We start from the raw sequence: 115343 nt of genomic DNA on the forward strand, positions 1-115343 counted from the left end.
GCATAGTCGATAGTTTCTTCAATCAAATCGTCAATTTTATCGGCAGTATCCCAGCTTTCATTAAGCCTTAATCCTTCTAATATACATTGTATTCTAAGATGATCCTCTTCATTGACCATTATACTCACTGTATTGTCATCTTTTATAAGAGCATAACCACTCTTTGTATTCTGTGAAAGGTCAGGGCTTATAAGGTGCTTTTCTACAAGTGATTGCCTGTCAATAGGAGTCAATTTCTTCATATCATATTCTACAAATTGGGTAGATAAAATAGTATTACTACCTAATATAGCCTTTCTAACCAAATCTATAACCTTTCGTCCCTGCTCTTCTGTCATAATAGTAGGGAAAGGAATATCTTTTATATTCCGAGCAAGTCTAATTCTACTGGACAATACCACATCTTTATCGTACTGTAGCATTTCGGTCACCTACTTTCCTAATTCTTTCTCCAATTCTCTGATTTTATCCCTTAATTCTGCTGCTTTTTCATAAGCTTCTTCTTTAATAGCTTTTTCCAATTGATATTTCAACTCCTCAATTTCTCTTTTTACTCTCATTTTACCGCCAGCTTTTTTAGGAATTTTCCCTCTGTGTTCTGTACTGCCGTGTATTCTCCTCATAAGAGGATTTAATTCTTCAGCAAAAGCATCATAGCAGAAACTACAACCTAATCTTCCAATTTTTTTGAAATCTTCGTAAGTCATACCACAGTGACTGCATTTCAAAGTTTTTTTGTAAAGTCATCTACGCCAGGCAAAAAGTCCATTAAACCTGACAATAAATTTTGAACTGAAAAAGGTGTAAAAGTTGAAAAAACTTCTGTATTTAAAATTCCCTCTTCTGCTGCGCACTGGTCACACAAATGCATTTCAGTTTTTACTCCGTTTACTATTTTAGTGTAATGAACTGTAGCAGGCCTTATTTTGCATTTATCACACATCATAAAAATTACCTCCTTTACTTGTTGCGAGCAATTTCCATAAGCATTGCCTTAAGTAGTAATGCTCGCAACATATTCTTATCTTCCTGAGAAAAAGGAAGAATTTTATCATTAACTACAGCTTTCATCAAAGCTGCTTCCCTGGACGTTATAATATTGTGGTCTAAAAGAGCATCAATGTAGTATCTAGCTTTACTCTCAGAAATATTATCCCCTATGTTTTCTATTATTTTATTTATCCAATTGTTTGATATAGAAGTTTTATAAATTTTTATATAACCTCCGCCGCCTCTTTTACTTTCTATGATGTATCCTCTGTCAATAGTAAAACGCGTCTCTAACACATAGTTTATTTGAGATGGCGCACAATTAAAAACATTTGCTAATTCATTTCTTTGAATTTCTACATAATGCTTACCAGCCTCTTCCATTAGCTCTTTTATAAAATTTTCAATCAAATCACTAAGCCTTGCCATCGCCATCACCACGTCTCTTACTTTTACTTTGACTTTCTTTGACCTTCGAATATATTTTTGCATTTTTTTGTCCTCTCGTCAATAGCTTTTTCACGCTAAAGCAAGTGATTTTTTCTAATATTTTCATCAAATAATAAAAATATCTCTCATATTCTAAAATTTTCACCATTTTTCATTCATTTTCATAGTTTTCTTCCTCTTCATCTGCCAACTCTTGACGGTCTTCTTGATTTATAAGAGATGAAAAATTGCTTTTTCCCTTTAAATTCTTTCTATCCGTATTTTCGTAAGTCTCTTCTTCAAAAAAATTCCCTCTTACAGATTTATATAGCTTTCCTTTGAAAAATTTTTGACTTTTATTCATATCCTCCACCTCTTGCTCACTTTATTATTTATTAAAGCTATTTTCAAACTCTTTTAAATCTAAATTGACTCTCGCTACCCCAGTCTCTATTGCTGCTTTCGCAACTGCTATTGCTACATTTTTAAGAACTCTTTTATCAAAAGGCTTTGGAATTATATATTCCGGAGTAAGTTCATTTTCTGAAATAGTCTGGGCAATAGAATACGCAGCACTAATTTTCATCTCTTCATTAATTGTAGTAGCCCTAACTTCTAATGCCCCTCTAAATATACCCGGAAAAGCTAACACATTATTTATTTGGTTTGGAAAATCAGATCTGCCAGTACCTACTACATAAGCTCCTGCCTCTTTTGCTTCATCAGGATATATCTCAGGCACTGGATTAGCTAATGCGAAAACTATTGGTTTTTTTGCCATTGTTTTTATCATTTCTTTATTTAATACATTAGGTGCTGATACTCCTATAAACACATCTGCTCCTTTTAAAGCATCTTTTAAAAGCCCTTTTAATCTTCCTTTATTTGATATTTTTGCAATCTCTTTTTTAGAGAAGTCTTCATCTTCTCTTCCCTCATATATGATACCACTTCTATCGCAAACTATTACATCTTTTATACCCGCTTTTATTAAAAATTTAGCAATAGCAATCCCTGCCGCTCCAGCTCCATTTACAACGGCAGTAACTTCTTTTAATTCCTTTTCTACAATTTTTAAAGCATTTATTAAAGCAGCCAAAGTTACAACTGCCGTTCCATGCTGGTCATCATGAAATACAGGTATATCCAAAATTTCGTCCAACTTTCTTTCTATTTCAAAACAGCGAGGAGCAGAAATATCTTCAAGATTTATACCTCCAAAAGCAGGTGAAATATTCACCACAGTTTTTATAATTTCTTCAACATCTTGAGTAGCAAGACATATAGGTACTGCATCAACGCCTCCAAATTCTTTAAATAAAACTGCTTTTCCTTCCATAACAGGTAGTGCTGCGTAGGGCCCTATGTTTCCTAAACCTAAAACAGCTGAACCATCTGTCACAACCGCAATCATGTGGCTCTTTGTAGTATATTCATATACTAAATCACTATTTTTATGTATCTCCTTACAAGGCTCTGCAACACCTGGGGTATAGGCTAAAGCTAAATCTTTGTCATTTTTCGCTTCTACTTTGCTTATAATTTCAAGTTTGCCTCTATTTTCTTTGTGAAGTTTTAAAGTTTCTTCTCTTATATTCATTTCATAAAGTCCTCCTCTAATACCCGTGTTTTCTTATATTATAACTTAAATATTTTTTAGAAAAAAGTTATTAACTGCAATAAAAATAAGGCCTGCAAAAGCAGGCTTATTCTTCTTTTTCTTTTAATTTCTTCCTTTCTTCTATTATTTTTTGTGCCACATTAGGTGGAGCTTCTTCATATCTTGCAAAAGTCATTTTGAAGTCTCCTCTTGCTTGTGTCAAAGACCTTAAATCTGTCGCATATCTATTCATTTCAGCCAAAGGCACTTCTGCTGTGATTACTTCTAAATTGTCTTTTGACTCCATGCCTAAAATTCTTCCTCTTCTCTTATTCAAATCCCCAATGATATCTCCCATGTATTCTTCAGGTACCACCACTTCTACTCTCATAATGGGTTCTAAAAGAACTGGATTTGCTTGTTCCATTCCCTTTTTAAAAGCAAGAGATGCAGCAATTTTGAAAGCCATTTCAGAAGAATCAACAGGATGGTAGGAACCATCTACCAAAGTAGCTTTAATGTTTACAACAGGATAACGAGCAAGCACACCTTCTTTCATACTTTCTCTCAAGCCTTTTTCTACTGCTGGAATATATTGTTTGGGAACAGCTCCACCAAAGATTTTATCTTCAAACTCAAATTCACTGTTGGGATTTGGCTCAAATTCAATCCACACATGACCATATTGTCCATGTCCACCTGTCTGCTTTTTATGCTTTCCTTCTACTTTGACTTTACCCTTTATCGTCTCTCTATAGGGTACAATTGGGTCTGTCAAGGTGCATTCTACTCCAAACTTGTTCATCAACTTTTTAGAAATTACTTCTATATGCTGCTCTCCCATTCCATAAACTATCATTTGACCTGTCTCTAAATTCTTTTCTACTTTAAAAGTCGGATCTTCTTCCTGTAGCCTTTGAAGCCCATTGCTGATTTTCTCTTCGTCTCCTTTGGATTTAGGTTCAATTGCAAGAGCAAGTGTAGGCTGAGGAAACTCGATTGCTGACAACGTAACAGGATTAGAAGTGTCACATAAGGTATCTCCTGTCATTGTATATTGAAGCTTTGCAACTGCTCCTATATCTCCAGCTACTAACTTAGATACAGGCATCTGCTTTTTCCCTCTTAAAATGTAAAGCTGGCTTATTTTTTCTTGCATCTGCTTATTTGAATTAAGTAGTGTAGAATCAGAAGTTAGAGTACCTGATACAACCTTGAAAATAGATAGTCTGCCCACATAAGGATCTGCTATAGTTTTAAATACAAATGCGGCTACTGGTCCATTTTCACTAGCTTTTTCTCTTTCTATATCCAGAGGTGATGGCAAAAATTCCACAATAGCATCTAATAATTTATCTGTTCCAATATTTTTAAGGCTTGAACCGCATAAAACAGGCATTAACTCTCCAATTCTTATGCTGTTTTTGATTCCTTCTTTCATTTCTTCTTGTGTAAATTCTTCTCCTCCAAAGTACTTTTCCATTAAAGTTTCATCGTTTTCAGCAATGTTCTCAATCAATTCCTCTTTGGCTGATAAAACTTTATCCATCAAATCTGCCGGTACTTCTGTCTCCTTTACCCCTTTTTCATCGTAAACGTATGCTTTTTGAGTAAGAACATCTACATAACCTTTAAAACTTTGTTCGCTTCCAATAGGAAATGTCAAAGGAATAACCTTATTACCAAATTTGTCCATCAATTGATTTAATGTCTTAAAATAATCTGCATTTTCTCTATCCATTTTGTTAATAAAAAATATAATAGGCAACTTATTCTTTTTAGCCATATTAAACACTTTTTCAGTTCCAACTTCTACACCAGAAGCAGCACACACAGGTATTATAACACTGTCTACAACCCGCAAGCCACTTACAACTTCTCCAAAGAAATCAAAATACCCTGGCATATCTAATATATTAATTTTACACTCTCTCCACTCCACTGGAATTACTGATGTGGAAATAGATATCTGCCTGGCAATTTCCTCTGGGTCATAGTCAGATACAGTAGTGCCATTTTCTACGTGCCCCATTCTATCAATGACTTTTGTGTTGAAAAGGAATGCCTCAGTTAATGTAGTTTTACCGGCTCCACCGTGGGAAACCAATCCTACATTTCTTATTTGATTAGTTTTGTAATCCTTCATACATATCCCCCTATCTTATCGCAAATAATCTTTAATATTATTATTCTATACATTTTGAAATTTTCCTTTATTTTTTTTGATATTTTTTTAATAAAAAATCTCTGGCAAAAGCCAGAGATTTACTCAATGTCTTTAATTATGTCCTCCATCATTTTTTGTATCTTTTCTGCCTCAGCAATATTTAGCACCCTTTCCGCTATTTCTTTTGCTCTTTCATATTCCACATTTCTGATGATATTTTTAACTGTAGGTATAGAAGTTGCACTCATAGAAAATTCGTCTAAGCCAAGTCCTAACAATATAACTGTAGCTAAAGGATCTCCCGCCATTTCACCGCACATAGCCGCAAATTTGCCTTCTTTATGGGCTGCATCAATAACCAGTTTTATAAGTCTTAAAATAGCAGGATTAAAAGGTTGATAATAATCTTTTACGTGTTCATTCATTCTGTCAACAGCAAGAGTATACTGCGTCAGGTCATTAGTTCCTATGCTAAAGAAGTCCACTTCTTTAGCCAATATGTCTGCAGTTATTGCAGCAGAAGGTATTTCCACCATTATACCTACTTTTATGTTTTTGTCATATTTTATGCCTTCTTTATCAAGCTCAGCTTTTACTTCGTTTAAAACGGTATTTGCTTTTCTTACATCTTCTACAGAAGATATCATAGGATACATTATGTGAATATTTCCATAAGCACTTGCTCTTAAAATTGCTCTTAATTGAGTCTTAAATATGTCTGTCCTATCCAAGCAAAGCCTTATAGCCCTATATCCCAAAAAAGGATTCATCTCTTTAGGCATATCAAGATAAGGAAGTTCCTTATCTCCTCCTATATCCAGTGTTCTTATAGTAACAGGCCGGCCTTCCATTTTTTCTGCAACTTCTTTGTAGGCTTCAAATTGCTCTTCTTCTGTAGGAAGAGTAGTTCTATCCATGTATAAGAATTCAGTTCTAAAAAGTCCAACCCCTTCTGCTCCATTGGCCAGCGCACTTTTTACATCTTTTGGAGTTCCTATATTTGCCGCTAACATGACTTTTTTGCCATCGGGAGTTATTGCAGGCAAATCTTTTAATTTCTTTAATTTCTCCACCTTTTTATCATAATTCTCTTTTTTAGCCTTATATTCGTTTATTGTATTTTCGTCAGGATTTACAATGACAACCCCTTCCAACCCATCTACTATTATGGTATCTCCATTATTAACTTGAGAGGTAACATTACCCAATCCTACTACAGCAGGAATTTCTAAGGAACGTGCCATTATAGCTGTATGAGAAGTTCTTCCGCCTACATCTGTAGCAAATCCTAAAACCATTTCTTTTTTCATGGTAGCTGTATCTGAAGGGGTTAAGTCTTTGGCTATAACTACCACTTGTTCATCAAGTTCAGAAAGATTCACGCTTTTTACTCCTAAAAGATTATTTATTATACGGCTTCCTACATCCCTTAAATCTACAGCTCTTTCTTTTAAATATTCATCATTTAAACTTTCCATTACAGAAGCATTTTGTTCAATTACTTTATTTACCGCATTATCAGCAGTTATAAGTTCAGTCTTTATCATGTTTTCTACCCCTTCAATAAGTTCGGGGTCACTTGCTAGCATTAAATGTGCCTCAAAAATTTCTGCCTTATCCTTCCCAAATTCTTTCAATGCATCTTCTTTAATTTTTTGTATTTGCTCCTTCGTCACTTCTAAAGCTTTCTTAAACCTTTCAATTTCGTACTCTACTTTTGATTCATCTATGTTTTTCATGTTGATTTCTGCTTTTTCTTTAGTATATAAGAAAACCTTCCCAATCGCTATCCCTGGAGATGCCGCAACTCCTTTTAGCATTTGTTAACCCTCCTTAAAATTAATTCTAACGTCTATTATAACATAGTTTTCGTCCCAGTGTGAAACTTTTGCACAATAATAAAATAAAAAAATAAAGCAAATTTGACAAATCATTTTTTAGATAGCCGCAAAAGCAAAATCAGGAAAGGCAATCCCTTTCCTGACTCAACAATCAGTTCTTTATTTATTAACCAATTTTAATGCTTCTTCAATAACAGCTTTAGCGTTTTTTATAGCTTTTTGAGCTTCAACTTTATAGATGGGCTTATCTTTAAATCGAGATTCTTCTTTAACTGCTACATCTGCTGCGAAAATAACAAGATCTGCTTCATCAACTTCCTTCTGAGTTATTTTATTCTCTATGCCAATTGAACCTTGCGTTTCAACTTTAATTTTGTGCCCAAGTTTTTTTGCTGCATTCTCTAATGCTTCAGCCGCCATATAGGTATGAGCAATACCTGTAGGACAAGCTGTAACTGCAACTATTTTCATATTCCATCCCTCTTTCTATAAAATTTTGTAAATTATTTACATAATCTTGAAACTATTTTTAGTTTTACTCAGCAACTTCACTCTCATCTTCAACTTCTTCAATAACAGGTTTTTTTAATGCATTTACCATTAATGCAGTAACCGCAATACCTATTAGTACAGCTACTATAAACATGATTTTATTATCTACAACCGGCAACACAATAGGTCCACCATGTGGTGCATGGTCTCCAACCTTCCCTATTGCTGCTATCGCAGCACCTATAGATGAGCCTACCATTATAGATGGTATTACTCTTAATGGATCGGCTGCAGCAAAAGGTATAGCACCTTCTGTGATACCAATCATCCCCATTGCAAGTGCACCATACCCTGCTTCCTTTTCTGCTTTAGTGTACTTGTTGGGTGCTAACAATGTAGCAACACCCATCCCAAGCGGGGGAATGCATATTGCTACTGCTACTGGTCCCATAATTGTATATACGCCTTCTCCTATCATTGCTGCAGCAAATAAGAATGCAACTTTGTTTACAGGCCCCCCATATCAAAAGCTATCATCGCACCCATTATCATTGCTAAAATCACAGCATTTCCTGTACTCATGGATTTTAACCAATTTGTCATAGCTGTCATTGCACTGCTTATAGGATTACCGAGTACATATATCATAAGAAAACCTACAATAAGTGCTGATAACAACGGGATTACAAAAATTGGCATTATAGGTCTTAAATTCTTAGGAACTCTCCAACTCTTTATCCACCTTGCAACATATCCTGCGATAAAACCTGCAATAATTCCACCTAAAAAACCTGCCTTCAACTGGTTTGCAAGCACTCCACCAACAAGTCCAGGAGCAAGTCCAGGTCTATCAGCTATTCCAAAAGCTATAAATCCTGCAAGAACTGGCACCATCATTGAAAAAGAAGCTGTACCAATATCCATCATACTTTTTAACACTGGATTTGTAACAACTGCACCTTTACCAGCCTGCACACCACTTAATGCAATTGAAAAAGCTATTAAAACACCACCTATGACAACTATAGGTATCATGTAAGATACGCCTGTCATTAAATATTCTCTAATCCTTTTTAATTCTTCCTTCATCGTATTTTTATCCTCCTTATCGATTTTATTTTTGTTTATTTTTAACTTACTTGGATATCACTTAAAGCATTTAAAATTTCCTCGACAGTTACTGCTTTTTTTAGCATTTCAATAAAACTATCATTCATTAATTTTCGTGATAACTGTGACAATATCTTAAGATGAACATTATCCACATTTTCTTCAGGCACCCCTAAGAGAAAAATTAAATTGACAGGTTTGCCATCTAATGAATCCCATTCTATTCCATCAGTTGTTTTACCAAATACTATCATCGCCTCCTTTACAGCTTTTGATTTTCCATGTGGTATCGCGATTCCATTCCCCACCCCCGTTGTATATGCTTTTTCTCTATCAAGCACACTTCTCGCATACTCCTCTACAGAAGTTATTTTCCCTTCTTTTTGCGCCAATTCCGCCAATTTTATAATTGCCTCTTCTTTGTTTTTTGCCTCAAGATTTAGTGTAACAAGATTTTTATTTATCAGCATCGTAAATTACCTCCAATAACTTTATAATTTCTTCTCTGTTTTTTGCTTTTTTTATATTTTCTACAAATTCCGGTGATTCAAGTTTATTATATAATTTTCTAAATATATACCTGGATTTTGCTATATCACTTTGAGTTAAAGATATCATAAATAACATATCTACCTTTTCTTCATCCCAAGCTATAGGATTTTTTAGTCTTACCACTGTAAATACTGATTTATTAACATGTTCTGGTAAACCATGTGGAATTGCAATACCATTTCCTATAGCAGTAGAAGCTATTTTTTCTCTGGTTATAACATCTTGAATATATTCCTCCTTTACATATCCTTTTTTATGCAACTCCATACATACCTTACTTAATAAATCTTCTTTTTTAGGTAAATACCGTCAACATCAAGTAACTGCGTATCGATTAAATTAGATCTTTTATTTAGAGCCTGTATAAATTCATCAAGCCGCTTTATATCATTTTGAGTTAATAAAGGACTTATATTTATAAAAGGTTTATTTATCTCAATAGGTACAGTAGAGATAACTATATCTATGTCATTTAAGATGCTCTCATGTAGCGAAACAGAAGAAACTATGTCTTTTATTTCTATCTGTTTAAAAGATTTCTCAAGCCTTGCCGCAAGAAGTTGTGCTGTTCCAATGCCAGTTGTACAAACAACCAGGGCTTTAAGTGGTTTTTTAGCTCGTTCAACTGCAGCACCTAAATGTAGTGCAATATAACCTATTTCCTCTTCTGCAACTTTTTTACCTAAATACTTCTCAAACACAACACTTGTCATCCATGCAACCCCATATATTTCAGGATAATTCTCTTTAATATCGTTTAATAGTGGATTTCTTAGTGTTAAACCATACTTGAGCCTATTTATAGTTGGTCTTAAATGTAGTATCAAACCATTTAACAATTGCTTATCATTGCTTAAATCAAGAGATAATGCCCTTTCAGCAATATTTATAATTTCTTTTGACATAATAACCGCTAGCTCAATACTTTCTTCATCTTCCAACTCTAAATTCACATCTTCAATTTTATTTTGCTGCATTTTAGTACCAATGATATGCAATACAATATATCCTATTTCTGATTCAGGAAGAACTACATTAAATTTCGCTTCTATCTCTTTCGCCATCTGTTGAGCTATTACATATTCATCTTTTTGCTTTAGATTATTTAAGACCGCCTTTGATAATTTAACATCTTTTTTATGCTTTAGTCTTTCGATAGAAATAGCTACATGTATAACCAAACTTATAAAAGCCTCATCCGAAAATCTAAATTTGAGTTTTGATTCAGCATTACTAACTATTTTTTCAAGTTGCTTGTAATCAATATCAAAAAGTTCCCTTAATTGCATTAATGTTCTATAATCTATCCTACCAGTGTAATCATTATATAAAAATTCTTTTAATTCTTTTTGTTCTTTAGTTGAAACAATTAAGCTTGCCACTGCATTTCGCCAATTCTCTTCATCGCCTACCACTTCAATGCCATAGTTAGGTTTTTTTAGAAGTTTTAGATTAAATTTGTTAAGCCATTTTTCAACACTTTGTAAGTCTTTGTGTATTGTAACCCTACTTACATAAAGTTCCTCCGCTAGTTCTTTTGTAGTTACACTTCCTTTACTCATAAACAATCGCTTTAAAATGTAGTTTTTTCTTGCTTCAGGCGAAAAAGGTTCTTCAAAGTCTAAACTCTTTTTAATCTCATCAGCAAGCTCAAGCTTTTTATTTCTAGGCCCCTCTAGTACAATACCTACTCTTGGTTTTTTGATAATTTTTACGCCTTTTTGTTGTACAAATTCTTCAGCTTTTTTAAATCATTCCTTATTGTTTTATTCGATACTTTCAGTGTATTTGCGATATAATCAACCGTAAGTGGCTGTTCGCTATTTAAAAGCATATTTATAATCTCAAGTATCCTATCCATAATTAATCACCCTTTTACCACATTTAATGTGGTAACTATATTAACAAATTTATTTCAGCTTTCGATTAATATTATACCTAAAAAACGTTTATTTTCAAGGAATTTAAGTGTAACTTTTTATGCCTTATTAATGTGGTAAAACTTTATTAATTATTCAAATCAAGAGATAAAACAAAAAAGACCAGGAAAATATTCCCCCAGTCTTTTCTTTAAGCCTTTTTCACACTTCATATATGGCAATTTTGTTTCTTCCTTTACTTTTGCCACCTGCATATAAAGCTCTATCTGCATGGCTTATAAGTTTTTCTGCAGAATCAGCCTTTTCCGGATAATCTGCTACTCCACCCGTTATGGTTACATATATATCTCCTTTATCTGTCCTAATTGGCCTTGATGATACTTCATTTCTTATCCTCTCTGCAATCATATAGGCTTGTTCTGCAGTAAGTTTCGGCAAAATCACTGCAAATTCTTCTCCACCAAATCGCGCTACAATATCATCACTTCTCACATTGTTTTTTATCCGTTTTGCCACTTCCTTAAGTACTTCATCTCCAACTAAATGGCCATAAGTATCATTTATCAGTTTAAAATTATCCAAATCAAACATTATAAGGCTCACAGGCTCACTAGTCTCATCTGCCCTCATAATATTTTCCATTAATGCATCATTAAAATATCTTCTATTATAAGTCTTTGTTAAAGGATCAGTAATAGATTTTTTGGTGACTTCATAATATCGTTTAGCATTGGTTATCGCAACAGAAGCTTGATCTACGATTATCTCTATGATTTTAACAGAATCCTCATCAAACACATTTGTCTCTACATGCAACACCATAAGACATCCAATGACAGATCCCGAAAACCTTAAAGGAGCTACTACTACACTGCCATAGTTATTTAAAAATTGTTCTTTTAAAAATCTTTTATCCTGCTTTAAATCCTTAATTGCTATTGTTTTGTTAGAAGATATGCACTTTCCTATTATTCCCTCATCTTTGAAGTAATTTTCTTTAAAGCCTTCCTCTCCCTCTCTATTACCTATCGATTTTACTAAAGCAGCTACCCCATTAGAATCTGTCAAATATATTGCTGCTGCAGATACTGAAACAACTTGAGAAATAACTTCTATAATAGTATCTAATATTTGCTCCAACTCTAACTTCGAATTTATCATTTTAACCATCTCATATATGGCGTTAAGCCTTTTATTTGCCTTAATCAAATCTCTAATCATCCTAAAAGCATATGCTATGAATATAAGTGGAGTTAAAGATAACACAAAAAACAGAAGGCTATGTTTAAAATAAATATATGCAAGAAGTAATGAAACAGGAATCATAACTATATAAGTACCCAACTCTAATAATACACTCTCATTCCAATACTCTTTAAACAAAATCTTCCCCTGTACTTTTAAAGCATAGTACAGTATAAAATTATTCAAAAGGAAACTTATTATGACGTAACTTAAAATATATTTAACTTGCGAAAAAGAAACTATGCCAATTTTTCCACCTATGAATTCATAAAACCATCCTGCCACTAAATACGCAATAGAAAACATTCCTCCATTTAAAAGCCCATTTTTTATCTTTTTTCTTACTACAATAGTATCAAACATAACAGAGGATACCATGAGAGTAGCCGCTCCAACCGTCCCAAAAATCAAAAAAGTAGTTATTCCTATTGTAGGGCTTAAAGATAATTTTATATCTGTATACATTATGCCAAGATTATCCAAAATTATTGCGAAAGCTAATAAAATCAAAAAGACTCTCCAATCAATTCCAATACCACAGCGGTAAAGTGCCCACACAAATAATATACTTCCTATTGTAATTAAGGTTATATTAAAAACCAGTTCCCTGTACTTCCCCATACTAATCCCCTCGTTTTTCCGAATCATATTAGTATTCTACATTTATTTCAAAAATCCTTCTTGGGCTGATAAGGTTTATAAAATTGATCACATTTATTTATCAGAGCCAATTGTACCACAAATCCCCATCATAATATGTCGAATCTTGTACTTCCCTTTAAATATTTATAAAAAACCTTCTGTAGCAATTGCTACAGAAGGTTTTTTATAAATATCAACCGCATTTAGAATAGCCACAGTTTTTACACACCACACATCCGCCTTCATGCTCTATTGGGCTGCCACACTCAGGGCAAAACTTTTCTTCGTCTAATAAGTCAGCTTCACTCAATGCAACTTCTTCTTTAGGGTCATCTTCATCGCCATTATGATTATTTTCATATATAGGTACATCGATAGGTGCAAATTGCTGCTCCTCTTCCACCCGGATTTTCATCACTTTCTCAATAACCTTGCCAATAGCATCAGGGCAAGATAACACTTTTATTTCTTTGTTTGTAGCCATTTGCCTTAAAGTAGAATGACATCTTATACCTTTTAATTGCTCTACAATTGTCTTAGCATCAATGCCTGAGCGCAATGCTATAGATATAAGCCTACTTGTAGCTTCTGACTGTGAAGGGCATCCACCTGCTCTTCCAAGATTTGTAAATACCTCACATATGCCTTGGTCATCATAATTAACTGTTATATAAAGATTTCCACAACCTATTCTCACTTTTTCAGTTATTCCTCTTGTCACAGGAGGTCTTGGCCTTGGTCTTAAAGGTTCATTTTTAGTTTGCTCTTCTTTAGGTTTTGTTTCTTCTTTTTTCTCTTTTATGCCCAAATTCAATACTTGCGATTCACGACTTCCATCTCTGTATATAGTAACCCCTTTGCAACCAAGTTCATAGGCAAGAAGATAAGTTCTTCTAACATCCTCTACTGTAGCTTCATTTCTAAAGTTCACCGTTTTAGAAACTGCATTGTCAACATGTTTTTGAAAAGCTGCTTGCATTTTAACATGCCACTCAGGGTCAATATCATGAGCTATCACAAAGACTCTTTTAACATCTTCTGGTATACCCTTTATGTCTTTTAGACTTCCCCTTCGAGCAATTTCTCGCATCAGTTCTTCTGAATAAAATCCTCTTTCAATGGCAACCTCTTTAAATACAGGGTTTACTTCCACCAGTTCTGTATTATCCATAACATTTCGCGTCATAGCTATTGCAAACACCGGTTCTATGCCACTAGAAGTACCTGCAATGATAGATATGGTGCCAGTCGGGGCAATAGTAGTAGTTGTAGCGTTTCGAATTTTTATACCCATTTTTTTGTAAATACTCTTATCATAGAAACCAAAGGTACCTCTTTGTTCTGCTAATTTAATCGATGCTTCTTTGGAAGTTTCATCAATAAACCCCATCAATTCTTCGCCTAACTCTACAGCCTCTTCAGAATCATAGGGAATGCCTAATCTCAAAAGCATGTTAGCAAATCCCATTACGCCAAGACCTATTTTTCTTGTCCCTTTTGTCATCTCCTCAATTTGTGGAAGAGGATATTTATTGGCATCTATTACATTATCCAAAAAATGTACTGCATCATAGACCGTTTCTCTAAGTTTGTCATAATCTATTGCGTATCTACCTTCTACCTTTTTTAACATATTTTCAAGATTAATTGAACCTAAGTTACAAGATTCATATGGTAAAAGTGGCTGTTCACCACAGGGATTGGTAGACTCAATCTCTCCAACTTCAGGGGTAGGATTTTTCTCATTTATTCTGTCTAAAAATACAATACCCGGTTCCCCATTTCTCCAAGCCATTTCTACAATCAGGTCAAAGACTTCTCTTGCTCTTAATCTATTTACAACCTTACCCGTATGAGGATCTATTAGATCGTATTCCCTATCTTCCTCAACAGCCTTCATAAATTCTTCTGTAATAGCCACGCTTATATTAAAATTTGTTATTTCATTGTTATCTTTTTTACACTGTATAAACTCCAATATATCAGGGTGGTCAACACGCAGAATGCCCATATTTGCTCCTCTACGAGTACCACCTTGTTTCACCGCTTCTGTCGCTGCATTAAAAACTTTCATAAAACTAACAGGTCCTGATGCAACGCCTCCAGTGGATCTGACTGTAGCTCCCTTGGGTCGTAAGCGAGAAAAGCTAAATCCCGTACCCCCACCACTTTTGTGAATAATTGCCGCGTACTTTACCGCGTCGAAAATCTCTTCCATAGAATCTCCCACAGGAAGAACAAAACAGGCAGAAAGCTGACCTAATGGCCTACCGGCATTCATTAACGTAGGAGAATTAGGTAAAAAATCCAGAGCTACCATCATATCATAAAATCTCTTCTTTACTGCTTCTACATCAGCATTTTTGTCATAGATTAAATCCACTTCAGCGATAGTCTTTGCAACCCTTTCAAACATTTCCTCAACTGTCTCAATAGGCTTGCCATTTTCATCTTTAGCTAAATACCTTCTCTCCAGAATCTTCCTCGCATTCTCAGTAATTTTCACAGGAAATTCCTCCTCTTATGTAAAACCACAATATTTTGTATGTTACTTATTAAATTATACATTTTATTGTGGATTCTGCAACCTCCAAAACTATCCGATTAACTTTATTATCTCCCTTTACTATTAATTTTCGTTTAAAAGCTTAATAAATTAAACGAATTTAAAAAACCCGGCACAATTACCGGGACAAAATATTAACAATTTCCTCAATTATGTTTTTATCATATTTCCCTTTAAGATAATCTCTTTTCCACTCTCCTTCTCCACTTTTTGCAAGTTCTTTTACTATTTCAGGCCTTTCAATCCAATGACCAATTTCTTTAAAATCTTTATTCATAAATACAAAAGTGGGTATTTTAGCTTTACCATCTATATAATAAGGTTTCATGTGCTCTTCGTTACCTTCTCTTTTTAAAATTCTCAGTTTAAAATTTTTATTATAACTTGCGATTTTTGCAACTATAGGCACATTAACTTGAGAATCAGGACACCAACTCTCAGCAAATGCCAAAATATTTATCTCATCTTTAAATTTTATTTTCTCTATCAAGTCTTCATCTAAGACTGTCTTTTCATATCTCTCTTTTATTCTTTTAGCAATGTTCTCCTCCGATTCTTTTACAAATTCCTCAAAAGTTATTCCTTTTTTAAACAATTCTCTCAAAGTTAATTCACCTCTTTCAATTTACTGCCTTTTAAATAACGATCCTAAAACAGTTTTTGCTCCCGAGACAGTAATCCCTAAGAAGCTACTATTTCTTGTGAGAATTTCATCTAAAGCATCTACAACTTTGTCAATTTGTTCTTTTGTCACAATTAAAGGTGGCTCTAATCTTATTACATTTGGGTTATTCAAAGTGTAAGCCGTTATAATTCTGTGTTTATTTTGAAGCTCTCCAGCAATTAAAGAGCCGAGGTATTCACTTGAAAGCTTTGAAATAGCTCCTCCAGAAATTTTGTCAAGAAGTCCACCTTCTGGTTGATTAAACTCTATTCCTATTAAAAGCCCCTTTCCTCTAACATCTTTTATAAGTTTTGGATGTTTTTCTTTTAATTCTTTCAGTCGACCTAAAAAGTATTCACCTTTTTCTTTTGCAGCATCAGGAAGCTTTTTCTCTATAATAGCTTGTATTGAAGCAATCGCAGCTGCACAAGCATAGGTATTACCGCCAAAAGTAGAAGTATGTAAAAGAGCTTTTTCCATAGTCCCATAAGCTTTTTGCCATATCTCCTCTGTGGTTATATAGGCACCGATAGGCATAACTCCTCCACCTAAAGACTTCGCAAGGCACATTATGTCTGGAACTACTCCTTCGTGCTCACATGCAAACATTTTTCCTGTTCTTCCAAACCCAGTTTGCACCTCATCTAAAATCAAATAAGCATCATACTTAGTACAGAGCTCTCTTACCTTTTTCAAATATCCCTCAGGAGGAACGATAACTCCGCCTTCCCCTTGGATAGGCTCTACTATAAAAGCAGCAACATCTCTACCTTTCAAAGCTTCCTCCAAAGCTTTTTCATCTCCAAATGGAATAGGAACTGTCTCCGGCACAAGTGGTTTAAAATACTTTTGATATTTTTCTCGTCCCGTCACTGAAAGGGCACCCATGGATTTGCCGTGAAAAGAGTTTTGGCAGTAAACTATTTTTTGTTTCCCTGAAGCAATTTTAGCAAGTTTTAAAGCTCCTTCTACTGCTTCAGCTCCGCTGTTACAGAAAAAGCTCCTTTTAAGATTCCCTGGTGTCACTTTTGCAAGATTATGAGCAAGAACTCCTGGCAAATTTCCAATAGCCGCTTGCAATATATTAGGCATATATTTTACTTTTTCTACAGCTTCAATGACTTCATCAGGGTTATGCCCCAAATTTAAAGCACCATATCCTCCTAAAAAATCATAATACTCATTTCCTTCATTGTCCCATACTGAAACTCCCTTAGCTCTTACAAAAAGTTTATCAAACTGAAGCATTGAAAGCATAGAGACAAACACTGAATTTATGTATTCTTTGTAATTTTCTCTGACTTGATTTTTGTTCAAAGTAAGTGCCTCTTCTAAAGTGATATATTCTGGAATGTCGTCTTTCACTTTCCCCTTTGTTCCTTCATACATTTTTCATCTCTCCTTTATCTTTAATGTCTGTGGTGGTGATGATGGTGATTATGGTCATGTCCACAATGGTTGCAACTATTTTCAGCATATTTAATACTATCCAACTCTCTTTTAACCCTTTCCCGTATTTCCTTAACATATTCTTGCCTTAACCTCTTCTGCTCTTCCTTCTCTTCTTCAGTCAGTCCTTCTGTTTGTGATTTGTGATAAAGGAAATTTATTCTATCTATCATCTCTTTTGTTATCATTGCTTCACCTCGTCGAATAAATTTTGACAAATATATTATATTCCTTTTTCCCAAAAAACAAAAGAATTTTTATAAAGTAATGGATATGACCATCACTTTTATGATATTATAACAATATAGTAGCAAATATTTAAGGAGGTTTTTGTAATGCCTTTAATTTGGATACTTTCCCTAATATTGTTGTTTCCTTTTTTGATATTTACATTTTTTGTGCAGGCAACAACTTTTTCTTTTGCAAAATTGGGATTATCTCCCCAAATGGCAGTTTTTGTTTTTAGTTTATCTTTAATAGGAAGTGTGATCAACATTCCTATATCTCGAAAAAAAATTATTGTCCATGAAGAAGAGCGGTATTTTTCCCCATTCCTTTTTTACTATCCCCCACGAGTGCAAGAGCAAGTAATTGCAGTAAACGTAGGGGGAGCTGTAGTTCCCGTCATTCTCAGTTTGTACCTTTTGCCGAGGGCACCACTACTCCCAACTATAATAGCTACTATAATAGTTACAATTGTAGCAAAAGCACTAGCTAAACCTGTACAAGGAGTAGGCATTACCCTCCCTGCCTTTATACCGCCTCTTGTGGCAGCTGCCTCTGCAATTTTATTATCTCCCCACAATGCAGCACCTGTTGCATATATCTCGGGAGTTTTAGGCACATTAATTGGAGCAGACCTTTTAAATTTGCCTCACTTTAAAGATTTAACCTCTCATGCCATAAGTATAGGAGGCGCAGGTATATTTGATGGAATCTTTTTAGTAGGTGTAGTAGCCGCTTTATTAGCTTAAAAAACGCCCTACTGTGAAAGTAGGGTGTTTTTATTTTACTTTAAATACTTATTAAACCACTCTGTTATCTCTTTAAGCCTTCTTATTCTGTGTTTAGGCTTGCCACTTCTTGAAAGTTCATGATTTTCACCGTGGAAAAGCACCAGTTTTGATTCCACGCCAAAATATTTAAGAGCGCTAAACATTTGCAGGGCTTCTGCCATCCAACATCTATAGTCTTCATCTGAATGCAAAAACAAAGTAGGAGTTTTTACTCTATCAGCGTATTTTAAAGGCGAATGTTCCCAATACTTTTCAAAATTATCCCAAGGTGTTCCTCCTATTTGGTCAGGGACAAAATAATAACCTATATCTGTAGTCCCAAATTCTGTTGTCCAATTAGATATACTTCTTTGAGAAACGGCTGCTTTGAATCTATCTGTATGACTTATAATCCAATTTGTCATAAATCCTCCATAAGAGCCCCCTGTCACTCCTACTCTTGAAGGGTCAATGTCTTTGTAATTTTCCAATACATAATCTGTGAATTTCATTATATCCTCATAATCTATTGTACCGTATTTACCTCTTATATCAGCAAACTCATTGCCCCTTCCATCGCTTCCTTTTGGATTGCAGAAAAATACAAAGTATCCTTCTGCCGCCCAGTACTGCATTTCGTGAAAATAAATTTCGCCATATACAGTTTTTGGTCCTCCATGGATATCCAATATAGCAGGATATTTTTTGCCTTCTTCATAGTCTATAGGTCTCATAATCCATCCATCTATAACATGACCAGCTCTTGTCTCTACTTCCACTCTCTCAGGTTTGGAAAGCTTCCTCTCTTTTTGAACCCATTCATTAAAATCTGTTAATTGCTTTTCCTCTCCATTTTTATACTCATAAAGCTCTAAAAGCTTTAAACCTCTAAAACCGATAAAGAGAATATTTTCCCCTTTTACATCAAACATGTCAACAGACCCATCTAATGCTATCACTTTTTCTATTTTCCCATTTACATCTATCCTGTTAAGGTATGCATTATACCTTTCTGTAGATATAAAGTACAGATAATCTCCTTCTACTTTAAAACTATAGCCAGAACCATATCTAGAATCAGATCCAACAGAATTGCCTAAACTCATATCCAAATCAGGAGTTATGCACTTTTTCTCACCTGAATCAACATCTAAAAGGTAAAACTTGCTATTTTCATTGATTCCATATTTCTTCATGTCAGTACCTGTGCAAATTATTTTGTCTCCTAAAAAGTCAGCATATCTATAGGAAAAATCTTCGTCTCTATTAATTTTCTTTACTTCATTAGATGCAACATCATAAATATACACATTGCTTACAAGGTTCATTTTATCTTTATAAGTCCGCCCTATGAATACCGCTTTACTTTTATCACTGTTTAACTTAAACAAAGATACATCTGTGTATTCGTCAGTAATAGGTTGTAACTTATTTTCATTAGCACGATATAAATACAACCTCTCTCTATTCTTATTTATAAAACCTGCTCCATTTACCCAATAGGGAATTTCATCTAAAACTTTGTAATCTTTTTCTTCTTTCCTTTTCTTTAGCTCTTTTTGTTTTTCTTCCTCACTTAACCCTTCCAACTCTTTTTCATTTACGTTATATATTGCTGTCAGTAAAAAAGTGTTTTCATCAATTGGTTCAATATTCATAACCTTCTTAGGAATTACAAAAGCCTCTAATGCCTCTCCTCCATGGATGTTTATTTTATAATACCTAGTAAATTCCTCTCCACTCTCTGCCTTTTCTTTATCTTTAGGATTCCTGCTACCTGAAAAAAGTATGTTCTCATTATCTAGCCACACAAAACCCCTTTCCTCATTAAAAGAAGTTAATTGAAAGTATTTCCTACTTTTTATATCTAAGAGCCATATGTTAGAAAGATATTTGTTTTCTTCTACATCCATTCTATGTACTACAAAAGCTGCATAATTGCCATTTGGAGAGTATTTCAAACCAGACAAAAATTTAAACCTTGTAAAGTCCTCAAGCTGTAATTTTTCCATTAAAATCGCCCCCATTAAAAATGTTTACAACTTCATTATAACATATATTTGCTAAAAATCTAAAAATAAAAAATTACATCAAGAGACGCTAAAAAAGGCAGGGTCATAACACAACTTCCACCCTGTCTTTTAAAAACACGTAGTTTTCTCCAACATCACAGGTATAGGCATAGGCTTCTACTCCTTTACCTACAGCCTCTCTTAGAAACTTCCCAAACTCCGGGTCTTGCTCGTCATTAGGGGTAAAATATTTTATATCATCCATTTGAATTAAAAAAATTACTGCTGCCCTCATACCTTCTTTTTTTACTTTTATAAGCTCTTTTAAATGTTTCCTTCCTCTTTCTGTGGGAGCATCAGGAAATTTTGCAACACCTTCTACTTCCAGAGTTACTCCTTTGACTTCTACATAGCATATCTCTTTTCCTTTTGTAAGTTTTATATCAAATTTACTGTTCCCAAAAGTTTTTTCTTTTTCTACAATGTCATAGCCTTTAAATTCCTCAATAAGCCCCATCTTTATGCTCTCTAAAACTACTTTATTAGGCACTTGTGAATCGATAGATATAAGTCTTTTCCCCTTATAAGCAAAAGCCAACTCGAAGGGTGTTTTTCTGCCTTGCCTATCTCTTACTTCAAGGATAACCTCTGCTCCCGGGACAAATATCTCTTTACACCTTCCCGTATTAGGCACATGTACTAAAGTCTTTTCTCCGCTATTTAACTCTACATAAGCTTCAAATCTATTGATTCTCTTTATGAATTTCCCGTAAACAATTGGATTTGTAATCACCATTTTAAAAACCTCATACAAAATCTTTTTCAGTAATTTCTGCAAAACTTGTAGGGGTTTCCCACAATCTCAATTTATAAAGATGATAGTTATCTCCTTTAAACACAGGCTCCAATTCTTTCCATATCCACAAAAGAATATTTTCGCAAGTAGTGTTAAATTCTAAAACTTCATTTAAATACTTATGGTCAAGCTTTTTTACAACTTTCTCATTTACTATTTCTTTAAGCTTCACAAAATCTATTACCATTCCTTCTCCGTCAGGCTTCCCCTCAACTGTGACTTCCAGCTTATATGTATGACCATGAAGCTCTTCACACTTCCCATTGTAATTTATAAGATTGTGGGCACTGTCAAAAGTAAATATTTTTGTCACTTTCATTTTTTACACCCCATTGTACCAATTCTCTTTATACAGCTTAACTCCTTCTTTATCAGGCAACTCCGCTATTAAATCTTTAATATACACATCTCCTTTTTTTATAAAAGGGTTTATACCCGAAAGAGGAATCAACACAAAAGCTCTCTCCCACATTCTCGGATGAGGAATAGTCAACACTTCATCCTTTAATTCAATATCATCGTACAACAGTATGTCAATATCAATAGTCCTTGGACCCCATCTTATGAGTCTTTGTCTTTTTAATTTTTTCAATTTCATTTACAACTTTTAATAAGTCATAAGGCCCAATGTTTGTCTCCACTTCAACTGCAATATTTAAAAACATATCCTGGTTTAAATATCCTACAGGTTTTGTTTCATAAATAGGAGAAAGCTTCTTTAAAATTATGCCTTCCCAGTGTTCTAACTCAAAAACGGCTCTTTTTAAATTTTCTTCCCTATCTCCTAAATTAGAACCTAAAGATAAATACACTTCACTCATCTTCTCACCATCGCATCAGTCATCTTAGCAACTCTTAACATCTGCTTTACATCGTGAACGCGTACAATATCAACCCCTTTTACAATCCCAACAGCAACTGTTGCAGCAGTCCCTTCCAATCTATCCTCTACTTCAAGGTTTAAAACTTTTCCAATCATGGATTTCCTAGAAGTACCTAAAAGCACAGGAAGTCCTAAAACTTTTAATTCTTCTAATCGATTCATGACCTCAAGATTATGATCTAAAGTTTTTCCAAAACCTATCCCTGGATCTACTACCATTTGACTTTTATCAATTCCTGCTTTTTCTCCTATCTCTATGCTTTTTTGTAAAAATTTTATTATATCCTGAACAACATCTTCATATTCTGCTACATTGCTGTTATGCATCATTATTACACCTGCATTGTATTTTGCAACTACTTCCGCCATTTTGGGGTCCCTTTGAAGTCCCCATACATCATTTACTATGTGAGCACCTGCTTCTAAAGCTCGAAGTGCCACATTTGATTTCATAGTATCCACAGATATAATGACATTTGAAATTTTTGAAAGCTTTTCAATGACAGGTATAACTCTTCTCATTTCTTCTTCTTCTTCCACTGGAGTATGTCCCGGCCTTGTAGACTCTCCACCTACATCTATTATGTCAGCTCCTTCTTCTATCATTTGAAGAGCTCTTTCTATGCCTTTTTCTAAAGTATTATATTTTCCCCCATCTGAAAAAGAATCAGGAGTCATATTTAAAATTCCCATTATGTAAGTTCTTTTTCCAATCTCCAAGCTTTTATCCCTGCACCTAAATAGCATAATCTACCTCCCTTATCTTTTAGAGTTTATCAAAGACATTACCTCTGCCCTTGATTTTTCATCTGTTCTAAATATTCCTCTCAAAGCAGAAGTAACAGTCTTAGCCCCCGGTTTTTTGATACCTCTCATTGTCATACACAAATGTTCTGCCTCAATGACAACGGCAACACCTAAGGGATTCACTGCTTCCATTATGGTATCTGCAATTTCACTTGTCAACCTCTCTTGAAGCTGTGGTCTTTTTGCTAAAATGTCTACTATACGGGCTAATTTTGAAAGGCCTAAAATTTTACCCTTTCTAGGCAAATAGGCCACATGGGCAACTCCTATAAAAGGCAAGAGATGATGTTCGCACATAGAATAAAGCGGAATATCTTTTACAAGTATTATTTCTTGATGTTCATCCTCCTGAAAAATCTTTATAACATCTTTTACATCCGTATGAAGACCCGCAAAAATTTCCTCATACATCCTTGCAACTCTATCAGGAGTCTCAAGGAGCCCCTCCCTATCCGGATCTTCACCTATGGCTTCAAGTATGTCTCTTACCGCTTTTTTAATCTTTTCTTTATCTATCATATGTGATACCCCTTTATTTAAAAAGTCGACAACTTTATTATATTATTTTTATCTCTAAAAAGCCAGTCCTTACAAAAAAGTTAAAAAGCAGTCTTTCGACTGCTTTTCTAATCATTTCTAGGTTTCATTGTCGGGAATAATATCACATCTCTTATAGAATAAGCATCTGTCATAAACATCACAAGTCTGTCTACCCCTATGCCCAATCCTCCAGTCGGTGGCATACCAACCTCAAGAGCATTTATAAAATCTTCATCCATCATATGGGCTTCTTCGTCACCGGCTTCTCTTTGTTTTAATTGTTCTAAAAACCTTTCTTTTTGGTCTATAGGGTCATTTAATTCTGAAAAGGCATTAGCCACTTCTCTTCCGTAAATAAAGGCTTCAAATCTAGAAGTAAATGCTGGATTATCGTGTTTTCTCTTAGCTAAAGGAGAAATCTCTACAGGATAATCCATAACAAAAGTTGGCTGTATCAAATGTTGTTCTACCAGCTCATCAAAAACAAGTGCTATTACTTCTCCCTTTTTCATTCCTTCTTTTGTCTCAAGGTTTAATCTCTTCGCTATCGCTACTGCTTCTGCATCTGTCTTAACTTCATTAAAGTCTACACCTACATATTCTTTTATTGCATCCACCATAGTAATTCTCTTCCAAGGAGGTGTCAAATCTATTTCTGTTCCTTGATAAACTATTTTCGTAGTACCGTTAACCTTTTGGGCCACATAGGCAAATAATTGTTCTGTAAGTTCCATCATACCGTAATAATCCGTATAGGCTTCGTAAAGTTCCAACAAAGTAAATTCCGGATTGTGCCTTATATCCATTCCTTCATTTCTAAAAACTCTGCCCATTTCATATACTTTTTCCAGGCCACCGACAATAAGTCTTTTTAAGTGAAGCTCTAAAGCAATTCGCAAGTACATATCAATGTCTAAAGCATTGTGATGAGTAATAAAAGGTCGTGCTGCAGCCCCACCCGCAATAGTATGAAGAATAGGAGTCTCCACTTCTAAAAATCCTCTATTGTCAAGAAATTCTCTTATCGCCTTTATTATTTTCGTCCTCTTTAAAAATACCTCTTTTACTTCGGGATTTATTATTAAATCCGTATATCTCTGTCTATAACGCAAATCAGGGTCTTTTAAACCGTGCCATTTCTCTGGAAGTATTTGAAGAGATTTAGACAAAAGCTTAAAGTCTGTTACGCGAATAGTTATTTCACCAGTTTTAGATTTAAATACCTCGCCTGTAACCCCTATTATATCTCCAATGTCGAGGATTTTAAAAATTTCATAATTCTTCTCTCCTACTGTATCATACTTAACGTAAATCTGTATCCTGCCATCTCTATCTTGAATATCTGCAAAAGAAGCTTTGCCATGGGCTCTTTTGGACATAATTCGTCCTGCAAGAGTCACTACTTTGCCTTCAAAATTATCGTAATCGTTTTTAATATCAGAGGATACATTAGTCCTTTCAAACCTGTCAATACCGTAAGGTTCTACTCCCATGCTTCTTAAAATATTTAATTTTTCTCTTCTTATTCGCAAAAGTTCATTGAGTTCTTCAGTGTTGTTCCAAATGTTATCATTTGAATTAGACATATTATACCTCCATCACCCTTTATTTGCGTATTTCTAATATTTTTAACTTTATAATTCCAGCAGGAACTTCAACAGAGACAACATCTCCTACTTTTTTCCCTAAAAGCGCTTTCCCTATTGGAGATTCGTCAGATATCTTGTTATTCATTGGGTCAGCTTCTGCTGAACCTACAATTGTATACTCTACTTCTTCATTATAGGATTCGTCATACACTTTTACAGTACAGCCAATGCTAACCTGGTCAAGTTTTATGTCTTCTTCGTCAATCACTTTTGCATTTTTAAGCATGGCTTCTAAGGTAGCTATTCTTCCTTCTATAAATGCTTGCTCGTTTTTTGCTTCGTCGTATTCTGAGTTTTCACTTAAATCTCCAAATGCTCTCGCTTGTTTTATCTTTTCTGCTACTTCAGCTCTTTTGACCGTCTTTAAATATTCTAATTCTTCTTCTAATTTTTTGAGTCCTTCATAAGTTAAAATTACAGGCTTGCTCATAGACGATTCTCCTTTTTATAAAAATTGAAAATTGTATTTTATTCATATGTAGCAATAATGAAATTTATGTTAATATTAATACACAAGCACTGCTTCAGCAGTGCTTGTGTAATTTTCCATGTGGATTATTATAAATCAGTTAACAAATAAAGTCAAGTCTAAATTATGCAAATTTCCACTCTTGTAATCTCTTTTTAGCGTTTTTTCTCACAGATTCTATCTTTTCCATTGTAACTTCTCGCTCGAAACTTCTAAATCCCGCCAATTTAAACCCATGCTTTTTAGCAAGTTTTGATATCTCATCCACTTGTTCTACAGTCAAATCTCGCCCTAAAGAATAATTCTCAATTCGTCCTTCCATAGCAAGAATCATTGTCTCTGCCATACAGGCATAACTTGTTTTAGGTGGAAAACCAAAGTTAAAGTGGAAGTCTACATCGCCAGGCACCTCTACTACTCCACCTTCTATGACTAAAACATCATCTCTTTTATCCGCAACTTCCTTTGACACATCTCTCGGTCTTGCTACATCGCATACAACAGCCCCTGGTTTTAGATATTCGGGTTTTATCACCGTATCTACTGCACTTGTAACAGTGATTATTATATCCGCGTCTTCTAAGGCTTCTTTTACATCTGAAGTGATATGGGCAGACATACCCGTTTTTGTTAAAAGATAGTCTCTAAAGTTTTGCAATTTTTCTTTATTTCGTGCTACAAGTGTCATGTATTTAGCATCTCGGGACAAAATTTCTGCACAGACTTTGCCTATTGAGCCTGTCGCTCCTATCACAACGACATGAGAATCTCTTACATCTTTACCCATCATCTCTGCGGCTTTTACTGCTCCTTCTATTGATGTAGCGACTGTATAACTGTTGCCAGTAGTTACAGCGATGTTTGAATTTTTAGCAATTGTTATCCCTGCATCTCCTACAACAGAGGTCATAGCCCCCAAGCCGACAACTTCTGCACCTAAATTTTCTGCAATTTTTACCGCTTTTATTATTTTATTTAAAACATAGTCCTCAGGCAATTTTAACATTTGTTCAGAGGTCAAAGGAACCGCCACAAACCAACCTTCTGTCTCAGCATATTCGCTTTTAACCCCTGTTATTTCGGAAACTTTCATAGGAGGAAGAAGTCTTGTAAAACCTTCCACAACTCTTTTGGGAAACTTCTCCATTATTTTAAACTTGCGGCTTACATCTTCGTACTCTATAGGATGTATTATAAAACCAAATTTATGCATATTTATTACCTCCCTATTTTTGTAAATATTCTATTCTAGGTTCAAAACCTATTTTATCCAAAAGTTCATCGTAATCTTGTGGCGTCATTTCTTCTTGTTTTTTACCTGCTATTGCCACAAGAACTCCTTCCATCACATTTGTTCCAAAAGACCTGCCATTTATGTTGGGGGTAGTAGTAATTAATATTTTCACCCCCTCTCTTTTATCATTTCCACATCTTCCTGTGTAACTGTGTTAGTCACAATTATCTTCCCATCAAGCCTTTCAGGCATGTATTTTTTGATAAAAAGAAAATCCCCTGCAATTATGTCTGCTTCTTTATAAAATCTTTCATATTTTTTACTATCTATTTTCAATTGCTTGTCTCCTGTGGGATAAATCATTTCAAAGGGAAGACGTACCACAATCGGCACAATGATAAAAGAAAGAAAATACACAACCTTTAAGGAATGCAAGGGTATAGGGATATTCAAAGCAAACATCAAATCCCCTATAATAAGTCGTGCACCCTCTTCATAAAAAGCTTGTGCCATGCCAAACCTGTCCATAACACTTGTCATAAGCACTTTTTTCCCTTTTAAATCAACTATACCTTTTTTCTGTATGTATTTTATTACTTTTCTTTCAAGTGTATTTTTAAGCCCCGAGCCGTCCACAATTGGCGTAATCTTTGCTGCATTTTTTAACGGCAATGCATCTTTTATGATATATCTTTTATTGCCTGCTGAAAGGTATAAATCTATTCCTCCCATTCCAAAAGCGTCAACTTTTCCATCCAACTCTTTAATAAGTTCTATGGCTTTTTTCAAGTCCCCATCAGTTCCTATTCTTTCTATTATAAATTTTTCTCCTAAAATCTCTACCTCTGCTGTTTTATTTCTTGTGGAAGAACCTATGCTTATACTTACAACCCTCTTCATATTTTCACCCTTTCAACGAATTCAATATCTCTTTTACTACTTCAGGGTCAACATATACATCTTCTGTCAAAGGAGAATGTCCAATATTTATAGTTATGATATCTCTGTCAAATATAGCTTCTACCAATTGGCTCCTTTTGTCTGAACCTAAAAATATTATCACGTCGTGAGATTGAATTTTAGCAATCAAGTCCATTACCATGTTAAAAAGCTCCACACCACTCATGTTTTCAGCCAAACTTAATCTCTCTTTCTCAGACAAAAGAAGTGTAAAATTAACTCCCAACTCTCTTAAAAGCTCTTCCAATTCCTCTTTATTTTTTATAGGAAAACCTACTACAGCAATATTTCCTCCTTTTCTAACCTCACCTAAACTTTCTAGTCTCGAGACAAAACTTCTGTCAACTTTAAAGCGAGAGGCAACCTCTTGCTGTGAAAGACCATTTTGTCTCATTTCAATTATTTTATCTATTATGCCGTGTAATTTCTCTAAATTTATAGTCTTATCACCAATTTTAATAAATTTCATTTGCACAACCTCCAGTGTGCACATTTTGTGCTCACATTAATTACAATTTTAATACTTTTTTAAAAAAATTTCAATACTAAAAAGAAAAATAATCCAGAAACTTTTCTGGACTATTGGCCCCAAAACTTCTCAATAGGTTTTAATAAATGATTAATTATTCTATTAGTGGAAGTAATTTGAACATTTAAAAGGTAAAGAAGATTAAATACATATCCTGCAATTAAAAAGACAAAAAACACAACAACCTCCTTGACCTTTTTTTCTCTTACAAGTCTTGGCACCTCAATAAAAGAAAAAAGGACAAATAAAAGAGTAAGCATAATCACTTTAAAAATCATTTATCTCACCTCGGATGTATAGGCTTAGAAGACAGTCCTGACCTTTTTATAACTGATTTTACTGCTACGTTAAATTTCACATCAGGGTAAATTTTATCCCAATCTTTTTCAACTTCTTTCCATAATGCAGGATTTCTTTTGTGTAAAATGTCTACAAACCCTACTACATCAGCATTGTACTTCTTTTGAAGTATAAAAAGGGCATGTTCTATGGCAGTTTTTATTTTTTTGCTTACCATGGTTTGCAATTTCTCCAGGTTTTCTGGCTCAGTTAACTCATATTTTGTTTCTTGCTCATTTAAATAAGCTTCTACATTTACTTTTATGTCGAAAGAAATATCACCATCTTTTATTTTAGGAGAAATTTGTGTACGCGCTTTAGTAACTACAAGAGAGATATGGGCCTTTTCTCCTTTTAGACCTTTATCTAAAGTCAAGGTACTTCTTTTTAATTTATTCATAAGTGTAGCAACTGCTTTTGTATCTTGTTCTTCTAAAAAGCCAATTAATTTGTCATTGTCAAACACTGCAGAGCCAGACAGTCTAATCCCTGTGGCTTTTCCATCTTTTTTTACAATCACGAGTCTTCCTGTAATAGGCGCTTTTTTAGGAATTTCCAATGTTTCAATAAATTCATTTAAATCAGAAACATAAGAAGAAGCCGTATTTGCCTGATTTGATATAAGCCCCATAACTTCTTTATAAGGATATCTTTCCAGTTCATTAGAGCTGGGAAGATTAAAAAGTTCTTGTATGCTTCCCCCTGTTACAACTAATATATAGGCAGTCCTCCTAAACTCAGGATTTCTCGTCATAAAGTCTAAAGTTTGATATATCCCTGAGCGCGCAAATTTTTCATCTAAAAATATTATTTCGTTATATTGCATAAAAAGGCTCCTTGGCAACTCATCATTTAAATTAGCAAAAGCTTTCGCAAAATCTACACCACTGGCTTGGAAGACAGCATAAGGTTTGCCAGCTGCACTTCCTCCTCCAGTCCCACCGGTACCGCCTCCACCTGCTGTAAGAAGGCCCGGTTTTAAAATTTCTACAATGAGATGTATCATGTCGTCTTTTCCTCTTTCAATACCTAATCCCTGGACAAATGCTAATTGATTTATTTCTCTCTTGTCCCAGCAACCCGTCAGTAAAATGGCAATTGTCAAAATTAATATTATAAATCTTTTCATATTATCCTCTTGTATCCTCCTGCCTTACAATATTTTTTCTCTGTATAGTTCGAGGTCTTAATATCTTTGCCCACCATGGTATCCTTATAAGCACATCAGACAACTCTTGAGTCTTACTTGGTGCCATAGGTGCAAGATATGGCACTCCAAAAGATTCTAGTGATGCCATATGAGCTAGTATCATCATAACCACCATTATTATCCCAAAAAACCCTAAAGTCCCAGCCGCAATCATTATGATAAATCTTAAAAGCCTAAAAGTTATGGCTATATTAAAAGCCGGAATTGCAAAGGAAGCTATTCCCGTCAATGCCACCACAATAACCATTGCAGGCGATACAAGTCCTGCTTGCACAGCTGCTTGTCCTATTACAAGACCTCCAACAATGCTCACAGCCTGACCTACTTGCATAGGAAGCCTAATTCCTGCTTCTCTAAGTATTTCAAAAGTGACTTCCATGAATAAAGCCTCTAAAAGAGCAGGAAAAGGTACTCCCTCCCGCTGTGCAGCTACAGAAATAGCCAGTTGCGTAGGTATCATTTCTTGATGAAAAGTAGTCTCTGCAATGTATATTGAAGGAAATAACAAAGCCGTCAGCATAGCTATAATCCTCAAAACTCTAAGAGCTGAAGATAAAAAATATCTCTCATAATAATCTTCCCCTGCTTGAAAAAATTGTACAAAAATTGCAGGAACTGTAAGCACAAAAGGTGAACCATCTACCAATATTGCTACTTTCCCTTCTAAAATTTCTGCACTTACTCTATCCGGCTTTTCAGAATGAGCTATTTGGGGAAAAGGAGAAAAAGGATTATCTTCTATAAATTCTTCTAAATAGCCACTGTCAATTACTCCATCAATTTGAACTTTTTTTAATCTTTTTTTCACTTCTTGAACTACTTTATCCTCTGCAATACTCTTTATATAAGCAATAGAAACATCAGTTTTAGAATATTTACCTATTTTCATATTTTCAATTACAAAATCAGGGTGTTTTATTCTCCTTCTAAGCATAGAAGTATTTATTCTTAAAGTTTCTACAAAAGCCTCTTTAGGACCTCTTACATAGGATTCTGTAGTAGACTCAGCTATATTTCTTCCTTCCCATCCCTTTGTAGAAATGATTAATGCTTTTTCCACTCCATCAATTAAAAGTATTGTCTCTCCAGAAAGTAAGTCGTCTATTATATCTCCAATTTTATCTTTTACATTTACTTCTGAAGTTGTTATAAAATATTCATTTATATAATTAAAGAGTTGGTCATTAGTGTATATGATTTTATTCAACTTTCTTGTCTCTATCATTATTGGCTCTAAAATATTTCGAGTAATTAACAACTTATCTACCATTCCATCTACATATACTAAAAAAGCTTTAACTTTTTTATCTCCTATGCTAATTTGCCTAAAAACCATGTCATTATTCCCTTTTAAAAGCACTTGAAATATATATATATTTTCTTCTAATTCTTTGCTAAGAGTCATGTATTGATAATTTTCTTTTACATACTGTGGATCAGGCAATTTATGGGGCATTTTATACACCTCCAAATATTATTATTTCAAGTTTTTTAGAATATTATGTTAGTGTCGGACAAATAATAAAAAAAAATGGGTTTGGGAGTCGGTTATGTTTAAAAGAATGGAACAATATGAAAAGACTTCAGAAAAGAAAATTTCTACAAAACAAATGATATTTTTATTGGTCACAACTGTGATCTCAACAGCAGACGTTTTTTTGCCTTCTTTTGTGGCATTAGCTGCAAAACAAGACTCTTGGATTTCAGTCTTAATATCTTTTGTAACCTCCAGTATTGTCTTTGTCTTTTATTATAAACTAGCAATGCTCTTTAAAGAGGAAATACTTTTTTCTTATGTGGACAAGATAGTTGGAAAATTTATAGGCAAAATAATAGCTTTCCTTTATTTATTGTTTATTTTACACGGTATTTCTTTAGTAATGAGAGAATTAATAGAGATCATGGTCAATGCTTTTATGCCTCACACCCCCAATAGTTTTCTATGTAGTCTTGATGATATCAGTAATGTACACCGTCTCAAAAGGTTTTTTAGCAATTGTCAAACTAAATGAGTTTTTATTTCCTTTTGGAATGCTCCTATTGGCATTTGTAATCACTTTGGACCTTCCAAAAGTTGATATGACAAATTTTCTCCCAATACTTGAAGACGGCATAAAACCGCCAATAATAGGTTCAATCCTCATTACTTCCTTCATGCTTGAAACGGTAATAATACTTCTTATATTCCCTCATATCTCAGAAAAAGAAAAGGCTTTAAAAGGAGGGATATTAAGCCTTGGAATATTAGCTCTTAGCATGATGTTGGGAGTTTTAGCAATAGGAATATTTGGAGCAAAAACTGCAGCGAATTTCCAATTTACAGCTTTGGAAATGGTGAGAAATATAAGAATTAGCGATTACATACAGCGATTTGATTCATTGGTAATGGCAATGTGGTTAATGGGAATTTATCTTAAAATTGTAATATTTACTTATCTCTTCGCAAAAGGATTGGCTGAAACGATAAAATCCCCAGATTACCGCTTTATTTTGCTGCCACTTGCTACTTTGTTAATCCCACTTTCCGAAAATGTGTCTGAAAGTTTAGATGGATTGTACACTTATTTTCAAAGATGTTTTCCCTTTGAGGTCTTTTGGTTTGAAGTGTTTTTCCCTATACTTCTTTATATAATCGCAAAAATTAGAAAAATAAAATGAGAGGAATTAGTCTACATTCCTCTCATATATTATTCTTAACCCTTCTAAAGTCAGCATATCATTTACTGTATTAATAGTTTTTGACTCCTCTGCAATCATTTTTGCAAAACCGCCTGTTGCTACTACATATGCATCTGGTGCAAATTCTTCTTTCATTCTACTTACTATATAATCCACCATTCCAACATGTCCATATATGATGCCTGATTGCATGCTGGCCACTGTATTTTTGCAAATAACAGTAGGCGGTTTTGTAAGTTCAATTTTAGGAAGTTTAGCAGTTCTTTGAAAAAGTGCATCAGCAGATATTGCCAATCCAGGAGCAATTATTCCACCTAAATACTCACAATTTTTAGAAATTGCACAAAAAGTAGTAGCTGTACCAAAATCTATTACTATCACAGGGCCTCCATATATTTCATAAGCAGCTACAGCATTTACAATCCTATCTGCCCCTACTTCTTTTGGATTATCATATTTTATGTTTATTCCTGTCCTTATCCCAGGACCCACGATTAAAGGCTTGGTATTGCAGTATTTTATAGTCATTGATTCAAGTGTGTGCATAATAGGAGGTACAACAGAAGAAATTATAACTGCATCTACATCTCTAAGCTTTAAACCATTGTATTCAAAAAGCTGATTTATCAACATCCCATATTCGTCAGAAGTTTTATTCTTGTCTGTAGATATTCTAAAAGAATGCAAGAGTTTCTTCCCTTTAAAAATCCCCATTACAATATTTGTATTTCCTACATCAAAAGCTAAAAGCAAATCCATCACCTTCTTATTAAAATTAAGCAGGCATAAGCCTGCTTGTTATTTATTATACACTTTTTTCAAAGACTTTACTATCATTGTTGTCAATATCACAGCTACAATAATCTCAAATATGCCATTTTTTAAAGCTACAAATAATGCAACCTTAAGTGGCATATATTTTAGAAGCACTGCTAAACCCAAAACACCGATGGTATTTGTTAAAGTACCTAATGCTGCTGCAATACCAACATTTTTAGTTAATTTGTAAGTATAATAAGCTACCACTCCTATAAAAATTCTAGGCAATATGGCAATTATAGGGTCAGCAAAAAGAGGTGTATTTTGCCTTATAAAGCTGGTAAGGCCAAAAATCAAGCCTATAAAAGCTCCTACAATAGGGCCTTCTAATACTCCACCTATAATTGCCGGGATATGCATTGTAGTAGCATTAGCAATCCCTAATGGAATGTAGCCCAAAATAGTGGTAGATAAAACAATAGATATTGCAGCCAACATCCCTGCTACAGTGATCTGCCTTAAAGAAATCTTCGTTAACTTGCCTTTTTCCTTTTCTCTAACTGCTTTAATTTGCAACCTACTCACCCCCGTTCCGGTTCCTTTTCAGGATACCGTTCCGAACGCCCAACAATATTAAATTTTTATCGGTTGTCAGGTTCGAAGACGATACCCGCAACTCTATTTTACCAAAAAAAGTCTTACTCATCAATAATTTTTTAATTCATAGTCACTAAAATATCTCCTGTGTTTACGGAAGAGCCTTTAGAAACATGTATGCTTGCTATAACTCCTTCTTCAGGCGCCATTATTTCATTTTCCATCTTCATAGCCTCTAAAATTACTACGACATCTCCCCGCTTTACCCTGTCACCTTCTTTAACTTTTACATCAAGAATTGTGCCTGGCATAGGCGCAGAAATTACTTTAGAGCCTTTAGCTGCCGGAGAAGGAGCTTCAGCTTTTGAAACTGGCTCTAGAGTCGTCTGAGTTTGAGTTACTTTAGGCTGTGAAACAGTTGCCATTTGTGTTATGTTAGAAACTTCATCCTTCTCTTTTATCTCCTCTACTTCAACTTCATATACTTTGCCATTTACTGTCACTTTAAATTTCTTCACAAAAATTCCTCCTTCAGTTACAATCTTGTTCTCATTTGCTCCTGCCGCCCCACTCTAGCCCAGACTGGAGCAGTCTCTGGAAATCTTACTATAGACTTTACATAAAAAGTACTTGTATCAGCTTGTAGATACAAAGCTATTGCCGCTGTAATTGCAGCGATAAGCTCTGTATCTTCTTCTTTTCCCTCATTTACTTCCTTATCAATACTTTTTACTTCTTCTTTTTCCTCATCACTAAAGACTTTTTTAAAAACTCCAAAAAACCTTCCATAAAAGCACCACCTTATAGAGGTATATTGCCATGTTTCTTAGGAAGACGACTCTCTCTTTTGCTAGAGAGCATATCAAAAGCTGATATAAGCCTTGGCCTTGTCTCAGAAGGAATAATTACATCATCTACATAGCCACGAGCTGCAGCCCTGTATGGATTTGCAAAATTATCTCTGTATTCATTTATCTTTTGCTGCCTCACTTCTGCAGGATTTTCTGCCTCATTGATTTCATTTTTAAATACAATGTTTGCTGCTCCTTCTGGACCCATAACCGCAATCTCTGCCGTAGGCCATGCAAATACTATGTCAGCCCCTAAGTCTTTGCTGCACATTGCAAGATAAGCACCACCATAAGCTTTTCTCACAATTAAAGTCACTTTTGGTACAGTAGCCTCAGAATAAGCGTAAAGCATTTTTGCCCCATGTCTTATTATCCCGCCATATTCCTGATTTGTCCCAGGCAAAAATCCAGGTACGTCAACTATGCTTAGTATGGGAATGTTAAAAGCATCACAAAAACGAATAAATCTTGCTGCTTTATCAGAGGCGTTTATGTCAAGCACTCCTGCTAATACTCTTGGTTGATTTGCCACAATTCCTATTGTCTTTCCATTAAGTCTTGCAAAAGCTGTGATGATATTTTCTGCGTACATCTCTTGTGACTCTAAAAATTCTCCATTGTCGACTATTTCTCTTAATAATTCTTTCATGTCATAAGGCTTATTAGGATTGTCTGGAATTATCTCCATAAGTCTTTGAGAAACTCTATTGGGATTATCCCCTGTCTCGTATTGTGGTGGGTCTTCTAAGTTGTTAGAAGGTAAATAACTCAATAAATTCCTCACCATCTTAAGAACTTCTTCATCATTTGGACCCCTAAAATGAGCAACACCGCTTAATCTATTGTGAGTTATTGATCCTCCCAATTCTTCAGGAGTAACTTCTTCTCCAGTTACAGCTTTTATAACTTGTGGACCTGTTATAAACATTTGACTAGTTTTGTCTACCATAAAAATAAAATCTGTCAATGCCGGTGAATAGACGGCCCCTCCCGCACTTGGACCCATTATCACTGAAATTTGAGGTATAACGCCGGAGGCTAAGGTATTTCTGTAAAATATGTTTCCATAACCTGAAAGAGCATCTACTCCCTCTTGTATGCGAGCACCTCCTGAGTCGTTAAGACCTATTATAGGTGCTCCCATCTTCATTGCCATGTCCATCACTTTAGTTATTTTTTTTGCATGATATTCTCCTAATGAACCACCTAATACAGTAAAGTCCTGCGCATATACATATACCAATCTTCCGTCTATCGTACCGTAACCTGTTACAACTCCTTCTCCAGGATATTTTTGCTTTTCCATCCCAAAGTCATAACACCGATGCTCTACAAAAGGGTCTATTTCTACAAAACTGTCCTTGTCAAGAAGCTTATATATTCTCTCTCTTGCAGTCAATTTTCCCTTTTCGTGCTGAACAGCTATTCTCTTAGCTCCTCCACCTTCTAAAACTTTTTCTTTCCTTCTTTTAAGTTCTTCTATCATATCATGGACGCTCATACAATTTCCTCCTTATAGCCTTACTGCAACTTAATAGTAGCAGTTATTATTAGTACCTCCCAAAATAATATACCACATACATTCCAAATACACAATAAATTTAATCCCTCTGGCAAAGCTCTAAAAGAACTCCATTTGTACTTTTAGGATGTACAAAAGCTATTTTAGCACCTCCAGCTCCATATCTCGGTACCTCATCTATAAGTTTAATTCCCTTTTGTTTTAATTCTTCCAAAGTCTTTTCAATATCATCTACTTGAAGGGCAATGTGCTGTATACCCTCTCCCCTTTTTTCTATAAACTTTGCTATAGGGCCATCATCGGAAGTAGACTCCAAAAGCTCTATCTCACTATCTCCTACTGGAATAAAAGCTGTCTTTACCTTTTGCTCTTCTACTACTTCTACCCCTGTTATTTCAAGACCTAATACATCTTTATAAAATTTTGATGCTTCTTCAATACTTTTAACCGCAATACCTATGTGGTCAATTTTTTTATCATTTTAATACCTCCTCATAAAATCTAATTAAAAACATCTTTGTACAATTCATCTGCAAAAGTGTAAGGGTCTATTTTTTTATCTATCACCTGTTGCAGCCTAGATGAAAATTCCTTTTCTTGAATTTTGTCAAAGATATTCTTCATCAATTTATTTTTTATGCTTTCAATTATTTCCATTTTTAATCTTTCAATTCTCCTTTCTTGAAAAGTTCCACTTTCTATCAAATAACTTTTATGGTCATCAATTTTATCAATAAGTTCATCAATCCCTTTATTTTCTTGCGCAGCCACTTTTACTACCGGTGGTCTCCAATCTTTTTTCATCCAAATCCAACATCATATTAAGTTCAACTACAGTTTTGTCTGCTCCCTCTTTGTCACATTTGTTTACGACAAAAATATCCCCTATTTCCATGATTCCAGCTTTTATAGCTTGTACATCGTCCCCCAAGCCTGGGGCTAAAACCATCACTACTGTATCGGCAATTTTTACTATGTCAATCTCTGACTGGCCTACTCCCACTGTCTCTATAAAAATGTAATCCATGCCGGCTATATCTAAAATTCTCGCTGCCATATATGTCCCTTTGGAAAGACCACCAAGATGACCTCTTGTGCCCATGCTCCTTATGTAAACATTAGGATGCTGAGATAAATCCTGCATTCTTATCCTGTCTCCTAAAAGTGAACCCCCTGTAAAAGGGCTAGTGGGGTCTACTGCTATTACTCCTATTTTTTTACCTACATCAACTAAATTTTTAATTAATTTGTCTGTCAATGTGCTCTTACCAACACCCGGCGGCCCGGTAATGCCTATAATATAAGCATTACCAGACCTTTCATAAAGCTTTTTTATTATCTCTTTGGCTTTATCCTCATAGTTTTCCGCATAAGTTATAGTTCTGGCAATAGCCCTTTTATCCCCTTTTATCAAAAGTTCTTCTAAGTTCTCCATTTTTATACCGCCCTATTGACATGTTGTTTTATATATTCAATCACTGCAGAGGTAGGCGTACCGGGTGTAAAAATTTCCGCTATTCCATTCTCTTTCAAAAAAGGTATGTCTTCTTCGGGAATGATTCCTCCTCCTATTACTAGTATGTCATCTGCTCCTCTTTCTTTTAAAAGCTTGGTTATCTTGGGAAATAAAGTGTTGTGAGCTCCTGACAAAATGCTTAAAGCTACAACATCTACGTCTTCTTGTATGGCAGCTTCTGCAATTTGCTCAGGAGTTTGCCTAAGCCCTGTGTATATCACTTCCATTCCCGCATCTCTTAAAGCTCTTGCAATTACTTTTGCTCCCCTGTCGTGACCGTCTAATCCCGGCTTTGCCACTAATACTCTTATAGGTCTGTCCATATTTATCCTCCTCGTATAATTAATTTTAAAGACAATAAATTTGTCTCACTTCTTAAAAATTTAATAAAGCGCATTCATAACTGGAAATCTTTAATATTCTCATCTTGTCTAAAATCTTATCTATTGCCATGAATCCGTAATATTGCGCAATATGCAGGATTCATGGCGCGGCCGTCTCATCTTTTTTCGGCCTTATTATTTACTTTTGAGATAACTTGTAGCATTATTATACTGTAAAGTTAATGTGGGACAGGCTTTCGTCCTCCATGCGGCTTGACCGCTCTTTAAAGTGTGGTCCCTACACCAGATTTGCCTTTTCTTACGCGAAATCTGCTTTGTCATATATAAGCCCCTGGCAGCAGAGGATTCAGGCTTATATATTAAGAGCTAATTGCGAGGTTGCTACATAATCTGGTTGCTAGGGTTATCTCAAATTAACTTTTACTTGTACTTACTTTATCAATTTTGAAAGGAGGTGTAACAATCTTGAATAAGCTTTTTGTTGGTATGGATGTAAGCCTGAATGATGTCAAGGTTCATATTCTCGACCAGGAGGGTAATGATGCTTCCTCTCGTTTTTCTGTAGAAAATAACCCTCATGGTTGTGATGTTATAGTTTCCCGTATCTTGGAGTGTTGTAATAAATACAATATCCAAAAGGTCTTTATTGGTTTGGAATCTACTTCAGTCTATGGCTGGCACCTCCAGTATTATTTGGCTGATCATTCTGCTCTTAAGCCTTATCAACCTTCTATTACTACTTTTAATGCTAATATTATTAATGCTTTTAAAAAGTCTCTCGGCAATTTACCTAAAAATGACTGGATTGATGCCTTTGCTATTGCTGAAAAACTGAGATTCGGTAGACTCCCCAAATCTTGTTCTGTAGATTTTAGATATCTTGCTCTCCAGAGGCTTACTCGCCATCGCTTTCACATTGTTAATAGTATTGTTAGAGAAAAAATTATTTCCTCAGCAATTTGTTCCTTAAGTTTAGCGGTTTGTGCCAAAATAAAGTCTTTAGTAATAATTTTGGAGCAACTGCTACTGAAATATTTAATGAGTTTTTCACCCTTGATGATATTGCGGCTCGACCGCTTGATGAGCTTGCCGGCTTTTTGGTTGACAAGAGTAAAGATCGCTTTGATGATCCAGAAGCTACAGCTAAATTGCTTCAAGAGGCTGTTCACAAGTCTTATAGAATTAATGCTACTGTAGATGATTCTTTAAACTTTGTTATCAAGTCTTGCTTTGATAATCTACAGTCCCTTGAAAAACAGAAGAAAGCTGTAGAAAAAGCCATTATTAATGAGGTAAAAGGATTTAACAATGAATTCCTTTGTCTTACATCAGTAAAAGGTATTGGCCCAACCATCGCAGCCGGCTTAATATCTGAGATAGGCGGAATTTCAAGGTTTGATAATGATAATGCCCTTGCAAAGTTTTCCGGCCTTTATTGGTCAGAGTACCAGTCTGCTGATTTTAAAGCGGAGGACACATATCTCAAGCGTACTGGTAATGAGTATCTCAGATATTATTTTATTCAAGCAGCTGACCAGCTCAGGAAGTATTTACCTGAGTTCTCACAATACTATGCCCGCAAATTTAAAGAAAGCAAAACTCACAAGCATAAACGTGCTCTTGTATTGACTGCACGTAAAACTGTAAGGTTAGTCTTCGCTCTGCTGCGCGAAGAAAAACTTTATAAATCCCCAATAATGAAAGGAGATGATTGTATAAGTTAACATATTATCCCATAACCATATTTTACATTAATTTCCATCAGCTTATTGCGTGATGGTTAGCTTTGCTATGCCCTTTTTTAGGTTATTTTATTAAATTTTTTTGAATTTTTTTATCACCCTCTTGACATATTACCGAAATACTTTACAGTATAATCTGCTGCTGATATTCTCCAAAAACAGAACGCAGCACATCTGTAATTTCACCTAATGTCGCATATTCCCTTACTGCATCTAATATCCAAGGCATCAAGTTGTCGTCTCCTTCTGCAGCTTTTTTCAAGGCCTCTAAAGTCTTTTTCACACTGGCATTGTTTCTCATTTCTTTTACTTTAGCGATTTTTTGTTTTTGCAATTCTTCTACAGCAGGGTCTACTTTTAAAAGCCCTTTTGGCGGCTCCTCTTCAATTTGGAATTTGTTAAGCCCTACTATTACTCTTTCACCAGATTCTATTTCTTTTTGATATCTATATGCACTTTCTTGTATTTCTTTTTGTATATATCCCAAATCAATAGCTCTTGCCGCTCCTCCTAATTCATCAATTTTCTTTATATATTCAAAAGCCCTCTTTTCAATTTCATCCGTCAATTTTTCAACATAGTAACTTCCGGCCAATGGATCTGGAGTCTCACAAACACCACTTTCATAAGCAATAATCTGCTGCGTCCTTAAGGCAATTCTCACTGAATCTTCTGTTGGAAGAGCAAGAGCTTCATCTCTACTGTTTGTATGTAGTGACTGAGTACCTCCTAAAACCGCAGCCAAAGCTTGAATAGTAACTCTGACAATATTGTTGTCTGGTTGTTGCGCAGTAAGAGTGGAACCTGCCGTTTGTGTGTGGAATCTCATCATCATTGACCTTGGGTCTTTGGCGTTAAATCTTTCTTTCATTATCTTTGCCCACATTCTTCTTGCTGCCCTAAATTTAGCGACTTCTTCGAAAAGGTCGTTGTGGGCATTGAAGAAAAAGGACAATCTTGGAGCAAACTCATCCACATCAAGACCTGCTTTTATGGCTGCCTCTACATAAGCTATCCCATTTGCCAAAGTGAAGGCCACTTCCTGTACTGCTGTTGCTCCTGCTTCTCTTATGTGATAACCGCTTATACTTATGGTATTCCACTTAGGAACATACTTGGAACAATACTCAAAAATGTTAGTGATAAGCCTCATAGAAGGACCTGTTGGGAAAATATAAGTTCCACGAGCCACATATTCTTTTAAAATATCGTTTTGAATAGTCCCATTCAACTTATCTGGAGATACCCCTTGCTTTTCTGCAACTGCAATGTACATTGCAAGAAGTATTGCAGCAGGTGCATTAATCGTCATAGAAGTACTGACTTTGTCGAGAGGAATGCCGTCAAAGAGAATTTCCATGTCGTAAAGTGAATCTATGGCTACACCGACTTTACCAACTTCTCCTTCAGCCATTGGATGGTCAGAATCATAGCCTATCTGTGTAGGTAAGTCAAAAGCTACGCTCAAACCTGTCTGCCCTTGAGACAAAAGATATTTAAACCTTTTATTCGACTCTTCTGCAGTTCCAAATCCTGCATATTGCCTCATAGTCCAAAATTTGCCTCTATACATAGTAGGCTGTACGCCTCTTGTATAAGGATATTCTCCTGGAAAACCAATCTTTTCGAGATAATCTATATCACTTATGTCGTAAGGTGTGTAAATCTCCTTAATCTCTATCCCAGACGAGGTCTTGAACTCCTTTTTCCTCTCAGGAAACTTAGTTAACACCTTTTGCCTTTGATTGACTTCCCATTCTTCTTTCTTGCGCTTAATTTTTTCTAATTCTTCCTTGTCAACCATAAAAAACCCTCCTTTAATTTTCCCCTTAACATTATAACACAAATTTTTAACAAATGTTTACCTTTTCATTAGAAGTTTCTTTTTTAGCAAAAAAGCGGCCAAAGAGAAGACCTCTTCGCCGCCTATCTAGACATTTCCTCAATAACACTTTTTAATTCTTCTACAACTTCATTAAGCCCAAAATAGCCCTTTTGCATCTTAAGTTTTGCCAAAAGCCTTTGATATTGTCTTAATGTTCCCATTATAATAACGTCAGATTTTTCAACACTCATATTTACGCAACCTCTTGCTACAGCTGCTTCTCCTCCTATAGCTAGCATCTCCTGTTTTATTATGTTAGCAGCTGCTGGATGTACATCAAAGAGCTTGACAACCCTGAAAACGGCTTTTGGTGCCATAATATCTACAGAAATTTCTTCAGCTTTTATTTGGCTAAGTTCCTTTTTCGCCTGTGACAAATTTTGTATATCTAATATTTCTTTTTTCATCTACTTTCATCTACACTCCCTTAAAACAGTCCTGTTATTCTTCCGTTTTCATCAATGTCTATGTTTTCTGCTGCAGGATGCTTTGGAAGGCCTGGCATTGTCATTATATCTCCTGTGAAAACCACAACAAATCCTGCACCCCTTGAAACTCTCAATTCTCTTACTGTTATCTTAAATCCTCTTGGACGGCCTAAAAGTTTAGGGTCATCAGAAAGAGAATATTGAGTTTTTGCCACAACTATTGGCATCTTGTCAAAGCCTAGTCTTTCAAGGTTTGCTATATCTTTAAGAGCAGAAGCAGTATATTCTACTCCATCAGCTCCATATATTTCTGTTGCAATTATGTGCAATTTATCTTTAATTGGAAGTGTTTCATCATACAAAACGTGGAAGTTGGAAGGTGTCTCACAAGCTTTCACAACTTTTTCAGCTAACTCTATTCCGCCTTCTCCTCCTTTTTCCCAAACTTCCGCTACTGCCATATCTACTCCCATTTCTTCGCAGGCCTTTCTTACCTCTTCAATTTCCCTTTCAGTATCAAAAACAAACCTGTTGAGAGCTACAACCACTGGTACCCCAAATTTCCTCACATTTTCAACTTGCTTTTCAAGATTTTCTATTCCTCTTCTTACTGCTTCCACATCTTCTTTTTGTAAGTCTTCCTTCTTAACTCCTCCATGCATCTTTAAAGCTCTTACAGTCGCTACTATGACGGCTGCATTGGGTGTTAGTCCTCCAAACCTTGACTTTATGTCAAAGAATTTTTCAGCCCCTAAATCAGCACCAAAGCCTGCCTCTGTTACAAGATAATCCGCCAATTTCAAACCATATTTAGTGGCAATTAAGCTATTACATCCATGAGCAATATTTGCAAAAGGCCCTCCATGAACAAATGCTGGAACGTTTTCAATCGTCTGCACTAAATTAGGCTTTATAGCATCTTTTAATAAGACTGTCATAGCTCCATCGGCCTTTAAGTCTCTTGCAGTTACAGGATTGCCATCTTTATCATATGCTACAATTATGTCGCCAATTCTTCTTTTTAAATCCATCAGGTCTCGAGCTAAACACAAAATTGCCATTATTTCCGACGCCACAGTTATTATAAAACCATCTTGTCTTGGATATCCATTTGCTTTTCCTCCAAGTCCTACTATTACTTCTCTTAAAGCCCTATCATTCATGTCCATAGCTCTTTTCCATGTAATAGTCCTTATGTCAATATTAAGTTCATTTCCATGATGGATGTGATTGTCAATCATAGCAGCTAGTAGATTATGAGCAGCAGTAATCGCATGTAAATCTCCTGTAAAGTGTAAATTTATGTCCTCCATAGGTACAACTTGAGAATATCCTCCCCCAGCCGCTCCACCTTTTATTCCCATAGAAGGTCCTAATGAGGGCTCCCTCAAGGCTATCATGGCTTTTTTACCTATTTTGGCAAGAGCCTGTCCTAATCCTACAGTAAGTGTAGTCTTACCCTCGCCTGCAGGGGTGGGAGTTATCGCTGTGACAAGAATAAGCTTGCCATCTTTTCTGTCCTTTATTTTCTCCCATAACGCAGGAGAAATTTTTGCTTTATACTTGCCGTAGTATTCTAAGTAATCTTCATCAATGTCTAACTTTTTTGCAACATCCCTTATATGAAGCATTTTCGCTTCTTGAGCTATTTCAATATCAGTTTTCATATTTTCCCCTCCAGCTTTTCATTTATCACCTAAAATTATTTTTACAAGTGTACCTTTACCTTTTTTACTAAAAATTTTAATATCTCCATTGTACATCTCTGCTATGCTTCTGCAAATCGCAAGTCCTAATCCTGTTCCTTCTTTCTTAGTTGTAAAAAGTGGCTCAAGAACTCGTTTAAGATATTTTTTCTCTATACCACCTCCATTATCCGCAACCCTTATTATTATCTTTTTTGTGTGATGATTATATTTTGTATTCAATATTATTTTACCATTCTCTTCAATAGCGTGAAGGGAATTTTGTACAATATTTAAAATAAGCTGTTTAAGATGATTTTTGTTCATTTTCACAAGTGGAACATCGCCAAAACGCTTTTCTATTTTAACCCCTTTTTTGGTAGCTTCCGCTTCAAAAAGAAGCAAATACTGATTTATAACAGTATTTATGTCTATTTCAGCTTCCCCTTCTTCTTCACTGTTTCTCACTATGCCAAGGTAATTTTTTATTAAGCCCAATACTCTATTTACCTCATCTAAAATAGTCTCATAATAAGTAGAACTATCTGGATGCTTAGCCTGTAAAAGCTGTATAAAACCTTTTATAGAAGTTAGAGAATTTTTTATCTCATGAATAGTTGTTGCCGCAAATTCCCCAGCAATTGTGTATTTCTCAGTTTGCTCAATCAATTTTTTATATTTTAAATCCTCAGTTATATTCTTTACAGTGATAACTTTCCAATGGTCATTATTTAGCTTACCATACTTTAGTAAAAGCACTCTTTCTTCAATATTATTTTTGGAAGGAATTACAATTTTCTCACCTTTGACTAATCCTTCTTCTGATGCATTGAGATCGTATTTTTTTATAATTTCGAAAAATTTTTCATTTACAAATCTCGTATATTTTATACCAAATAATTCACAAGCCTTGTTATTTATATAAACTACGTTGAATTTGCCGTCAACTACTATAACTCCTTCTTCTGTAATATCCATAACATCTGTAGGACTTTTAAACAAATTAAAATAATGTCCTGGTTCTATTTTAAAATAATTTCTCAATTTTACAAAACCTAAATAGGCTATTTTATCCCCTGCAGTGTTAGTTATAGAACTCAACCTTATGCTAAATGACATTTTTATGTTATATTTTGCTGTAAGCTCTATAATAAGCCCATCCTCATAGGGCCCTATTTCCTTATACTTTAAGATATGGTAAAAAAAATAATCATAATTTTCTACATCATCAACACTATACCCCAATATCTCAAGAAGCCTCTTATTTATGTAGACCACTTTGCCACTTAAATCTTTCAATATAAAAAAATCATGGGCATTATCCAAAAGATTACATATCCATTGCAACGGATTTTTGCTAGAATCAGAAGGTTTGTATAACTTCACGGTATCCCCCCTTTTTCTCCCTTATCTTTTGTTTAAAAATTTCCTTTTACTAATATATTAGACACAAAGTTATAAAAATCCTTCTTCTTTTCAATAATTTTTTTATTGTTAACTAAAACTTTTGTAAAAAAATAATGTATAAGTCTTACGACTTATACATTATTATGCAAACTGCACCCCATTTATCTCTTCTCCATGAAAAACTTTTTCAAACTCTTCTGCATTAAGTTTCTCTTTCTCAATCAAAGCCTTTGCAACTCTATGGAGCTTATCCATATTGTCTTTTAAAAGGGTTTCTGCTCTTTTATATGCCTCCTCAATTATCCTTTTTATTTCTCTATCTATCTCGGCAGCAACTTCTTCACTGTAATTTCTCGTTCTTCCTAAATCACGCCCTAAAAATACTTCTTCACTTCTCGTACCAAAAGTCATAGGCCCTAATCTTTCACTCATGCCATACTCTGTAACCATCTTTCTCGCAATATTTGTAGCTCTCTCAATGTCATTTTGTGCTCCTGTGCTTATATCATTTAGCACTAAACTCTCTGCCACACGCCCACCTAAAAGGTGAACTATCTCATCCATCATCTCGGACTTTGACATATAGTATTTATCTTCTTCCGGAAGAAGCATAGTATATCCTCCAGCTCTTCCTCTTGGAATTATTGTAACCTCGTGAACAGGTGGGGTATTAGGTAAAAGCTTAGCGACAACTGCATGGCCTGCCTCATGGTATGCCACCAATTTTTTGTCTTTCTCAGACATAATCCTACTTCTTTTTTCAGGCCCTGCTATAACTCTTGTTATGGCCTCCTCCAGCTCTGCCATAGTTATCTGCTTAAGTCCTCTTCTCGCCGCCAATAAAGCTGCTTCATTCATGAGATTCTCAAGGTCTGCTCCAGTAAATCCTGGAGTTCTTCTCGCTAGCACTTGCAAAGATACATCAGGAGCCAATGGCTTATTCCTCGCGTGTATTTTTAAAATTTCTTCTCTTCCTTTTATATCAGGAATACCAACAGTAATATGCCTGTCAAATCTTCCTGGTCTTAAAAGAGCAGGGTCTAATATATCTGGCCTGTTTGTTGCGGCAATCACAATTATACCTTCGTTGACACTGAAACCATCCATTTCAACTAACAATTGGTTCAGTGTCTGTTCTCTTTCATCATGTCCGCCACCTAAACCTGCACCTCTTTGTCTTCCCACTGCATCTATTTCATCAATAAAAACAATACAAGGCGCATTCTTTTTGGCTTGATCAAATAAATCTCTTACTCTTGCAGCACCTACACCAACAAACATTTCTACAAAATCAGAACCGCTTATGCTAAAAAATGGAACCCCCGCTTCTCCTGCTACAGCTTTTGCGAGAAGGGTTTTTCCTGTACCTGGAGGCCCTACTAAAAGAACCCCTTTAGGTATTCTGGCTCCTAACTCAATAAATTTTTTAGGGTATTTTAAAAATTCAACAATTTCTTGTAATTCTTCTTTTTCTTCATCCGCTCCTGCCACATCATTAAAAGTAACTCTTTTGTCTTTATCAGTAACCATCCTTGCTCTACTTTTACCAAAAGACATCACTTTGCTTCCTCCCCCACCTTGTGCCTGTTGCATAAAAATATACCAAAATATAACCAAAACAATAATCAAAAACAAGGAAGGAAGCATCTGAACCCACCAAGGTGGACCTACTTGCGGTTCATTTTTAAAGTCTAATTTTCCCTCTAAAATATATGGATTTACAAAATTCATAAAATTTGTCACATCCGGAATACTGCTCTTAAACTCTGTCCCATTTTTTAAAGTTCCTTTAACTTCATTTCCCGCAAGAGTGATGCTTTTTACTTGGTTAGAGTTAATATACCTAATTAACTCTCCATAATCTATATTTGCTAGCGGTGGTGTACTTTGAGAGTACAACTGTACCATAGCATAAATAGCTATAAAGATTAGCAAATAGAGCACCATGCTTCTAATTATCTTGTTATTATCGTTCAAATAAGGCCCCTCCTTCAAACAAGTCCAACTACCTTTAATCTATAATATCATATCTCCTTTAAAAAACCAAATCATTTATACAGCTCTGGCTTTAAAACCCCTATAAATGGGAGATTTCTGTATTTTTCATCAAAATCTAATCCATAACCAACTACAAATTTGTCAGGAATTTTAAATCCACAATAATCTACTTTAACGTCTGCTTCTCTTCTTTCAGGTTTATCTAAAATAGTGCAAATTTTTAAACTTCTAGGTTTTCTTTCTAATAAAGTCTTTCTTAAATAAGAAAGTGTTAAACCGCTATCTATAATATCCTCAACTATGAGCACATCTTTCCCTTCAATGTTTATGTCATGGTCTTTAATTATTTTTACTATTCCAGAAGACTGAGTAGAAGAACCATAACTGGAGACTGCCATAAAATCTATTGATAAAGGTAAATCTATCGCACGAGATAAGTCTGCCATAAACATTATTGCTCCTTTTAAAACCCCAAGGAGGACAAGGTCTTTCCCTTGGTAGTCTTTTGTAATTATTTGTCCTAACTCTTTCACTTTTTCTTTTAATTGCTCTTCCGTAATCAAAATCTCCTGTATATCTTGTGTTGGACTCGACATAAATTTAACCTCCTCTTTTTTTATTTTATCCTTTGGTATACTCTATCACAAGGACATTTTTTGTATTTTCATCTACTTTAAATTTATCACTCATTCTATAACCTACAACCCACACAATTTCATTGTCTATGGCTAATAAAGGAATGCTATCTCTTATTTCGCGGGGTATTTTCTCGTCAATAAAAAATTCTTTTAATTTTTTACTCCCCCCAGGTTAAGAGGAGAAAAAATATCCCCTGCTTGCCTATTTCTAACTACCACATCTTCCTGTATTTTATCATAGTCAAAAAATTTCGTGTATTTTCCTATGTTAAGTTTTTTTATTTCTTCAATCCCTAAAACACTAGTTTTAAATTGCCCAACACCACATATCTTAGTAATTCCAGGAATATTTAATTTTGCCCAAAAAGTCTTGGCCTCTTTTTCTTTTACTTTTCTCATTATAAGATTATTATAGCTTTTTAAAGCCTCAATTTCAAAGGGTAAATCAATTTTTGAGGAAGTTGGTTTGTCTAAAAGGCTTAAAACATCCTCTACATGGATGTATTCTAATCCATAAATATCTCCTTTTAATTTTTGGTACATAAGCCTAACTAAGCGTCGCTGAATAGCTGGATGCTGTGCCCTCAGTTTTTTTATATCAGCAAAAATTTCCTCTTGATTAAAATAGCAAACCTCATTAAAAATCTTTTCACACTCTTTTTCTAAATAGTCATTCTCCTCTAAAATAATTTTTGCCATCCTGTAGATATTTTCTATTATATCTACTTCAAAAGTTTCATTTATATAGGGAATTAATTTAAGTCTTACTTTATTTCTCTTATATAAATCTTCATAATTTGTAAAATCTATTACCGGCTTTAAATCTTTTTCCTTGATGTAATTCTCTATTTCTTCCCTTTCTATTTCAATGAGAGGCCTTATTATATTTCCATTTACCGGTTTTATTCCAATGAGGCCAGCCATTCCAGAACCTCTTATTAAATTTAAAAAAACTGTTTCCACTACGTCGTTCTTATTATGGGCTACTGCTATTTTATTACCCTTAACTTCTCTTAATACTTCCTCAAAAGCCTGATACCTCACATATCGTCCAGCCTCTTCTTCCGAATATCCCATTTCTTTGGCTATTTTTTTTACATCTTTTTCAAATAAAAAAAATGGGAGTTTCAGTTTGCGGCACATATCTTCAACAAATTGCGCATCCCTTTTAGCTTCTTCTCCTCTTATCATATGATTAACATGTACTACATACAACTTAAGATTAAATAAATCTTTTAAATTGTATAAAATATCCAGCATACACAAAGAATCAGGTCCGCCGGAAACCCCCATTACAATTTTATCATTTGCCTCAATCATTTTATACCTTTTAATTGTTGAAATAACCTTATCAATCATTTCTTAACCCCTTATAGCGATATATACTCATGTTATATAATGATTATATAATATCCTCCTTTTTAAATCAAACATCTTTTTATATTCCTACTATATTTTCGGCATTTATCTCTTTTTCTTCAAAGAAAAGAATAAGTTTTTCCATTTCAAAGTCCATTAGCGTTTTTGCATAAGCTACGTACAAATCAATTTTACCTTTTCTTTTGTTAAGATATTTAAAAAGTTTTCTTTTATTATTTATAACATAATTTACCTCTCCTTTGCTTATTTCTAACAAAAGAGCAAGTTTTAGATCTACATACTCACTTAAATTTGCGACATAATTTATAATTTGCACTTTTATATAAGGATGCATTTTTTCTAAACTTTTGCCACTAATATTTTTTATACTCTGGTCAATAACATTTTTTAAAGTCAATTTCACAGATTCTTCTACCACTTTGGACAAAGTTTTATCTAAAAGCTGAATAGATGTATAACATCTTATTCCCCCTAATTTTTCAATTGTCTCCATCATCTTCTCATTAAAGCTTTCCTTTTCTAATAAACTTATGACATTTACAATCACACCTCTTTTTCTCATCATCTCTATAATTTGCTCCCATTTTGCTGACAAATCAGTTATATCGCCGTCAGTAATAATGACCATTTCTTTTAAAATTATAGACACAAAAACCCCTCCACAAAAGTATTCCTTTAATCGCCTCGATATATTGTCTCCACATTGTGGAAGGGTTATTCCAATTTATTAACTTTTATATTTTCTTCCATACCTTTGAAACCAAAATTGTCATATCGTCCTTTGGAGTATTATTACACAATTCCAAACATTTTTTCATTAACGCATCTGCCATATCCTGAGGATTCCTCGTGTTGATTTCACTAATTAACCTTGAAAATTCTACTTCTTTATCCTTCTCAAAACACTCCAACACTCCATCAGTGACTAAAATCACAAAATCTCCATCTTTTAATTTTCTTTCATGTATATCTGCCTCTATATCTTCCAAAATGCCAATGGGCAAAGAACTGGATTCTATAATCTCAACCTCATTCCCTCTTTTTATAAAGGTAGCACAAGAGCCAATTTTTATAAATTCTGCTTCTCCAGTGAACTTGTCCAGAAACATTATATCCACAGTAGAAAACATTTCTTCTGCAGACCGCAAAGCCAAAATAGAGTTTAATGTTTGAATAACTAAATGTTTATCAAAGCCTGCCTCTATAAATTTCTCCAGCAAAGAAATGGTAGTAGTGCTCTCTGCAGCCGCTTTATATCCAATCCCCATTCCATCGCTTAAAGCTGCCATATATTTTCCATCTTCTAAGTCCATAAAAGAATAAGTATCTCCAGAAATCTTGGCTTTTGACTTACTAACTCTGCTTATACCCGTTAAGACTTGCAAGCTCTCTGCTTTTGTAAGAGTAAGTACACATCTTCCATTGTGGTCTATAGAGCATAACCTACTTTTTCTCTCATATCTTTCCCCCATAATTTCAGATACAATAGGGACAATCTTTTTGTCACATTCCTTAGCAAAACATGCCTTTTTATATATTTTTACGTTAACATTTTCGTCTCCTGTGTCATAAATTAGCACATCTTCCACAGGTATGCCCTTTTTGTCCAATTCCACCATCATTATTTGTTCTAATTCATCTTTAAAAGTGACATTCATGCTAATATCACTAGCCATATTAGATATTGCATCAGCAACTCCTTTTAACTGAGTAGCAATAAGTCCTTTAGCATCTTTTAGCCTTTCTCTCCACTGCATGCTTATTTTGTAAATGCCTAAGTAATATTTAGTTGTACTCATAAGTTCAGAAAATCTTATACATTTTCTATACAGTTTATTGTCCTCAATACTACTATTTTTTTCAAGATGTTCTATCAACTCAAACATGCTTTTATAAGTATTGTAAAACTCCTTGTCCCAACAAGTTTTATACATGACACATTGAGTACAGGTCTTATTGGCAATTTCCTCAAACAAATAAGAAATATCTTTGTGGTCTAATACTTTTTCATTTACTTGTTTAAAACTTTTAGAGAGCTCTTCAAATACTTGAGAATACTCTTTAAGTTTGCCTGTCACTACTTCTTTTAATTTTTCATTGTAATTTCTGTTGTTTAAATTTTTATTACCCTTTACTATTTCCTCCGCCTTTACTATGTACTTCTTAGGAAGTGCTACAAACATTAAAGAAGCTAACACAATATCATAAGGATTTACAAGCATATCCACAGTTGAAGTTACATAAAATGTAATAATAAAAATGGCAGTTAAAAAGCCTATAATAACTCCAATTCTATGCAATTTTTTCAAACTACCGGCCAACAAGCCTGCAAATCCAAAAAGCCCTATGGAGACTGGCATTTGGAAAAAAGATAAGCTTCCAAGAAGCCCCATAGTTGTGCCGATACTTGCTCCTACTCCAGCCCCACCTATATAAGAGGCTAAAAGTATTATAAATATCCCTAATATCCCATTGAGAGTAAATTTCCACACATTCAAATGATTCATTCCTAGAATAAATAGCCCTATAAATATACTCAAAGATATCAACTCTTCATTGGAAACAATTTTTCTGTTTATATTCAAAATAAATGAAACAGCGTGGTTAAAAATAAAAACCATTAACATTGCAGTGACAGACTCATATAGGCTCATCATAATGTCAAAAAGCAAAAAGCCATAAATATAGCTGAATATAAGATCTGCGCTAAAAAGAGAAATAAAAGTAATGAAAGAGGTTTTAATAATATTTTGAGGTTTAATTTTTAGAAGCCCTTCTAATGAAAAGATCAAAACAAGCGCTAAAAGGTATTTAAAACTATTGACATTGGGTAAAGTTAATATTCCCAACCATACTCCTATTCCTGTTAAAAGATATCGCTTTTTATACATTAAAAGAGTTGCAAAAAAAGCAATGCCGAAAGGCAAAAGACTATTGAAAATAACAGCTCGCCCTATAAAAAAGCTTATAACTGACAATAATATAATCTGTTGAATGTTTTTAGAAAGATTTTTTTGAGTATTTTCTGTCAAGGGAGTTTTTATAATTCTTTTATAAGGTAAAATATTTATATTTTGCATAAAAAAACCACCACCTCTTGTTTTTTTCTAAATTATAGCATCATGGTGATGGTTTTATTTGTTAATTTTTGCTATATATGTAATTTTTCTTTCGACATAAAAAATAATTTCGCACCTTTGTGCGACATTTTATTTCTTAACTTAAATGGTGACCCCGACGGGATTCGAACCCGTGTTGCCGCCGTGAAAGGGCGGTGTCTTAACCTCTTGACCACGGGGCCACAAAAGACATTACTTATTTTATCATATTTTCATGTCTTGTCAACGATAAATTTTTCCTTAATAATTGTCATTTTTTGGATATAAAAATATCTGTCCTTTCTGACTTTTTTATTTCTCCTATTAAAGCATATTCGACTTCTAAATACTTTGCAATATCTTCAATGCTTATATTTGCTTCATGATAGCTTCCTCTTTCTTTGTGTCTTTCAGCAACAACTTTCCTCCCATATTCGTTTAATTCGGATATAAGAATACTACCGCCTTTTTTACAGACCCTCACCATCTCATCCAGTACCTTTTTATAATCCCTCATGTGATGCATGGCATTGTATGTAGCCACAACCTCAAAGGTTTCATCTAAAAATGGAAGATTGTGAGCATCTCCCTGAAGTAGCAAAATATTTTCCAAAGTTACACTTTCTTTCAAAAGGTCTTCTGCTCTTTTTAAAGCATCTTTACTCTCATCAATAGACACGACTTGATATCCGTATTCAGCCAAAGCGGCTGCCATTCGTCCCCGTCCTGTACCAATATCAAGAGCTTTTCCACTTCCTCTGCCTAACATTTCCACAGCTTCTTTTACATCTCTCTCCATAGTTTCACCTCAAAAACTTTTTATATTTATTATCTCTCTTTTTGTACTTTAATAAAACGCAAAAACATGCTATACTAATTAAAGTACTAATAAAATCACTCCTCTATAATAAATGCGGTATTTTTATACCGCATCCTTTTTGGACTAATATATGCCCCCGTATGGTATAGGGTTACGTTAAAAGTATATCACATTCTCTATGTAATGTAAATACAGAATTTCAGTGTGTTTCTTCTGAAGAAATAATCGGTTGAGACACTTTTCCAAAATAATTTGTCCCCCATACTCCTATCAATATCATAATAGCTCCTATTATATGATACCAATAAAAAGCTTCACGTCGTATGGTGATCCCCGCTATTACCGAAATTACTGTGGTCAAATTTGCAAAAACTGAAGCTTGAGATGCAGGCAATTTTGAAAGAGCGTAATTGTTTAAAAAATACGCTACAACAGAAGATAAAACACCTAGATATAGCACAGGAATAAGTACTCTGTAATCAGTTAAATCCCTGAAATAGTCAGAAATAGGATAGCCTTTTGCTAATCTATCAATTAAATTTAAAAAATTGAAAGAAATTGCGGCAAACCACATCATGACAAAGGTTATCTCAATAGGTGAAAATTCTAAAGAAGACTTTCTTGCTAAAATACTGTAAAAAGCTGCAGATAAGACTGCTACTAAAAGATATACAAAACCTATAATTGACGTATTACGGCTTTCAACACCTGTCATAAAAATTATAAAAGCAACTCCTGTAACAGACAAAAGAATAAAGAAAAGCTGATACAAAGAAGGCCTTTCCTTTAAAAATACCGCCGCCAAAGCGGTAACAGCAACAGGAATTAAAGCTATCATCAAACCAGAAAGAGAAGAGGATGTATATTTTACACCATATGTTTCAAATATAAAATACACAACAGGCTCTGATAGAGACAATAAAAACAATGGCCACAGATTTTTCCCTCTATAATTAAGTTTAATAATTCCAAATACCCACAAAAGAGTAATCATAAATGCTGCAAGTAAAAAACGATAGGCTATAAGCTCCATAGGAGAAGCTACATCAAGCCCCATAGAGGTAAACATAAAAGAAAATCCAAAAATTGATGCCATTCCTATTCCTGCTAAATAAGGATAATAACTCTTTATCCTCTCCAAATTTAACACCCCCGCACCTTTTTAAAAACACCGATATAATTATATAGCACTTCCCACAAAAAATAAAATCCAGACGAAGGGGACCAGACGAAGGGGACGGTTCTTTTCATCTGAAAAATTCAGACAAGAGGAACCGTCCCCTTCGTCTGAAAAGTTTTTGTCACAAAATTGGTTTTAGATGTGTTATTATTAGTGAAAAGACATAGGGGAGGTGTTCAAAATAGAGGAAAGTTTCAAAGATATCTTTGAAAAATATTATCCAAAAGTTTTAAATCAAATTTCTTGGATGATAAAAGACGAATTCAAAGCGGAAGACATTACTCAAGAAGTTTTTATAAAGTATTTTAAAAATCCTCCCCGTCACAATGAAAATATAGGAGGTTGGTTATCCAAAGTGGCAATAAATCATGCCTTAAATTATATCCGCAGTGAAAAAAACACAAAAACAAGAGAACTGGAAGTTTTTAAAAACACGCAAGAGGAATTTTTTGAAGACCCTGAAGAAATAGCAATTAAAAGGTTTGAAAGAGCTAAAGTGAAAGAAGTCCTCCTAAAAATGAGTAAAAGAGATATGATGTGTCTAATACTTAAACATTCAGGATATAGTTACGAAGAAATAGCAATATCATTGGGAATTAAGAAAACCTCCGTCGGCACAACCATAGCAAGAGCACAAAAAAAGTTTAAAGAATTATATGAAAAGGAGGTGTAAGTATGTGCTACGATGAAGGAACTCTTCAAGCATATCTAGACAGTGAACTGGATGAAATCACTGCAAAAAATGTAGAAGAACATTTAAAAACTTGCGATGTATGTAGAGAAAAACTTGAACAACTAAAATCCATAAATGAATTCACTTCAAAAGCTTTAAAAGCAAGCAATATAGATTTAAATGAAGCTTGGGCTACTCTAAATGAAAAATTGAGCAAAAATAATAATAAAGGAGGAATGTTTGCCATGTTTACAAAGTACAAAAAGTCAATTGCCGCTGCTTTGATAGTGGCATTTATAGCCGCCTCAGCCTTTTTCACCCCACTTAAAAATGCAGAAGCTAAACTTTTAAACCTTCTAAGGCTTAACAAGATGCAGGTTATAACAATAACACCAGAGGATATGACGCAAATTCAAAATCAGTTCTACAACGCAGGTATAAAAAATATAAACCTTAAAGACTACGGAGAGATTATAAAAGACGGTTCTCGGGAAGGGCATCAAATTTCCCCTGATGAGCTTGACAAAGTAGAATCTGAACTTGGATATAAAATAAAACTTCCAGCAGATGAAAATTTTGAAATAAAGCATGCATACATCTCAAAAAATGAAGGCCTAGAATTTATACTAAAAGTTGACAAAATAAATGAACTCATTAAAACATTTGGCGGTACACACCTTTTCCCCAAAGAACTTGATAGAAAACCCATTATTATAAATTTTGGCAGGGCAATTGATATGAATTTACAGAAAAAAGGCAGTAAAAAAGATACAGTTGCACTTGACATAGTAAAAACTCCAGAAATAGTGGTACCAGAAGGGGTAGATGTAGATAAAGTAATTGACGCTTTATTAAACCTCCCATTTTTACCTGAAAATGTAAAAAAACAAATCGCCGGTGTAACTGACTGGAAAGAGACATTTCCTGTACCACTGTCTACGAGTGACAACACTGAAATTAAAGAAATAACCATTCGAGGAAATAAAGGCATTCTCTTTGTTGAAAAATCTGGGCCTCATTTTGTAGCTTTAGGATGGAGTGAAAATGGAGTAATGTACAACCTCACACTCTGGCCCAACCCAGCAGGAGACAAACAGGATTTCGTTGCAAAAGAAGAGGCAATAAATACATTAATTCAAATTGCAAATTCAATGAGGTGATCAAATGGTTTTAGAGACACAAAATCTCACAAAGCAGTTTAATGGAAAAGGCGGATTTAAAGAAGTCACTCTCTCTGTAGAAAAAGGTCAGGTCTTTGGATTCTTAGGTCCAAATGGTGCAGGAAAAAGCACTTTTGTAAAGACCATGGTGGGGCTTTTACACCCCACCTCTGGTTTTGCATGGATTTTAGGGAAACCCATAGGCACTGTAGAGTCCAGAGAAAAAGTAGGATTTTTACCTGAAAATTTTAGATATCACGACTGGATGACAGGAAAAGAGCTTTTGACCTTCCATGCAGAGCTTTATAAAATAAAAAATCCAGGCAAAAAAATTGATGAACTTTTAGAATTGGTAAAATTAAAAGGTCATGAAAGTAAACTTATAAAAAATTACAGCAAAGGAATGCAGCAAAGAATTGGCATTGCAATAGCCCTTTTAAATGACCCCGAAATAGTGTTTTTAGATGAACCTACTTCAGCTCTTGACCCTGTTGGAAGAATTGAAGTAAGAGAAATCATAAAACAATTAAAATCGCAAGGCAAAACTGTTTTTTTAAACAGCCACCTCTTAAGTGAAGTGGAAATGGTATGCGATGAAGTAGCCATAATAAACCATGGCCGAATAATAGCCGAAGGAAAACTGGAAGAGCTATTAAAAGAACACACCCATGTAGAAATGATTGTATCAGACTATACTTCAGAGTTGATTGAAAAAATTTCTCGCTTATCAAAAGAATTTCAATTTAAAGAAGGTAAGCTCTCTTTTAAAGTAGAAGACAGAGAAAAAATACCAGTTATAGCTAAAATGGTAATAGAAGCCGGTGCCAAGTTATATCAATTAAATACTCAAACTTCTTCATTGGAAGACTTATTCATAAACTTAATTGGAAAGGATGAGGTGTCGTGATAACTATAATAAAATACACCTTTAAAGAAATGCTAAAAAAACGGGCTTTTCTATTAGTCTCCCTTTTGTCCCTCCTCTACCTTTCCATATATACTTTTGGCTTAAGTAAAATATTTGAGCGTCCCAACGATTCTATATATGACATCATCTTTCAATCAGAAATTTTGTCTGCCGGTCTATTTTTCGCAAATTTCATAGTGGCTTTTCTTGTAGTTTTGACATCAGTAAATGCTATATCAGGAGAAATAGAAAATGGCACCATATACGCCGTTTTATCGAAACCTATAAAAAGATATGAACTGGTGTTGGGAAAATTTATAGGCTTAGGCGCTATGATTGTAATATACAGCTCCATCATGTTTTTGTCTGTAGTAGGTTTAAACATCTTTATGGGGTCTAAAATAACCTTTGAAGCAAGCAATATTTTAAGAGGACTTTTTTTCTTCGACTTAGGACCGATTGTATTTTTAGCCCTTATAATAGCTTCCAGCTCAATTTTTTCGACTGTAAACACAGGCATCATAGCTATTATGGCTTATGGAATTGCCCTCGTCGGAGGTGTTCTTGAACAAATTGGAACAGCAATGCAACAAAGTCAAGTCGGTGCCTTTGGCTTAAAAAGCGGAGAAAGCCTTATAAACGCAGGGATAATTACAAGCCTCATCCTTCCTACAGATGTCATATATAGAAAAATGACTGCAGAGCTTTTGACACAAAGTAGTGGGATAAGTTTTATGACACAAGGACTCTTTGGGGGCATGTCTCAACCCAGTATTTACATGTTCATATACATCTTTTTCTACGTGGTATTTCTCCTCTATTACGGTGCAAAGCGCTTTTCACAAAGAGACTTATAAAGGCGGTCACACACCGCCTTTTAACTTTTTAAACCCTTCCAAACAATACCCAAGACTAAACCATTGACAGTTACTGCATATCTTTTCCATTTTTTCTTCAGTCATTTTCTCTTTAATTCTATTTGTGACTTCCCTATAGCTCAATATCTCCCCTGGCCTTATATCTAAAACTTCTAAAACTGCCCTATCTTTTCCTTTTACACTTCCTGGATACTCTTCCTCTGTACATTCTCCATTTACATTGTTTGGACACATGCTGCAAATGTTATCCACACTATCCACAGCTTTTATCAACATATCATGTTCATTATTCAATTTTCTAATAATTTCATCCATATTTTTAACAAATTTTTCATCATAACCAAGCCCTCTAAAGCCCAACACACACAAAAAGTGATGTCCTCTTATCTCCATTTCAATCTCTCCTCATCCCATGATTACAACAATAATTATACTGCTAATTTGAACTGTAACCTAAGAAAAAAAGAAATTTACATCCCTCAGTTTATCACAATAATAGTCATAATTTCTTCAATTATAGAAAATAATACATTTAAAGGAGTGATTGTATGACTAAAAAACCAAAAAAACCTCACAAAGTGCCAATAGAAAATCATAAGACTGCTTCCTGGGCAAATATACAAAATGTAAAAGAAGAATCAAATGTGCCTATCCCAAGTAAAAATGAGGTAATAAACGCAAAAGAATGGGTAGAAGAAAACAAAAAATAACAATTCCGGGCATACGCCCGGAATCGTTATTCTGCCAGCTTTCTATATCTTTCGTATCTCTCTTTTGCAGTATCTTCTGCCTTCTGATAAAGTTTTTCCGCAATGTGAGGAAATACGTTTTTAAGTGAGGAATATCGTATCTCCCCCTCAATAAATTCTCTGAAAGATTTTGTCGGCTCTTTAGAATCAAGTACAAATGGATTTTTGCCTTCTTTTTTAAGCTCTGGATTAAATCTATAAAGGTGCCAGTAACCAGACTCCACTGCTTTTTTCTCCTCCATTATACTTGTCCCCATGCCTGACTTTATGCCATGGTTTATACAAGGAGCGTATGCTATTATAAGTGAAGGCCCTTTGTATTTTTCTGCCTCCACAAAAGCCTTTATCGCCTGGTTCATATTTGCTCCCATTGCAACTTGCGCCACATACACGTATCCATAGCTCATAGCCATCAAACCTAAATCTTTCTTGCTTGTCCTCTTACCTGCTGCCGCAAATTTTGCAACTGCCCCTAATGGCGTAGATTTTGAGGATTGCCCTCCTGTATTAGAATACACCTCTGTGTCAAGCACTAGTACATTTACATCTTCTCCTGATGCTATAACATGGTCAAGCCCTCCAAAGCCAATGTCATACGCCCATCCATCTCCCCCTATTATCCACTGAGATTTTTTTACAAGAAAATCTTTTTTGTCAAGTATCTCTTTTATTATCTCATTCTCTGTATACCCGCCTCTATTTATAATATCCAAAATCTTTTTAGAAGCAATTTTAGATTTATCTCCATCCTCCATCCCATCAATCCACTCTTGGAATGCAGCTTTTAATTCTTCGTCAATAGGCATATTTATAGCTTCTTTCATCAAATCTCTAAGCCTTTCCCTTATCTGCTTATTTGCTAAAAACATGCCGTAACCAAATTCGGCATTGTCTTCAAAAAGTGAGTTAGCCCAAGCAGGCCCTTTTCCCTCTTTATTAGTAGTATAAGGAATAGAGGGTGCACTTGCCCCATAAATAGATGAACAGCCTGTGGCATTTGCTATCATCATCCTATCTCCAAAAAGCTGTGTCAAAAGCTTTATGTAAGGAGTCTCACCACAGCCGGGGCATGCGCCACTGAATTCAAACAGAGGCTTTGCAAATTGACTACCTTTTAAAGTTGTCTTATCCACTAAATTATCTTTGACATCAAGAGTTACAGCATACTCCCAATTTCTCGCTTCTTTTTCTATTTGTTCTTCAGCGGGTTTCATTATAAGAGCTTTTGTAGGTGCTGGACAAACATCTGCACAATTGCCGCATCCTGTACAGTCTAAAGGACTTACCTGTATTCTATACCAAAGCCCTTCTAATCCTCTTCCTATTGCTTTTTTCAGTTTAAAAGTTGGAGGCGCTTTTTTCATTTCTTCCTCCGTTAACAAAAATGGCCGTATTACTGCATGAGGGCAAACATAAGAGCACTGGTTACACTGTATGCAATTGTCTATCTGCCATTCGGGTATCAATACTGCAATTCCTCTCTTTTCATAGGCAGTCGTACCAGTAGGAAATGTGCCATCTTCCATGCCGACAAAAGCACTTACAGGAAGGAGGTCTCCTTCATTTCTTTCCATAGGTCTTTGTATATTTTTAACAAAATCAGGCTCTGGCTTTACAATTTTTTGCCCTTCTTTTGCGTTTTTCCACTCCTCAGGCACTTCTACTTTTACAAGAGCTTCTACGCTTCTGTCAACAGCCTTTAAGTTCATATCCACTATATCCTGACCCTTTTTGCCATAGGCCTTCTGTATAGAATCTTTTAAATACTCAACTGCTTCTTCAAAAGGTATTATATTTATAAGTTTAAAAAACACCGTCTGCATTATCATGTTTATTCTGCCACCCAAACCTACTTCTTGGGCAATTGATATGGCATCTATTGTATAAAAATTGATATTGTTTTTAGCTATATATCTTTTCATTGAAGCAGGTAACTTCTCCTCCAGCTCCTCTTTACTCCAAGGACAATTTAATACAAAAGTCCCACCATGTTTAAGTCCTTTTAAAACATCATAATTGTAAATAAAAGACTTATTGTGACAGGCAATATAATCAGCATGATTTACCAAATAAGAAGATTTAATCGGCTTTTTACCAAACCTCAAATGTGAAATAGTGGTGCCTCCTGATTTTTTGCTGTCATACTGAAAATATGCCTGCACATACAAGTCTGTGTTGTCCCCAATTATTTTAATAGCCGATTTATTCGCCCCAACCGTTCCATCAGAGCCTAATCCCCAAAACTTGCAGCTTACAGTGCCTTCAGGAGTAGTCTCTACAAATTCACCTTCTTCTAATGATGTGTAAGTCACATCGTCTAAAATTCCTATGGTAAAACGGTCTTTGGGGGAGTCCTTTTTTAAATTGTCATAGACTGCAATAATCTGAGAAGGAGTTGTATCTTTTGAGCCCAGACCATATCTACCTCCTACTATGCCGGGCTTTTTATCTTTGTTATAAAATAATTTAGCCACATCAAGGTACAAAGGCTCTCCTATTGAACCCGGCTCTTTTGTCCTGTCTAATACGGCAATCTTTTTAACTGTATCAGGTAAAACTTCAAAAAAGTGTTTTTCAGAAAATGGCCTGTAGAGATGTACTTTAATTAAACCCACTTTTTCTCCTTTTTTTGTTAAATAATCAATCGTCTCTTCTATCGTGTCACAAACAGAACCCATAGCTACAATTATATACTCTGCGTCCTTTGAACCGTAATAGTCAAAAAGGTGATATTCTCTTCCAGTCAGCTCTTTGTACCTCTTCATGTAATCTTCTACTATGTCAGGAACCTTTTCATAAAATTTATTAGCAGCTTCTCTTCCTTGAAAATAAATATCAGGATTTTGTGCAGTACCTCTTACAACAGGATGTTCAGGATTTAACGCTCTGTCCCTAAACTCTTTTGCTGCCCTTAAATCTAAAAGTTTCGCAATTTCCTCATATTCCACCACTTCTATTTTTTGCATCTCGTGAGAAGTCCTAAAGCCATCAAAAAAATGCAAAAATGGTACCCTAGATTTTATAGCAGAAAGATGGGCTATAAATGCCATATCCATGGCTTCCTGTACATTGGCAGAACAAAGAAGTGCAAAACCTGTTTGTCTTACTGCCATTACATCCTGATGGTCGCCAAATATAGAAAGTGCATGGGCAGAAATTGCGCGGGCACTTACATGAAACACCCCTGGCAAAAGCTCTCCTGCAATTTTATACATGTTTGGTATCATTAAAAGAAGCCCCTGTGATGCGGTATATGTGGTTGTCAAAGCGCCTGCAGTTAAAGAACCATGGACAGCACCTGCAGCACCTGCTTCTGACTGCATTTCAACAACCTTCACGGGTTGACCAAATATATTCTTCTTGCCATGGGCAGCCCATTCATCAACATTTTCAGCCATTGGAGAAGAAGGCGTAATAGGGTAAATTGCTGCAACCTCCGTAAAAGCATAAGAGGCATAAGCAGCAGCTGTATTTCCGTCCATTGTAGCCATTTTTCGCATAAAATAATCCTCCTTAACCCTTAACATGGTTTTTCTATCCAGATATATTATTTCATTAAAAAAGAATAATCATACATTTAGGCATTGAAGACAATTTTAAATATTTGTCTTCAGAGTTTTAATGATAGAACAGGTTTCTTTTTGCCTTTATAAAAAAATAGAGTCCATTAAAATTTTTTTGTAATGCAAGAAGGAATTTGTACAAATATATAGAATATATTATGTAGTAAGATGTGTGTACAAGTAAAGGAGATGTCCATTATGGAAGGATATATGACCGCTGTTGTTAAACAACATCCCAAAGGAGGTGCAGATATAATAAAAAAAGAAATACCAAAAATAGGACCTGATGAGGTACTAATAAAAGTCAAAGCCACATCTATTTGCGGCACAGACGTTCACATTTACGTTTGGAATGAATGGGCAAAAAGCCGGATAAAACCGCCTAAGATAATGGGACATGAATTTGTAGGAGAAGTTGTAGAAATAGGAGAAAATGTAACATCTGTAAAAGTTGGAGATTTAGTAAGTGCGGAGACTCACATAGTATGCGGAAAATGCAAAGCTTGCAGAACTGGAAATGCTCACATATGTGAAAATACGCTTATACTTGGTGTTGACACAGACGGTGCTTTTGCAGAATACATTAAAGTCCCTGAAAGCAATGTATGGCTAAACGATAAAGACATACCTTTAGAACTTCTCTCCATACAAGAACCCCTTGGAAACGCCGTTCACACAGTATTTTCTGGAGAGGTAGTAGGAAAAACTGTCGCTGTAGTAGGGTGCGGCCCTATAGGCATGATGGCAATACCACTTCTTAAGACAACAGGTGCTTCAGCTATATTTGCAATAGAACCTGTCGAATACAGAATGGAACTTGCTCATAAATTAGGTGCAACACGAGTTATAAACCCACTTGAAGAAGACGTTGTCAGTATAATAAAAAGTGAAACAGAAGGCTACGGTGCAGATGTAGTATTGGACTTCTCTGGAAGTCCCACTGCAATACGACAAGGACTTAAATATATAGCAAAAGGCGGAAGGATGTCTATTTTGGGTCTTCCTGACAATGAAGTTCCTATAGACATAACAAATGACGTCGTTTTTAAAGGCATAACAATAAACGGCATCACAGGAAGGCGAATGTACGATACCTGGTACAAAGTAAAGGGTTTATTGCGCTCTGGCCTTAAAGAAGCATTAAAACCAATAATTACTCATACCTTCCCTCTTTCTGAATATGAAAAAGGCATGGAACTAATGATAAAAGGCCAATGTGGCAAAGTTGTATTATATCCATAAACAAAAGGAGGTAAAAAAGATGCCACTTACAAGATTAAATGAAATTTTACAAAAAGAACTCGATGAGTTAAAGACTGAAGGTCGTGCTAAAGGAAAAGAACTTATCATAGTCGATGTAAAAAAACCAGAGGGTGAAAAAGGTCCACGTTTCTTTTTAAAAGGCTTTGGAGACAAAGAATTTATAAGGATGAACTCTAACTCTTACCTCGGAATGCAATTTAATGAGGAAGTAATAAAAGTAGAAGAGGAGACTGCAAGAAAGTTTGGCATTGGACCTGGAGCAGTGAGGTTTATAAGCGGAACCTATATAACACATAGAGACCTTGAGAAAAAGCTTGCTCAATTCCACGGCAGAGAAGATGCAATGATTTTTAGCTCCGCCTATATGGCTGTAGTAGGTATCATCTCCTCTTTAGTGACTCCTGAAACAGTAATAATAAGTGATGAACTAAATCACAACTGTATTATAAACGCTATAAGACTTTCAAGACCCAAAGAAAGATATATTTATAAACACCTAGACTATAAAGATTTAGAAAATGGAATAAAGAGTTTTATTGGTAAAGCTAAACGCGCCATTGTAGTCACTGACGGTGTATTCAGTATGAGAGGAGATTACGCAGATTTAAAGAAAATTCAGGAGATTGCAGACAGATATGACAAAGATTTTGAAGAAAACATAATAACTATAGTTGACGATTCTCACGGTGTTGGCGCTTTTGGCCCAACTGGAAGAGGCACAGAAGAAATAACAGGTGGAAAAGCTGACCTTCTCATCGGTACTATGGGAAAGGCATATGGTGTAAATGGAGGTTATGTAGTATCAAACAAGGTTATAACAACTTACTTGCGAGAAAAAACTATAACTTATATTTACTCAAATCCAGTAACACCATCAGAAGCTGCTTGTGTTTTAAAAGTACTTGAAATACTCGATTGCAAAGAAGGTCAAAAAAGACTTTCACACCTCAAAGAATTAGCAAAACTTTTTAGAGAAGGAATTGTAAAATTAGGATATGAAACTGTAGTAAGCGAGCATCCAATAGTACCACTTTTAGTTAGAGATGCAACAAAAACAATAGATTTAGTAAATTACCTCATAGATAACGGTATTCTTGCAACAGCCATAAACTATCCAGTGGTACCAAGAGGTAGTGAAAGTATCCGGTTTCAAATTAACGCTGACCACACAACTTTTGATATAAATTATGTACTGAATGTATTGGAACGTTACAGAAAAGAAAGGTGGAGCTAAAATAGTTAAATTTTATCTTCTCTTTGCTTTTTAAAAGGTCTCTTAAAGGGGCTTTTTGTTGTAGACAAATAATATTTTGTATGCTATAATTGTAGAGAAAAAGTGAAAAAACCCTTTAATTTAGCCCAGCGAGGCTAAAAAGGAGGAAAATAAAATATCTATATTTGCATCCTCCTTTAGAGGGTTTTTTTGTAAACAAAAAACTCAAAGGAGGTTTTTTTATGTCAAACAAAATATACGGAATTGAAGAAACCCCCCTATAAAACAAGCAATTCCACTATCTTTTCAGCACGTATTTGCCATGTTTGGTGCAACAATTTTAGTACCTCTTTTAACAGGTCTTGACCCAGCTGTTACCCTCTTCACATCAGGGCTTGGAACTTTAATATTCCACTTGATGACAAAAGGAAAAGTACCTGCGTATCTGGGCTCTTCTTTCGCCTTTATAGCACCTATAATAGCTGCAACTAAGCAATTTGGTGTAAGAGGTGCTTTTACTGGTATGATAGCAGCAGGCCTTGTATATATAGTGGTATTCATAATCATAAGCTTGACAGGCATCGATTGGTTAGAGAAATTGCTTCCCCCCGTTGTAGTAGGCCCTGTAGTTATGATAATAGGCCTAAGCCTTGCTCCTGTAGCAATAGCTCAAGCGCAAAAAGATTTAGCTACAGCTCTGTTTACAGCGGCATTAATAATCATATTCAGCATGTTTGGCAAAGGATTTATAAAAGTCATACCCATACTTTTAGGAACAATTGGCGGATATATATTCGCGATAACAAGAGGCCTTGTAGACTTCGGACCTGTTGCAAAAGCCTCATGGATTGCAATTCCCAAATTCTCCTTCTTAACAGGACATACTCCGGAACTGGCATGGGGTGCTGTCTCTTTGGTTGCGCCGCTGGCCTTAGTCGCTATAATTGAAGACTTAGGGCACGTCCTCGTAATAGGAAATATCGTTGAAAAAGATTTAATAAAAGACCCTGGATTTCATAGAGTAATGCTAGGTAATGGCCTTGCAACATCAATTGCGGCACTTTTTGGCGGACCACCCAGCACAACTTATGGTGAAAACATTGGAGTCCTTGCAATAACAAGAGTCTATAGCTCAAAAGTTATTCAAGGTGCAGCTATAATAGCAATACTTTTAAGCTTTATACAAAAAATAGGCGCTTTGATAGAAGTAATTCCGCAACCTGTTATGGGCGGAGTAACAATAATACTCTTTGGAATGATTGCAGCAGCAGGTATGAGAACACTTGTTGAAAATAAAGTAGATTTTTCTGACAGCAGAAATCTCATAATAGCTTCTGTAATACTGACTTTGGGTGTAGGCGGTATAAAAATAGCCTTTGGAAACTTCGTCTTTGAAGGCATAGGTCCTGCCACCTTAGCAGGAATACTTCTAAACCTTGTCTTGCCCAAAATCAACTTAGCAAAAGCAAAAAAGACGGAAAAAACTTCAACCTCAAAAGAAGCCGTTCACGAAGCATAAAAAAGAGGGGACTTCCCCCTCTTTTTTATGCTTTTTTGTTTTGCCACAGCTCTTACAAGAAATACAAAAAAGAGCCCATACACTTATGTACAGGCTCTTTTTTTAATTATCTATAATCTCCCAAAAGTCTTATATAGTCCTCTAAACTTCCATCCTCTAAACATGTTTCAATAATCTTCTTACCAAGAGGGTCAAGTTCAGGTACTAAGAATTGCTTTAATTCTCTTTTGAAGAATTCATTTAACATCTCAGCACCTTTGTCATATCCATCATCCCCTACTTCGGGCTGCTTGTTAACTTGCAGCAATTCGCGAGGAATAAAACTTCCGTTTATTTTTAATGTATTTAAAGCATAACCGAGGAGACTGCTTCTCGCTGGTGTAACTTGATCTGGTCTAAATCTTACACTTCCTCTTCTTGCAAGATATTCACGAGCTATCCATTCGGGCATAAATCCTACTTTCCACACTCCTATATATTGATTTGGAACGAGAATGTATCGAGTACCCGGTGTATTTATAATCTGCTGCAATAAAAGATTAGCGTGAATTACTCTTTTACCCGTTGCAAAAGGCCAATAAGAACCTACACCTTCGCTTTCGAGTCCACTTGTTCCTACTATACTTGGATTAGCGTGACCTCTCGGTGCAACTAATCTCCACAGCCAAGCAAGAGCAGGAGGCAACAAGTGTAGCATGCCTATTATACCGTAGGAAGGCTTTTCTTTTGAAGAAGGGGGAGTCCTCACACCAAAACTCCTCACATCCACTTCTACAGCTTCATCAACTACATTTGGCATAAACCTTCTTGGCATAATTACACGAGGATTGGGACAAGGTTTGCCAGGTGCATCCATAATATGTTCCCATATAAGACAAGTGGATTTAGGCACTCCGTCTATGTTTAAAAAGATTAAAGGCTCTTTAGGATAGATACATAACTTTTCAAAATGAGGGTCCGTTCCATATTCATTCATATGATCTACACGTATAAACCAACCTTTTTCTGCATCTTTTATCACTAATTTTTTACCTTGTTGCAAATCCGGATGGCATAATGCCATATCATCAGTTACAGGTTGTAATTCACAAGCTTCTTTAAGGTCTACGTATATTTCGTCACCTGTCACTAAATTGCGCCCTACTTTTATGCGCCCATCAGGCTCCCTGTGAATTTGCTCCAGCATTTCACTCTTTCCGCCACCGCTGGCACCCTCATGCATAATAGTCAATATATTGTCATAAGGAGTAATTATTCTCACTGCAGAAGCATGAGCAGTAATCCACCCTTCTTTTTCTCCCATTGTTAAGAGTACCCCATATATTCCTTTTTTTGCACTTGGCCCAGGATACAAGTTATACGAAAAAAGTTCATGGAGATTTTCTAATCGGTTGTGCACAACTACTTGCTTTCCATTAAAATGAGTATGCCTAAAGGGAGGGGCTAAATATACTATTGCTTTCGGAGTAAAACCTTCCGGTATTTCCTTTTTAGGTATAAATCCTTGAATATCTGCAAGAGCCGTAGCGAAAAAACCAGCATTTTCAGGTGCCAAGAGAAGCGATGGATAACCGTACTCATCTCCACCAGACATAAAAGGCATGACAATTAAATTTTGCTTTTTCAGCCATTCAAAAGTTTTCTGCCTTAATTCGTCAAAATCATATCCATACCTATCCACAAACCTAGGTTTATCTGTCTCCCCATTATCAGCAACTACAAGACAATCTGGCTCTCTCCTTCTCATATAAGGCTCAGGATAATTAACTGCTAACCCATTTTTACACCTTGCCACAGTCGCTTCTAATACTTTCCCTTTTTCTGGAACATCATAAAAAATTTCAAAAAAGTCATTATTTCCTCCAACAGAAATTTCAAGAAGATGTTGTCTACTTTCTGGAATTGTTATTTTAGGACACACTTTTAATATTTCTTCTACTTCTTCTGGTAGTCTCATTTTATTTATAATTTCCATTGTTTCCTTATTAATAATGAGAGAAAAGTCCAACTTATACCACCTCACAATAATAAGTATAAGAATATTATACAAAAAAATTTTTAGCTTTGCAATTTGAATAATAAAATTTGCAAAATAAATTTTAGCATGTTCCTCTATTCCAAACTTTTCATTATAATATCGTTGTTTTGTAGGTACGCCTTTTGTAATCTTTTACATTGATGAAATTTTTAAATTGTCTTCTTGCAATTTTTATTAGTAATAGGTGCTAAAAATAAAAGCACCCATATAGAGTGCTTTTTTGTAATAAAGTTTTTTCATTATTTGTCCAAACCTTGTCTCTCCAAACCTTTTAATTTCAATATATAATTCATTTCAAAAACTGCTGCTTCTATTAGTTTATCGATTTCTTCGTCTGTTAACTTATTGCCAACCACTTTTTTTAATAAGTTAAAAACTTCCGCTTTTTTATCAGGTCCTTTACCTGGCCCTATTTGCTGTTCTATTGCTTGCACAAAAGTTTTTGCTATTTCATAGTATCTCTTCATTTTTTCCATACCAATTTTGGTATTTAAATAATCAATCAAATACCCAAGCGCAACCATTATAACGAGTTGAACACCAGCTGTCAAAATTGTCATGACCAAATCCCTCATTTATCTCCCTCCCAATATTTTCAATATTACAGAAGCAAATTCTCCCCAAGTGACATAACTTTTAGGGTCATAATGTTTATCTATAATTCCTTTCATCTGTAATTTTTCAATATCATCTGTTTGCTTATAATTTACGCTTTTTAAGAATTTAATTGTGCCATTTGCAATCCCTTGTGCAAAAGCATCCGGCTTTTGTAAAAGCAAATCTAAATTTTGTGGATTTGACATAAAAGCTGTTTCAACTAGTATCGCAGGCATTACAGTATGCTTCAGTACATAAAAACTTTCATATTTTACTCCTCTATTTGTTGTTTTTAACATTTCTACTATTTCATTTTGTACATATTGGGCTAAATTTCGTCCTGCTAAACTTCTGGGATACGTAAGTTTCCGTACCATTTGCGGAAGGATCTGTAAAGCTATTACAATGAATAGAAATAAAATAATCTGCTTTGCTCTTATTGGCAATATCACACCTTTGCTGTAAGTCTACTGTTTCATCTTTATCTCTTGTCATTATTACACTGATATTTTCCTTCACTAAAATATCCCTTATTTTTAAAGCTATATTTAGATTTATATCTTTTTCTTTATAATCACCCACAACAGCACCAGGATCCTTTCCTCCATGGCCGGGGTCAACAGCTATTAGCATATTAATCACCACCATCAAAATAATTTTTCCAACTTTTCTTTTATCATATAATATGCAAAAAAAAATAACAAGTTTATAAAAATTATCTTCTATCTCTTTCTAAATCAAAAATGACTTTTTCAATGTACCACTTTTCAGTTCGACCTGGATATTTAACTTTAAGACGCTGTATCTGAAGCTGAAGGGATTTTTCAGCTTGCTCCATTGAAGATAAAAACATAAGTTGCCTGTACTTTTGTTTAAGATGGTAAATTTCAATCCTCGGTTTTACTATAATAGCAATTACAATTAAAAATATTATAATAGCCACATATACCATTTATTTATCTCCTTTCATATACCTTTTCTTTTATCCAATTTAAAATATCTTCAAACACTTCCTCCCGATTAATCTCATTTAAAATTTCATGTCTCTTACTAGGATAAATTTTTATATCTACTAATGTACTACCCACGTTTTTGTAAATTCCATAAAGTCTATTTACTAATCTTCCATATTCCTCCACAGGATCCTCTTCACCTGAAATTATAAAAATAGGCAAATTTTGAGGTATGTTTTGCAGTCTCTCTTTTTTATATAAATTTAAAAGTGCCCATTATTAACATTTTCCCAACAATGAAGATATATTTTTTCTTCATCTTCGCCTTTTATAAAGTACCCCTTATAATCCTCCATTTAAACTCCCTCTTAAGGTTTTTGTTATACTACCTAAATAATTCCTTTCCAAAATTATACCACTTTTAATCTCTTTTACAAATAGCTTTTTTATTTTCTTTTAATAAAAATGACCCCTTTCACAAAAATTTCGTCTATATAAAAAAACGGTAAAATATGATATAATATAAAATAGCTCTTGGCAGAGTAGGTGTCTCGCGTGAAGTGCCGGAGGATGGGACGTTGCCTTCATTCTGGCAATTAGTCATAGCCATCGGAATAGGCCAGCTTATATCTTCTGTAATACTTGTACCTTATTTTATCCAATTGCTTTTCCATTTGTCCATGAAAGTTACATTACCTCCTCGAATTATTACTCAAATTATTTAAGTTCCTCTATATGTCTTTTTTACGCAAATAATTTTGGAAAAACTACGTATAGTTTTTAACTTTAAAACCGAAGAAAAAGGAAAAAAGTAATACAATATAATTGGATATAAAGGAGGCACAATATATTATGGAAAGTGAAGAATTTCTTGACTTTGCACCAATTAAATTTGTTGGCATTGATGACAAAGAAGAGCAAAATCGTATAATAGATGTTCTCATGTCTGTTGTTGATCCAGAAATCGGTATAGATATTATAAACCTTGGGCTTGTTTATGAAATTCACAAAGAAGATAATAAATTATACATTATAATGACACTAACAGCATTAGGTTGCCCACTTGCTGATGTGTTGTCAAATGAGGTAAAAAACGAAGTACTTTCAATTGGAGATTATAGTGAGGTAGAAGTAAAAATTGTATATTCACCTCCATGGGATCATGATCGTCTATCTTCATTTGCAAGAATGGAACTCGGATTATAAAAAGGCGGTTTAAAACCGTCTTTTTATATAGCTCAAAAAAACAATAATTAAAAATTTAAAAAAGAATTGAATACTATCAATTCGAGTTATAAGTATTTTATATGGTATTGACCTATCTGAAACGAAGGATTATCTCGATGTAGAAAAATTATCAAAATTGATTAAGGATACATAGACAAAGGAAGAAAATTTTTCACAAGCCGATATAATTAGAAAGTTAGAATAAATCGCACTATTTATATTTAAAGATGAAAGATTAAAAGATCTGAGAATACCTGGTGATATACTTATAGGGATAAATTTTGAAGATGATGCAGAAGTGGAGAAAAAAATTGATAAATTAATATCATCTATGATTGATGACCAAATTTTAATAGAAAATTATCTTTTGGAAATTTCTTATGCGTTACAAAATTACGAATTTACTGAGAGGGAAATAAAAAATCTATTTCATTTGATAGGATTAGCTATATCAGATGAATACAAATCTCTCTTAAGAGTTATTGTAGTAAAGTGCTTTGCAGCTATATGAAAAATTTTCAAGTAAAAATTTAATAAAGAACGAAGAAGGAGATTGCGTAGTGGTTGTCGAAATATAACATAGAGTTTCTTCCTTTGTGGGTTTTGGGTTTCGGTAATTCCTACCTTCGACACTAAAGGGAGGGAAGCCTTCTTTTTCTCAAATCTTTTTGTATCAAGTATTATAAGGTTTGATAACCCCCTAAATTAGGGGTTCATCTGATATAACTTGGTACGGGGGGAGAGGTGAATGAAAGAAAATTTTTATGGAGTTTATGAAGAAGTGTGGCATCAATGGAACGACTTTCAAAACACCATGACTATCTCAAAACAAATCGTTAGGTCGGAAATACTTAAATCTTGGGAAAGGAGCAAAATTGCAGGCGTCGATCCGTACCAGGAACAAGGACAAGAAATTATCGAGGGTGCCGCTTTAAAAGAAGTCAGAGAAAAACAAGAAGAACTAATTCAAGCTGCTAGGCCGATTATGGAAAAGCTTTTATCGCTGTCTGGTGACTATGGTTTCCTTGCAGTTTTAGTAGGAGAGGACGGTTATATATTAGAGACATTAGGGAACCACCAGGAAACTATAGACCTAGCTCGAAGAACCAATTTCATTCCCGGCGCATGCTGGCGAGAAGATAAAGTTGGCACTAACGGTATAGGAACTGCAATGGTTATAGGGCAAGCCCTTGATGTAACTGGGGCTGAACACTTCTCTCGTGGACTTCACTCTTGGACATGTACTGGTTCTCCAATTTTTAGTCCGGAAGGAAAACCTATTGGAGTTATTGATCTTTCGGGACCTTGGTACCGAGAAAATAAACTGGCATTAGCTACTATAGTATCTTCTGCAATTGCGATTGAAAACAATTTGAAGCAGAGTAAAGCCTTTAAAGAAACTTTACCTTACAGACAACTCTCAGAATACTTCTTAGAAAACAACAGTGATCCCTTATTAGTGATGGATAATACAGGAAGATTAATCAAGGTTAATTATGCATCTGAGAAATTTTTGGGATGGAAAAAAGAAGATTTAATAGGACGAAGAGCTGATGAAATATTTGACAATTCGCAGGAAATCCTATTCCTCATAAAAGCGCGGCAGAGTATAAAAAACAAGGAAATATTAGTGCAAAGTAGAAAAGGTATCTTGCGGTGTAGCGCAGATGTTTCACCTATAAGTGGTTATTACAATGAAAATGTAGCGGCTCTAATAGCTCTAAAAATGCATGAAGGTAGTCAATTTTATATAAGCTCTCCTCCAGCCTTAAAAGGATTCGAAGTAATATTGGGAAATCATCCCTGTTTGCGTGAAAGTATACGATTAGCCCAAATTGCAGCAAATAGCGATGCACCAGTCCTTATTTTAGGAGAGACAGGGACAGGGAAAGACCTTTTTGCAAGAGCCATTCATGAGGCTAGCGGTAGGAAAGGACCTTTTGTGGCGATAAATGGTGGTGCTTTGCCGCGAGAATTAATTGGAAGTGAGCTTTTCGGCTATGTAGGCGGAGCTTTTACCGGTGCACGACCAGATGGCAAGCCAGGTAAATTTGAACAAGCACAAGGAGGTACTTTATTTTTAGACGAGATAGGCGATATGCCTATGGATATACAGGTTTACCTTTTACGAGTGTTAGAAGAAAAAAGGTAGTTCGAATAGGCGGACATAAGGAGATACCGTTAGATGTTCGAATTATTGCTGCGACCAATTCGGATTTAACGAAGTTAGTAAGAGAGAAAAAATTTCGAGAGGATTTGTATTATCGCCTGAGAGTTCTCACTATTCATTTATGCCCGTTACGAGAACGCAAAAGTGATATACCTCTTCTTTTTCAACATTTTGTCAATAAATTTTCGCAAAAATTAGGCAAAAATATTACCAATATTGATCCATCAATTTGGCCTTTATTAAGTAATTACGACTGGCCAGGAAACATTAGGGAATTGAGAAATGTGGCAGAATGGGCAGTGAATATAGCAGAGGGTAGTACAATTTCTGTTAATCATTTGCCACCTTACTTGTCTGGCTCTCAAACTATCCGAGAGAACAGCAGTACTTTTTCTTCTACCTCTCTTATTGAACTGGAAAAGCAGGAGATTAGTCGACTTCTCGAACATTATGGAGGTAATATAACCAAAGTTGCTGAAGCCTTAGGCATAGCACGGAACACTTTGTATAGGAAGCTTTATAAATATGGGCTAAAGACTCGTTATGGTGTTCCAAAATCTAACGTTACAAAAAGAGACATAAGTTACAAAGAAGCAGACTAAGATTTCATAATTTCTTGTAAAAATCAAGAGATGAGTAAACCAGCACTCAATAATGGGTGCTGGCATATTTTTTGCAAGAATATATTTAATGCAAAATCTAAAAGGGGGATGTAACAAAAGAAATTAAAATATATTCACCTTCTTTGATATTATAAAGCAGGGTAGTATATTGTAAAAAATTGAAAAATTGTAAATAGATAGGAGTGAAAAGGTATGAACATTCCCAAAGAAACTCTTATGCGTATGTACCTTGAGATGGTTACAATTCGATTATATGAGGAAACCATGGCTGAAGCCTATCAGGAAGGGAAATACCCAGTATTCAACATTGCATCAGGCCCAGTCCCTGGTGAGATGCATTTAGCTGCAGGACAGGAGCCTGTAGCTGTAGGGATATGCATGCACCTTAATAAGGAGGATGCTGTAGTCGGTACTCACCGGCCTCACCACTTTGCTATTGCAAAAGGAGTAGATCTCAAACGCATGACAGCAGAAATATTTGGCAAAGTTACCGGTTTAGGCCGCGGCAAAGGTGGTCACATGCACCTCTTTGACCCTGATGTACACTTCAGCTGCAGCGGTATCGTCGGTGCTAGCATTCCCCAAGCAGTAGGGGCAGCTCTAGCTTTCAAAATGCGCAAGGAAAAACGTGTAGCTGTGGCCTTTTTTGGTGACGGTGCTGCAAATCAGGGTGCTTTTCATGAGGGGCTTAACTTAGCTGCAATTTGGAAGCTACCTGTGGTGTTTGTATGTGAGGACAATAGTTGGGCAATTTCTGTACCAAAACAAAAGTCCACAGCTATTAGTCGAAATGCTGACCGTGCAGTTGCATATGGTATACCCGGAATATACGTGGGAGAAAACGATGTCTTAGCTGTCTACGATGCTGCTGGCGAGGCAGTAGAGCGAGCGCGCCAGGGGAGGGTCCAACTCTTATTGAAGTTAAAACAGATCGTTTCTTTGGGCATTTCCAGGGTGATCCAGAAGTCTATAGACCCAAAGACGAAGTTCCACGTCTAAAGCAAAATGATCCAATTAAGCGGTTCAGGAAATACCTTATTGAAAATGGCATAGCCAAAGAAGCTGAAATTAAACAATTAGACGATGAAGCACGGAAGCGTGTTGAGGATGCTTTCTTGTTTGCTCGGGAGTCACCCTACCCAGCACCGGAAGAAGCTCTACTTCACGTGTTTGTAGAATAGTGAGTTACGCGTTTAGTGGTGAATAGTATGTAAAGGAGGAGAAAATTATGTCTGCGAAAACCACGCGAAAGCTTACTATGGCAAAAGCAATTGCTGAGGCCATTAGTTTGGAGATGGAAAGGGATCCGAGAGTTTTTGTCATGGGTGAGGACGTAGGTGTATATGGAGGTATATTCAGTGCCACAGCTGGGCTATATGAAAAATTTGGGCCAGAAAGAGCTATCGATACACCCATTTCCGAAACAGGTTTTATAGGTGCTGCTTTAGCAGCTGCTATGGAAGGTATGCGTCCTATAGTAGAATTAATGTTTGTAGACTTCTTTGGCGTGTGTATGGATCAAATTTATAATCACATTGCCAAAAACACTTACTTTTCAGGGGGAAATATTCGGATACCTTTGGTGCTCATGACTGCGGTTGGTGGTGGTTACAACGATGCAGGACAGCATTCACAGTGTCTTTGGGGGACTTTCGCTCATCTGCCTGGTCTCAAAGTAGTTGTACCTTCTACTCCCTATGACGCCAAAGGTCTGATGATTTCAGCCATACGGGATGACAATCCTGTTCTATACATGTTCCACAAGGGGTTACTTGGTCTGGGTTGGATGACCCTTATTAAGGACAGCACTGGCCCTGTCCCCGAGGAGCCTTATACGATCCCGTTTGGTAAAGCAGAGGTAAAACGGGAAGGAAAAGATGTTTCGATAATCAGCGTGGCTATGGGCGTCTATCAAGCATTAGAGGCGGCTAAAGAACTGGAAAAAGAAGGTATAAGCGTTGAGGTTCTGGACCTCAGGACATTGGTGCCATTAGACCGCGAAGCCATAATAAATACTGTAAAAAAGACTCGTAGAGTATTGGTAGTGGATGAAGACTACTTGAGCTATGGTATGAGCGGAGAAGTTGCTGCAACTGTAGTTGAGCATGCTTTTGACTACTTAGAAGCGCCTGTCAAACGGTTAGCAGTTCCAGACGTGCCTATCCCATATTCTCGTCCTTTGGAACAGTTTGTATTACCTTTAAGTTCTAAAATTGTGAATGCAGTTAAGGAATTGCTCAGGTCATAATAATGAAATTTCAAAGCAGGAGGACTGATATCTTATGCCATACGAATTTCGCATGCCTAACGTAGCATCAAATGGAATAGAAGGGTTTGTGGTGAATTGGTTCAAGGATGAAGGACAGCCAGTACAAGCAGACGAATTGCTGCTGGAAGTACAATTTGAAAAAGTAGTTGTTGAAATCCAGGCTCCAGTAAGCGGCATACTTACAAAAATCCTATGCCCCCAAGGCCATGTAGTTAAGGTTGGGCAGCCGCTCTGCTTGATCGAAGAAGAGGCCACGGAGGTGGCTGGAGGTAGTGAATCTGCGACACCTCCAGTCTATGCGCCAGAGGAAACGACCCACATCCACGGCGAGACGGAGCAGAGATCCCAGAGTACTCCAGTGGATACCCAGGATCCCGGTAACAGGACAGGAGATGTAAGAGCTACCCCTGCAGCCCGTAAGCTTGCCCGTGAATTGGGAATTTCTCTGGAGGCAATACCGGGAACCGGCCCGGGCGGTCGTATTACTGAGGAGGATGTTAAGAAATTTGCTCAACGTTCTGAAAAGACAGATTTAAAAGTAAAAAGGGTACCTCTCACTCCTACTCAACGTTTAGTTGGTGCGAGGATGTTACAAAGCCTGCGAGAAACTGCACAGTTTACATTAGGGCGGGAGATAGATGTAAGCGCGTTAATCAAAGTCCGCATGGAGCTTAGACAAAAAGGTTCACCTGCCAACATGACGGATCTTATACATAAAGCAGTGGTTCAGGCGATTTTAGAAAATCCTGAAATACAGGCTATTATTGATGGAAACGATATGATACTGCCTGCAGAAGTTCACTTGGGATTTGCTGTTGCCCGTGGCGATGAACTTTTAGTGCCTGTAATCAAAAATGCTCATAGGCTCAGTCTTAATGAAATGGCTGTTGAGAGACGCCGGCTTACTGATGCAGTTCTGCAAGGTATTATAAAGCCAGAAGAGCTACAAGGAGGTACCTTTACGATTACAAATCTGGGTACTTATGGTATTGATTTCTTTACCCCTGTGCTATATCCAAAGCAATCTGCAATTCTCGGTATTGGAAGAATAGTGGAACGACCAGTTCTTGAGAATGGAAACGTCCGCTCCGCACAATTTATGACTCTTAGTCTTACTGTAGATCACCAGGTAATAAACGGCGCACCTGCTGCGAGATTCTTAACTCGGCTGGCGGAACTTCTTTCTCAACCGGAAGCGCTCTTGGAGTCGTAATAGCAAAAATGCGCTGCCCTTTTAGAATACACGAAAAAAAGACAAGAGGAGTGGTTTCAATAAGGTGCATTAGGTGGTACCTGGATTTATGTCAATATAGTAGACACAAAAACTCGAAATTTTTATACTAAGTTTTTAATTATATCTTCATATTTCTGGTCAATGTTGCTGCCATCAGGGCAATTTATAAATTCATTTATTTAAATTAAAGAGAATTTATAAATATTGTCTCTGTGCAAGAGCCCCAGCTTTTTGTAAAAATAAAAAGCTGGGGCTCTTATACGATAATTTAGGGAGTCATTTGACCTTTTTCATTAAACAACCTTATTGATTATTTTTATTAAACGTTCCTCAATTTCTTTAGCAATGTCTTTAATTTCTACATTATCGCTGTCCATATGTGAGAATAATTGAGCTAATTTTAAAACACCTACTTTTGTTTCTTTTGTATCTTCTATAATTACAATTTTACATGGTAGAAAGTAGCTTGCCATTGGGTCAATTGCGATAATTTTTGCAGCGGCATTAGGATTACAAACTTCTAAAATTGTTACACTGTGATTATAAGGCAGCCCTTTTTCAGCGAGTTTTTTGTGCAATTCAAATTCCCATAACACACCAAAGTTTTCCTCTTTAAGTTCTTTTTTTAAGTCCTCAATCAACTCTTTTGTTTTTTTATAGGTAGTTAACGTGAAGTCAAACATAGTTTTTTCTCCTCTCATTTATCTTTTTTTCTTTGATGAAAAATTTGTGTGTACTCTTAGTATAAGATTATTTTAAATTAAAAATTTGAAGAAAATGTGAAGGAAAATTTACTAAGAGATTATTTTATAGACATTAGAACTCCTTAGATACTTGCGGATAAAAAGGCGTGAAATAAATCCCATCTAACAGGCGGTCGGCTTTGGATATTTGTGGGTATTATAGGGTTATTGGATTCAATTTTTAGCGGCATGTGGAAATTCATTTTTTTTGATTGTTCCACAATTACTAAATCAAACAATTCTTTTCTACTTTTTACTTTCAATATTAGAATGCTCTTTCTGTCTTTTCTTTCTCCCATAGCTCTTTTATTGAGGCTACTTATAGCCTCTTCCTTATCCTCCTTCTATGTCAAATTTACAGCTTTTTACGCAATTTCTTCCTGCGCCTTTTGCTTCATACAACATGTTGTCTACTCGAATAAGAACTGTGTCAATGGTATCAGTGTCCCTATATTCAGTTACTCCAAAGCTTGCTGTTACATCCCCTATTCCTTGCAGTTCCATCCTACTTATCTGTTTTCTAAGCTCTTCAGCCAGATCAACTGCATTATTCAAAGAAGTTTCAGGCAGGAGGATTATAAATTCTTCTCCTCCCCAGCGCGCAAAACAATCTGTCTTGCGTATCCTTTCTTTTACTGTATCGGCAACACTTTTAAGAACCATATCTCCTGCAGCATGCCCAAAACGGTCATTTACCTTTTTGAAATGATCTAAGTCAAACATAATAAGGGAAAATGGCCTTCTATTTCGTTTTACTCGCTCTGTTTCCTGCTCCAGCATCTGCATGAAAAAACGCCTGTTATAAATATTTGTAAGGGGATCGGTAATAGATTGGTGATAAAGTAATTCCTCCAATCTTTTGCGCTCGCTTATGTCGCGAATTATGCCTATTGCATGCCATGCATCTTTAATTTTTACAGCAGAAAGTGAAAGTTCTACATCAATTTCATAGCCGTTTTTATGCCTTGTCTTCATCTCAACAGTCTTGCCTACAACACTTCCTTTTCCGGTTGAACGGAATCTTTTAAATGCTTCTCTATATGCTTCGTACAGCCGCATATCTTGTATCATAAACATGTGCAAATCTTTACCTATTATTTCTTCTTCTGAATAACCAAGTATGCGTTCTGCTGCAGGATTCCAGAAGGTTACTTTCCCTTTGTCATCAAGCATAATAATAGCATCTCCTGCAGACTCCATTATAGTGCTTAAAATCTCATTCCTTTCCTTCAGTTCTTTTTCCATTGTTCTGCGCTCCGTTATATCAATTACAAGTGCTGCATATACTTTTTCTTTCCCAAATTCTATAAGTTCCAAGTGAACTTCTACTGGATAAAGAGAACCATCTTTCCTGCGGTGTACTGTGTTAAAGATAATTTGCTTCTGTTCTCCTTTAGAAAGAGGGGCAAGAAGTTCTTTAAAGCTTTGCAATGTAAACTCCGGTTTTAAGTCAACAGGAGTCATTTCTTTAAACTCTTCTTCAGTATATCCTAAATTTTTCTTCGCACCCCCGTTTACTGCAATGAATTTTAGTGTCTGTGGATGGAATATGTAAATTTCATTGAGTGAGTCTTCAAAAAGATTTTTATAAAATTCAAGCTCTCTCTTTGCTTTCCATTGTTCAGTAATGTCAAAGATAATCAGATGCATCAGTGTTTTTCCTTGATAATCTACAGGGGATGAATATACTTCTACTAATCTCTCTTCTCCGTTAGCTAACCGTTGGAAGCAAATGCAGGGATTACAACCCTTCTTTAAAGCTTCCGAACACTTTTGACCACCATCTATGGTAGAAACGCCAACAACAGCTTCTATGTCCATCTGCAGCATAGTTTCTTTGGAATAACCGTAGAAATGACAGGCAGCTTTGTTAGCATCAATAATGCGTCCTGATTCTGGTTCGATAAGTAGCATCACTACATCATGGCTTTCAAACATACTGTGGAACAACTCTTCTCTCTTTTTTATCTGTATTTTAGCCTCATAAAGCTTAAAAGCCATTTCTATTTGAGATATGAGTACATACTCATCTACACCCTTAAGAACATACCCATAAGCTGAAACTGACTTTATTTTTTCCATTATTTCTTTACTGGCATTAGCAGTTAGAAATAAAATTGGTATATCTTTATGGTGTTGAATTATTCTTGCTGTATCTATTCCGTCGATTGTTCCTCTAAGTTCTATGTCCATAAGAATTAAATCTGGACTTTGAACACTATTTACTACTTTTTTAACAGTCTCTTCTCCTGATGTGATTATCTCTGTTTTGTATCCGTATTTATTTAGAATGTCTGCTGCTATTTGTGCATTAAGTTTGCTGTCCTCTACAATAAGGATTTTCTTTGGAAAAGCAGCGTTCATCAGTTAGTACCCCCAATTAATGCGAAGTAGATGGAGATTATAAAACCCTTTATGTATTTTCGAAAAATTACTCAAGAGTTTTATTTTCCGAAATATTATTATACTTTTTTCCCTCAAAAAACACAATAAAAATTTTCCGTTCAAGTGCAAATTTTGCGTAAAATTTTCCTCATTTATAATTGTGTATTCCCATTAAAAAAATTTGTAAAGTTGCTATTGATGTGAAATGCATTAAAGTTGTAAAGTTTAAAATCAAAATAGTAGATAAATCTTTCAATAAATAAAGCATTTGAACGAATTTTAGAGTAAAAACTTTTGACAATATCCTACTTGGAGAAGGAAAGCACAATATGACGAAGGGAAAAGTATTGAAAGACAAAACACCTGTATTGAGTATAGTTAGATATTTATTTCCCGTATTTTATAAAGGCAGCATGTTTGAGCGCACAGGAAGATAATACAGTAAAAATCAAAGTATATAAAAACAACAATTGGATGTGGCATAATATAGAATTTAAAACGAAAAGTCTTGAGCATAGAGATATGAAAGGCTTTAAAGAAATAAATCCTAGTTTAGTAAATAGTGATAAATATTACCAAATCTTTCTACAAAAATTATTCATTTTTTGGGAAAGGATTAAATATACAATTAGTGAAAGAGGATAAATAATTTTTCTGAATTTTTTTTTTTTTTTTTTTTTTTAAATTTTTAAGAAGGAATTATGCTTTTTTTGTCGAATATAGTACTTTAACAGATAATAATGTAAAAAACAAAACAGTTAACTATTTATATTGTATATCTTTGCTTTTGTAAGTAAGTTATAACTTGAAAACAACTAAAAAAATTTATATTGTCTTTTTCTCAAAAAAAACGAAAATAATCATCCAAATTACATTAGATGATAAATCCCGGCCCGATGACCAAGAACTGCATATAAGGCTGACTTAAAGCAGACGAGTTTGTCAAACAAAACAAAGTCCAATATTGCCTGTACCCCATGCAATTTGTTTTTTAAATATTTATCAAGATAATAAGGGCGAGAAGAGTTCTTGCATTTATGGATATCACATTCCCTACGAGCTTTGATTTTTCAAGAGTTTTACCACAATAAGGACAACGGAAGATAGCAATTTTAGAATAATAAGTTTTGGAGTTAATAGATAATAGTCGCTTTGAGCTTACAATGAGGCAGAAGATATCTTTGAATATAAAGTATCCATTAATATCCATTGGGGCGCCTAACATGCGGGGGTGTTTTTATGAAAATAGAATTAAGTGATATTTTGAAGAAAATGGGGGTTATTGTAGAAATTTCGGATGATGAAATGATTGTAACCTTAAAAAAACCCTTTTTTCTCCTTGGGGTGATGTAGATATTCATGAATTTTTAAATACACTGGAAGGCGATCTTCGTAAGAACGGAATTATAGTAAGTGTAGATAAAAGTGCGTTAATTAACGTATATACCCAAAATAAAAAAGAAGCAGTAATAGCAAGAGGAATACCATATAAAAGTGGCAGGGATGGTTATCTGGAATTTATTATAAATATCAATAAACCGAGAATTCTTTATACCGAAACATTCTCTGAAGAAGATATATTTAAGATGGCAAGTATACCCTTTGCAAGAAAAGGTGATGTTATCGGAAAACTACATAAACCCATAAAAGGTGAAAATGGAATTAGCGTAAGAGGTAGAATTATACATGCACCGCCTGTAAGAGATGTTGAAGTAAAAATTCTCAGCGATTCCATAGTTTTTAAAGAAGATGAAGATAAGATAGTTGCGATAGCTGACATAAGGCCGGTTGTACATAAAAAAGACGAAAATGATAAAGTTGTATATTTATTTAATTCTATTCCCATGTTAATTTACGAAGGAAGTATCACGAAGAATTCAAGGCCTGTAACATTCGATGGTGATGTTATAATAAACGGAAATGTCGAAAAAGGTAATCAAATAATTGTTTCAGGAAATGTTCAGATACTTGGTTCAGTTTACGAATCAGTAGTTCAGGGAGGGCAAAATATTATTATCCATGGCGGAATTGTTGATAGCCAGTTACATGCCGGTTTTTTACCAGGAAACATTTTTGATAAAATAGAACTTCACGCCGTAAATCTTATTGTTGAGAAATTATCGGCAATTTTTGTCCATATTAAAGAACTACCAACGGTTATGAATAATTCCAGACATTTAAGCGAGAAAATCAAATTAATCGAAACCTTAAAAGAAGAGTTAAAAACATCATCAAGAGAAATAAGTATGATACGCAGTTCAAATGTACTTCAAAACCTTCTGGAGCATTTAAAAAGTCTCGTTAAAACGCTCAACAACATTTTGGATTACGATATTATTGGTCTTATAAAACATTTGAATTCATTAAAAGAAATTTATGAAAAAATCCTCTTCATATCAAGGATTTTAGCCGAGGAACATGAAAACAAGGGGCGTATACTTGCAAAATGGGTTCATGACAGCAAAATTTATGCTATGAAGGACGTAATTATAACCTCAGAAGCAGGTTGTTATAACACAAAAATTTCTACAAATGGTTCAGTTTCCATTAATGGTAAGGTTAAAATGAGCACGATCGAATTTGACAAAAATATCTTTGTAAAAGAAGCCGGATCGCACGGCGTCGGTAGTTACGTATTATTAAAGGGAAGTAAAAATTCAATAGTAAAAATCCTTTACGGCTATGAAGGAGTCGAATTATACTTTGATAAAATAGGCTACAAATTAAAAAATGGTAAAAAAATAAAATTATATTTAGACAAAGATGAAAAAGTCGTTGAAGACATTATTTAATTTGTTTCAGTTGGCTTTTGAAAAATTCACCGTGGGGAATGGGAGCCTTTCCCATGAATCTGTTTGATTTTGAAGAATATATCATTTCTGTCCGGCATATCTTCGATACCGCCGACCGAATATGAAAGGATGATTTATGTGTTGAAGAAAAAGGAACTTAGAGATAAGAAGTATTATTATGATTATTTGACCCACCTTCCAAACAGATATTTTTTATATGAGTATTATAGCTCTAGCAATTGCCAATTTGTTGTTGCTCTCCTTGATTTTGATAATTTCACATACATTAACGATTCCTATGGGCATCATTTTGGGGATAAAGTGTTAGTTGAAATAAGCAAGATGCTGATTGAAATAGTAAAAGAAAAGGGAAAGATTTTCAGGCTTGGGGGTGATGAGTTCGTTGTTCTTTTTCACTGTAATTTGGATGAAGCAATAAGCGTTATAGAAAATGTTATAGAAAAGTTTAATTATGTTTTCAAAGTTGAGGAAAGAGATATCTTAACAACAGTGAGCGCAGGCATTTATGTATCAAAAGTAGGCGAACATATGGATGATATTATAAGAAAAGCAGATGCTGCAATGTTTGAAGCTAAAAAGTTGGGCAAATCAAAATATGTCATTTTTGACAAAACTATAGAGGACAAGATAATCGAAAAAGCTGAAATGATGGTAGATATCAAGAAAGCGATGTTAAACAACGAGTTTTACCTTTTATTTCAGCCTATTTATGATTTGAGAGAGAATAGGATAAGGGAAGTTGAAGCCCTTGCAAGGTGGAGGAACGACAAATATGGCGACATCTCTCCTTCTCGATTCGTTCCAGTGCTTGAGGAGACTGGTCTTATCAAAGAATTTGGTATTTTCATTATTGAAGATGTTTTTAAACAAATAAAAGATTGGCGGAATAAGGGTATCGAGCTTAAGGTTAACATCAATGTTTCTCCCCTTCAGCTTAGGGACGATGAGTTTTTCTTTAAATTTGATGAGCTTATTAGTAAATACAATACACCATCAAATCTCATCGGCATAGAATTTACTGAAACTCAAATATTAGACATTAAAGAGCAAAAGGTAAATAAAATAGACGAATTTTTAAGAAGGGGAATAAAGATTTCGCTAGATGATTTTGGAGTTGGATATTCTTCCTTAATAAACATGATAGAGTTTCCTATAAGCACTATTAAGATGGACAAAAGCCTTATTGACAGGATTGACGAAAACAAAGTAAAAACATTAATTAAGGGAATTTTGTATATCTCAAAGGAAATGAACTATGAAGTCGTAGCGGAAGGGGTAGAAACAGGGGAACAGCTTAGTATGCTAAAGGAATGGGGTTGTGACAAAATACAAGGTTATTATATATCGAGACCTAAAACTTCAGAGGAGATAGAACTGATGTTCAGAACGTGAACGTAAAAGGAAGTAAAAACATACTGAAAAATGTAAAAATAACAACTTTACTTTTTATTCTAATAGGAATAGTTGCCATTTCTTTTGGAATAATTTCATTTTTTGTTATAAATAACATGAAGATTTTAAGAAGCTATGAATAATTTGTATAATTCTAAAATGGCATAATCAGTTGAATTAAATGCTAAAAATTTAATGGAAGTTGTAAATAAAGCAAATTTAGCTTTTCAAAATCAAGAGGTATCTTTATAGGAGTATTTATCTTGTTGACGGTAATATCAATAATTGTAGGATTTGCTATAACAAAATTATTAGGAATCTCAATGAAGCAGATTAATGTTCTTGTTGAAAAACTATCAAATTATGACTTTACAGTGGAAATTGATAATGAAGGTAAGAACGAATTTGCTGAAATGAATAGTTCATTTAAAATATCGATATGCGAAAGAAGAGCATTCCCATGTCACAGGGCACTTTAGGAAATTTTACATAAATTTAAAATGTAGCTTCTTTTGCTGCATGATAATAATCCCTATAATTTCTAATCCGATGCCTACCCCGTTAAATATCCCTCGCAAAAAATCAGTAATATAAATATGTCTGCTTAGATATGTTGTAGTAGATATTACAAATATTCCTAATAAAACTACAAATAAGCCTAATTTATTATTTCCCATAGTATTGTCTCCTTTACTTTTCTTTGTTTTTGAAAACTATATAAGAATATACAACCGGTACTATAACAGCAGTAATTAACAGCACAAATATCAAAACAGCCACCCATGTACCGGTGAAAAAGGAAGCAAATAAACCGATAATACCTGCAATAAGCCATAGTTTTCCGCCTAGCTGGTGTGTCTTATTCCATACCTCTTCATCCGCCAACGTCCATGGAGTTCTTATCCCTACAAAATAATTATGGCGAAGTTTACCCATAGCACTTCCAAATCCAATCAGCATAAAAGGAATAATAAGATTGCCCATTCTATTTATATCAATCTTATAACCTAATGCAGAATATGTAGAAACAAAATATACTTCTGATAAAATAATTACTAAAACTGTCCTTATCACTCTATAAGCTCCAGCAAATTTACCATAATTGGCTCTTTTAGGGTCAATAAGGGGTATATACAACATTGCGAAATATATTCCAGTAATAATTGACGGCAAAATAAATATATCATGTTTTGGACCAAAACTATCCACTTGGCCCGAAATATTCCAGTGCATTGGAATTTTATCCGGCAAACGTCCAAAAACAGTAAACGTAAAAATCCATATCAATATGATGATCGCAATTAACCACCAATCTTTTTTGATTTCGTATTTCACATCGTAGTTCTCATACATAATATTCATACTCCTTTCCATGTTTATGATAAACTCGTTGTACATCTTACTTGTTTAATAATTTTGGCAAACATATTTAACATACATTATTCCTCTTTAAACAATTCTTTTGCAAGGTCTTCCATTATCTTTTTGCGGTTTTCTGTTTCTTTTTCGTCTATTAGGACGTTAAATATAAGCACATCTCCTTCTTTTGCGTTTTGAGGAAGAAGTTCTTTCGGAAAATTGAATGTTTTATTTCCATATTCTATTACTGCCCAATCACCTTCAAATCTGTCTATAATGCAGAGTCTGGATGTTTTTTTAGACATTATTTGCACCTCTCCATTAAATTCTGTTATATTTGATTTTAATGCTTTATTTAAGTAACATTCCTGCATCTTCATATTTTTCCCATGAATTTTATAATATCTATATTCATATATCTATCACATTAATATATCCCGCTTTTTAGTTTGAAGAGCGTGCATATCCGAAAAAATTCTCTCTATGACTTCCCTGCTGTAAACTATACCCGATAATATTTCTGCCTTAAAAGCTATGTCTTTTTTCTTGGCCGTATCTACAGGCATATTCTTTATTGAATTGCTTCCACACACTCTTTAAGATAATTTTCTCCTTCTCTCTTTCTTTTTTCTTTGTCCATTAAAGGCAAAAGTGCATATAAGTCATAATAATCTGTTTTTGTAATGTCTGTAAATTTTATTTCCTCTACATCAATTATTCTATACCTGTAGTCTAAAATATTTTGTTCTCCTAAGTTGTAATTTAATTTGTCTTCCATGTTTAACTCATTTTTTCCCATGTAAATTACTATTTGATAAGGTATTAGATTGTGTTTTTCCATTATTTCAAGGGAATATCTTAGCATCCTGTAAGGCATCTTATCATCATTGCTGGATTGAAATTATATATGTACAGCAATATCTCCTTTCTCGGTACTGCTTTTAAAGACCATGTCACTTTCTCTGTTTTCAACTTTCGTAAATTCAATGTTGAGTTCATCTTCTTCCTCCCGTTTCTCCTTAATTACCTTCTATTGTAATTATAACACACTTCACAGGGATAATAAATCCATTACACTCTCTAGATAGTGTCAAGATACTGTAGGATAATTTTTAGTGACAACCCATGGAATATGTAAGATCAGGGTTTTCCTGTTGTATTCGTTGAAACAGTAAAAAATATATCTATTGAAATTCGTCAATAGTTATTCGGAAAGTTCACTTTTAAACGATCTTAAAAGTTTGAATTTACCTTATTCTGAAGAAGAAATTACTAAAATCAAAAACAACCTTAAAAAAGAGCTAGATTTTTTCAAGTAAAGGGAACTACCACAAGAAGCATTTGCTATAATTATTGATGCTTATCATTGTGAAATTAAAGATTCTTCCAAAGTTAAAAAAGCTACCTGCTATATTGTTCTTGGTATTGATCTTGACGGCAAAGAAAACAAAGCTGATTGGAACAAAGTCTTCGAAGATTATTATACAGCTTTTCCAGTTACACTACTATTATCAGACAGAAGATTTTTGATAAGTCTCTTTTGTCTGAATTATCTAAAAAAGTATTTTTTGAAGCTGCACTACCAAAGCTTGTCGAAAAACTAAATGAAGAAAATAAAAAAATAATTCTAGAAAGAAACGAAGAAAGAAAGATACTCGCAAAAAGATATGAAGATGTTGTAAAAGGCATAAATATGATTGTAGACGTAATAGCACGAGGATATTTTCATCCCAGTCTTGATGATAAATTAACCGAACTTGAGCAGCAAAAAATCGAAATAGAAACAAGATTAAAAGAGATGGATAACTTACCTGATACTTCTTTTGTAACAAAAGAAAAGATAAAAGAATACCTTCTAAAAGACAAAGAAGTGTTAGAAGCGGGTGACCCTCACAAAATTAAACAAATTTTACCAACATTCTACTTTAATTGTTATGGATTTGGGTGCATTAACTACAATGTACAATCCTACAACTGCTGTTACCATAGTTAGTAGATTGATTATACTTTTTTCCACATCGGCATTCCCCCTTTCCTTATGTGAGATTTCCCGAAGTGCCCCATGCAGGGGAATGCCTTTTCCCACATATCTCGAAAATTTTTCTTCACATTAATTATTATATCATAACATATTCCAACATTTCTATACAAAATTTCTCAAAGTTTTCTCTTTAGTGCCATGGTAAAGTTAACGCTCTACTATTGCTATATCTTTATCTTAGTAAAATCGAACCCGTATTGATATGCTAAAATTGCCAGAACTTCACTTAGTCCATACTCATCAGCAGCATAATAGCTTTCAAGATTATCTAAAATACAGCTGTGGTTATTTCTTCTGCATAATTTAACATGAGGATAAGTACCATTGTGATGAGGCTGATACAATACCACCAAATCTCCTTTTTCTGCTAATCTCATCAGTTCATCCTTGTCGTATTTGTTTTTCTCTTCCAAGATTTTTCTGGCTGTTTCTCTAAATTCTTCAGCTCTTTCTCTTAAAACTCTATAGTCAAAGTCAACAGTAACGTAAGTATTACCTCCAGCAAGTATATCATTTGTGTAGTCATCCCATCTTATATATTCATATTCCTTAGCAATTTCTTCAACAAGCTTTTTAGATACTGTTAAATCCTTAATTTTAATTTCAATTGCTTCATCAAATGTATATGTTTTTGCTCTGACACTTACCTACCTTGATGTTATCCCATGCTTTTTTAAACTTTTTCTTATTTCTTCAGCAATTTCTTTAGCAGTCATTTTACATTCCCTCCCCTAAAATTTTTTACTCGCTCGTATTTGACAGCCCAGCGCTATAGCTTACTTTCTTACGCCATGCGTCCACACCTCCTCATTTTTTGTTTGCTTCTTGTTTGCCCCGGCAGTAAAAAACGAAGCAGCCTGCGAGCCGAAGGTCAAGGGGTCGGGGAGAGATACCGGACCGAGCGCAAGCGAGGGAGGATATGCTCACCGACCCCTTGACCGAAAGGCGAGTAGGCGTATAATCTATGAAGCGGGTGCAAACAAAAAAGCACGACCGCTGTGGCTTTGCCGCCTGCGGTCGTGCTATATTGATTCGGATTTTTGATTTGAGCGAAGCGAAAATGAAAAATCCGTACCGATGCTTGTAAAATAAAAAAAGCCTTGATTTAGGCTCTAATTTAATAATTTTTTTATTTCTTCTACAGATAATTTGGTAATTTGAGCAATTTTGTTAATATCCATTCCTTCTTTTAGAAGTTCTTTGGCTATCTCTATACTTTTTTCTCTTTCCCCTTCTTTTTTACCCTTCTCTAATATTTCTCTGTATATTTTTGATTCCTCAAGTATAGACATTCCTATCACCTCCGAAAAAATCCTTTCTATAATTTCCTTATCATACACTATCCCTGCCAGTATCTGGGCTGATATCACTATATTTTCCTTCTTTCCCTTATCTACTGGCATATCTCTTATTGCTTCAGCGCATTTCTTAAGATATTCCTCTTCCTCTTTTTGTCTCTTCTCTTTGTCTACCAGAGGTAAAAAAGCATATAAGTCGTAATATTTAGTTTCAGCAATATCTTCAAATTTTACTTCTCCCATGTCTATTAGCCTGTAGTGAAAGTTTAAAAAATTCTTTTTCCTAAATGATAGTCTAATTTATCCTCCATCTTTAATTCATTTTTGCCAAAATAAATTACTACTTGGTACGGCACTAAGTTATGTTTTTCCATTATTTCTGTAGCGTATCTTAACATTCTATAGGGCATTTTATTGTCATTATATGTCTGAAATTCCATATGTAGAGCAATGTCACCGTAGTCAGTAGTGCATTTAAATATCATATCACTTTCTCTGCTTTCAACTATTGTAAACTCGATATTAAGTTCATCTATTTTTGTGTATGTAAGTCCTAAAAAATATGATGCTATATCATCAGCAAGATTTGAAAATATACTTTTGGCAGCAATATCGTATTCTTGTCCCATATGAAAATTTCCCCCTTTGCTTCTACTGTAATTATATCACAGTTGAGTCAATTACCAAATATTAAAATCTCATTTAATTGCATACAAAAATTTGATCTTTTAAAATCCAAAAATTCATCATACTTGTTCAAAACAAAAAATCAACATAGACTTGACATTAATTACTTCTAAAATTCCTCACTTCAACTTATTAAATTATTGAATCGCATTCATGTTAGTATTATAATGATGAATAAAATATCATTCAGGAAGAAGGGCAAAAGTATGGACAAAACCATGAAAATTATTGAACTTTTACAAGAAAACAGCCGGCTTACGGAAAAGCAAATTGTGGTAGCTCTTGGGCTTACTGAAGAAGAAGTAAGAAATACAATAAAAGAGCTTGAAGACAAAAAATAATCCTAAAATATTCTCACTAATAAACTGGGAAAAAACAAATTGTGAAATAGTTACCGCTCTCATAGACGTAAAAGTAGCACCACAACAAGACCTGGGATTTAACTCCATAGCTCAAGAATATGCCAGTTTGAAGAAGTAAAATCTGTATCCTTGATCTCTGGAACATATGACCTTTCCGTAGAAGTAGAAGGCAAAACAATGAAAGAAATAGCGCTATTTGTGGCTGAAAAGCTCGCTCCTATTAAAGGAGTATTGAGCACCACAACCCACTTTATACTGAAAAGGTATAAAAAAGATGGTGTTTTATTTGAAGAAAATCAAGACAACAAAAGACTGGTGATAACACCATGAATACAAACAAATACATATCTGAGGTAGTAAAAAGTATACCATCATCTGGAATTAGGAAATTTTTTGATCTTGTAACTAACTCAAAAAATATAATATCATTAGGAGTTGGCGAACCAGATTTTGTAACTCCATGGAAAATAAGAAAAGAAGAAATTGAGACCCTAAATAGGGGAAATACCACATATACATCAAACTTAGGTCTACTCGAACTTAGAATAGCCATCTCTTGCTTTTTAAAGAAACATTATAACTTAAATTATGACCCTGAGAAAGAAATTATGGTTACTATTGGTGCTAGCGAAGCTATTGATTTAGCGCTTAGAGCCCTTTTAAATACATTGCAGCAGAGCATGAATTTATAGAAGCAATGAACAAAATTCATCAGTATACAACAATATGTGCTCCAATAACTGCGCAGTACGCAGCCATAAAAGGGATATACGAATGTGAAGAAGATATAGTAAAGATGCGTGAAACGTACAACCAGAGAAGAAAGTTTATCGTAAATGGATTTCGTGAAATAGGTTTTGACTGTTTTGAACCAAAAGGAGCTTTCTATATTTTTCCTCCAATAAAAAAGACAGGTATGACTTCTCAGGAATTTTGTAAAAAGCTCCTAAAAGAAGAAAAGGTAGCAGTAGTACCCGGAAATGCATTTGGTCCAAGCGGTGAAGGATACATCCGCGTATCGTATGCATATTCTATAGATAAAATAGCAAAAGCTCTTGAAAGAATAAAACATTTTGCTGAAAAAATATTGTGAAAAGTAAATATTCAGTTTTATACATCTTATTTGTATCACAATATTTCTACCTAATTTTCATCTATCCTAACTAGATAACATTTAACTATACTTTAATTTAGCAATCCGAAATTTTAACTTTAAATCTTTTCTTCATTTTTCTTATTTTGTGTTGAATTTAAAAATAAGGCTTCTCTCCCTCGTATATACTATGAGGAAGAGAAGCCTTGTATATACCTTTATTTTTCAATTTTTGTGCTTTACATTATTCACTTGTAAAAATTTCATCTAACATATCATTTTATCTTTTAATTCCTTTTCGCGTCTAGAGTCAGAAAATATTTAATCTTATAAAAATCAAACTTATCATTCTCAGCAATAGATTTAAAAATCAGGTAATCGTGGATCAAACCGGTTTAAGTAAGTAAGAACCGCCATCTGAAACCAGGAGCCCGTCACTGGTTCAACTGCCGTACTGATAAGCGGTTGACCATTGGTCCAGTCCACAGCTTCACCGGGTGTGACATAGCCACGAGCAGTTCGGCTGACATACCACTTAAGCCGAGCCAGTGCAGTGGCATCATCACCCCTCCAATGCTCAATCATAGATGCGTACATAGTCATTTGTGGCCAAACTGGTTCGGCTGCACCAGCCTCATACTGTCCACCGGGGCTGTATGGACTAGAATGATAGAACTCATCGTTTTCATATCGAGCAATGCCGTACCCGTCATGGGTCAGCCGTGATAGTACCTTAATGAGGTGATCTCGAATCCTAGTATCAGTCGGTGAAAGAAGACCAAAGACCCAAATCAAGTCCGATGAAGCATCAACCGTCGTTCGCGCTGTACCGTCTGTATTGATCGCCCGATTAAAATAGCGATTAGATTCATTCCAGAGACCTCGTGGTGAAGACAAAAACGATCGTAGAATCGCATCCTTGATGATTTGAGCACCCGACAAATAGTTATTTGCACGAGTAATATCACCTTTTTCTTGGGCTAACAACCGCCCAGCATTCAATCCTGTGGCATAAGTAACTTGAGTAAAAATATTATACTCGACCTGCTCCTCCCAGATAGAAGCATCAGCCGGACCAAACCCAGAAGCGTCAATGTTTTTGTAGATGAAATCACCAGCGCGGGTTACCTGCGTCCAAATGTTATTCAGAAAAGTCGTCGCTGCCGAGGGATCGCGGGATTTGAGTAAACTGTAATGCTGATAAACCCCGATGAGAAAAAGTCCAATGGCATCGTGTTCAGGCTCCACAAACGCGATCCATTCATTTGCCTTCCATACATTGTAATTTGTATGCCATGTCCCATCTGTATTTTGAACAGAGGCCATCCAGTTCCAATACTTTTCTGCCTCAGAAAGATGATTAGTAGCATCCATTCCCATAGCCGTTACAGCCGAGTCACGAACCCACACCTTGTACTGATAAGAGGGATTTGTAGCCGCGGGCCAGGAACCAAACTCCGGATGTTGTGCCTGTTTGTTTATGATGAGGCTCCGATCAAAGGCAGTATTGATACCAATATCAGACGTATTAACCCGCTGGCCGCTGTTAAGCCAATTATTATACTCGGCAGCAGTTTGGGTAAACCAGTAGTCAGCTGTCTGAGAACGAGCTAAATCTGCTGCTGCTTCCGCTTCCTCCTGGGTTGAACCGATAGCATAATAAAAAGCCAATGTTACGCTACCTCCAGCAGGCACGGTAATAAGTTTCTGAAAACCCATGCTAAGATTCTGTGACCAAAGATCACCGCACCTATTTAGAACACCGTTGGCGTCAAACTGATACCACGGTGATGACGTCTGACTGTTAGGATTGGAATCGGCGTCATTACCCACCTGATAACTATCCATAGTCTGAAAAGCACCCAATTCAATATAGAACTGACCAGTCTGGCTCATGTCAGTACCAAGTGCATTTCGACTCACGTCCCACCAGCCGTGTTGCCACCTTGGATTCGGATCGCTACTAGTCTTGTTGTTCAAATGAACTTGTTCTAGAAAGTTTAAAGTACGTGCGCTACTTGTCTGGTTTAAAAAAGTATATTTGATCACAAGAAAATTTTGGTTAGGCACCATAGCGTATTGTTTGGTGATCTGTACTGGCAAGGCTGAGCCATTATAGTTCAGATATCTCACGGTAAGGGTCCCGTCGTTTTCAAACCATGCTTCAGAATCAAAGCTATGAGCATTGGTATACTTTATGGGAGTAAGATCCGTTTCATCTCGGAAAAAAGCAGTTGCATCTACGATTTGATTAGTAGGCCAATCGCCTCTGAAATGAAGTTCAGCCAGGCGAGGACCATAATTTCCATTATCAGTCGGGCTTAATTTGCTAGCCATGTGAATACCTATCAAATTGGACCAGTTATTCATCCAAAAGGAGCGAGCTGAAGTTCTTGCTGGAGTAGTTTGTTGTAGAACAATCAGGTTATCAAGATTGATAGCACCATCATTTTCAGAACTGTACCAAAGTACCACTTGATGAACACCCGCTGAAAGCCACATAGTGGTTTCCACTGTATCCCACACATCCCAGTTATAAAGATTTCGGAATTGGAGAGCACCTGCATACTGACCATCAATAAATAAATTTCGCGTAGCAATAGTAGTACTGCCGTTCCCATATCGGAATCGAAGCGTGTAGGTATCACTAGTTGGAACATTTATAATAAACGATACACCTTTACCACTAGCATCAAAGTTGTCTACAAAACCGCTGCCCGTATATCCTGTATGATCGGTATTGATGTTAGTGCCGCTTTTAATAGCATATTCTGCTTCATACTGTCCATCTGGCGGTGTGGTTATCGTACGCTTTACATAAATCATATCCCAGTACTTTAAGCTTGGCACAGCAAACTGGATATAGTTACCTCGGCTATCATTACCCGTCGTATAAGTGAGTGGAATGGTCATACCGTGATCGAGATCCGGACTGGCAAGATATACGCCACTGACGGCGGCATTAGGTCCTGGATAGTATTTAACTCCAATGTTGCTTTGGAAAGTAGGCTGAACAGCTGGGTTACGCCACTGATCATCATTGCCCATTAGATTAATCAAATGTATGATATCATAATCAGACTTGCGTTTAACCATTTGCCAAATAGTACCAAAAGTTCCGTTGCCGCTTAAAGGTTGTCCAGTGGTCAGTGCAATCCATTGGTTGCCTTGGTCAGCTGGAACTATATCAGGATCAAAGAGTAAATTTTCATAAGCAGTAGCAAAACTATAGTAGTCTCTCATCGCTGCCTTGAGAGAATTACGCATTGACTTGGAACGGTTCGGATAATATTCATGCGCTAACATCTGATTAGTATCACCAAGCTCAATGTGTGTAGCACCGCTGGCAAACATCATTGCATCTGCCAATCGAACTGAATTTTCCTCAAACTCTCCAAGAGTTAAATGATCGACGTTTATAGCGCCTATATTGTCGCTGTCATACTTTAATGTCACACTATGAGTACCAGCAGTAAGTCCCTCTATTTGAATCCAGGCGTCTGCCGCCCAAGTATCCCAATTCACCTGATTAGCAAATGAGACTTGTCCCAGAAATCGTCCATCTACATAAACATTACGAGTAGCAGTAGCACCAGTGGCATTTGCATAACGGAAAACAAACGAATAATCACCAGTCTCAGGGAAGTCAATTGTCCACGTGATAGAATCACCCACCGTTTCAAATCCATCGACAAAGCCAGTGCCCGTATAACCAGGATGGTTTGTATTGACACTAACGCCTGATAGAATAGCGGATTCAGCTTCATATATTGGACCGTATTCCTGGTTGTAATTCATATAAGCTGCAAGTACAACAGGCTTGCCACCATTGTTTTGCCTGAGCCATTCGATGTAATTTCGGAGATCATTATATGTGTTAGCTTTCCACCAAATCTCGCTGAAGTCAAAGTCGCTGGCACCATAACGAGCAATTTCTCCCGCTGCCCAACCATTCACTGTGCCATCAACAATATTAAAAGTAACAACATTCTTTTTTGCATTATTAGATTCTAATTCTGACTTAACTTGTTGAAGAAACTGAGCGAATGTACTAGGCAAAGTAACGGAAAAGCCAGTATAATCGTAAACATTGTCTCGCTGCCCCATTTGATCGATCTGTATGCCGTCAAAACCTGCCGTATTGATAGCATCTTTGTATTCACTAATGATCCAAGTCTGCCAATTCACATTTGCTGGATTAAAAAGCCACAGAAACTTGCCATTATGAAAATCCACGTTAAACTGGCTTTGATGTGCCGTATCTTGAAAGATACCCCAGGTAGGGCTGATTCCCCACATTTGTTCATATCCTTCACGAGCTGCATAACTCATAGCGTAAGCCATGGCATAAGCATTAAAGGAGTGAACTGCTGCAACATTGTTTTGTATAGTTTGCCAAGAAAGTGTGCGATCAAAAAGATCAACCCAAGTAGAATCTATAACTCCATTGGTTCGCTTAATTAGCTTCTCATGCCGCCACATCCAGTCGTAAAATTGAAAAAGATTAAGATGATAGTCTTCCACCATCTGTTTAACCATATCTGTGGATTGCTGGGCAGTCTGTGAAACAGGAAAGTTTGAGATAAAACCATAGCGAGGAAACCGAAGCGGAGAGGAACTTACATCGATACCTGTTCCATTGAAATCTGTGCTTCCTGCCGCAATTCCGGCATAATAACCAACAAAGTCGGTAGGTGGAGCAGTCCATGTAAATGTGATTGTAATTGAATCCCCATTGGCAAGAGTAACTGACTGACTTGCAGTGTAAATTTGGCTTTCTAGTTTATTAATCTGAAGAGTTAAAGTGCCGGACCATGTTGAACCAGTTTTATTAATTAAATCAGCACTAATGGTAACAAGATCCCCTGGATTATATCGAGCTTTATCTGTATAAACCCGTTGAATCAAATTACCTGTTGAAGCGGCATAAGCAACAGAAACTCCTGGTGAGATAGGATAAGTAAATAATGTGAAAAAGTTAGACAACACGAAAATTACTATTAAAATTGTTATAAAGAGTTTTCTTCTATAAAGAGACAACATAATCAAAAACACCTCCTCATTTTATTTTTTGGTTTTCGGAGAATAACTTCAAAGTCATCATAAAATTAGTGGTTCTGCTATATATTTTCAAAGGAATTCCCCTGTTTTTGGCGAATTTTTGCACAAAATACGCACAAAAACAAAATGGAGGGAACCCTATGAAAACTAATAATAACCAATTGTCGTTTTTAGATAGATAATATCTAATACTTTCCTCAGACTCTATTCCTCTCACTTAATGTTTCAAGTTTTTTATTATGAAACTGAAAGATGTAGTATATATACTTCTTATTGACAATACATATATCTACCTCGCATAATTTCTCTCATTTTTTATACCATAACTCGCCAAGTTTATATCGTTAGCATCATTATACAATGGTAGCAAATAGGAATACCTCAGTTTCTCAAAAGAATTTTTATATAAAGTTTGTGCTTATCCTAATCTTCTAGATAAAAATAGCAATAAAATGAAGAGAGCTTAAATATAAGAAATAGCTCAAATATGTCCCATTTATCTATCCTTGAAATATTACATAAACTTAACTCTCACAAACTATATAAACCATATCCCAAACTATTAATTGTGGTATAACAAATCTAATAGCTTTCCCATGTTCATGAGGTACATATTCATAATCCAGTTTCTTCGGTTTACCAGAATCGATGTCTGGTGATGCTAAATATATACCTTTTACATTTTCTACTACAAGAGCAATAACTTCGATATTATTTATAATTTTGGATCTCTTTTCTTTCCCTTCATTCCACTTTGTGCTTTCTAGTCCAGTAAAGTTAATAAAATGTATTATTTTATATCCCGGTTTTTCTTTTATTAAAGTCCATACGCTATCCTTTTCAGCTTTTGGTGAAAACTTTGTACCTTTAAATACATACTCACCATTTATTCCTCCTGTATGTGTCATAGTATTATCAACAATATTAAAATCATATAAAAGTTCTTCATATCTTACAATGAAATCATAATAATTTCTTAGCTCTCTAACGAATCTCTCATTGTCTATCATTGTATAATTAGGATAATAGGCCTCTGTTAATATGCCGTTTAATTCACCAAGCAAAAGATGAAAGCCGCCACTTGCAAATATTGTAGCCATCATCATAATTGTCGCATTTTCTGCATATTCTACTGGGACATTTGATCTTTTTGAAAAAGGCTCCATGTATGCTGCAAGAATAACCTGCTTATCAGGAGCATATTTTTTCGCATTTGTAATTAAATTATATAAATCCTGATATGTATCATTTGGAGGCCATACTTCTATATATACAACATCCTGTTTCGCACTTGCTACTGTATCAATAGGCCAGTTATTTACAGCATTAAAAATTAAAGCAGGTTTATATCCATTTTTTTCGATATACTCCATTGTGTCATTAATTAACACAGGAAATTCATTCCTTAGTCTTCTTATCTTTTTCACACCACCAGCAATACTTAAAGCCTCTTTGGGGAAACCGTACTGGTCCATGTGTATACCATCAAATCCAAATTTAATAGCCTTTAAAAATTCAGATATTATGTGATTATGCCATCCAGATTCCTTTGATATATCCATAATGTAAATCAAATTTATAAGGTCAAAAACAGTTCCATCATTTTTATACAGTGCCCAATCTTTATGTTTATCATAAAATTCTTTTTCACAACCGTAAACAGCACCATAAGCAATAGCTGTCATACCAAATTTATGCGCATAATTAATTTTTTGCTTTACTACATCAATTAATAGGTTTCTACCAAGAGGATCAGCAAAACTATTAGTCGGGGGTAACAGTTCATGATGTCTATACATCCAGTCATAAAACTGTACTACATTTATATGATATTTGTTCAACTGTACTAAATCTTTATCATCGTTTTTATCTCTATCAAAAAAATCCGATAGAAAACCGTATCTCGGTGCTAATTTCCATGACTCGGTAATATCAAACGATGTTGATAAACTGTTAATCTTTTTATTATTCCTGTACAAATCCACTTCAACCCCAAAGCCCATCATCTCTTTTTCGTTTTTTTCTATATTAAACTCAAAAACAACTTTTTCGTCATGCAATTTTAATTCTTTTTCTGTTTTATAAAGTATGTCATGAAAATTTAAAACAGTACACGATACAGTATAGTTACCTAAATCATCCGTTACCTCAAATGTTGCAATAATTTCAACTTTTTCACCAGGCCTATATTGTGATTTTGACGGATACACATCTTTAATCCTCAAGTTGTACACCTGCCTTTTTAAGTTCATAGTCAAGTACTAAATACATAGCGTGTGACCACAATAATGGCTTTGCAATATTACCCCACTTATTAACCCAATAGGGATAATAAACTTCATTATTTAAATGATAAGGTACCTGTTCTGGCAGATATCCATTTTCATCCGCTTGCTCTTCTATCCATTTTTTTACTTCTTCCGCTTTTTTATAATCACCTGATTTGCAATAGTAAAGCCCCATCCATGCAGATAATAATATCCATTGGCCGCCACCATAATAAGTATCTTTTCTATAGCGGTGCATTCCCCCATTGTGTAAAAGTTCTTTTTCTATTCTTTTAATTGTATTTAGAAATATCTCATCATTTACATCAACTACTTCAAAAGGTATTGCCAGCCATATCAAACTACTGTCAACACTATTGCTTCCTACGTATTTTACAAAACTATTTTCAACAACACAGTTTGTCAAAATATAGGTCTTTATTTTATTCGCTAATTCTTTAACTTTATCATCATTTAAATACTTGTTTATAGAATTAAGTCCCCCATAAAGGCATGCTAGCGTAGAGGTATGTATTTTATCACTATTTTCTTCCCATACATCAAAATTAGGATAATACCATAAATTATCAATGTATTTAATTGTAATATCTATGCTTTTGAAAAAATCATTTATGAGTTCCGTCTTACCTGTAATTTTTATATGTTCTGATAATCCCCAAAGCCATGTGCCATATCCATCAAGTTGAAAATTACCCCATCCACTATCTTTCTCTTCATAACCTTCCAGCGTATATCGCGCATAAAGAAAGTCATTCGGTTCAAGTTTATTGCCATTTTTTATTTTCTCTATAATTTTATCCACTTTATAACTATATCTTATTATCACTTCATTTACCCAACGATAAAATTTCTTTGCTTCAGCATACTGCTCCACTAAATCCATAGAATACGCAATGAAACTGCCATCTCTCAACCAACTGAAATGATATGTTGGGAATGAAGGTGATGCTATAAATGAACCATATTCTGATTGATTATTTTTAATAATTTTAATACTCTTTTCTACCAAATTCTCCATTTCAATTCCTCCAAAAATTATTTTTTAATAAATATCATGTCCCAGTATTGCAGTTCAGGAACAGATATTTCCAGATATTTACCTTTACTATCTTCCTTCTTTTTAAATTGAAGTTTCATAACCTTACCATCATTAATATCTGGTGAAGCAAGATAAACATTTTTAATATTATCATCTTTTAAGTAATACTTCACCTTAAAATCTTTTATTATAGGTGGCGCACTATAATTCCCTAGATCATCTCTCCAATTCGAAACCTCAATACCAAGTAAATTTATCATGTGTATAACATCATACCCTTCTTTTTGTTTCGCATATGTCCATACTGTTCGTGCTGAACCATTGTTACTTATCTCAATTCCAGGTATCTCTATTTTGTTATCTGATTCTTTAAGCCCATCTCTTAACAGATTTTCATATGCTGTTAAAAAGTCATAGTAATTTCTCATAGCTTTTACAAGTGATTCCGACATTTTTAAATTTGCTGACGGAAAATACTCTTTTGAAAGCATTCCCGTATCACCAAGCTCAATATGGTCGCCACCAGCAGCAAATATTGCAGCATCAGTAAGTCTTACACTATGTTTATTAAATTCAGCACTTCTATCTGCAATGCCATAATTCATATACGCAGCTACAACAGTAGCTTTCTTGCCATCAGAATAATTATATCCATTATCGACAGTTTGTTTTAAAAAGTTATAATGAGCTCTTGCCGGCGGCCAAATTTCCACATATAAAAAGTCTACGTCAGCACCAGACGCAACATTAATAAGACCATATTCATTTACAGTATTGCATACTATTCTTTTCCCTAATGCCTTTTTCGCATTGTTTAAAAAATCTGCATATGTCATAGATAGTTCTACCAGATTCCCTTTGTAGTCATAAACTGTGCCTCTTGGCCCTAATGTATCGACATGCCATACATCAAAGTTATACACTCCAAAAGCATCCTTTTCAGCATTAAAAATGTAGTTTTGCCAGTCTTTATTTGCAGGATTAAAAAGGTACAATCTATCTGTCGCCCATGTATGTGGAAGTGGATGGTTATCTTGTTCTTCATGATTGGGATCTTTATAAAGACCCCACTCTGGTTTCGCCCCGTCTTTTACATAATCGAAATATCCTCCATACATAAGATTATAATTTGCAGCCATTATGTTTTTAGAGTGAGCAAGTTCAATGTAGTCCTTAACTGTCTGGCCATAGATATCCCTGTTTGCTATGTCTTTCCATTTTGGATCTGGGTTTTCAACTGTCCCGGCTAACGGCTTGTTATGTTTGTATTGCCAGTCATAAAACAATAATCCGTTTAAATGATATTTATTAAGGACTTCAATAATAAGGGCAGATTTTTCCTTACTCTGTTCAGGAAAATTAGCTAAATATCCGTATCTTGGGAATTTTGACCAATCAGAAGAAACATCCACAGCAGTATTCTTGTTATCTATTGCTTTATTTCCTTTTACGGCATAGACTTCCACTAAATATCCTTTAAAATCATCTTTTGGAGCTTCCCAAAATATATTCAATTGTTTTTTCTGACCACTTTTTATATTTACTTGTATTTTTGCCTTCCCCACAATACTCTCAAGATGTTTATAAAAAATATAAATCGTTCCACGAAAATCTTCTTGTAGTTCATTATTCAATTCTATCTTTATGGTTACTTTATCACTTGGATAATATCTTGCTTTATCTGTATATACATCGCTTATTAGTTTGCCTTTTGTTAAAGCTACTATATTATTGTCATCTTTAAAACTAAAAATATTTCTATACATGTAGAGTGCTCCAAATATAGCAGTTGATATTATTAATATTAACGCAATAATCTTTTTACTCAATTTTTAATCCTCTCCCATATTTATGAAACTCTATTATGCTCAACCTTTCAAAGCTCCTTCTTGGATACCTCCCCTTATAAAATACTTTTGGAATATGATAAATATTAAAATTATTGGTATAACAGCTATCAATGATGCTGCAAATACAAGTCCCCATTTTGTTGCAAACTGTCCCTGAAACATTCTTATCGCAATGGGCAATGTTCTTTTTATTGGGGTCTTTATTAGTGTCAATGCAGTGAAAAACTCATCCCATGTACCTGAAAAAGCAAAAATTGCAAAAGTTGCTAATGCAGGTTTTGAAAGTGGCAGTATTATGTGTCTGTATATAGTCCACCTAGAACCTCCATCAATAATAATTGACTCTTCCAATTCTCTTGGTATCTGTTCAAAAAAGCCCTTCAAAAAAAATGTATTTCCTGCAATTCCTCCTCCTACATATAGGAGTAAAAGTCCTGTATATGTGTCAACAAGATGCATTCCATTAATAACCGTATATTGTGCTACAATGTTTAAAACTCCTGGTACCATCATTGTAAAAAGATAGATATTAAAAATTAAATTTTTGCCAGGAAAATTGAACCTTGCAAACCCATATGCTGATAAGGTAGAAATAAAGAGAGACAATATTGTATTCGTTATTGCGAGAAATAAGCTATTTAAAAAGTATCTTTCGAAATTGTTAGCATTCCACGCCTCTATAAAATTGCCTAAGTATAAAGATTTTGGTATCAAAATAGGAGGATATGGCATAACATACGTATCTTGTGTCAAAGCTGTAGCTACCATGTACATAAAAGGAATAACCATGGCAGCAGAACAAATCAATAGCAAAATATGAATAATAAGTTGACCAAATTTGCTTTTAACCATAAATATTGCCCCTTTTTAATAATTAAACTCATCATACTTCAAGAGTCTTTTTAGTAACAAAGTTATAGCCATAATTACTATACCAATTATTACACTAATTGCAGATGCATATCCGAATTCAAAATCTGAAAACGCCCTATTATACATATAATTCAAAAGCACATCCGTTGTACCAAGTGGAGCACCATTTGTTATCATCATAACTTGTATAAATACTCCAAATGCACCTATAATTAGATTTATCAATATAAAAAAAGTGGTAGGTTTTATTAACGGTATAATAATCTTAAAAAACGTTTGAACAGGGTTAGCCCCGTCTACTTCAGCAGCTTCGTACAGCTCATTTGGTATACCTTGAAGTGCTGCCAAGTATATAACCATTACCCATCCTATACCCTTCCATATGCCAAGAACCCAGATTACAAAGTTAGCTGTCCATGTATTCTGAAGCCAGGAAATAGGATCAGAAATTAAATGTAGCTTCAACAATGCATAATTAATTAGACCTTCTTTACCATCTGTAAATAAATATTTAAAAATTAATGAAACAACTATCCAGGAAGTAATTACAGGTATATATATCATAACTTTATATAAATTTTTCCCTTTGATTACATTGTTAATTAAAACTGCAACAATAAGCCCTATCGCCATTTGACCAGGTACTGTAACAACTCCATATAAAACCGTATTTCTAAAAGCTAACCAAAATTTTTCACTGTGAAACGCTCTCATAAAATTTGCAAACCCTACAAACTCACTGGGTTGCCCTGGCATTATATTGTAATTTGTAAAAGCCATATAAATATTTTTTATTTGTGGATAAACAACAAATACAGATAATAAAACTAACCCTAATCCTATAAAAGGCAAAACCTCAAACCATTCTTTAAATTTTTGCTTAAAATGGCTATTCTTTTTGTTATTTTTACTTTTATTTTCTAATATAGACTGTGATAACATTGAATCCAACTCCTTTTTGTAAGAAGGATTAAGAGTACACTCCTAATCCTTCTTACAAAACTAATTTTAATTATTTTGCAAAAATTCATCTATTTGTTTTGCAGCTTCATCCAATGCCTGTTGAGGTGTTGCTTTACCTCTAAATACTTTTTCAAAAGCTTGATTTAAAGTCTCATCTATCTTACCCCAATTTGGACTTGGTGTTCTTGGCCATGCAGTTTTTAATTGTTGAACATAAAGACTAATAATCGGATCACCGCTGACATCTGATGAATTAGCTACATCCATATTTGTCGGTATAAGCCCTGCTTGTTGCGCTAACAATTTTTGAGGTGTTTCAGAAAACATATATTGCATAAAAATCCATGCCTCTTTAGGATGTTTAGTAGTTTTAAATAAAACAAGGTCTTCACCGCCTACAACTGATATGCTTCCTCCAGGTCCTTGCGGAAATAAAGCAGGTACTGTAGATTGCTTTGCAGCATCTCCTTGTATGCTGTAAAACCATGGACCATCGTCAATCATGAGATAATTATTACCTTTCATACCACCCCATGTATCTGGCTGTCCTCCCAAAATACATGGTCCAATTAATTTTTCATTATACAAATCTATTAATTTCTGCAATGCTGCTACACTTTCTGGACTGTTTAAATATCCAGTTGCTTTAGTATACTTATCATCTGTAACTTTACCTCCTAATGAGAGGAAATAGGGAGCAATTCCCCAAGGTCCTGTTCCACTGATTGCTATACCCCATCTATCTTTTCCCTTTATTTTTTCCGCAGCTGCAACAAGTTCATCAAAAGTCTTTGGCGGTTCTGTTAATCCTGCTTGTTGTAATAACGTTTTATTATATATTGCTATCTTAGTATTTGTATCTTGAGGAATTCCATAATAATGACCATTGAAATAGTTAGTTTCCATAGGTCCTTTAAATGCTTTTTCTTTTATAGCATCAAAACCCTCAAGGTTATCCACCGGTTGTAGTGCACCCAATTTCGCAAATTCTGGTACCCAAATTATATCCATCCTCATTACATCTGGAGTTGCATTACCTGCAACTGCTGATATTACTTGTTGTTTTAATCCATCATAAGGCATGCGCGTAGCTTTTACTTTAATATTGGGATATTTCTGCTCAAAATCAGGGATAATTTGCTCATTTAGAATCTTATCTTCCGTATCACTGAAAGTATGCCAAAATTCAATTGTAACAGGTTCTACTTTCTGGGTATCGTTTACAGAACTATTGTCAGTTGTCTTTTTTGTGCCACTATTTGAACTACATCCCGCCATTACAAATGTCAAAGCCAAAATAGCTGCTACTAAAACACTTATCACCTTTTTACTCATTCTAAATTTCCCCCTTTTATTAATCAAATTTATAAGTCAAATATTTATTTAATTTGTTCCCTTTACCCCTCCCTTCAACTTTTTTCAGTGAATGAAGTATTAAAAATAAACTCACTTAAAATACTGTTAATGCATTATCTTGCCCTTCATACAAAGGTATTTCAAAAAGTTTGCTAATCGCTAATGTTGAAGCACCAATCACCCATCCTTCATCTCCAAGTTCAGATACTTTTATCTGTACTTTTTTCATGCATTTTGAAAAAATTATTTTTTACAATATCATTTATAACAGGTAAAATAATATCTTTAGCAATCATTCCTTCTCCTGCAAGAATTATTGTTGATGGATTTAATAGATTTATCACGCTTAATAAACCATACCCCAAATATTTTGCAGACAACCTTAATACATCAATCGCAAGCATATCTCCTTCTTTTGCATATTCATAGACTTTTTCAATAGATAAATCTTCTGTTAAATCTATTTTACTTTCACTATACATTTTTATATTATCTCTAATATAATCTACTATGAAATCTTCTGAAGCATATGCTTCCAAGCAACCCCTTTGTCCGCATTCACATTTTCTGCCTTCAGCAACCAACACCATATGTCCTATTTCTCCAGCACCGCCAAAATCACCAGTATACAATTTTTTATTAATTACTATTCCTGAACCAATACCAGAACCATAAGTTACCACTATAAAATTATTTAATTCTCTTCCATGTCCATACCACAATTCAGCTAATGTATAGGCATTCACGTCATTATCAATGTATACAGGAACGTTAAATTTATTTTCTAAAATATTACCAATTTCAACATTGCTCCAATTTAACATACCAGAATATATAAGTTTTCCTTTTTGTTGATCAACTAAACCAGAAACTGCGACTCCTATACCCATCAAATTTTTGTTATAAGGAATCTTTGTAATTAATTTTTCTATGTTTTCAACCACCATGTTTAATACCGTATTACTATTTGTCCCTTTTTTAAATGGTACAACTCTCTTTTCAATAATCTCACTTTTAAGATTTGTCAAAGCAAATATCAAGTTATTCTCCTCAATTTTAATGCCTATAATATATCCGTAATTATAATTAAATTCCAAAAGAATAGGTTTTCTTCCACCTGTAGAATCAGCCTCTCCTACTTCATGAACGAGATTTTGGTTTTCTAATTCTTCAACAATGTTTGTAACAGTAGATAATCCTAAATTAAGATTTTTTGAAATATCAGTACGGCTAATAGGTCCGTTCATTCTTATTTCATTTATTACTAAAGAGCGATTAATATCTTTTATAAGTTCCTTGTTTCCTATCCTTAGTTTCATTTGCCATCACCTGTATATATAATAACATACTTTTTTCACTGAATCAAGTATTTTTAATTAAAAAAATATCCACACATTACTTTGATAGGATATAAAAAACAATAGTTTTTATGGAAGAAATTGGTAGCGGCGAATCGCTCCCAACTTTGAACGTACTTTTATCCTATCACTATCATCAAGAATTTTTTTCTGTTTTTATAGAAATCTTTAAAAATTTACTTTTGTAATCAAAGTTAATATTGAAGAGCACACAAGAAGCAATAAATACTATTAATGCAGTTATAATACTTAAAAAAACGGTCAATATCTTTGTTTCCCCCTTTTTAATTTCTAAAAGATGTAATATAAAGATGTGATATAATAATGAATGAAGGGGCACTTCAAGTGTTATAGATATGTGAGATGTGGGAATAGGTAGATGTGAGCTATCTATTCTTTTTTAGTTTATTTCTATTCTAAGAGCCCCAAATTTCTATTTTAATTGTTTATAGATCTCGAAAAATTTTTCTTCACAATCAATTATAGCACGCATATTATAACATTTCTATACAAAATTTCTTAAAGTTTTCTCTTAAATGCAGTGGCAGTTTTGCTACTGCATTGCTGTTATACTGTTACTTCAATAAAATCGAATCCGTATTGATACGACAAAATTGCTAAAGCTTCACTTAGTCCATACTCATCAGCAGCATAATAGCTTTCAAGATTATCTAAAATACAGCTGTGGTTATTTTCTCTGCATAATTTAACATGAGGATAAGTACCATTGTGATGAGGCTGATATAATACCACCAAATCTCCTTTTTCTGCTAATCTCATCAGCTCATCCTTATCATATTTGTCTTTCTCTTCCAATATTTTTCTGGCTGTTTCTCTAAATTCTTCAGCTTTTTCTCTTAAGACTTTATAATCAAAGTCAACAGCAACGTAAGTATTGCATCCAGCAAGTATTTCATTAGTGTAGTCATCCCATCTTATATACTCATACTTTTTAGCAACAGCTTCTACAAGCTTTTTAGAGACTTTTAAGTCTTTAATTCTAACTTCAATTGACTTATCTAGAAGGTATGTTTTAGCTCTGACGCTTACCTGCTTTGATGTTATGCCGTGCTTCTTTAGATTTTTTCTTATTTCTTCAGCAATTTCTCTAGCAGTCATTTTTTAAATTCCCTCCCCTAAAATTTTTTACTCGCTCGTATTTGACAGCCTAACGCTCTACCCTGCTCTCTTACGCCATGTGCTTACACCTCCTCAATTTTTTTGTTTGCTTCTTGTTTGCCCCCGGCAGTTAAAACAAAACAGCCTGCGAGCCGAAGGTCAAGGGGGCGGGGAGGGATACCGGACCGAGCGCTAGCGAGGGAGGATATGCTCACCGACCCGACAGGGCTTGCCCCTTGACCGTAAGGCGAGCAGGCGTATAATCTTTTGTGCGGGGGCAAACAAAAAAAGAACGTCTTTTCAACTAATATCACTAAATTTAAAATGCGGTTTAAAAAATTATCTATAAAATATAAAGTATATTTTATATTTTTTGTATAAAAACATAAAGTATGTGTTATAATATTATAAGTGGGAGGTGAAAAAATGTCTATTACAAGCTCAGAGAATATATTAAGGATTTTATACTCTTATAACCCATGGTGGAGGGAAGGATATTTCCCTCAAGATCTGTCTAAACCCGTAAAGAGAGTAGTCTATCATCAAGCATTCGAATTACTAATGCATCCAGCCATTAGAAGATATGTTATACTTTCAGGCGCACGCCGTGTTGGTAAAACCACAATTTTATATCAAATGATAGAAACCCTTTTAAAAAATCAAGTGCACCCAAAAAAAATATTATATGTATCTTTTGATCATCCTTTATTTAAATTAAGTTCCTTCGACCAAATTATTAACCTTTATGAAACAGCCATAAATCAAGAAAAGGAAGCTTATATATTTCTAGATGAAATTCAATATGCAAGTGATTGGGACAGATGGTTAAAAGTCTATTATGACACCAAACCAAACTGGAGAATTATTGCCACAGGTTCAGCTTCTCCTGCACTTATTGAAGGTACAAAAGAAAGTGGTGTTGGTCGGTGGACTGTTATTTCTGTACCTACTCTTTCTTTTTATGAATTTTGTGAAATACTTGGAGTCCCAGAAAGACCAAATAACTTACCCGATTTAGATTTAAACGAAATTTCAAATTTAAATGAGTCTCAATTAAGTGAGCTTATATTTTTACTTATGCCCTTGCAAAAGTATTTTAATAAGTATTTAACAATAGGGGGATTCCCCGAATTTGTATTCTCAGAAGATCAGTTTTTAGTGCAAAGAATATTAAGAGAAGATGTGGTTGACAAAGTTATTAAAAGAGATATACCTTCTTTATTTAATGTAAGAAACTTAGCGGTATTAGAAAAGGTATTTTTATACTTATGCTTCAATTCTGCAAGTGTTATAAATATTTCAACGATAAGTAAAGAAATTGGAGATGTTTCAACGGTAACGGTAGAAAACTATATTCATCTTCTAGAAAATGCGAATTTAATTTACAAAAGTTTACCCATAGAATTAGGTGGGAAAAAAGTTTTAAAAGCAAAACCAAAAATTTACGTCTCTGATCCTGCTTTGAGAAATGCAGTTTTGATGATAGACAATATACTCTTAGACAGTAAGGAACTTGGAATAACGGTTGAGACAGCAATTTTTAAACATATCTATAATTTTTACTTGCAAACAAATGCTAGAATAGGTTATTTTAGAAAATCTTCTGATAATCAAAAAGAAATTGATGTAGTTGTTGAATTCCCACATAGTAAATCCTTAATTGAAGTGAAATTCAGAGAAGATACAACACTTTCTGAAAATGAAGCTATCGTTGAGATGAGTCAAAAGGAAAAAAATATTGCTTCAGCAGTATTAGTAACAAAAAGACCAGAAGATTATGGAAAAGTTAAGATTTCTACAAAGGTACCAATAATAAAAATTCCTGCTTATGCATTTATGTATTTATTTGGGAGACGATAACTTATTCATTTAATTGAAAATTGGAGTATGAATGAAATAAAAAATATGCCCTGTATAGAGTAACTGCTCTATACAGGGCCTTCATATCAAAATTTAGGACCAATAATTTGTGATTTTGAGTTATCGTATATTGAACCTTTCACTCTAACGGTAATAGTATCTGTAGCTGTTTTTACTCCTCCGCCTGCCAGCTGCTTATAAGCCGTAAACACTATCTTGTAAGTACCGTCAGGCATATTTTTAGGAATAATTACCACAACATCTCTTCCTTCATCTTTGGTGTGTTTAGTATGCCATGTCATCACATCCTGCGGTGGAGTGGTTAAAGGTATATCGGGTACTAGGGTAGTTACATTAGATGAAGCAAATTCATTTTTCGGGTACCACATTTTTGCTTCTACACGGTAGGCCTTTCCTTCAGTTCGGGCATATAGAATCATCGCTTCTCCTGCTTTGTATGTGGTCTTGTTTGAACTTCCAATAACAATAAGCTTTCCTTGAACTTGTACTGTAACTGTGTAAGGATCTGACCACATTGGTGTGAGGTTTGGATTCCTGCCTGTTGGGTCATCCAATACTCTCAGCTGTATCTTGTATGTTCCATCATCTCCAAGTCCCATTTCCTCAAAAGTAGGCTTCCATTGATTTATTGTTACCCATGTCCCGTCAGGTTTCTGTACTTTCCATTCTCTTGCTACAATTAGATCACCGTCAGGGTCATAGCTCTGGTCTGTGATCGTAAAGTGCTCATCAGCTACTACTGGATTCGGACTAATTGTAAATCTGGCCACAGGCTTATTGTTTTCGGGTATTATGGTCACGGCTTGAGTATAGGGCTCTGACCAGAGTGGTGTTCCAACCCGAGGATTATCTCTAACCTTAAGCTCTATTGTATATGTTCCAATTCCTAATGAAGGTATATTGTTAGGTACAGTGCTGCCGTAGTTTATCCATGTTCCATCGGGTTTCTGCACTCTCCACTGCCGTTCCGCAATAGGATCTCCATTTGGGTCATAGCTTTGATCAGTTATTGTTATTGTCTTATTCACAACTTGGACAATTGGATTCACAGTAAACTGTGCAACAGGCGGTAAATTTATATTCTGCGTCGTTATTGTCTGTACTTTTGGCTCACTCCATGCTCCTTCTAAATCCTGTACCCTAAGGTACACTAGATAAGTTTTTCCTACAGGGAATGTCCCTGACATTTTACCATCATGCCATGTGGTTTCATTCACTTCTTTCCACTTCCACTCCCATGCCTGTATACCTTTATTAGGCAGTGACATATGATCTAGGTCGTAGCTTTGGTCTGTAATTGAGACAATGTAGTTTGAGCCGCTTGGGGTCATAGTCACAGCAAACTGCGCAATAGGTCTTCTGTGAACGTAAATATACATCGTGCTTAAAGGCTTATAGCTCCACAGCCTGTAGTTGTCAAATCTATCATCATCCTTTGGATTATCTCTTGCCTGATACTCCACTTCATATTTCCCAACCTTATCAAAGACAGTTACAGGCACATCTAGATATTTTCCATTAAAGCTTGCAAGTCCTAAGCTGTTTTCAAAGTAATTCGGGTCATGCAGGTACATCCATCTTTCTTGATATTTTGGATCATTTTCTGGGTCATTGTAGTAGGTTTTTATCTCAATTGGTTCGCCTAAAATGACATATTTTTCAATTATTCTCTGCTGGTTTTCTAAGTCTTTTGCAATATACTCTGCAATAACAGTCAGTTGATTGCTTATGCTGTCATCAATAACTTTAAATCCTCCATTTGCAGCTAAGCTTATAAGCCCATCTGCTTGTGATGCAGGAAATGTTGTCTGCCCTGCAATTACTAGTTTGGCTGATAACTGATTTACTGCATTTACGAACTTTGTTCTTATATTGCTGTCATTATAATCCAAGAAAGACACATCATTAAAAAGTAAAACATATTTACCAGCATTTAAATCTTTATAAACTACATTGAATAAGCTGTTTGCAAGATTATCTAATTTTGCCTCCGTAGGTCTTTCTATGCCTAATAAGGTAGTAATGCTTCTCTGCTGATTTGGTGCAACACTCTGGGAGTGCCACCACAAACTTATTGCCGTATCACTCGTCTGATATGTTTGTCCAACGTAATAACTGCTGCTGAAATGCGCTATGCCGTCATCGTAAGGGAAATAGGTGTAGTTGTTGCTGCTCCATGTTTCCATTCGCCAGTCTGTAGGAGGGGTAATTACTGGATTATCTTTCAATATTCCTACAGCTCTAACCTGATATACGTCATTGTAAATCTCAAATCCCTTATTTGTTACTTTTATTGGAGAACCATCATTACCTGCTATACAAGTATCATAGTATATCTTAAATCCTATGTTCTTTTGTACAGTAGTTTTATTAGTCGCAACAAAATTTATGAGTACATATTTATCGTCATAGATTGTGTATATTACCTTTATCTCTACTCCATTTATTGTACCGTAATTAACTACTATTTTGCCATTTTCTGTAGTAATTGATGAGGGTGTGTAATTATACAGGTTATATAAATTCCCATCAATTTTTACTACAAGTGCTGACGTAGTTGATACGTCTCCTCTATAAAGCAAGTACTGATTGTCATCAGAAGTAATGCCCGGAAAACCTTCCACAGTTGTAATCCCGAATCTCCCTGCAGTATCTACAGTAGCCTTAATTACATAGCTTGAAACGGTATATCTGCTGCCATCAAAACTCGTATTTCCTCCATAAGTTCCTGTCCCAAAGTCACTGTCTATCACTCTTGCATCAATGTTTTTGCTGTTTAAAAGGGGTATCAGCAAATTATTTATTCCATCCTCCAGCTGTTTTACCCTTGTATCATAATTGTTCAGTTTACCAACCCTTATAACCAACTCTGCTTTTTTCTTTTCATACATTTCAAAATCCACAACAGGCTGCAAGTTTATCACTTCACATATTTTATCCTTCATCGGCTTATTTGAAGTATCAGCAGTTTTGTAATCTGACGGTGATACAAACTCAGGTATGGTTTCTTCTCCAAAATCTTCTTTAACTGAAAGTTCAAATAAATACTTTCCTACATCTTTTGTATACAGTACTGGGTGAGTATTATTGCCACTGTCCAAAGTTATCCACTGCTCATCATCAAAACTTCCGTTGTTGTTGCTGTCATACTTATATTTCCATATTCTCTGCACAATTTTATCACCGTCTGGGGAATAAGAGGCATCTATAAGCTCTATTTTGGCCATATTGCCGTTTGAAGGGTTCCTCAAAGCAGTGGCCATCACAAAGAAATCTGCAACAGGAGGTAAATCTTCTACAACAGTTAATGTCCTTTCATACCAGTCAGAATAATTTCCTGCACTATTTTTTACCCTTACTCTTACTCTATAATCTCCCGCTTTCTTAAAAAGAACCGTTCTTGTCTTCATATCTGTAGAAGACACTATCTTTATATCATTCTGTGTCAAGCCACTGCTCACAGGTGTTATCTCCCACTCTGTTACATCCCATACCATTGGATACTTCGGCGATGTATAGCTGCCTGACGCATCTAACACTACTTTTCTGTTTTCCTTCAATGCACCCGTGTAGTCAAAAAATGCTTTAGGTACTGCAGGTTTTACTTCTATAGTCTTCTGTGCCGTATCTGTTAAGCCGTCATTGTCTGTCACTGTCAGCCTTATTGTGTACGTTCCTACCTTGTCAAAAGATACTGTACCGCTTTCGCCTGAAAGAGTACCTGTCACACCGCTTGAAGGAGAAATGCTCCAGCTGTAGTTAACAATAGTTCCATCAGGGTCATAGCTTCCAGAGCTTATATACACATCATCACCCTGAATTACTTCTGAAGGAGCATTTATCACTGCAACAGGAGGTGCAGGTTCTGGTGCAGGAGGTGGTGTTGGCTCTGGAGTAGGTACATCCTCATACTGTCCTATTACTTTAGTGGTTTCTGCCTCTGAAGTTTTATTTATGCTTGCATCCCATACTCTTACTTTTGCCCAAACCTTGTCGCCGGGCTTTGCATTAGTAATAAGCTTCGTATACTTTGCTTGAGAAAGAGAAGTCAAATTCTGCACAGCCACACCGTCTGAACCTAATAGATCTACTCCATTCACCTTAAGCCAAAATCTTGCTGAATAAGGACCTGTTCCGCTTGACACAGAAGATGTTGCGTCAATGGTCGCATTTACATCTCCCGTTGTTCCTGCTTTGAGAGATGGTGGGTCTAAAATAAGATTTATCTTTGCCTGTATGCTGCCGGGAGGAGGTGGTGGTGTAGGTGCAGCACTTACTGTGAAAGTATAGTCTTTTCTTGTAAACCTATCTACAGAATCTTTCACATACAAAGTTATAGTGTGTTGGCCTGCTGAAAATTTTCTTGTAATGGTATCGGTAAAGCTCGTAGTGTCATATAAAGTTTTTCCTGAAATTACTCTTTCACCATCTATATCTACTGTATATACAATTTTATCTCTAAGCCCTAAAGCTCCTTTTAAATCAACTTTTTGCGGTCCAGTATCAGGATTCCAAAAAGTAAAAAAGGAAGTCCCTGAAAGCATAATCCTTACATCTTCATTTTCTTTTGGATTTACAGGAGAAATAGATATATTACCAGAAGGTGGTCTTGTTGTTGAAACATATACTTCTCCTTTACCACCTTTTTCATCCAGTACTTTATATCCTACCACATGAGCGCCATTAAGCTCTGCAAGATAGCGTATATACACACGGTCTGAACCCGATATGCTTAATTTGATTTGATTTAGATACGTATTAACAAAAGTAGGGTTACCGCCAAGCACATTTATCCACTGAGGGACAGTGCTGTACTTTATGAAATTGTACTGCTCTGCGTTGCTTTTTGTGTAAATATGCTTTATTACTTTATCATATCCTGCAAGGGTACCGTCAACATATATGCTCCATTTACCGGAATAGAGCTTTTTGTCATTAGGCTTTTGCGGAATTGGGTTAGGGACTAAATTATATGATTTATCAGGATTTAGTGTCACGGGAGTATCAATAGCTAAATTTAAGTCTCCTACGTCATCAATTACTGCTGCATAGGCATTTTCCAGCTTAGGAATGTATATTAACCCTGCAAGAAATGTAATAAGAACAATTACAGAAGCAATTCTTTTGAACAAAAACCTCATCTCCTTTCGGTGATTTTTTAGAAAAAGAAAAGAAGCTTCAAACTAAGCTGAAGCCCCTTTATATACTTGGTGGTGTAGTGTATTTTGCTCTCCATATTGTTATTGTACCGTCATTTGAATATTCTACTGCATGGTCTAAATTTTCAGCAACAAATCTTAACGGAAGCATTGTGTATCCATTTTTCACATATACTTTTCTCGGCATTTTAACTACCTTGTCGTCTACTACTGCTGTATCAGAGCCTATTTTCAGCACAACAGTTTTGCCTTTATCTTTTATGGTTATCTGCTGTGTTTTAGCATTATAATCAACAACTGCTCCTAATTCTTCCATGACGCCTCTAAGCGGTATCATCGCAACACCATTGTCTGATATGACTTTTGTGGGCAGTTTTTTCTTGTATTCTTTAAGTTCATATCTTATTGTAATATCGTTCTTACCCACCCACACATCTACACCATCCCAATTATAGATACATTCTTCTGTATAGCCGTTCCACTTAGGATCAACCAAATATTTAGTATAAGCAGGGTCTTTTAAACCTTCCCATCTGCTATAAAGTGCT

At 35.0% G+C, this 115343-nt stretch carries 85 protein-coding genes, 1 tRNA gene and 19 pseudogenes (2 of these 105 cut by a window edge); 28 read left to right on the forward strand and 77 right to left on the reverse strand.

Annotation, left to right across the window (positions count from 1 at the left end; translation table 11 throughout):
* The 16 genes and pseudogenes from OEI98_RS12545 to OEI98_RS12635 form a co-directional block, all read right to left on the reverse strand.
* On the reverse strand, positions 1-422 hold the 5' portion of the coding sequence (locus OEI98_RS12545) for a protein arginine kinase (RefSeq protein WP_004404893.1). 598 nt of this gene lie to the left of the window's left edge; only the first 422 of its 1020 coding nucleotides appear in the window; its start codon is at positions 420-422; its stop codon lies beyond the left edge, outside the window.
* A 9-nt stretch (positions 423-431) separates the two neighbouring features.
* A pseudogene (locus OEI98_RS12550) lies at positions 432-946 on the reverse strand (UvrB/UvrC motif-containing protein).
* 14 nt (positions 947-960) lie between these two features.
* Complete coding sequence (locus tag OEI98_RS12555) at positions 961-1425, reverse strand: CtsR family transcriptional regulator (RefSeq protein ID WP_004404897.1); 465 nt, start codon at positions 1423-1425, stop codon at positions 961-963.
* A gap of 166 nt (positions 1426-1591) precedes the next feature.
* On the reverse strand, positions 1592-1783 hold the full coding sequence (locus OEI98_RS12560) for a hypothetical protein (protein WP_004404899.1): 192 nt from the start codon (positions 1781-1783) through the stop codon (positions 1592-1594).
* A gap of 24 nt (positions 1784-1807) precedes the next feature.
* The gene (locus OEI98_RS12565; protein WP_266038196.1) at positions 1808-3019 is read right to left on the reverse strand and encodes an NAD(P)-dependent malic enzyme; all 1212 of its coding nucleotides are present in this window, start codon (positions 3017-3019) and stop codon (positions 1808-1810) included.
* Positions 3020-3125: 106 nt separating this feature from the next.
* Positions 3126-5165 (reverse strand): elongation factor G, encoded by a 2040-nt coding sequence (gene fusA, locus OEI98_RS12570; RefSeq protein ID WP_266038198.1) that lies wholly within the window; start codon positions 5163-5165, stop codon positions 3126-3128.
* Positions 5166-5284: 119 nt separating this feature from the next.
* Positions 5285-7006: a phosphoenolpyruvate--protein phosphotransferase gene (gene ptsP / locus OEI98_RS12575; protein WP_266038200.1), complete on the reverse strand. Its 1722-nt coding sequence runs from the start codon at positions 7004-7006 to the stop codon at positions 5285-5287.
* Between the two features lie 180 nt (positions 7007-7186).
* A complete protein-coding gene (locus tag OEI98_RS12580; protein WP_003868415.1) occupies positions 7187-7498 on the reverse strand; it encodes a PTS fructose transporter subunit IIB in 312 nt (103 codons plus the stop codon).
* Between the two features lie 64 nt (positions 7499-7562).
* Positions 7563-8608: pseudogene (locus OEI98_RS15390) on the reverse strand (PTS fructose transporter subunit IIC).
* A gap of 41 nt (positions 8609-8649) precedes the next feature.
* On the reverse strand, positions 8650-9099 hold the full coding sequence (locus OEI98_RS12595; RefSeq protein ID WP_003870703.1) for a PTS sugar transporter subunit IIA: 450 nt from the start codon (positions 9097-9099) through the stop codon (positions 8650-8652).
* A pseudogene (locus OEI98_RS12605) lies at positions 9086-11042 on the reverse strand (BglG family transcription antiterminator). Before OEI98_RS12605 ends, OEI98_RS12595 begins: the two are co-directional and overlap by 14 nt.
* Before the next feature lie 220 nt (positions 11043-11262).
* Positions 11263-12927 carry a sensor domain-containing diguanylate cyclase gene (locus OEI98_RS12615; protein WP_006569587.1) on the reverse strand — a complete coding sequence of 555 codons (1665 nt, stop codon included), beginning with the start codon at positions 12925-12927 and terminating at the stop codon, positions 11263-11265.
* Positions 12928-13141: 214 nt separating this feature from the next.
* Positions 13142-15454, reverse strand: coding sequence for a vitamin B12-dependent ribonucleotide reductase (locus OEI98_RS12620; RefSeq protein ID WP_266038214.1), 2313 nt, complete (start codon positions 15452-15454; stop codon positions 13142-13144).
* Between the two features lie 178 nt (positions 15455-15632).
* Complete coding sequence (locus OEI98_RS12625) at positions 15633-16118, reverse strand: thioredoxin family protein (RefSeq protein WP_266038217.1); 486 nt, start codon at positions 16116-16118, stop codon at positions 15633-15635.
* 21 nt (positions 16119-16139) lie between these two features.
* Entirely contained in the window at positions 16140-17567 is a 1428-nt protein-coding gene (locus tag OEI98_RS12630; protein ID WP_006569589.1) for an aspartate aminotransferase family protein, read from the reverse strand.
* A gap of 20 nt (positions 17568-17587) precedes the next feature.
* Complete coding sequence (locus OEI98_RS12635) at positions 17588-17815, reverse strand: DUF896 domain-containing protein (protein WP_003871309.1); 228 nt, start codon at positions 17813-17815, stop codon at positions 17588-17590.
* A gap of 147 nt (positions 17816-17962) precedes the next feature.
* Here OEI98_RS12635 and OEI98_RS12640 point away from each other — a divergent pair, with 147 nt between their 5' ends.
* Positions 17963-18601: a DUF1614 domain-containing protein gene (locus OEI98_RS12640; RefSeq protein WP_003871308.1), complete on the forward strand. Its 639-nt coding sequence runs from the start codon at positions 17963-17965 to the stop codon at positions 18599-18601.
* A gap of 35 nt (positions 18602-18636) precedes the next feature.
* Here the strand turns inward: OEI98_RS12640 and OEI98_RS12645 are convergent, their stop codons facing one another.
* From OEI98_RS12645 to OEI98_RS12705, 13 genes and pseudogenes are all read right to left on the reverse strand, one after another.
* A complete protein-coding gene (locus OEI98_RS12645; protein WP_266038225.1) occupies positions 18637-20634 on the reverse strand; it encodes an alpha/beta hydrolase family protein in 1998 nt (665 codons plus the stop codon).
* Positions 20635-20737: 103 nt separating this feature from the next.
* Positions 20738-21430, reverse strand: a complete 693-nt coding sequence (sfsA, locus tag OEI98_RS12650) for a DNA/RNA nuclease SfsA (protein WP_003867821.1) — start codon at positions 21428-21430, stop codon at positions 20738-20740.
* Positions 21431-21440: 10 nt separating this feature from the next.
* Positions 21441-21809 (reverse strand): 6-carboxytetrahydropterin synthase QueD, encoded by a 369-nt coding sequence (queD, locus tag OEI98_RS12655; RefSeq protein ID WP_266038229.1) that lies wholly within the window; start codon positions 21807-21809, stop codon positions 21441-21443.
* 3 nt (positions 21810-21812) lie between these two features.
* Positions 21813-22311, reverse strand: a pseudogene (gene folK / locus OEI98_RS12660) (2-amino-4-hydroxy-6-hydroxymethyldihydropteridine diphosphokinase).
* Positions 22308-23120, reverse strand: coding sequence for a dihydropteroate synthase (gene folP, locus OEI98_RS12665; RefSeq protein ID WP_266038231.1), 813 nt, complete (start codon positions 23118-23120; stop codon positions 22308-22310). The pseudogene folK and the gene folP overlap by 4 nt, the downstream one beginning before the upstream one ends.
* Before the next feature lie 12 nt (positions 23121-23132).
* Positions 23133-23699, reverse strand: coding sequence for a GTP cyclohydrolase I FolE (gene folE / locus OEI98_RS12670; protein ID WP_003871303.1), 567 nt, complete (start codon positions 23697-23699; stop codon positions 23133-23135).
* A 107-nt stretch (positions 23700-23806) separates the two neighbouring features.
* On the reverse strand, positions 23807-25306 hold the full coding sequence (gene lysS / locus OEI98_RS12675; RefSeq protein WP_266038234.1) for a lysine--tRNA ligase: 1500 nt from the start codon (positions 25304-25306) through the stop codon (positions 23807-23809).
* Positions 25307-25325: 19 nt separating this feature from the next.
* Positions 25326-25799 (reverse strand): transcription elongation factor GreA, encoded by a 474-nt coding sequence (gene greA, locus OEI98_RS12680; RefSeq protein WP_003867815.1) that lies wholly within the window; start codon positions 25797-25799, stop codon positions 25326-25328.
* Positions 25800-25962: 163 nt separating this feature from the next.
* A complete protein-coding gene (locus OEI98_RS12685) occupies positions 25963-27051 on the reverse strand; it encodes an NAD(P)H-binding protein (protein WP_266038237.1) in 1089 nt (362 codons plus the stop codon).
* Between the two features lie 13 nt (positions 27052-27064).
* Positions 27065-27972, reverse strand: a pseudogene (locus OEI98_RS12690) (quinate 5-dehydrogenase).
* A 4-nt stretch (positions 27973-27976) separates the two neighbouring features.
* Positions 27977-28501 carry a transcriptional regulator gene (locus OEI98_RS12695; protein ID WP_266038239.1) on the reverse strand — a complete coding sequence of 175 codons (525 nt, stop codon included), beginning with the start codon at positions 28499-28501 and terminating at the stop codon, positions 27977-27979.
* Between the two features lie 343 nt (positions 28502-28844).
* Complete coding sequence (locus OEI98_RS12700) at positions 28845-30029, reverse strand: Ger(x)C family spore germination protein (RefSeq protein WP_006569595.1); 1185 nt, start codon at positions 30027-30029, stop codon at positions 28845-28847.
* A 1-nt stretch (position 30030) separates the two neighbouring features.
* The gene (locus OEI98_RS12705) at positions 30031-31566 is read right to left on the reverse strand and encodes a spore germination protein (protein WP_003870706.1); all 1536 of its coding nucleotides are present in this window, start codon (positions 31564-31566) and stop codon (positions 30031-30033) included.
* A 94-nt stretch (positions 31567-31660) separates the two neighbouring features.
* Between OEI98_RS12705 and OEI98_RS12710 the strand changes: the two are divergent.
* Positions 31661-32768 (forward strand): annotated as a pseudogene (locus tag OEI98_RS12710) (GerAB/ArcD/ProY family transporter).
* Between the two features lie 6 nt (positions 32769-32774).
* Here the strand turns inward: OEI98_RS12710 and OEI98_RS12715 are convergent.
* The 8 genes and pseudogenes from OEI98_RS12715 to OEI98_RS12745 form a co-directional block, all read right to left on the reverse strand.
* Positions 32775-33542, reverse strand: a complete 768-nt coding sequence (locus OEI98_RS12715) for a type III pantothenate kinase (RefSeq protein WP_003870708.1) — start codon at positions 33540-33542, stop codon at positions 32775-32777.
* A 45-nt stretch (positions 33543-33587) separates the two neighbouring features.
* Positions 33588-34124 (reverse strand): ECF transporter S component, encoded by a 537-nt coding sequence (locus OEI98_RS12720; RefSeq protein ID WP_003870709.1) that lies wholly within the window; start codon positions 34122-34124, stop codon positions 33588-33590.
* Positions 34125-34264: 140 nt separating this feature from the next.
* The gene (locus OEI98_RS12725; RefSeq protein ID WP_003870710.1) at positions 34265-34663 is read right to left on the reverse strand and encodes a DUF2118 domain-containing protein; all 399 of its coding nucleotides are present in this window, start codon (positions 34661-34663) and stop codon (positions 34265-34267) included.
* A 17-nt stretch (positions 34664-34680) separates the two neighbouring features.
* Positions 34681-34950, reverse strand: coding sequence for an OadG family transporter subunit (locus tag OEI98_RS15165; protein ID WP_323053821.1), 270 nt, complete (start codon positions 34948-34950; stop codon positions 34681-34683).
* The gene (locus OEI98_RS12730) at positions 34947-36497 is read right to left on the reverse strand and encodes an acyl-CoA carboxylase subunit beta (RefSeq protein WP_003870712.1); all 1551 of its coding nucleotides are present in this window, start codon (positions 36495-36497) and stop codon (positions 34947-34949) included. Before OEI98_RS12730 ends, OEI98_RS15165 begins: the two co-directional genes overlap by 4 nt.
* A 100-nt stretch (positions 36498-36597) precedes the next feature.
* Complete coding sequence (mce, locus tag OEI98_RS12735) at positions 36598-36987, reverse strand: methylmalonyl-CoA epimerase (protein WP_323053823.1); 390 nt, start codon at positions 36985-36987, stop codon at positions 36598-36600.
* Between the two features lie 32 nt (positions 36988-37019).
* Positions 37020-37953: pseudogene (meaB, locus tag OEI98_RS12740) on the reverse strand (methylmalonyl Co-A mutase-associated GTPase MeaB).
* Positions 37954-37955: 2 nt separating this feature from the next.
* Positions 37956-38357: a cobalamin B12-binding domain-containing protein gene (locus tag OEI98_RS12745; RefSeq protein ID WP_003870715.1), complete on the reverse strand. Its 402-nt coding sequence runs from the start codon at positions 38355-38357 to the stop codon at positions 37956-37958.
* A gap of 507 nt (positions 38358-38864) precedes the next feature.
* Between OEI98_RS12745 and OEI98_RS12750 the strand changes: the two are divergent.
* A pseudogene (locus OEI98_RS12750) lies at positions 38865-40102 on the forward strand (IS110 family transposase).
* Between the two features lie 142 nt (positions 40103-40244).
* On the opposite strand, the gene OEI98_RS12755 reads toward OEI98_RS12750, so the two are convergent.
* The 12 genes and pseudogenes from OEI98_RS12755 to OEI98_RS12810 all read right to left on the reverse strand — a co-directional run bounded on the left by OEI98_RS12755 (position 40245) and on the right by OEI98_RS12810 (position 54600).
* Entirely contained in the window at positions 40245-41924 is a 1680-nt protein-coding gene (locus OEI98_RS12755; protein ID WP_003870716.1) for an acyl-CoA mutase large subunit family protein, read from the reverse strand.
* A 122-nt stretch (positions 41925-42046) separates the two neighbouring features.
* Positions 42047-42412, reverse strand: a complete 366-nt coding sequence (locus tag OEI98_RS12760; RefSeq protein ID WP_003867801.1) for a hypothetical protein — start codon at positions 42410-42412, stop codon at positions 42047-42049.
* Between the two features lie 20 nt (positions 42413-42432).
* Positions 42433-44100 carry a formate--tetrahydrofolate ligase gene (locus OEI98_RS12765; RefSeq protein ID WP_014063515.1) on the reverse strand — a complete coding sequence of 556 codons (1668 nt, stop codon included), beginning with the start codon at positions 44098-44100 and terminating at the stop codon, positions 42433-42435.
* 18 nt (positions 44101-44118) lie between these two features.
* A complete protein-coding gene (locus tag OEI98_RS12770; protein ID WP_003870718.1) occupies positions 44119-45504 on the reverse strand; it encodes an ATP-binding protein in 1386 nt (461 codons plus the stop codon).
* Positions 45505-45666: 162 nt separating this feature from the next.
* On the reverse strand, positions 45667-47502 hold the full coding sequence (gene ftsH, locus OEI98_RS12775) for an ATP-dependent zinc metalloprotease FtsH (RefSeq protein ID WP_003870719.1): 1836 nt from the start codon (positions 47500-47502) through the stop codon (positions 45667-45669).
* A 71-nt stretch (positions 47503-47573) separates the two neighbouring features.
* Positions 47574-48119 (reverse strand): hypoxanthine phosphoribosyltransferase, encoded by a 546-nt coding sequence (hpt, locus tag OEI98_RS12780; protein WP_003867797.1) that lies wholly within the window; start codon positions 48117-48119, stop codon positions 47574-47576.
* Between the two features lie 25 nt (positions 48120-48144).
* Positions 48145-49520: pseudogene (gene tilS, locus OEI98_RS12785) on the reverse strand (tRNA lysidine(34) synthetase TilS).
* A 79-nt stretch (positions 49521-49599) separates the two neighbouring features.
* Positions 49600-50190: a hypothetical protein gene (locus OEI98_RS12790; RefSeq protein ID WP_003870721.1), complete on the reverse strand. Its 591-nt coding sequence runs from the start codon at positions 50188-50190 to the stop codon at positions 49600-49602.
* 85 nt (positions 50191-50275) lie between these two features.
* Positions 50276-52621, reverse strand: a complete 2346-nt coding sequence (gene spoIIE, locus OEI98_RS12795) for a stage II sporulation protein E (protein ID WP_266038260.1) — start codon at positions 52619-52621, stop codon at positions 50276-50278.
* A 146-nt stretch (positions 52622-52767) separates the two neighbouring features.
* Positions 52768-52842, reverse strand: a tRNA-Glu gene (locus tag OEI98_RS12800).
* Between the two features lie 68 nt (positions 52843-52910).
* Positions 52911-53438 (reverse strand): class I SAM-dependent methyltransferase, encoded by a 528-nt coding sequence (locus OEI98_RS12805; protein ID WP_003870723.1) that lies wholly within the window; start codon positions 53436-53438, stop codon positions 52911-52913.
* Positions 53439-53658: 220 nt separating this feature from the next.
* A complete protein-coding gene (locus OEI98_RS12810) occupies positions 53659-54600 on the reverse strand; it encodes a DMT family transporter (RefSeq protein ID WP_003870724.1) in 942 nt (313 codons plus the stop codon).
* Between the two features lie 211 nt (positions 54601-54811).
* Here OEI98_RS12810 and OEI98_RS12815 point away from each other — a divergent pair, with 211 nt between their 5' ends.
* Genes OEI98_RS12815 through OEI98_RS12830 form a run of 4 tightly spaced genes read left to right on the forward strand, consistent with a single transcriptional unit; the run spans position 54812 to position 58236 of the window.
* Entirely contained in the window at positions 54812-55312 is a 501-nt protein-coding gene (locus tag OEI98_RS12815) for an RNA polymerase sigma factor SigX (protein WP_003870725.1), read from the forward strand.
* 2 nt (positions 55313-55314) lie between these two features.
* Positions 55315-56472: a DUF2275 domain-containing protein gene (locus tag OEI98_RS12820; RefSeq protein ID WP_266038265.1), complete on the forward strand. Its 1158-nt coding sequence runs from the start codon at positions 55315-55317 to the stop codon at positions 56470-56472.
* A 4-nt stretch (positions 56473-56476) separates the two neighbouring features.
* A complete protein-coding gene (locus tag OEI98_RS12825; protein ID WP_266038267.1) occupies positions 56477-57379 on the forward strand; it encodes an ABC transporter ATP-binding protein in 903 nt (300 codons plus the stop codon).
* Positions 57376-58236 (forward strand): ABC transporter permease, encoded by an 861-nt coding sequence (locus OEI98_RS12830; RefSeq protein ID WP_006569606.1) that lies wholly within the window; start codon positions 57376-57378, stop codon positions 58234-58236. The genes OEI98_RS12825 and OEI98_RS12830 overlap by 4 nt, the downstream gene beginning before the upstream one ends.
* A 6-nt stretch (positions 58237-58242) precedes the next feature.
* On the opposite strand, the gene OEI98_RS12835 is transcribed toward OEI98_RS12830, so the two are convergent.
* Positions 58243-58650, reverse strand: a complete 408-nt coding sequence (locus OEI98_RS12835; protein WP_003870729.1) for a DUF1284 domain-containing protein — start codon at positions 58648-58650, stop codon at positions 58243-58245.
* Positions 58651-58805: 155 nt separating this feature from the next.
* Between OEI98_RS12835 and OEI98_RS12840 the strand changes: the two genes are divergently transcribed.
* Complete coding sequence (locus OEI98_RS12840) at positions 58806-58967, forward strand: CDIF630_02480 family spore surface protein (RefSeq protein WP_003870730.1); 162 nt, start codon at positions 58806-58808, stop codon at positions 58965-58967.
* A 26-nt stretch (positions 58968-58993) separates the two neighbouring features.
* On the opposite strand, the gene nifJ is transcribed toward OEI98_RS12840, so the two are convergent.
* The gene (gene nifJ / locus OEI98_RS12845) at positions 58994-62506 is read right to left on the reverse strand and encodes a pyruvate:ferredoxin (flavodoxin) oxidoreductase (RefSeq protein WP_266038274.1); all 3513 of its coding nucleotides are present in this window, start codon (positions 62504-62506) and stop codon (positions 58994-58996) included.
* A gap of 261 nt (positions 62507-62767) precedes the next feature.
* On the opposite strand from nifJ, the gene tdh reads away from it, so the two are divergent.
* The 3 genes from tdh (at position 62768) to OEI98_RS12860 (ending at position 66564) form a co-directional block, all read left to right on the forward strand.
* Positions 62768-63811, forward strand: coding sequence for an L-threonine 3-dehydrogenase (gene tdh, locus OEI98_RS12850; RefSeq protein WP_266038275.1), 1044 nt, complete (start codon positions 62768-62770; stop codon positions 63809-63811).
* Positions 63812-63830: 19 nt separating this feature from the next.
* Positions 63831-65066: an aminotransferase class I/II-fold pyridoxal phosphate-dependent enzyme gene (locus tag OEI98_RS12855; RefSeq protein ID WP_266038277.1), complete on the forward strand. Its 1236-nt coding sequence runs from the start codon at positions 63831-63833 to the stop codon at positions 65064-65066.
* A gap of 301 nt (positions 65067-65367) precedes the next feature.
* Positions 65368-66564: a solute carrier family 23 protein gene (locus OEI98_RS12860; protein ID WP_416237338.1), complete on the forward strand. Its 1197-nt coding sequence runs from the start codon at positions 65368-65370 to the stop codon at positions 66562-66564.
* Positions 66565-66670: 106 nt separating this feature from the next.
* Here the strand turns inward: OEI98_RS12860 and OEI98_RS12865 are convergent, their stop codons facing one another.
* The 5 genes and pseudogenes from OEI98_RS12865 to OEI98_RS12885 all read right to left on the reverse strand — a co-directional run bounded on the left by OEI98_RS12865 (position 66671) and on the right by OEI98_RS12885 (position 70395).
* A complete protein-coding gene (locus tag OEI98_RS12865) occupies positions 66671-68539 on the reverse strand; it encodes a DUF4914 family protein (RefSeq protein WP_039929487.1) in 1869 nt (622 codons plus the stop codon).
* Between the two features lie 302 nt (positions 68540-68841).
* Positions 68842-69177 carry a phage holin gene (locus OEI98_RS12870; RefSeq protein ID WP_003870991.1) on the reverse strand — a complete coding sequence of 112 codons (336 nt, stop codon included), beginning with the start codon at positions 69175-69177 and terminating at the stop codon, positions 68842-68844.
* Positions 69178-69832, reverse strand: a pseudogene (locus OEI98_RS12875) (N-acetylmuramoyl-L-alanine amidase family protein). It lies immediately after the preceding gene.
* Positions 69833-69914: 82 nt separating this feature from the next.
* Complete coding sequence (locus tag OEI98_RS12880) at positions 69915-70151, reverse strand: hypothetical protein (protein ID WP_003870989.1); 237 nt, start codon at positions 70149-70151, stop codon at positions 69915-69917.
* Positions 70152-70155: 4 nt separating this feature from the next.
* Positions 70156-70395 (reverse strand): alpha/beta hydrolase, encoded by a 240-nt coding sequence (locus OEI98_RS12885; protein ID WP_228378978.1) that lies wholly within the window; start codon positions 70393-70395, stop codon positions 70156-70158.
* A 609-nt stretch (positions 70396-71004) separates the two neighbouring features.
* On the opposite strand from OEI98_RS12885, the gene OEI98_RS12890 reads away from it, so the two are divergent.
* The 7 genes and pseudogenes from OEI98_RS12890 to OEI98_RS12925 all read left to right on the forward strand — a co-directional run bounded on the left by OEI98_RS12890 (position 71005) and on the right by OEI98_RS12925 (position 77654).
* Positions 71005-71358, forward strand: a complete 354-nt coding sequence (locus OEI98_RS12890) for a metal-sulfur cluster assembly factor (protein WP_004401004.1) — start codon at positions 71005-71007, stop codon at positions 71356-71358.
* A 319-nt stretch (positions 71359-71677) separates the two neighbouring features.
* Positions 71678-71890 (forward strand): hypothetical protein, encoded by a 213-nt coding sequence (locus OEI98_RS12895; RefSeq protein WP_266038289.1) that lies wholly within the window; start codon positions 71678-71680, stop codon positions 71888-71890.
* A gap of 237 nt (positions 71891-72127) precedes the next feature.
* A pseudogene (locus OEI98_RS15395) lies at positions 72128-74151 on the forward strand (sigma-54-dependent Fis family transcriptional regulator).
* A gap of 213 nt (positions 74152-74364) precedes the next feature.
* A pseudogene (locus tag OEI98_RS12910) lies at positions 74365-75353 on the forward strand (thiamine pyrophosphate-dependent dehydrogenase E1 component subunit alpha).
* Between the two features lie 47 nt (positions 75354-75400).
* Complete coding sequence (locus OEI98_RS12915; RefSeq protein ID WP_004401010.1) at positions 75401-76420, forward strand: alpha-ketoacid dehydrogenase subunit beta; 1020 nt, start codon at positions 75401-75403, stop codon at positions 76418-76420.
* Between the two features lie 52 nt (positions 76421-76472).
* Positions 76473-76670, forward strand: a pseudogene (locus OEI98_RS12920) (lipoyl domain-containing protein); the annotation flags it as partial.
* A 129-nt stretch (positions 76671-76799) separates the two neighbouring features.
* Entirely contained in the window at positions 76800-77654 is an 855-nt protein-coding gene (locus tag OEI98_RS12925) for a dihydrolipoamide acetyltransferase family protein (RefSeq protein ID WP_228378979.1), read from the forward strand.
* A gap of 314 nt (positions 77655-77968) precedes the next feature.
* Here OEI98_RS12925 and OEI98_RS12930 read toward each other — a convergent pair whose 3' ends face one another.
* From OEI98_RS12930 to OEI98_RS12940, 3 genes are all read right to left on the reverse strand, one after another.
* Positions 77969-78376: a DUF302 domain-containing protein gene (locus OEI98_RS12930; RefSeq protein ID WP_266038292.1), complete on the reverse strand. Its 408-nt coding sequence runs from the start codon at positions 78374-78376 to the stop codon at positions 77969-77971.
* 125 nt (positions 78377-78501) lie between these two features.
* Positions 78502-78717 (reverse strand): hypothetical protein, encoded by a 216-nt coding sequence (locus tag OEI98_RS12935; RefSeq protein ID WP_266038295.1) that lies wholly within the window; start codon positions 78715-78717, stop codon positions 78502-78504.
* Positions 78718-78751: 34 nt separating this feature from the next.
* Positions 78752-80782, reverse strand: coding sequence for a PAS domain S-box protein (locus tag OEI98_RS12940; protein WP_266038296.1), 2031 nt, complete (start codon positions 80780-80782; stop codon positions 78752-78754).
* 438 nt (positions 80783-81220) lie between these two features.
* Here OEI98_RS12940 and OEI98_RS12945 point away from each other — a divergent pair, with 438 nt between their 5' ends.
* The 5 genes from OEI98_RS12945 to OEI98_RS12965 all read left to right on the forward strand — a co-directional run bounded on the left by OEI98_RS12945 (position 81221) and on the right by OEI98_RS12965 (position 85487).
* Positions 81221-81448, forward strand: a complete 228-nt coding sequence (locus OEI98_RS12945; protein ID WP_041589253.1) for a hypothetical protein — start codon at positions 81221-81223, stop codon at positions 81446-81448.
* 731 nt (positions 81449-82179) lie between these two features.
* A complete protein-coding gene (locus OEI98_RS12950; RefSeq protein WP_266040710.1) occupies positions 82180-83595 on the forward strand; it encodes a FapA family protein in 1416 nt (471 codons plus the stop codon).
* 129 nt (positions 83596-83724) lie between these two features.
* Positions 83725-85008 carry a putative bifunctional diguanylate cyclase/phosphodiesterase gene (locus OEI98_RS12955; RefSeq protein WP_266038301.1) on the forward strand — a complete coding sequence of 428 codons (1284 nt, stop codon included), beginning with the start codon at positions 83725-83727 and terminating at the stop codon, positions 85006-85008.
* The gene (locus tag OEI98_RS12960; RefSeq protein WP_003870412.1) at positions 85005-85151 is read left to right on the forward strand and encodes a hypothetical protein; all 147 of its coding nucleotides are present in this window, start codon (positions 85005-85007) and stop codon (positions 85149-85151) included. Before OEI98_RS12955 ends, OEI98_RS12960 begins: the two co-directional genes overlap by 4 nt.
* Positions 85152-85271: 120 nt before the next feature.
* Positions 85272-85487, forward strand: coding sequence for a methyl-accepting chemotaxis protein (locus OEI98_RS12965; protein ID WP_003870411.1), 216 nt, complete (start codon positions 85272-85274; stop codon positions 85485-85487).
* 6 nt (positions 85488-85493) lie between these two features.
* Here OEI98_RS12965 and OEI98_RS12970 read toward each other — a convergent pair whose 3' ends face one another.
* From OEI98_RS12970 to OEI98_RS12985, 4 genes and pseudogenes are all read right to left on the reverse strand, one after another.
* Positions 85494-85685, reverse strand: coding sequence for a hypothetical protein (locus tag OEI98_RS12970; protein WP_003870410.1), 192 nt, complete (start codon positions 85683-85685; stop codon positions 85494-85496).
* A gap of 13 nt (positions 85686-85698) precedes the next feature.
* Positions 85699-86361 (reverse strand): SdpI family protein, encoded by a 663-nt coding sequence (locus tag OEI98_RS12975; RefSeq protein ID WP_266038306.1) that lies wholly within the window; start codon positions 86359-86361, stop codon positions 85699-85701.
* Between the two features lie 86 nt (positions 86362-86447).
* A complete protein-coding gene (locus OEI98_RS12980; RefSeq protein ID WP_014063538.1) occupies positions 86448-86672 on the reverse strand; it encodes a DUF3006 domain-containing protein in 225 nt (74 codons plus the stop codon).
* A 156-nt stretch (positions 86673-86828) separates the two neighbouring features.
* A pseudogene (locus tag OEI98_RS12985) lies at positions 86829-87391 on the reverse strand (Rpn family recombination-promoting nuclease/putative transposase); the annotation flags it as partial.
* Positions 87392-87566: 175 nt separating this feature from the next.
* Here OEI98_RS12985 and OEI98_RS12990 point away from each other — a divergent pair.
* Positions 87567-87854: pseudogene (locus tag OEI98_RS12990) on the forward strand (transposase); the annotation flags it as partial.
* Positions 87824-88360, forward strand: a complete 537-nt coding sequence (locus tag OEI98_RS12995; protein WP_266038309.1) for a hypothetical protein — start codon at positions 87824-87826, stop codon at positions 88358-88360. The pseudogene OEI98_RS12990 and the gene OEI98_RS12995, both read left to right, overlap by 31 nt.
* A 212-nt stretch (positions 88361-88572) precedes the next feature.
* On the opposite strand, the pseudogene OEI98_RS15175 reads toward OEI98_RS12995, so the two are convergent.
* Positions 88573-89124, reverse strand: a pseudogene (locus OEI98_RS15175) (hypothetical protein).
* Positions 89125-89520: 396 nt separating this feature from the next.
* A pseudogene (locus OEI98_RS13005) lies at positions 89521-90335 on the reverse strand (Rpn family recombination-promoting nuclease/putative transposase).
* Between the two features lie 264 nt (positions 90336-90599).
* Here OEI98_RS13005 and OEI98_RS13010 point away from each other — a divergent pair.
* Both OEI98_RS13010 and OEI98_RS13015 read left to right on the forward strand, forming a co-directional pair.
* Positions 90600-91085: pseudogene (locus OEI98_RS13010) on the forward strand (Lrp/AsnC family transcriptional regulator).
* A pseudogene (locus OEI98_RS13015) lies at positions 91082-91848 on the forward strand (aminotransferase class I/II-fold pyridoxal phosphate-dependent enzyme). Before OEI98_RS13010 ends, OEI98_RS13015 begins: the two co-directional pseudogenes overlap by 4 nt.
* A gap of 363 nt (positions 91849-92211) precedes the next feature.
* Here OEI98_RS13015 and OEI98_RS13020 read toward each other — a convergent pair.
* The 10 genes from OEI98_RS13020 to OEI98_RS13065 all read right to left on the reverse strand — a co-directional run bounded on the left by OEI98_RS13020 (position 92212) and on the right by OEI98_RS13065 (position 107755).
* Positions 92212-96891 carry a glycoside hydrolase family 66 protein gene (locus OEI98_RS13020; RefSeq protein ID WP_004398766.1) on the reverse strand — a complete coding sequence of 1560 codons (4680 nt, stop codon included), beginning with the start codon at positions 96889-96891 and terminating at the stop codon, positions 92212-92214.
* Positions 96892-97433: 542 nt separating this feature from the next.
* On the reverse strand, positions 97434-99119 hold the full coding sequence (locus OEI98_RS13025) for a glycoside hydrolase family 66 protein (RefSeq protein ID WP_004398767.1): 1686 nt from the start codon (positions 99117-99119) through the stop codon (positions 97434-97436).
* Positions 99120-99123: 4 nt separating this feature from the next.
* A complete protein-coding gene (locus tag OEI98_RS13030; RefSeq protein WP_004398768.1) occupies positions 99124-100215 on the reverse strand; it encodes a glycoside hydrolase family 15 protein in 1092 nt (363 codons plus the stop codon).
* A 17-nt stretch (positions 100216-100232) separates the two neighbouring features.
* The gene (locus tag OEI98_RS13035; RefSeq protein WP_004398769.1) at positions 100233-102065 is read right to left on the reverse strand and encodes a glycoside hydrolase family 66 protein; all 1833 of its coding nucleotides are present in this window, start codon (positions 102063-102065) and stop codon (positions 100233-100235) included.
* Between the two features lie 39 nt (positions 102066-102104).
* On the reverse strand, positions 102105-102938 hold the full coding sequence (locus OEI98_RS13040) for a carbohydrate ABC transporter permease (RefSeq protein WP_003868296.1): 834 nt from the start codon (positions 102936-102938) through the stop codon (positions 102105-102107).
* A 15-nt stretch (positions 102939-102953) separates the two neighbouring features.
* A complete protein-coding gene (locus OEI98_RS13045) occupies positions 102954-103901 on the reverse strand; it encodes a carbohydrate ABC transporter permease (protein WP_019908053.1) in 948 nt (315 codons plus the stop codon).
* Between the two features lie 66 nt (positions 103902-103967).
* Entirely contained in the window at positions 103968-105257 is a 1290-nt protein-coding gene (locus OEI98_RS13050) for an extracellular solute-binding protein (protein ID WP_019908054.1), read from the reverse strand.
* Between the two features lie 115 nt (positions 105258-105372).
* Complete coding sequence (locus OEI98_RS13055) at positions 105373-105507, reverse strand: hypothetical protein (protein WP_266038316.1); 135 nt, start codon at positions 105505-105507, stop codon at positions 105373-105375.
* On the reverse strand, positions 105479-106597 hold the full coding sequence (locus OEI98_RS13060; RefSeq protein WP_266038318.1) for an ROK family transcriptional regulator: 1119 nt from the start codon (positions 106595-106597) through the stop codon (positions 105479-105481). The genes OEI98_RS13055 and OEI98_RS13060 overlap by 29 nt, the downstream gene beginning before the upstream one ends.
* Positions 106598-107203: 606 nt before the next feature.
* The gene (locus tag OEI98_RS13065; protein ID WP_266038320.1) at positions 107204-107755 is read right to left on the reverse strand and encodes a hypothetical protein; all 552 of its coding nucleotides are present in this window, start codon (positions 107753-107755) and stop codon (positions 107204-107206) included.
* 426 nt (positions 107756-108181) lie between these two features.
* Between OEI98_RS13065 and OEI98_RS13070 the strand changes: the two genes are divergently transcribed.
* Positions 108182-109615 (forward strand): ATP-binding protein, encoded by a 1434-nt coding sequence (locus tag OEI98_RS13070; protein ID WP_019907156.1) that lies wholly within the window; start codon positions 108182-108184, stop codon positions 109613-109615.
* 86 nt (positions 109616-109701) lie between these two features.
* Here OEI98_RS13070 and OEI98_RS13075 read toward each other — a convergent pair whose 3' ends face one another.
* The gene (locus OEI98_RS13075) at positions 109702-114768 is read right to left on the reverse strand and encodes a PKD domain-containing protein (RefSeq protein ID WP_266038324.1); all 5067 of its coding nucleotides are present in this window, start codon (positions 114766-114768) and stop codon (positions 109702-109704) included.
* A gap of 67 nt (positions 114769-114835) precedes the next feature.
* A protein-coding gene (locus OEI98_RS13080; protein ID WP_266038326.1) for a stalk domain-containing protein crosses the window boundary here: on the reverse strand, positions 114836-115343 show its final stretch. Its footprint extends 518 nt past the window's final position; 508 of the gene's 1026 nt are visible here — the last part of the coding sequence; its start codon lies beyond the right edge, outside the window; its stop codon occupies positions 114836-114838.

The organism is Thermoanaerobacter sp. RKWS2 (assembly GCF_026240795.1).
In the GTDB taxonomy this organism is placed as follows: domain Bacteria; phylum Bacillota; class Thermoanaerobacteria; order Thermoanaerobacterales; family Thermoanaerobacteraceae; genus Thermoanaerobacter; species Thermoanaerobacter ethanolicus.

Bases quoted from the DNA above. Each gene is read 5' to 3' on its own strand.
- OEI98_RS12555 (WP_004404897.1), bottom strand. From the start codon at position 1,425: ATGGCGATGGCAAGGCTTAGTGATTTGATTGAAAATTTTATAAAAGAG.
- OEI98_RS12560 (WP_004404899.1), bottom strand. From the start codon at position 1,783: ATGAATAAAAGTCAAAAATTTTTCAAAGGAAAGCTATATAAATCTGTA.
- OEI98_RS12565 (WP_266038196.1), bottom strand. From the start codon at position 3,019: ATGAATATAAGAGAAGAAACTTTAAAACTTCACAAAGAAAATAGAGGC.
- fusA (WP_266038198.1), bottom strand. From the start codon at position 5,165: ATGAAGGATTACAAAACTAATCAAATAAGAAATGTAGGATTGGTTTCC.
- ptsP (WP_266038200.1), bottom strand. From the start codon at position 7,006: ATGCTAAAAGGAGTTGCGGCATCTCCAGGGATAGCGATTGGGAAGGTT.
- OEI98_RS12580 (WP_003868415.1), bottom strand. From the start codon at position 7,498: ATGAAAATAGTTGCAGTTACAGCTTGTCCTACAGGTATTGCTCATACC.
- OEI98_RS12595 (WP_003870703.1), bottom strand. From the start codon at position 9,099: ATGCTGATAAATAAAAATCTTGTTACACTAAATCTTGAGGCAAAAAAC.
- OEI98_RS12615 (WP_006569587.1), bottom strand. From the start codon at position 12,927: ATGGGGAAGTACAGGGAACTGGTTTTTAATATAACCTTAATTACAATA.
- OEI98_RS12630 (WP_006569589.1), bottom strand. From the start codon at position 17,567: ATGTATGAAGGAACAAAGGGGAAAGTGAAAGACGACATTCCAGAATAT.
- OEI98_RS12635 (WP_003871309.1), bottom strand. From the start codon at position 17,815: ATGATAACAAAAGAGATGATAGATAGAATAAATTTCCTTTATCACAAA.
- OEI98_RS12640 (WP_003871308.1), top strand. From the start codon at position 17,963: ATGCCTTTAATTTGGATACTTTCCCTAATATTGTTGTTTCCTTTTTTG.
- OEI98_RS12645 (WP_266038225.1), bottom strand. From the start codon at position 20,634: ATGGAAAAATTACAGCTTGAGGACTTTACAAGGTTTAAATTTTTGTCT.
- sfsA (WP_003867821.1), bottom strand. From the start codon at position 21,430: ATGGTGATTACAAATCCAATTGTTTACGGGAAATTCATAAAGAGAATC.
- queD (WP_266038229.1), bottom strand. From the start codon at position 21,809: ATGAAAGTGACAAAAATATTTACTTTTGACAGTGCCCACAATCTTATA.
- folP (WP_266038231.1), bottom strand. From the start codon at position 23,120: ATGCTATTTAGGTGCAGGGATAAAAGCTTGGAGATTGGAAAAAGAACT.
- folE (WP_003871303.1), bottom strand. From the start codon at position 23,699: ATGATAGATAAAGAAAAGATTAAAAAAGCGGTAAGAGACATACTTGAA.
- lysS (WP_266038234.1), bottom strand. From the start codon at position 25,306: ATGTCTAATTCAAATGATAACATTTGGAACAACACTGAAGAACTCAAT.
- greA (WP_003867815.1), bottom strand. From the start codon at position 25,799: ATGAGCAAGCCTGTAATTTTAACTTATGAAGGACTCAAAAAATTAGAA.
- OEI98_RS12685 (WP_266038237.1), bottom strand. From the start codon at position 27,051: ATGCATAAATTTGGTTTTATAATACATCCTATAGAGTACGAAGATGTA.
- OEI98_RS12695 (WP_266038239.1), bottom strand. From the start codon at position 28,501: ATGAAATTTATTAAAATTGGTGATAAGACTATAAATTTAGAGAAATTA.
- OEI98_RS12700 (WP_006569595.1), bottom strand. From the start codon at position 30,029: ATGAAAAGATTTATAATATTAATTTTGACAATTGCCATTTTACTGACG.
- OEI98_RS12705 (WP_003870706.1), bottom strand. From the start codon at position 31,566: ATGCCCCATAAATTGCCTGATCCACAGTATGTAAAAGAAAATTATCAA.
- OEI98_RS12730 (WP_003870712.1), bottom strand. From the start codon at position 36,497: ATGAGCGTCCATGATATGATAGAAGAACTTAAAAGAAGGAAAGAAAAA.
- OEI98_RS12745 (WP_003870715.1), bottom strand. From the start codon at position 38,357: ATGGACAGACCTATAAGAGTATTAGTGGCAAAGCCGGGATTAGACGGT.
- OEI98_RS12755 (WP_003870716.1), bottom strand. From the start codon at position 41,924: ATGGTTGACAAGGAAGAATTAGAAAAAATTAAGCGCAAGAAAGAAGAA.
- OEI98_RS12760 (WP_003867801.1), bottom strand. From the start codon at position 42,412: ATGAAAAAAGAAATATTAGATATACAAAATTTGTCACAGGCGAAAAAG.
- OEI98_RS12765 (WP_014063515.1), bottom strand. From the start codon at position 44,100: ATGAAAACTGATATTGAAATAGCTCAAGAAGCGAAAATGCTTCATATA.
- hpt (WP_003867797.1), bottom strand. From the start codon at position 48,119: ATGTCGAGTCCAACACAAGATATACAGGAGATTTTGATTACGGAAGAG.
- spoIIE (WP_266038260.1), bottom strand. From the start codon at position 52,621: ATGCAAAATATAAATATTTTACCTTATAAAAGAATTATAAAAACTCCC.
- OEI98_RS12805 (WP_003870723.1), bottom strand. From the start codon at position 53,438: ATGGAGAGAGATGTAAAAGAAGCTGTGGAAATGTTAGGCAGAGGAAGT.
- OEI98_RS12820 (WP_266038265.1), top strand. From the start codon at position 55,315: ATGTGCTACGATGAAGGAACTCTTCAAGCATATCTAGACAGTGAACTG.
- OEI98_RS12825 (WP_266038267.1), top strand. From the start codon at position 56,477: ATGGTTTTAGAGACACAAAATCTCACAAAGCAGTTTAATGGAAAAGGC.
- OEI98_RS12835 (WP_003870729.1), bottom strand. From the start codon at position 58,650: ATGGAGATAAGAGGACATCACTTTTTGTGTGTGTTGGGCTTTAGAGGG.
- OEI98_RS12840 (WP_003870730.1), top strand. From the start codon at position 58,806: ATGACTAAAAAACCAAAAAAACCTCACAAAGTGCCAATAGAAAATCAT.
- nifJ (WP_266038274.1), bottom strand. From the start codon at position 62,506: ATGCGAAAAATGGCTACAATGGACGGAAATACAGCTGCTGCTTATGCC.
- tdh (WP_266038275.1), top strand. From the start codon at position 62,768: ATGGAAGGATATATGACCGCTGTTGTTAAACAACATCCCAAAGGAGGT.
- OEI98_RS12855 (WP_266038277.1), top strand. From the start codon at position 63,831: ATGCCACTTACAAGATTAAATGAAATTTTACAAAAAGAACTCGATGAG.
- OEI98_RS12860 (WP_416237338.1), top strand. From the start codon at position 65,368: ATGTTTGGTGCAACAATTTTAGTACCTCTTTTAACAGGTCTTGACCCA.
- OEI98_RS12865 (WP_039929487.1), bottom strand. From the start codon at position 68,539: ATGGAAATTATAAATAAAATGAGACTACCAGAAGAAGTAGAAGAAATA.
- OEI98_RS12870 (WP_003870991.1), bottom strand. From the start codon at position 69,177: ATGAGGGATTTGGTCATGACAATTTTGACAGCTGGTGTTCAACTCGTT.
- OEI98_RS12880 (WP_003870989.1), bottom strand. From the start codon at position 70,151: ATGGTATATGTGGCTATTATAATATTTTTAATTGTAATTGCTATTATA.
- OEI98_RS12890 (WP_004401004.1), top strand. From the start codon at position 71,005: ATGGAAAGTGAAGAATTTCTTGACTTTGCACCAATTAAATTTGTTGGC.
- OEI98_RS12915 (WP_004401010.1), top strand. From the start codon at position 75,401: ATGTCTGCGAAAACCACGCGAAAGCTTACTATGGCAAAAGCAATTGCT.
- OEI98_RS12930 (WP_266038292.1), bottom strand. From the start codon at position 78,376: ATGAGAGGAGAAAAAACTATGTTTGACTTCACGTTAACTACCTATAAA.
- OEI98_RS12935 (WP_266038295.1), bottom strand. From the start codon at position 78,717: ATGGGAGAAAGAAAAGACAGAAAGAGCATTCTAATATTGAAAGTAAAA.
- OEI98_RS12940 (WP_266038296.1), bottom strand. From the start codon at position 80,782: ATGAACGCTGCTTTTCCAAAGAAAATCCTTATTGTAGAGGACAGCAAA.
- OEI98_RS12955 (WP_266038301.1), top strand. From the start codon at position 83,725: ATGATTTATGTGTTGAAGAAAAAGGAACTTAGAGATAAGAAGTATTAT.
- OEI98_RS12970 (WP_003870410.1), bottom strand. From the start codon at position 85,685: ATGGGAAATAATAAATTAGGCTTATTTGTAGTTTTATTAGGAATATTT.
- OEI98_RS12975 (WP_266038306.1), bottom strand. From the start codon at position 86,361: ATGTATGAGAACTACGATGTGAAATACGAAATCAAAAAAGATTGGTGG.
- OEI98_RS12980 (WP_014063538.1), bottom strand. From the start codon at position 86,672: ATGTCTAAAAAAACATCCAGACTCTGCATTATAGACAGATTTGAAGGT.
- OEI98_RS13020 (WP_004398766.1), bottom strand. From the start codon at position 96,891: ATGTTGTCTCTTTATAGAAGAAAACTCTTTATAACAATTTTAATAGTA.
- OEI98_RS13030 (WP_004398768.1), bottom strand. From the start codon at position 100,215: ATGGAGAATTTGGTAGAAAAGAGTATTAAAATTATTAAAAATAATCAA.
- OEI98_RS13040 (WP_003868296.1), bottom strand. From the start codon at position 102,938: ATGGTTAAAAGCAAATTTGGTCAACTTATTATTCATATTTTGCTATTG.
- OEI98_RS13045 (WP_019908053.1), bottom strand. From the start codon at position 103,901: ATGTTATCACAGTCTATATTAGAAAATAAAAGTAAAAATAACAAAAAG.
- OEI98_RS13050 (WP_019908054.1), bottom strand. From the start codon at position 105,257: ATGAGTAAAAAGGTGATAAGTGTTTTAGTAGCAGCTATTTTGGCTTTG.
- OEI98_RS13055 (WP_266038316.1), bottom strand. From the start codon at position 105,507: ATGAAAAAAGTACAGATAAAAGTATCTGAACTTGGAGATGAAGGATGG.
- OEI98_RS13060 (WP_266038318.1), bottom strand. From the start codon at position 106,597: ATGAAACTAAGGATAGGAAACAAGGAACTTATAAAAGATATTAATCGC.
- OEI98_RS13065 (WP_266038320.1), bottom strand. From the start codon at position 107,755: ATGACTGCTAGAGAAATTGCTGAAGAAATAAGAAAAAATCTAAAGAAG.
- OEI98_RS13070 (WP_019907156.1), top strand. From the start codon at position 108,182: ATGTCTATTACAAGCTCAGAGAATATATTAAGGATTTTATACTCTTAT.